Below are 103092 nucleotides of genomic sequence, written 5' to 3'. Positions count from 1 at the left end.
TTCGGAAGAGATACTGAAAGAAGAAGAAGAGAAGGGAATCGATCTCATCGTGATAGCTTCACTCGGGCAGACCGGTTTGCGGAAATACCTTATCGGAAGTATTGCAAGGAACGTCCTGAAGGGCGCGAAGTGCCCTGTGCTCCTCACAAAATAAGGGTGTAACCGTTTACCGTACCGAACGCCTCGATATCCTTCCTCAGGTGGCTCCGAAAGGGTCTGAAAGGAGCCTGTCGCACACCCTGACGACGGTAAACAGCCTCTTGCAAAACCGGCGTAATTTCCATTATACTATTCTGTTTTACCAAATGAACACGCAGAAACGTGTACGGGACACTTTGCGCTACGCTGTATAAGTTCACTGTGCGCCATTCCGAACGATCCGGGGAGAACAATACATGGCTGAACCGCTGGACATCAGTAAGATTGATCCTATTCTTGAGCGGCATGGGAAAGAAACAGGAGCCCTCATAACCATCCTGCAGGAGGTACAGGCAGTGTACGGCTACCTTCCGGAAAAGGCTCTGAAAAAGGTGGGCGAACAACTCTCTGTCCCGCTGAGTCGCATATACGGCGTGGTAACGTTCTATTCGCAATTTTACCTGACCCCGAGGGGCCGCCATACGGTCAGGGTCTGCCGCGGAACCGCGTGCCATGTCCGGGGCGGAAAGGCCGTACTCAAATCGGTTCAGCAGTTTCTGGGGGTAAACGAGAATCAGACCACGGATGATATGAAATTCACGTTTGAAACTGTGGCCTGCCTGGGCGCGTGCGCGCTGTCGCCCGTCATCCTGGTGGACAAGAATTATTATGGCAAGCTCACACCCGCTAAGGTCGAAAAGGTTCTGAAACAGTACATGTAAGGGAGGAGCGCTCTTGGAGTCGAAACTCAAGTCTGACACAGATCTTTCAAAATTTCGAGAGGAGATCCTGAGCGAACGGGACCCCAACAAACCCTGCATTACGGTATGCGGTGGAACAGGTTGTCGTGCCTGGGGCGGTGGTGAAGTACGGCAGATGTTCACCGAAGAAATAGAGAAGCAGGGCCTTGCCGGAAAAGTTGACGTCCTGCCGACGGGTTGTCACGGCTTCTGCGAGCGCGGTCCGGTGGTGGTCATCCTCCCGCAGGAGATTTTTTATCAGTCGGTTACCGTAAATGATGTACCGGAAATCGTCTCGGAGACCCTTGTCGGAGGCCGGGTGATACAACGGCTGCTCTATGTGAATCCCCTCACGGACAAGGCGGTCATCTACGATCATGAAGTACCCTTTTACAAGCACCAGATGCGTAGAGTCTTCAGTGACAATGGGCGCATAGATCCAACCAGCATCCGGGATTATATAGCCCATGACGGCTATGCTGCTATCGGCAAGGCACTGACCCGTATGTCACCCGAAGAGGTGATCGAGGAGGTGGAGAAGGCGGGCCTTCGCGGACGGGGCGGTGCAGGTTTTCCGACCGGCAGGAAATGGCGCTTCACGCGCAGTTCTCCCGGAGACGTGAAATATATAGTCTGTAACGCTGACGAGGGCGACCCCGGCGCGTTCATGGACAGAAGCGTCCTCGAGGGTAATCCGCATCTCGTACTCGAAGGTATGATTGTCGCCGCTTATGCTATTGGAGCGGCAAGCGGCTACGTCTACGTCAGAGCCGAATACCCTCTCGCAGTCGAGAACCTCAAGAAAGCAATCGCGGATGCGGAGAGTCTCGGCCTGCTTGGCGACGATGTCCTCGGTTCCGGTTTCAACTTTCACCTGAAAATCAAAGAGGGTGCAGGAGCGTTCGTCTGCGGGGAAGAAACAGCACTCCTTGCATCCATTGAGGGCAAGCGCGGCATGCCTCGGGCGCGCCCGCCCTTTCCTGCGGTCGCAGGCCTCTGGGGCAAGCCTACAAACATCAACAATGTGGAGACCTATGCAAATGTCCGCTCAATCATTCTCGAGGGCGCAAAGGCCTACGCGTCCGTAGGCACAGAAGGGAGCAAAGGCACAAAGATCTTCTCCCTGACAGGCAAGATCAACAATACCGGGCTGGTGGAAGTGCCCATGGGTACCACCCTGCGAAAGGTCATCTATGAGATCGGCGGAGGCATACCCAATGGCCGCCTCTTTAAAGCAGCGCAGATGGGCGGTCCGTCGGGCGGCTGCCTGCCGCCCAAGTACCTCGATCTGCCTATTGACTATGAATCATTGACGCAGGCGGGATCCATGATGGGTTCAGGCGGAATGATCGTCATGGACGAGAGGACGTGCATGGTGGACATCGCCCGCTTCTTCCTTGCGTTTACAGAAGACGAGTCGTGCGGAAAGTGCGTCCCCTGCCGCATAGGCACAAAACGTATGCTCGAGATCCTGACTCGTATTACACGGGGCGAAGGACAGGAGGGCGACATCGAGCTGCTGGAGGACATGGGCGAGAGCATAAAGGATGCCTCTCTCTGCGGACTCGGTCAGAGCTGCCCCAATCCAGTGCTCTCGACCATCCGCCACTTCAGGGAGGAGTACGTAACACACATACGAAACAAATATTGTCCGGCTGGCAGCTGTGAGTCGCTCACCTTTGCGCCGTGTGAAAACACGTGTCCGTGCCGCGTGGACGCGGTCGGTTATGTCTCACTTATCGGCGCCAAGCGGTACGAAGAGGCTCTGAGCCTGATACGCCTCAATATGCCACTTCCGGGTGTTATCGGCCGTGTGTGCAATCACCCGTGCGAAAAAATGTGCAAGCGGGGAGAGGTAGATGAGCCGATTGCAATATGCGCTTTGAAGAGGTACGCCGCCGACTGGGAAATGAAGCAGGGCAAAATGCCGCCCCCGACGTTCATCGAAAAGGCGAAAAAAGAACGGGTGGCCGTGGTGGGGGCGGGACCTGCCGGGCTCAATTGCGCATACCACCTTGGGAGGCGTGGCTACCAGGTCAACGTTTTTGAGGCCCTGCCTGTGGTGGGCGGAATGCTGGCTGTCGGTATTCCTGACTTTCGCCTGCCTCCTGAGATAATCGAATACGATGTCCGCTTCATCAGGCAGCACAACGTGGACATCCAGCTCAATAAGGCTCTCGGCAGGGACTTCACCGTTCAGGACCTCCTGCAGCAAGGCTACAAGTCAGTCTTCCTGGCCCTCGGCGCCCATGGCAACATACGGTTGAATATTCCGGGTGAGGATTCTGAGGGGGTGTTGCTCGGCATCGACTTTTTGCGCAAGGTGAACCTGGGTGAAGAGGTGCACGTGGGCGAGAGAGTCGCAATAATAGGGGGCGGCAACGTCGCAATTGATGCAGCGCGCCTCGCTGTGCGCCTTGGGGCAAGAGACGTCTATGTCGTCTACCGGCGCACAGCCGAAGAGATGCCGGCAAACCCGGAAGAACTGGAGGAGGCAGAGGACGAAAGAATACACATGATGTATCTTCTGGCGCCGACCCGCATCATTCCCCACGGAGGCAAGGTAAAGGGGCTGGAATGTATACGCATGGAGTTAGGCGACTATGATGAAACCGGGAGAAGACGCCCCAGCCCGATACGGGGCTCGAAATTCGTACTCGATGTGGATACGGTCATACCAGAGGTTGGCTATGCACCTGAACTGAGCGGCTTGCCTTACAAGGATGGCTTCAGGACCAGGCGAAACGGCACAATACAGGTTGATCCGATAACCCTCGAGACTCATATCCCAGGCGTGTTCGCCGGAGGCGATGTGAATATAGGCCCGTCCACCGTGGTGCAGGCTATGGCCGAAGGTTATGAAGGCGCCCAATCCATCGACAGGTACCTGAAGGGCCAGGACCTGCGCAAGGATCGCGTGTACAGGGCGCTGCGGCGCGCCGACGTACCCAAGTACGACGGAGATGGGAAGCAGGAGGAAGGAGCGCAGCCCAGAGCGCGAATGGCCTACCTTGGCGTCGGCCGAAGGATCCGGAGCTTCTCTGAAGTTAATCTCGGCTTTGTCGAGGAAGCGGCGCTTATGGAAGCACGACGCTGCCTGCGGTGCGACCTTGAACATTAAGAGGAACCCACACTATGAGTGAAATAGACCTTTTAATCGACAACCATGAAGTACGCGTGCCGGAGGGTACACCGATCATCGAGGCGGCGAAGAGCGTGGGGATTTCCATACCCCATCTCTGTTACAGAAAAGATCTGACTCCAACAACGGGATGCCGTCTCTGTGTCGTAGAAGTCGAGGGCATGAGAACCCTTGTGGCTTCTTGCGCCTACCCGGTCGCAAGTAAGATGGTCGTACGAACCGACACTGATCGTGTACTGAAAGCACGGAAACAGGTAATCGAGCTTCTTCTCTCCGACCATCCCTACGACTGCATGACCTGTGAGGATAGCGGCTCATGCAAGCTCGAGAAATATGCCTACGAGTACGGCATACGCAAACCGCGCTTTGAAGGGGCACGCCACAACTATCCTATTCGTTCGATGAACCCCTTCTTCGAAAGAGACTACAACAAGTGTATCCTGTGCGCGCGATGTGTCACCGTGATGCACGAGGTCCAGTACTGCGCAGCCGTCGACCAGACGCAGCGCGGTTTTAACACGAAGCTTGCCGCCTTCTCCGACGCCAACATGCAGCAGACACCTTGCGTCTTCTGTGGCAACTGTGTGAGCGTCTGTCCTGTGGGGGCTTTGAGCGAGAAGGCGGGGCGCTTCAAGGGAAGGGCATGGGAACTTGCAAAGACTGCGACGACGTGCTCTTACTGCGGCGTAGGGTGCACGCTCGTGCTCAATACAAAAGAGAATAAGATCGTGAAAGTGACATCGGACCGGCAACTCGGCATGAACAACGGGTGGACCTGCGTCAAAGGAAGGTTCGGCTATGATTATGTCCACAGCCCTGAACGACTCACGCACCCGCTTGTAAGACAGAAAGGGCAAGTGCGCGAAGCTTCGTGGGATGAAGCCCTTACGAGGGTTGCGGAAGCCTTTCAGGAAGTCAAGAAGAAACACGGCCCCGATGCGATTGGCGTTCTCGTGTCGGCCAAATGCACTAATGAGGAGAACTATCTCCTGCAGAAACTCGCCCGGGCGGCCATAGGCACAAACAATGTTGATCACTGCGCACGTCTCTGACACTCCTCTACCGTCGCCGGTCTGGCGATGGCATTTGGAAGCGGCGCAATGACAAACTCCATTGCAGAAATAGGGGATGCCGACTGCATCTTCATCATAGGCTCGAATACGAGCGAGAATCATCCTGTGATTGCACTTGAAGTGAAGAAGGCGGCACGCCAGAAGGGTGCAAAAATTATCGTCGCGGATCCCCGCAGGATAGACCTTGTTGATTATGCTGCGCTTCATCTGCAGCAAGCACCCGGGACGGATGTGGCTCTCATCAACGGGATGATTCATGTTATCATCGCTGAAGGATGGCTCAACAAGACATTCATTGACGAACGCACCGAGGGTTTCGATGCCCTGGCTGAATCGGTCGCAGAGTATACGCCGGAAGCCGTTGAGAAGATCACAGGCGTTCCGGCGAAAGATATCATTGAAGCGGCAAGGCTCTATGCCCACGCCCGCGGCGGCACAATACTCTACGCTATGGGAATCACCCAGCACACAACAGGAACAAACAATGTTCTGGCTCTCGCGAACCTCGCTATGGTAACGGGCCAGATCGGCAAGCCCTCCTCGGGCGTAAATCCACTGCGGGGGCAGAACAACGTGCAGGGTGCCTGTGACATGGGTGGCTTGCCCAATGTGTATACGGCATACCAGCGCGTAGACGACAAAACAGTCCAGGAGAAATTTGAAAAGGCGTGGAAGGTCCCTCTTGCAGCCAAACCCGGCATGACGCTCACTGAGATGATGAGCGCGATTGGAGAAGGAAAGATAAAGGCCCTCTTCGTGCTGGGCGAGAACCCCTTACTCACAGACCCCAATGGGAACAAGATCAAGAAGGAACTGAAGCACCTGGAGTTCCTGTGTGTGCAGGATATATTCATGACAGAGACGGCTGAGCTTGCGCACGTTGTCCTGCCCGGTGTCAGTTTCGCTGAAAAAGATGGTACCTATACCAATACGGAAAGGCGCGTGCAGCGCGTTCGCAAAGCCATTGACCCGATAGGGCACGCTCGTCCCGATTGGCAAATCATCTGCGATTTATCGACAAGACTGGGCTATCAAATGGAGTACGGATCGTGTGCGGATATAATGACCGAAATCGCGTCGGTCACCCCCTCTTATGGCGGCATCACGTATGACCGTATCGATCGTGTCGGGCTCCAGTGGCCTTGCCCGAGCAAAGATCACCCGGGCACACAGCACCTTCACAAGGGAGCATTCACGCGCGGCAAAGGGAAGTTCCATATCACACCCTACGTAGCACCTCCCGAATTGCCCGACGAAAAATACCCTTTTGTTCTCACCACGGGGCGCGTCCTCTACCATTATCACGCCATGCTCAGCCGCAAATCAAAAGGCCTGATGGAAATCTACCCGGAAGGCACGCTTGAGATGAACCCGGCTGATGCGGAACGACTGGGCATACAACAGGGTGATGGCCTGGTGAAAGTGAGTTCCCGCAGAGGCGCAGTCACGGTCAAAGCCAGGCCAACCGATAACCTTCCACCTGGCGTTGTCTTCATGACGTTCCACTTCAAAGAGGCCGCTGTAAATCTTTTGACCATCGATGCCCTGGACCCCGTGTCTAAGATTCCTGGGTATAAGGTCTGCGCGGTGAAGATAGAAAAAGTGTAACGAACTTTTGTGCACCACCTCCGCGGCCCTGCACCCACGGTATACAAGCCATGCTTGTGCGGAGGCGAGATCACAGAGGTTCGACAGTGGGGGTACATTTCCCTTTTGGATACAACATGCGTTGCCGAATGCATACAGAAAATCTTGTGCGAACGGAGCTCACACAACGGCCGAAACACCTTTGTTTTGGCCACCAGAGCTATTTTTCACGGGGTCAGCTTCTGCAGTCAACAGGTCCAGTTCCCTCCTGATTTTCTTAAAAACTTACATTGACAAGATTAGCTAATAGTGGTAGTATAGGTTGTTGTTTGTGAATGATTTCACTCAACCTAACCTCCTGAATTCTTTTAACGAATGGCTGGTAGAGCCTGTTCGATCCTTCAGATGGATGATGACTCCCGATACCCGGTTGAGGGGGAACACAAAATAGACAAGCAAAAGAGAGTGCAGTACGAAGGAGAGACTGGCATGACCTTACGGGAAGTTCAGAATGTTCTTCGCGCTGAAGTTCTGTACGGCGAGCATTTGCTTGACCGAGAGGTCAAGACCGGGTTCGCCTGCGATCTGATCAGCGATATGCTGGCATTTGCCAGTTCAGATACATTGCTCATCACCACGCTTACCAATCCTCACGTGCTCCATACCGCTGAAGTCATGGACGCAGTCGGCGTTATTTTTGTCGGCGGTAAGAAACCAGACGCTTCGGTGATCGAACAGATGAACGGCGGCCCCATTCCCGTGCTCTCGACCGATCTGCTCATTTTCAAGTGCTGCGGCCTGCTTTACGAGAGTGGCATTCAAGGCACAAAGCGAGGATGCATACAGTGACCGCATCACCCACAGCCGGCCCACGCCTTGTAATGGAGTTCATCATACCGGAAAAAGACTTTCTGCTAGCAGGCGAAGCGGCTTCGAAGACAAAGAAGGCCCTGCAGCAACTGGGCCTCAGGGAAGACGTGGTAAAGAACGCGGCCATTATTGTCTACGAAGCGGCCATGAATGTAGTGATACACGGCCATTCTGGAAAGCTCAAGATCGTCATCATTCCTGAAGAGGTTTCTATAATTTCGGAGGACAAGGGAGCAGGCATTCCCGATATAGAGCTTGCGATGCAGGAAGGCTATTCCACCGCCCCTCTCGAAGTGAGGGAAATGGGTTTCGGGGCTGGAATGGGATTGCCGAACATAAAAATGTGCTCTGATCACCTCACCATAAAGTCTGAGCCGGGCGTCGGGACCCTGCTCGAAGCAACAATCTCTCTGAGAGCGAGCCCAACACTTGTAGAGAAGAGAGAGTGAGGTATGGCTACTTACTTCCATTCTGTAAAGCTCGACACCGACAAGTGCCAGGGGTGCACCAACTGCATCAAGCGTTGTCCCGTTGAGGCGATACGGGTCCATCAAGGCAAGGCAAGGATCATTGAGGAACGCTGCATAGATTGCGGAGAGTGCATCCGGTGCTGCCCAAATCACGCGAAGGTAGCCGTCACCGACACTCTCGACATGCTTCCCGGTTTCGAGTACAGGATCGTTCTTCCGGCACCATCCTTCTTCGGCCAGTTCGGGCCCAAAGCCGAGATCGAGAAAATATTGGAAGCCTTTCTCAACATCGGTTTCGACCAGGTATACGAAGTGGCGCTGGCAGCCGAAGTGGTAGGCCACATGGTTGGCAGGTATCTGGCCACCAAAACTTACAAGAGACCCTTGATCTCTTCAGCCTGCCCGGGCGTCATCCGCCTGCTGCAGATGAGATTCCCCGACCTCCTGGAACACGTGGCGCCCATAATGAGTCCAATGGAAGTGGCTGCCCGCCTCGCGAAAAAGGATGCGATGAAAGCCACCGGTCTCCCGTACGAGAAGATCGGCACCTTCTTCATCTCACCCTGTCCTGCAAAAGTCACGGAAGTAAGACAGCCCCTGAACATCAGGCGCTCTGCCGTGGACGGGGTCATCGGAGCCTCTTTCATTTACAAGGACCTCGTCAAGGCAGTCAGCGAGGTCAAAGGAAACAGGACTGGCTTGCAGAAGGCCACCAGCCGGGGCATTGCGTGGGGCTATCTTACAGGAGAGTCACGAGCGATCGGTTCTCCTTCCACGCTCTCCACTGGCGGAATCCAGAATGCGATAAGCGTCTTCGAAGAGATAGAGCGCGGTGGATTGCAGGATCTCGATTTTGTGGAAGTGCAGGCCTGTTCGGGAGGATGCGTGGCAGGCCCGCTCAACATTCAGAATATCTTCGCTGCGAGGATCAATATTAAGAATTTGGTCAATAAAGCAAAAACGAAAGAAACATTTTACAACGAAGAACAACTGCAAGCATTTTACGAAGCCACCGAATTCTGGGCCACTGAAACTGTCCTGCCGCGGCCCATCCTGAGTCTTGATGAGGATGTGTCGAAGGCCCTTGAGAAGATGGAGCGCCTTGATGAACTGACCAACGGTCTTCCCGGACTCGATTGTGGCGCGTGCGGAGCACCCAACTGCCGGGCTCTGGCCGAGGACATTATCAGAGGGATGGCTTTCGACACGGATTGTATAGTCAAACTGAGGGAGCGCGTAAAAACGCTTGCAGGGGAGATACTCGATCTGGCAAGAAAACTGCCGCACGCGATGGCCGACACTTCGTCAAAAGACAGTAAGGGTAGGCCAATGATACCTTTGGAAGCAGGGAGGAAGAATGACCCTTCGTGACCTTGCAGAGCGGCTTGACCTCGAAATCCTGACGGGTGAGGTCAACCTGGGAGAGACTGTTAGAGCTGGTTATACGTCGGACCTTCTTTCGGATGTGATTGCTCATGCGCCTGAAAATTCGGTGTGGGTTACCGTGCAGCGTCACATTAATATCCTGGGGGTTGCAAAACTGAAAAACATAGTTGGTATCATTACCCCCCGTAACTTGAACGTTGAAAGTGACGTGGTTGAAAGGGCACGAGCAGAAGGGATTGCGCTGTTGAGGAGCGCTTTGTCTGCTTTCGAAATTACCGGCCGCGCATACCAGTTTTTAAATAAAGGTTAAGAGTGAGGCCTTTTTCCTGTGACCTGCATATACATTCCACCCTGTCACCCTGCTCGGCGCTGGAGATGTCTTCCCGGGCTATCGTGGAAAAGGCGAAAGAGGTCGGCTTGGACATTATAGCCATAACGGATCATAACATGGCTGAAAACGGCAAGTATGCTGCGCTTCTGAGCCGGGAGTCGGGCCCCGTGGTTCTCTTCGGCATGGAACTGCAGACGATGGAGGAAGTGCACCTGCTGGCTCTTTTTGAGGATTACGAAACAGCCATGGCGCTCCAGGAACTCGTGTACGGCCTGCTTCCGGCGGTCGACAACAGACCCGACTATTTTGGGGACCAGGTTGTTGTGGACGAGAAAGACAACATCGTGCGGTTCGAGCAGAGGCTTCTTCTCAATTCCGCAAACATATCAGTCAACGATGCAGTATCCTGGATCAAGGCCCACGGGGGGCTGGTGATTCCTTCGCATATAGATAGTTTAACGTTCAGCCTTGTAAGCCAGCTGGGCTACGTTCCGGATGATGTGCAGTTCGACGCGCTGGAAATCTCTGACCGAAAAAAACTCCCGAGCCTTCTTCCCTTCATTAAAGCGAAGAATCTGCCTATTGTCAGTTTCTCCGATGCGCATCACCTGGACGAGATTGGTGGTAAGCGGATCTCTCTACCTATGAAGGAAGCGACTTTCAGAGAACTGGCCGACGCGCTCCGGAATGTTGCTGAAACCTCAGAATTGCTGGCCGGATACACAGAGGGTTAAGAGGATGTTGGAAGAACTGAGCGATCATTTGATGGACATAGCCATGAATTCTGTTCGGGCAGGAGCCCGCAACGTGGCCATATCAGTGGTGGCTGACAAGCCTCGAAACCTCTTGTCGCTGGCCATTGTGGATGACGGCAAGGGCATGGACGACACCATGGTGAAAAGCGTGACCGATCCCTTTTTTTCGACCAAGCCGGGAAAGAACATCGGACTGGGCATTCCCCTCCTGAAGGGAGTCGCCGAAATGTGCGAGGGTGAATTCATGCTGGAGAGCAGCAACGGCAAAGGGACGGAGATACGGGCGAGCTTTGCGCTCGATCACCCTGATCTGCCTCCCCTGGGTAAGGTGAAGGAGACATTTTTTCTTCTTTGTGTCAGCAATCCTGAGGTACGTTTCCGCTTTCGCTATTGTCCTGATCAAGAGGAGTTCACGTTCGATACCAAGGAAATCAACGACAGCCTGGAAGGGGTTCCGATCAACCATCCGGAAGTGGTCGAGTTCCTGAAAGAGTACCTGAACGTGTGATGATGGCAGAAATTGGTACACGAGATTAATGCAGTTTAAGAACATCATTCATGGAGGTGGAGCACTATGAACCTGGAGGAGTTAAAAGCAATCAGGGAACGGGCAAAGAAAGACATCGAGCTGCGGGGAAAAGAGGCAAGAGTGAAAGTGGTCGTGGGGATGGGCACCAGCGGTATTGCGTCGGGGGCGCGGGACGTGCTCCGGGCGCTCGTTGATGAGATTTCCAGGCGGAAGCTGACCGATGTAATCGTGACTCAGACAGGAGAGAAGGGACTCGCTTCTCAGGAGCCGTTAATAGAGGTCCTTGAGGAAGGGAAACCAACGGTAGTTTACGGTAACATGGATGCGGGCAAGGCTATACGGGTCGTGGCAGAGCATCTTGTGAACGGACGCCCTGTCCTTGATTACGTTATCGAAACCGCGTGAAAGGAGGACGAGCATTGTACCGAGATACGGTTTTAAAGAAATTTACTCCGGATCTTCATAACATCCTGTATCTGCTTCATGAGCTGCAGGACAATAATCCACAACACTATGTGGCGCGGGAAGACATAGAAGCCTGCGCTCACTATTTGAACGTGCCGTACAGCTACGTACACGGGGTGGCTACGTTCTACACAATGTTCAGTCTCAGTCCCAGAGGGCGCAATATTATCAGGCTGTGCGATTCGCCACCGTGCCATCTCATGGGCTCTGAGTCCACTCTCGATTACCTGAAAAAAAGATTGGGAGTCGAGGTCGGTGAGACCACCTCCGACGGTGCGTTCACACTGGAGCTTGCCAGCTGTCTCGGGGTGTGCGGTGTCGCTCCGGCTATCATGATCAATGACGAGATGTTCGGCAAGCTCACTCCGGAAAGGATAGACGCAATTCTGGAGGAAAGGAGGGGCAACGTATGAACACTGTCAGAAACCACGTGCTGATAGGCATTGATGCGGGCGCCCTCATGGCAGGTGCGCGCGCTGTTCAAGAGGAATTCGTCCAGGAGATACGAAGACAGGGGCTCTCGGGTGAAGTAGCTGTCCTGGAGACAGGCTCTCTCGGCATCACCGGACAGGGAGTGGTCCTGGTCGTCTATCCCGAAGGTCTCTATTACGCGAACGTGACAAAGGATGATGTGCCCGAACTGGTCGAAGAACATCTGCTCAAGGGACGGCTTGTTAAGAGGCTTCTGCTGACACAGGCGCCGAAACGCTTTGTCGTCAAACGCGATAAAACAGGCTTGATGAAGGAGCAGCCGAGAGTGGTTCTGCGCAACTGCGGCGTTATTAACCCGGAAAACATCGAGGAATATATTGCTGCGGCAGGTTACGAGGGAGCCTCGAAGGCGCTGACCAAAATGACCCCGGACGAGGTTATTACAGAAGTGAAGCTGTCAGGGCTTCAGGGACGGGGAGGCGCTGCTTTCCCGACCGCCATGAAGTGGGAATTTGCCCGCAAGGTGCCCGGCGACGAAAAATTCATCATCTGTAATGCCGATGAAGGCGAGCCGGGGACTTTCAAAGACAGGCTTATACTTGAAGGAGATCCGCACAAGCTGCTCGAAGGGATGATCATCGCGGGCTACGCAGTGGGAGCAAACCAGGGATTTGTGTACATACGCGGCGAGTACGCCCTTTCCATACAGCGCATCGAGAAGGCCATCGCAGACGCCCGCACGATGGGCCTTCTGGGAAGCAGGATCTTCGAATCTCCTTTCAGCTTTGATGTAAAGGTGATGAAGGGCGCAGGAGCCTATGTCTGCGGCGAAGAAACGGCCTTGATAGAGTCCCTCGAAGGACGAAGAGGTCATCCCAGGAACAAACCGCCCTACCCTGTTGTTGCGGGGCTCTGGGACAAACCGACGGTCGTCAACAACGTCGAAACCCTTGCAAACGTGGCCGATATAGTAAGGAACGGGGCTGACTGGTTCAGGCATTACGGCACGTCAAAGTGTACGGGCACCAAGGTGTACACGATACTCGGACACGTGGCAACGCCGGGCCTCATCGAGACGGAAATGGGAACCACACTGAGAGACATCATTTTCGAATACGGCGGCGGCATCACCAAGGGGAAGAAGTTCAAGGGCGCTCTTGTTGGAGGCGCAGCCGGAGCGTTCCTCGGTCCGGATATGCTCGACGTACAGATGGACTTCGTTAACTTGAAAGAATACGCAGCGGCACTGGGCAGCGGGGCCGTCCTCGTGATGAACGAGGATACATCCATGCTTGACATGCTGAAAAATGTCATCCATTTCTTTAAACACGAATCGTGCGGTCATTGCGTGCCATGCCGGCTGGGAACGGCACAAATGACAGAGATCATAGACCGGGTTGCGGAGAAGAAAAGCAAGAACGGTGATCTGGACCGGCTACTCCAGATCGCAGGAACGATGAAGGACACTTCTTTTTGTCCCCTGGGGCAGTCCCTATACCTTCCTGTGTCGAGCTGCATGAAATACTTCCGCGATGAATTAGCCGGCTGAGTATAGCACGTACTCGGAACTACAGAAGGAGGTTTCGGCAAAGATGATAAAAGCCACGATTAATAAAGTAGAGGTTGAAGTCCCGGAAGGGACAACGATTTTGGAAGCTGCGAAAAAAGTACACTTCTCAATACCGACCCTTTGTCATCACCCTGATCTTACCCCCGAAGGTTCATGCGGTATCTGTGTGGTGGAAGTTAAGGGGTTTCCGGCCTTGCGAAGAGCCTGTGTCACACAGGTGGAAAAAGGCTGGGCCATTGAAACGAATTCGGCACGCGTGAGGAAAGCCCGTAGAGAGCTTGTTGAACTTATCCTTTCCGATCACGTGGCCGAATGTCTCACCTGCATCAAGAATGGAAAGTGCGAACTGCAGGACGTGGCACGCGACGTTGGTATCAGGGAAATTGGAGACTACGGATCAAAACGAAAAAAACCGGTGGACACATCCAGCACAGCCATAGTGAGGGACCCGAACAAGTGCATTCTCTGCGGGCGTTGTCTTCATGTATGTTCGGACATCCAGACGGTAAATGCCCTTACCCTGGACAAGCGGGGCTTTGATACGTCGATCAGCACCACACTCAACCTGGGGCTCGGCAACAGTGCCTGCGTCAACTGCGGTCAATGCACTGTCTTCTGCCCGGTGGGCGCGCTGTATGAGAGAAGCCACACCGAGGAGGTATGGAAAGCGCTCAATAACCCTGACCTGCACGTAGTCGTGCAGGAGGCACCCGCTGTCAGGGCTCAACTGGGCGAGGAGTTTGGAATGGAGCCGGGAAGTCTGGTTTCCGGAAAGCTGCACGCCGGATTGCGGAGAATGAAATTCGACGCGGTGTTCGACACCAATTTCAGCGCCGACCTGACAATATTGGAGGAAGGGACCGAGGTGGTAAACGCCATCAAGAGCGGCAGAAAGCTTCCCATTATTACTTCCTGCAGCCCTGGATGGATAAAATTTATGGAGACCTTTTATCCCGACCTGCGCGGCCACATCTCCACAGCAAAATCACCGCAGCAGATGTTTGGCACGCTTGCAAAGACCTACTATCCTGAAATCAAGGGCTTGGACGCGAATAAGATCGTCTCGGTTTCTGTCATGCCCTGCACTGCAAAGAAGTTCGAGTCGGAAAGGCCCGAGATGAAGTCAAGCGGGTATCAGGACGTAGACTATGTGCTGACGACAAGGGAACTCGCCCGCATGATGAAAGAGGCGGGTATCGACCTGAAGGAGTTACCTGATGAACCCGCGGATGATCCGCTGGGTGAATACACAGGCGCTGCCACGATTTTCGGCGCGACGGGCGGTGTTATGGAAGCAGCCCTGCGCTCCGCCTATTTTCTCGTGACCGGCAAGGAACTGGAGAATCTCGACATCCTTCCCGTTAGAGGAATGCAGGGGGTCAAGGAAGCCGTGGTCCCGGTCGACGCTCTCAATCTCAAGGTCGCCGTAGCGCATGGGCTGGGCAACGCACGCAAACTGCTGGACAAAGTCTCTGCTCAATTGAAGGATGGAGGCACAAGCGAATACCATTTCATCGAAATAATGGCCTGTCCGGGAGGATGCGTCGGCGGTGGAGGTCAACCCTGGGGCGGCACCATGGCACGCCGCGCTCGTCGGGGCGAAGCGCTCTACGCCGAGGATAAATCCCTGCCCAAGAGAAGATCGCACGAGAATGCGTCGGTTAAGCGTCTCTACGAAAAATATCTGAAGGAACCCAACTCAGAAAAGGCTCACCATCTCCTCCATACGCATTATGTGCGGCGCAGCGCGTTCGATGGCAAGCCAATTCAGGAGTAGAGAAGAATTCTTGACAGTACTCGACATGTAAAGGAGGAAGGAATGTCTGACCAAGTTCAACAAGAGAATCATCAGTGCCGTTGTGAAGAGGTTAAAGAGGAAGAACTCTATCCCAAGCTGGCCGAAATCATAGCGGAGAACAGAAACAAGCCTGAGAACCTTATAATGGTTCTGCACAAGGCGCAGAACTTGTTCGGCTACTTGCCGAAAAGGGTACAGCAGGAGGTTGCCGAAGGCCTTGACCTGTCACTTAGCCAGGTCCATGGTGTTATCGGTTTCTATTCCTTTTTTTCCACTTCACCGAAGGGAAGAAACAGTGTGAAGGTGTGTCTCGGAACAGCGTGCTATGTCCGTGGAGGTCAGCGGGCCTTGGCGAAAGTGAAACAGGAACTCTCTGTGGGTGTAGGTGAAACTACTGAAGACCGGAGATACTCCCTGGATGTGGTCCGCTGTATAGGAGCATGTGGTCTGGCGCCGGCCATGCTGGTCAATGATGACGTGTATGGCCGGGTGAAAACCACCAAACTGATGGAAATCCTCCAAAAGTACGAGTAAGAGGTGATCAACATGGATGTGAATCGCGCCCATATATTGGTCTGTTCAGGTGCTGCGTGCGTCTCCTCCGGTTGCCGTGAGATAAGAGACGCCGTGGTGATGAAGGTAAAGGAGTTCGGACTCCAGGACGAGATCAGTGTGATTGAAACAGGCTGCATCGGTTCATGCGATCTCGGGCCTCTGGCACTGGTGTATCCGGAAGGGGTGCTCTACCAGAAGCTCAAAGTCGAGGATGCCGAAGAAATAGTAGAAGAGCATTTGCTCAAGGGCAGGATCGTGGAGCGGCTTCTCTACAAGGAGAAGGCTACATCGATGACAATTCCGTCCTTGAATGCCATCTCTTTCTTCAAGGCCCAGGAGAAGATCGTTCTCAGGAACTGCGGCATCATCAATCCTCTCAACATAGAAGAGTACATCGCCCGTGACGGTTACGGCGCCCTCGCGAAAGTGCTCACCTCTATGACGCAGGATCAGGTGATCGATGAGATAGTAAAATCAGGCCTCAGGGGAAGAGGAGGCGGCGGGTTTCCAACCGGCCTCAAATGGCGCTTCACCAGCAAAGCCGAGGGTGATACGAAGTTTGTGGTCTGCAATGCCGACGAGGGCGACCCGGGCGCGTTTATGGACAGGAGCGTGCTTGAAGGCGACCCCCACAGCGTCATCGAGGCAATGGCGATCGCAGGTTTTGCGGTTGGTGCGCATCAGGGTTACGTGTACGTCAGGGCCGAATATCCGCTGGCCATCGAAAGGTTGAGCTGGGCCATCAATCAGGCCAGACAATTCAAGCTTCTGGGAAAGAACATCTTTGAGACCGGGTTTGATTTCGACCTCGATATTCGTATCGGAGCGGGCGCCTTTGTCTGCGGTGAGGAGACAGCCCTCATGTTCTCCATAGAGGGAAAACGGGGCGAGCCGAGGCCCAGGCCGCCTTTCCCGGCAGTGCGCGGTCTTTTCAATTCCCCCACCCTTCTTAACAACGTGGAAACCTACGCCAATATTCCGGCCATAATACTCAAGGGTGCGGAATGGTATGCGAGCTTCGGAACAGAGAAGAGTAAGGGGACCAAGGTTTTTGCCCTGGCAGGGAGCGTGAACAATACCGGCCTTGTCGAGGTCCCCATGGGCACACCGCTCGGCGAGCTGGTTTTCAACGTCGGCGGAGGAATCAAGGACGGCAAGAAATTCAAGGCAGCTCAGCTGGGCGGTCCTTCCGGCGGCTGTATTCCGGCCCAACATCTGAATGTACCCATCGATTATGAATCGGTTGCGCAGCTGGGCGCTATCGTCGGCTCGGGCGGGTTGATCGTGACCGATGAAGATACCTGCATGGTCGACTTCGCGCGCTTCTTTGTCGACTTCATTCAGGACGAGTCGTGCGGCAAGTGCCCTCCATGCCGGATCGGCACAAAGAGGATGCTCGAGATCCTCAACCGCATTGCCCATGGCGAAGGAAAAGCAGACGATATTGATAAGCTGATCGAGCTGGGGCAGCGGATCCAGGATTCTGCGCTATGCGGTCTTGGCCAGACTGCGCCTAATCCGGTGCTCTCAACACTGCGCTTCTTCAAGCATGAGTACGAGGAACACATCCACGATAAGCATTGTCGCGCAGGTGTCTGCAGTTCTCTATTTGATGCTCCATGCCAGAATGCGTGTCCGACGGATCAGAACGCATGGGGATATGTTTCTTTGATTGCGGAGGGCAGATTCAAAGATGCCATAGCGGTCATCAAGGAAGCCAATCCCTTTCCCGCGGTGTGCGGACGGGTCTGTGTCCATCCCTGCGAAGGCAAGTGCCGCCGGAACCAGCTGGACGAGTCGATCGCAATCTGTGCTCTGAAGCGGTTTGCCGCCGACCAGGATATGGCGTCCCTCGATCCCCACCGGCCCCAGGCAGCACCCTCCAACGGTATGCGCGTGGCGGTGATCGGTGCGGGTCCTGCAGGACTTTCCGCAGCCTATTTCCTCGCCCTTAAGGGCTACGGCGTGACGGTTTTCGAATCACTGCCTGTTGCGGGCGGCATGTTGGCAGTCGGCATACCGGAATACAGGTTACCCAAGAAGATCCTGAAATCAGAGATCGCGTTCATCACGGATCTCGGCGTAGAGATACGGCTCAACAGCACGTTCGGCAAGGATGTCACATCAGAACAACTCTTCGCCGATGGTTATAAAGCAATACTCCTGGCAACCGGCGCACACGCCGGACAAAAAATGGGCATCCCTGGCGAAGATACAGAAGGTGTGATTGAAGGGGTGACGTTCCTGAGAGACCTGAGCCTGAAGAAACCGATCAAGGCCCGCGGAAAGGTCGCGGTAATCGGCGGAGGCAACGTCGCGATCGACGCGGCGCGTTCCGCACTCAGGCTGGGTGCATCAGATGTTTCCATACTCTACCGCCGGGAAAAGGAAGATATGCCCGCATACATCGAGGAGGTCGAAGAGGCACACAAAGAAGGCGTGCACATCAACACACTTGTCTCACCTAAACGTATTATCACTGAGAACGGAAAAGTGACAGGCATCGAATGCGTGCGTTCTGCTCTCGGCAAATTTGACAGCAGTGGAAGGCGCAGACCGGAAGCAATACCCGGCTCTGAATTTGTTGTCCCGGCTGACATGGTCATTGCGGCCATAGGACAGAAGCCGGATCTCTCTTATTTGAATGGCGATGGTGTACGCCCTGCCGACAACGGAACTCTCCAGGTCGATAAATCCCTGGCCACAACCCGCGCCGGTATCTTTGCGGCGGGTGACACTGTCAGAGGACCGGCCACAGTGGTAGAAGCCATTGCCGATGGAAAAAAATCGGCTATGGCCATAGACCGCTACCTGGGTGGCAATGGAGTTACTGAGAGCGCGTTCCGTCGAAGCCTCCTCACACTTAATCCGACCTACGACATGGAGGCGTACCAGACCGAGAGGAAAAGAGAAGAACAGCCCCAGGTTCCCTTATCGGCCCGCTACAGGAGCTTTGACGAGGTGGTGCTTGCGTATCCCATCAAAACGGCGGTAGAGGAAGCACGAAGGTGCCTTCACTGCTATTTGAGAGAAGAGGAGTAGCCCCATGACAAAAACGACAAAAAAGATAAACCTGACTGTGGATGGACGAAAAGTAGAAGTGAAAGAAGGCGCATCCGTTCTCGACGCTGCCAGGGCAGCGGGTGTGCATATACCCACTCTGTGCTTTCTTGCCGAAGTGCAGGCAATCGGCGCCTGCCGTGTGTGTCTGGTCGACGTGCAGGGGAACAAGAATCTGCAGGCATCGTGCACGCTTCCTGCGGCTGAGGGTATGGTAGTAACGACCAACAGCGAAAGGGTGAGAAAAGCGCGGAAATTCGCCGTAGAGATGCTTGTCTCGGATCATCCGTTCGACTGTCTGACGTGCGCACGGAATCTGAATTGCGAACTGCAAAAAGTTGCAGAGGAGCTTGGCGTCAGAGAAGTAACGTTCCCGGGCGAGAAGAGCGGAGGGGAAATCGATGACGCCTCCCCTTCACTGCGACGCGATCCCAACAAATGTATCCTGTGCCGCCGGTGCGTCACGGTCTGCCAGGAGCAGCAGAAGGTAGGTGCTCTCTTCGTGCAGGGCCGGGGGTTCGAAAGCAGGGTGGAACCAGCATTCCGCGCAAGCCTCAATGAGGCAGTCTGCGCCTTCTGCGGACAGTGCTCTGTTGTTTGTCCCGTTGGCGCGATCACTGAAAAATCGCATATAGAAGGCGTGTGGAAAGCGCTCTCCGATCCTGACAAGTTTGTAGTCATCCAGGATGCGCCCGCAGTCCGTGCAGCGCTGGGAGAGGAATTCGGTTATCCTCCCGGAACCCTGGTGACAGGCAAGATGTTGGCTGCTGCGCGCAGATTGGGCTTCGACCGCGTCTTCGACACCAACTTTACTGCCGACTTAACTATTATCGAAGAGGGGAATGAACTGATAAAGAGGGTCAAGGAGGGCGGCGTACTCCCCATGATCACCAGCTGCTCCCCCGGATGGATCAAATTTGCCGAACATTTCTATCCCGAGTTTCTTCCCAATCTCTCTACGTGCAAGTCACCGCACCAGATGCTCGGAGCGCTCACAAAAACCTATTTTGCGGAAAGAGAAAAGATTGATCCGTCCAAGATTGTCGTTGTTTCGGTCATGCCCTGCACAGCGAAAAAGTTTGAATGTGGAAGGTCTGAGATGGCCAGCAGCGGCTACCCGGACGTCGACTATGTGCTGACAACAAGGGAACTGGCAGCGATGATTCGTGAGGCGGGCATCGATTTTCGCAATCTGCCCGACGAAACGTATGACAGTCCTCTTGGAGAGTACACGGGCGCAGCCACCATCTTCGGCGCAACCGGCGGTGTTATGGAAGCGGCGCTGCGGACAGCTTACGAGGTGCTTACAGGCAAAACCCTGGAGAACCTCGATTTCGTGCAAGTCCGCGGGCTCGACGGTCTCAAAGAGGCAGTTATTCCCATCGAGGGCGTCGGCGACGTCAGAGTGGCCGTTGCACACGGGCTGGGTAATGCAAGGATGCTGCTGGAGAGCGTGAAAAAAGGAGAAAAAGCGTACCACTTCATCGAAATAATGGCCTGCCCAGGAGGATGCGTCGGCGGCGGAGGTCAACCAATTCCTGTAAGTAATGAAAAAAGAAAGCTTCGTGCAGAGGCTCTTTATGGAGAGGACCGAGCACTGAAGCACCGTAAATCGCATGAGAATCCTGCGATCAAGAAAATATACGAGGACTTCCTGGGCGAGCCTCTGGGCCACAAGTCCCACAAGCTCCTCCACACGAAGTATACCCCGAGGAGCAAGACCTACTGAGGGGAATTTGACGAGCTGGGCACGGGGGACGGATGTCTTATGCACGCCGGACCCCGTGTGACACAGCCTTGAACAGCAAAGATGGAGTACCGGGTCGAAGAAGATTTCTTGGGAAAGGTCGAGGTGCCCGAAGAGGCATTCTACGGCGGTCATACCGTAAGGTCTCTCCGTAACTTTCCAGTTTCAGGTTTCAGAGCACCCGAGGAACTCGTGCGGGCCCTGGCAGACGTCAAGCGTGCCTGTGCGCTGGCCAACATGCGCGCCAATCTGCTGTCTGAGGAGATAGGGTCAGCCATCGTGAGCGTAGCCGCAGAGGTGGCTGACGGCAAGCTGATGGACCAGTTCCCTACAGACGCATTCCAGGGCGGGGCAGGGACGTCGCTCAACATGAACATGAACGAAGTGCTCGCAAACCGTGCAATCGAGTTGCTGGGTGGGACAAAGGGCGATTACCACCTGGTCAATCCACTGGCCCATGTCAATCTTTCACAGTCAACCAATGATGTCTATCCGACGGCACTCAGGGTGGCAGCTATTCGGCTCGTTCTGGAATTGAGCCGTGAGATGGCATCCTTACAGGGGAGCCTTCAGGCAAAGGAGGCTGCCTTCGCCCATATCCTGAAGCTCGGGCGCACGGAGATGCAGGATGCGGTGCCGCTCTCCCTGGGTCAGGAATTCGCTGCCTGGGCCGAAGCAGTGGCGCGCGACCGGTGGCGTCTCTTCAAGGTGGAAGAACGGCTGCGCCAGGTCAACCTGGGCGGCACAGCAGTCGGGACAGGACTCAACGCAGAAAGAACGTATATCTATGCAGCCATCGAAGAACTGCAGTCCATCACAGGTCTTGGGGTGGCGCGCGCGGAGAATAGTGTAGACCCCACGCAGAACGCCGACGTGTTCGTGGAAGTCTCGGGGCTCGTAAAAGCAGCAGCGGTAAATCTGGCGAAGATCGCGGGCGACTTGCGTCTCCTCTCTTCAGGACCTCGCGGCGGACTTGGTGAGCTGAAGCTGCCGCGCCTGCAGGCGGGCTCCTCTATTATGCCGGGCAAGGTCAATCCGGTCATACCCGAGATGATAACGCAGGTAGCCTTTCAGGTTATTTCTTTTGATCAGACAGTGGCCATGGCCGCGGCAAGCGGCCAGCTGGAGCTCAATGCGTTTCTCCCTCTGGTTGCCTTCAACCTTCTGACAGGACTCAAGATGCTCACCAGGGCGGCGTTCCTCTTCCGTACTCTCTGCATCGACTCCATTGAAGCCGACGAAGAGAGATGCCGTCGCTGGCTGGAAGAGAGTCTCTGCCTGGCAACGGCGTTGACACCTTACATCGGCTACGAAAGGGCAGCAGAGCTGTCAAAGGAGGCAGAGGCTTCGAATAAAAGCGTCAGGCAGGCAGCGCTCGACGCCGGCCTTTTTACGGAAGAGGAATTGAATATAATCTTTTCAGCCGCTGAATTGACGAGACCCGGCGTAGCCGGAGCACGTAGATTAAAGCGCAAAGCAACGGGGGTAACGAATGGCGGATCAGACGCTTAACGAAACACCCCGTGGCAGCAGGCTCCACATAGCTCTTTTCGGTAGACGCAATGCAGGAAAATCGAGCCTCATCAATGCACTGACCAACCAGAACGTCGCCATTGTCTCTGAGGTACCTGGCACTACCACGGACCCCGTTTACAAATCCATGGAAATCCTACCCTTGGGCCCGGTGGTTCTGATAGACACTGCCGGAATAGACGACACGGGTGATCTTGGCGCGTTGCGCATCAAGAAGACTCTCGCGGTCATGGCAAAAACCGACCTTCTCCTGCTGGTGATCGATCCTCTGCAAGGCGCGGGTTCGTACGAGGAGGATATAGTAGCCAAGGCGCGTCAGAGCGGGGTACCGGTAGTAGGCGCACTCAACAAGATAGACGTGCATACCCACGTGGAACCTGATGCTCTGGCCGCAAAGCTGAATATACCCGTCATGCCTGTCAGCGCCCTCGCGCGAACAGGCATAGACCGGCTGAAGATGGCCCTCATTGAGAGGGCCCCGAAAGACTGGACGCACCCGACTATTCTCGGCGACCTGATTACACCCTCAGATGTTGTCGTTCTGGTGGTACCAATCGACCTCGCAGCACCGAAGGGCCGCTTGATCCTGCCCCAGGTACAAACGATCAGGGATATACTGGACAACGATGCTATGACCCTCGTGGTCAAAGAACGGGAACTGAAAGCGGCATTGGAGAAGCTGAAGGAAAAACCAAAACTGGTGGTAACCGATTCACAGGCATTCTTAAAGGTGGCCGCGGATACACCCAAAGACGTCCTCATGACATCCTTCTCAATCCTGTTCGCGAGATATAAAGGTAACCTGCAGGCTCTCGCGCAAGGTGCGATGGCGATTGAAAATCTTGTTCCTGGAGACAAGGTCCTTGTCGCTGAAGCATGCACGCATCACCGGGTCGAGGACGATATAGGCACTGTAAAGATCCCTCGATGGCTCAGGCAGTTGGTGGGTGGGCCGCTCGATTTCACGTGGGTCAGCGGTTTGGAGCTTCCTCCTGAATTAACGTCATACAAGCTGATCATACACTGCGGCGCATGCATGATAAACCGCAAAGAAATGCTTCACCGCCTCATGACGGCCCAGGCTGCGAACGTGCCGGTCGTCAATTACGGCGTGCTGATCGCGCACGTGCTCGGCATCCTGAAAAGAGCGCTACAGCCCTTTCCGGAAGTAGTTCAGCTGATGGAGAGTGAGGAAAATAAGGCCCATGTGGTGGAGGATAGATCAAACGCACATTAAGGAGGTACGGGATGAAGACAGTGAAGGAGATTTTGAAGACAAAGAGCAAAGATATCTGGTCGGTCGGACCGAAAGCAACTGTCTACGATGCGCTCAAAATGATGGCGGATAAGCAGATCGGTGCTCTCGTTGTTCTCGACGACAAAGGCAAGGTGGCAGGCATTATCACCGAGAGAGATTATGCAAGGAAGGTGATGCTCAAGGGAAAATCGCAAGAGACCCCGGTGGCGGAGATCATGACGCCAGCTGCCGAGATGTACGTTCTTAAGCCTGAGAATACGGTCGAGGAGTGCATGGTTCTCATGACCGGGAAACACGTTCGACACTTGCCGGTTTTCGAGCAGGGATCGTTTATCGGCCTTGTGTCCATCGGGGATGTGGTGAAGTCGATCATCTCCGAGCAGGAAACATTGATAGAGCACTTGAGCAACTACATAGCAGGGAAATACGTGGGCTAGAAGTTCTGTGAGGTTGTACAAACGTGACTGCGACACAAGAAATTCTTGGGCGACTTGAAACAGGCGCAAGGCCTTCACGCGACGATGTTGTTGCCCTCCTGACTAGCAGTGAGGAGCAGTTCCTCTTTAGCTATGCGGACAAGATCCGTGAGCGTTGTCTCGGTGATGAGGTCCACCTGCGGGGCATAATAGAGTTTTCAAATTACTGTGTGAAGAACTGTCTTTACTGCGGTTTAAGAAGGGGTAACCGCAGGCTGGTGCGATACCGCATGACAGCAGACGAAATCCTCGAAACGGCCGCAGAAGGCGCTGCTGCAGGCCTGAAGACAATTGTTCTCCAGTCGGGTGAAGATCCTCACTTTACTGCAAAAGAGCTTTCCCGAATAATCGCTGCAGTGAAAGAAAGATACGATGTCGCAGTCACTGTATCGGTAGGAGACAGAACGAAACGTGATTACCGCCTTATGAAAGAAGCAGGCGCGGACCGTTATCTCCTGAAGCATGAAACCTCGGATCCCGAGCTTTTTTCGCGCTTAAGGCCCGGTACTACCCTTCAAGACAGAATCAAGCGGCTTCGGTGGCTCAAAGAACTTGGTTTTCAGATTGGCTCCGGCAATATGGTAGGGCTTCCCGGACAGGATGCGGAAACCCTGGCGGATGACATCATGCTTATGCAAGAACTGGAAGTGGAGATGGCCGGCATAGGCCCCTTTATCCCTAATAGTGATACGCCTCTGGCGCGCGCACAGGGAGGAGACGTGGCAACTACACTCAAGGTGCTGGCTGTGGCACGAATCGTTCTACCTAATACACACTTGCCGGCAACCACTGCACTTGGGAGCATACATCCCGAAGGCCGCCAAATGGCCCTCGCGCGCGGAGCAAATGTGGTAATGCCTGACATCACACCCGTCGGCTACAAGAAGCTTTACAGGATTTATCCGAACAAAATTTGCATCGATGAAGAGGGAACGACGCAATGCATTCCGTGCATTTCGGCTCTTATCGCCTCTTCCGGGAGGTCTGTGGGAACCGGTTATGGTCATGGATGGATGCACCAACAACGGAGGACGTGACATGAAGACCAGCAAGGACACGGCGACAGCCGATTTCATAGATGAAGGATTGATTGCAGATCTCCTCGTGAAGGGCAGCAAAGCATCTCCGGCTGACGCTCTGAAAGTCATTGACAAGGCCAGGAACGCTCAAGGGCTGACTCCCGAAGAGGCTGCCATCCTGTTGCAGAGTGATGATCCAGGCGTGCTCCAGGCCCTTTTCCAGACTGCCAGGGAAGTTAAGGAAAAGATTTACGGAAAGAGGCTGGTCTTCTTCGCCCCGCTCTATATCAGCAACTACTGCGTGAATGGCTGTCTCTACTGCGGCTACCGCAATAAGAGCGAAACCATCAGGCGACGCCGGCTCACGCAAGAGGAAGTCGGCCTGGAGGTATCAGCGCTTGAAGAGATGGGACATAAGCGGCTTGCCGTGGAGGCAGGTGAGGACCCCAAACAGTGCCCCATCGAGTACGTGCTCGACACCATAAAAACTATCTATTCTGTAAAGGAGAAGACCGGGAGCATACGCAGAGTCAATGTAAACATAGCGGCAACCACTGTTGAGAACTACCGCAAGCTCAAGGAAGTTGGCATAGGCACCTATATTCTTTTCCAGGAGACCTATCACCGGGAGACTTACAGGGAGATGCATCCCACGGGCCCCAAGAAGGATTACGACTACCATACGCTCGCCATGGACCGCGCCATGGAAGGCGGGATCGATGACGTGGGATTGGGCGTCCTCTATGGTCTCTATGACTACAGGTTTGAGGTAATCTCAACACTCCTTCATGCGCTTCACCTGGAGGAGCGCTTCGGCGTAGGCCCGCACACCGTGTCCGTCCCCCGTCTGAGACCGGCGGAAGGTGTCAACATCGACGCATTCCCCCACATCGTCACCGATGACAAATTCAAAAAAGTCGTTGCTATCATCAGGCTGGCGATACCGTATACAGGCATGCTCCTTTCGACCAGGGAGAAGCCCGGTTTTCGGGATGAGGTAATCCAACTGGGCATATCACAGGTAAGCGCCGGCTCATGCACGGGCGTAGGCGGTTATCACAAAGACATAGCAGAAGCGCCTCAGGGACAGTTCCAGATCGAAGATCATCGAAGTGCAGACGAGATGCTGCGCGTCACGTGTGAACAGGGTTATCTGCCCAGTTTCTGTACAGCCTGCTACCGGCAAGGCAGGACTGGTGACCGATTCATGCGCCTCGCGAAGACCGGACAGATCCAGAATGTCTGTCAGCCTAACGCCATTCTGACTTTTAAAGAATATCTGCTTGACTATGCATCCCCCGCTACCAGGGAAGAGGGAGAGAAAACCATTGCTTCCCACCTGGAACAGATACCCAATCCAAAGGCCAGAGCCGAGACAGAGAGGCGGCTCGAACGTGTCTGCAAAGGGGAACGAGATCTCTATTTCTAAAGCAGTCAACCTTTAGCGACTCCCTCAAAGATCTCCATCGGTCGCTTTCCAAAATTTTTCTTGCCTATTTTTTTACACGTGGGTAACATTAGAAAACAGGCTGGCGAATCCTAGATTCGCGGCGTGAAGCTTTGGCAAAGTCCGGAAGAACAGTCTCGCGACAGAGAAGGTGAGTCCCGGATGCAAAGTCCTTGTCTGATTTTCTGCGAACAGATTATCTGCACGATATCCAACACCGGAATCCATGCGTCGATTCAAAAAAGGAGGATTAATTATGTGGAAACTGCGCAATGACGAGGAGGCGCAGGCGGAAGCTGCCGTCATGCAGGTGCTGCCGCCGTGTCAGGTGAAATGCCCCATCAAGGAATCCATTCAGCGATCGAACGTGATGATCTCTCTCCTGCCCAACGATCCGGAGAAAGCCCGTGAAGGCATCATTCAAATCGGAGATTTTCTTTACGACCGCAACCCACTTTTCACCGTGTGCGGTTATGTCTGCGGGATCTGTGAGCGGGAATGCAACTACAAGACCCAGGGCGGGTCAATCAAGCGGCGGCTTCTCAAGAAATTTTTGTCAGATTCCTACACTCCTTACCTGGCCGAGAAACCACCGCTGGGGATCAAGAAAGATAGACAGAAAGTCGCGGTAGTGGGCGGCGGACCCGGTGGATTGATGTGCGCGTGGGAGCTCTCAAAGAGGGGCTACGATGTGACGATATTCGACACCAATCCAAAGCTCGGCGGGGCAGTGCGGTACATCCCCAACTATCGCCTGCCTGAACAGATTCTCGATGCTGCGGTTGACAACCTGGTGCGGATCGGCGGCATTATGGTAAGACGGGATATGAAAATAAACGGCGGGGATCCAATAGAGACGCTCAAGAAGGAAGGCTTTCAGGCTTTTTTCCTGGCCACCGGAACTCCTCACCCCCGCGCACTTACCCTAGGGCTCAAAACCGTTGACTGGCAGGGGCTGGAAAATGTCATGTACGGTTTGAATCTGCTCAATGACATTCGCCGGGGTGATATACCGAATGATTACTTCAAGGACAAGCAGGTGATAGTGGTCGGCGGTGGCAATGTGGCATTCGACGCAGCCAGAACCGCTTATCGGCTGGGAGGGGAAGTGACCGTCGTCTGCCTCGAAACATGGGACAAGACCTCCAAGGACGCGATACCTGCCGACCCCGAGGAAGTGGAAGGCGCACAGCAGGAGGGCATACGCGTCGTCTATTCCAGAGGCGTGCGAAGCATCTCAGGCGAGGAGGGCAAGTTTGCCAAAATTGACTGTCCCAAATGCATTAGTGTCTTTGACGAAAAGGGTTTCAACCCGCGCTTCGACACTTCCGACTGCATTGAAATAGAGGGCGATGTGCTGCTGATCACGATCGGCCAGGCCACCGATCGCACATTACTTCAGAAAGCAGGCCTCTTTGACGAAAGCGGGCGATTAGCCGTCAATCCGCTCACGCTTCAGAGCGCCAGACGGAAAGATGTGTTCCTGGGTGGAGATGTACGAAGAGTGGGCTTCATGGTTGATGCAATGGCCGAAGGCAGACAGGCGGCCGATTCAATCGACAAATACCTGCGAGGCGTAAACCTCGCCAGGTGGCTGGTGAAATACGAGGGCAGCAAAGCGCCGATGCGCGACGTGTTCAAACCCGAACCGCAAGCCAAATGGACACCACCTGAAAAGAGAGCCAATTTTGAGCCCTTTGAAATCGGCTTCACATTAGAAGAGGCGATAAACGAGGCGAGACGCTGTCTCGAATGCGGCCCGTGCATCTCCTGCAAGGCGTGTGTTGCGACTGGCATTCAGCCCGAACTGCCCACAGTAAAAGTGGATGAGAACATCTGCAGCGGTTGCGGCATCTGTGTGTCAGCCTGCAACTACGACACGTGCCACATGCGCGAGATAAGCGTACTTTTCGAAGGGCGCGAAATTGGAAAAAAGCGAGTCTCCTTCAGCGACCCCCTCCTCTGCAAAGCATGCGGCATGTGTGTTTCGGCCTGCCCGTCGGCAGCCCGCGAGCTTTCTTTTGACTTCTCCACGATTGAGAAAGAAAAGATAGCGAACGAACCTGGCGTCGTCTGCTTTGCGTGTCGTTTCGGTTGGGGCTATGCCTCCGACAATACGGCGGCAAATTTGAAAAGCTTAATTCCTGTAGCTTGTATCGGTAAGGTGGATGCCACGGATATCCTCGGCGCGTTTCACAAGGGAGCGGATGGAGTTCTCCTGCTGGGGTGCACCGATGGAGATTGCCATTTCCAGGACGGCAATCAGGAAGCGCGCAAGAGAATATATCTCCTCCACAGGATTCTCGATTCTTTTGGGGTGGGTAAAGAACGCCTCGAGGTTGTCACGGCCATTGACGCACAGGCCGAGCGGCTTCCGGGTATTATCAACGGTTTTAGTGACAGGCTGAAAGGCCTGCAGCCGATAAAGCGATAGGAGGCGAGCGATGGCAGACAAGCCCAAGATGGCAGTGTGTTGGCTCGGCGGTTGCGGTGGATGCGACGAAGCACTCGTCGATATCAATGAGGACATTCTCGTACTCGCCGCCGCCTTTGACGTTATACTCTGGCCTGTGGCGCTGGACTACAAGTATCATCACGTCGAATCGCTCGAGGACGGGGAAATCGCGCTCACTCTCATCAATGGATCGGTGCGGAATTCCGAACACGAGGAGGTCGGTCGTCTGTTGAGGAAGAAATCAAAGCTCGTGGTGGCGTTCGGCGCATGCGCCTGCTTTGGTGGTACGCCCGGCATGGCAAACCTGAGAGGTAAGGAAGATATTTTCCAATGGGTGTACAGGGACGCGCCGACCGTAGTCAACCCCAACCGCAACATTCCTGAGCCGATTACCATTGCCCACGGCAACCAGCTGACGCTCCCGGAGTTTTACGAGCAGGTGTACCCGCTGGGCCATGTAATTGACGTCGACTATTACCTGCCCGGTTGCCCTCCCCCGCCAGACCGTATTCGATCCATGGGCCGAAGGGTGATGAGTGGAGACCTGCCCCCGAAGGGCGCGACATTGGCTCCTACACGGGCACTCTGCGATCGCTGCGAGAGAAACCAGACAAAACCGGATCGCCTCGTCATAGAAGATGTCAAGCGAATACACGAGGTGGAGGCCGATCCAGGAAAATGTTTTCTGGCCCAGGGTGTGGTCTGCATGGGGCCGGCGACGAGGGCCGGTTGCGGCGAGTCCTGTATCAACATCAACATCCCCTGTCGTGGTTGCTTCGGCCCCGTGGGCGGTGTGGATGACATGGGCGCCAAGTACCTTTCTGCCTTTGCATCGCTCATCAAAGGAAAAACCGAAGAGGAACGAAAAAAGGCCGTCGATGGGCTGGAAGATCCGGTGGGTTATTTCTATCGCTTCACAACCGCATCCTCTCTCCTGCGAAAGAAGAGAGATACATCAACGAAGGCATGAGGTGAGCAATGGGAAAAACAATCACAATAAACCCGATAACGAGACTCGAGGGGCACGGCAAAATAGAGATCTTCCTGAACGACCGGGGGGATGTGGATGATGCCTACATGCAGGTAACGGAGTTGCGGGGATTTGAAAGGTTCTGCCTCGGCCGGCCCGCTGAAGAGATGCCGAGGATCGTGCCAAATATCTGCGGCGTCTGTCCGACTCCTCATAATATGGCATCAACAAAGGCGGTCGACTACATCTACGGCGTGGCGCCGACGTACACTGCGAAGCTTATTCGAAGGCTGCAAGTGGCGGCCAACTATGTAGAGGACCACTACATCCATTTCTTTTTCCTTGGCGGCCCCGATTTCGTCATGGGCCCGGATGCAAACCCGGCCGAACGAAATATCCTCGGGGTGATCGGCAAAGTCGGTCTGGATATTGCCAAGCAGGTCATCGAGGTACGAAAGAGGACCCGCGACATAATAAAGCTTATTGCAAGCAAGCCGGCCCATCCCGAGGGCGGGCTTCCCGGAGGCGTCCCCCGTGGAATAAAGGAAGAAGAGCGGATTGCCATCATGGATACCGCAACTTTTTCCATAGAATTTGCCAAGTTCGCATTGCAGCTCTTCAAAGATACCGTTCTCGCCAACAAGGGATACCTCGATCTCGTCCTGAGCGACACCTATGGCCTGAAGACTTACTACATGGCGCTGGTCGATGACAACTATCACCAGAACTATTACGAAGGCATGCTCAGGGTAGTAGACCCGGCCGGCAAAGAGGTGGCCTTTTTTCATCCCAGGGATTATGCGGACTATATAGGCGAGTGGGTTGAGCCCTGGACCTATATTCGCTTGACCCACTTAAGGAAACTCGGATGGAAGGGCATGGTCGAAGGGGACAATACATCGCTCTACCGGGTCGGTCCTTTAGCGCGCTACAACGTTGCAAACGGTATGTCGACACCGCTTGCTCAAAAGGAATATGAGTACATGGTGTCAGTGCTCGGCAAACCGGCGCATCATACACTGGCCTATCACTGGGCCCGACTGATAGAAGCCCTGCAGGCCGCAGAGGAGTTACGGCAGATTGCTAATGACCCGATGCTTTCCGGAAAAGATATAAGGAACATGAACTTCCAGTTCACGGGCAAGGGCATCGGTTGCGTGGAAGCCTGCAGAGGTGTTCTTATCCATCACTACGAAACCGACGACAAAGGGTTGATCACGAAAGTGAACCTGATCGTTGCCACACAACATAACGCGGCACCGATGGGCCTCTCGGTAAAGAAGGCGGCTCAAGGTTTCATTAAAGGCGGAAACGTCTCGGAGGGGCTCCTCAATAGAGTGGAGATGGCCTTCCGCGCGTATGACCCGTGCCTCGGCTGCGCAACCCACGTTGCTGCAGGCAAAATGCCTCTCGAGGTTACTATCAGAGACCGCGAAGGGGTGGTGCTGGAGAAACTGACCAGAGATTAGATGGGGCAGGAAGGCAGGACCCTCATACTCGGCCTGGGCAACCCCATCCTGGGTGACGACGGCGTAGGGATAGCCATCGCGCGTGTGATAAGGAGCCGGTGGCCCGCTGACTCTTCGATAGACGTTCTAGAGGCGAGTCTTGCAGGCAGGTTCCTGCTGGACGTCATCTGCGGCTATCAGACCGTTGTCATAGCAGATGCCATCATAACCGGTGAGTACACCCCCGCGGGATCAATACACAGGCTCACACCCGACGATCTGGGAACGATAGTTAATCCTTATGCATCACATGCTCTAGACTTGAGGACCGCTATAGAACTCGGAAAGCAGTTGGGATACGAAATGCCCGATACGATTCGCATCTACGCCGTGGAAATAAAGGAAAACACAACGTTTCGGGAGGGGTTGAGCCCGGAGGTGGAGGCAGCTGTTGCACCTGTTGCCAGAAGCATTATGGAAGACCTGGAGAAAGCAGCAACCAGGTCAGAGTGAGTAGCTGTAGGCAAAAAAAGCAACAATTCCAAGCTGTTAAACTTTGCTTCAGGAGGCCGATCAGGCCATTTTCAAAGTGCTCTATCGCTACTCCTCGTCGTCGTAAGCCCCCATGGACAGGCCATCGGCCTTCATGGTAAAATAACTGCAAGGGGAGTATGGAAACAGTACGTCTTGCCAGTGATACCCTTAACGATTTTGCCGCAGAGGTTTCCCAGGCGACCGGACAGGATGTAGTCCGGTGCTATCAGTGCGGCAATTGCACAGCAGGCTGTCCCTACACCGAATTTTTCGATTACCCCGTCAGCCAGATAATGCGGATGATCCAGACCGGGCAGAGAGAAAAGGTTCTAAACTCAAAAGCATTATGGCTCTGCGCCACGTGTGAGACATGCAGCACGCGCTGCCCCTGTGAGATCGACGTGGCTGACGTAATGGATGGACTCCGCAATATCGCCTACAGGGAAAAACGCTTTACTGAAAAGGATATACGAACATTCTATGAGTCCTTCCTCACATCGTTGAAAAACCATGGAAGGATCTTTGAACTGGAGATCATCGCCCGGTATAATCTAAAGTCGGGACATCTCCTCACTGACGCCGATCTGGGCCCCAAGGTGATGAAACAGCTCCACTTCACACCCAAGAGAATCAAGGGCAGAGACAAGGTCGCGCGCATCGTCAAGAAATTTATGGAGAAGAAGTAGGGCATGATTGAGAGAGAGTATGCCTATTATGCCGGCTGCTCCCTTGAGGGGACCGCGTCATCCTATGACCGGTCGATACGCGCAATCCTCAAAGATCTCGGTGTGGTCATCAAAGAGCCTGTTGACTGGAGCTGTTGCGGGTCCACGCCCGCTCATGCGATGGATCACGTTCTTGCAGGCGCACTCGCCGCGCGTAATCTTGCAATAGTGGAGCGCATGGAGACGGCAACGCTTACCACCCCCTGCCCTTCCTGTCTCTCGGCCTTCAAGAAAGCGCGTGCAAAAATGCTCACAGACAAGAACTTTAAAGATGAAGTCAACCAGCTTCTGGATGACCCCTATGAGGGAACGGTAAAAGCGAAATCCACGCTCCAGGTGATTTATGAAGATGTGGGGCTCGACGCTGTAGTTGCGAAGGTAACGACTATCCTTCCCGATCTCAAAGCGGCCTGCTACTATGGCTGCATCTTGAGCCGCCCGCCCCGCCTTGCTGCATTCGATGACCCGGAAAACCCTGTCTCGATGGACAGGCTGCTTGCTGCCTGTGGCATTGAGGTACGCGATTTTGCTTTCAAAACAGAATGCTGCGGTGCAGCCTTTGGTGTTCCAAAAAGAGAGATGGTGCTCCGGCTCACACACAAAGTTCTGAACATGGTGCAGGATTGCGGAGCCAACTGCGTGGTGGTGGCATGCCCGCTCTGTCAGCAGAATCTTGATCTCAGGCAGGCACAGGTGAATCGAGCCATGGGCTCATCTTTCTCCCTCCCCGTCCTCTATTTCTCACAAGTGCTCGGGCTTGCCTTCGGCTATTCGCCTGTCGAGCTTGGTCTTGACAAGCACATTGTAAGCGTTGACAGGCTCATCCGCTCGAGAAGCCCCAAGGGCACCGAAGAGACAGCTTCACCCGCAAAAAGTGCAGCAAGAAAGAACGCGGCCCGGGGTGCGGAAGAAACAAACAGAGAGCGGGAACGTACCGCTTCGGTAGTAAAGGAGACCTGATCGAACAATGAGAGTCGGCGTATTTATCTGCCATTGCGGCAACAATATTGCGGGCACGGTTGACGTAGCCAGGGCTGCCGAGGAGACGGCGAAACTGCCCCACGTGGTCTACTCCACCCATTACATGTATACCTGTTCCGAGCCGGGCCAGGAGGAAATCAAGCAGGCCATCAAACGGGAGAACCTTGACCGTATTGTGGTCGCGGCGTGCTCGCCCCGCATGCACGAGTTTACCTTCAGGCGCACGGTTGAAAAAGCCGGTCTCAACCGTTACTTCTTTGAAATGGCCAACATCAGGGAGCACGTCTCCTGGATCGGCGAAGATAAAGAGCTCAATACAAACAAGGCCATAGAAGCAGTACGCATGGCCATAGAAAAGGTGATCCGGAACAAGCCGCTCTATTCTTCAGCGTTCAAGATAAACAAACGAGTCCTTGTGATCGGTGCTGGCGTCGCCGGTATGCAGGCGGCCCTTGACTGTGGGGAGGGCGGCCTCGATGTAGTGCTCGTGGAGAAGAGCCCTGCCATAGGCGGCATGATGGCTCGGCTCGACAAGACATTTCCTACCATCGATTGCTCTATCTGTATCCTGGGACCAAAAATGGTTGATGTAGCGCAGCACGAACGGATCAGCCTTCACGCCTATTCTGAGATCGAGGAAATCAAAGGCTATGTGGGCAACTACCAGGTGAAGATACGCAAAAAGACTCCCTACGTCGACTGGAAAAAGTGTACAGGCTGCGGTGAGTGCATGGAGAAGTGTCCCACAAAAAACGCTTACGACACCTTTAACTTCGGCGTAGCACCCACGCGCGCCATCAACATCCCTTTTCCGCAGGCGATCCCAAAGAAAGCGACGATTGACGCTCGTTATTGCCGCCAACTGCTAAAAGGGAAGTGCGGCGTTTGTGCGAAGGTCTGCCCTGCAAAAGCGATCAACTTCGAGCTTCCGGATCAGCTCGTCACGGAGGAGGTCGGTGCCATCATCGTAGCGACCGGCTACGGCCTCATCGACCAGGAGAGACTGCCGGAGTATGGCGGCGGACGCTACCCTGATGTGATCACCGGTATCCAGTACGAGCGACTGCTGAACGCCTCGGGGCCGACGTCGGGCCACATCCTCAGGCCTTCTGATCAAACTGAACCCAAGAGCATTGTTTTCGTCTCCTGCGCTGGATCGCGCGACAAATCCATAGGCATCGCGTACTGCTCCAATTTCTGCTGCATGTACATAGCCAAACAGGCAATCCTTACAAAGGATCACATCCCTGACTCCCAATCCTACGTCTTCTACATGGATGTCCGTGCTTCAGGAAAAGGCTATGACGAGTTCACGCGAAGGGCGCAGGAGGATTACGGCGTAAAGTACATACGGGGGCGTGTTTCCCGCATCTATCCGAAAGGTAACAAGATGATCGTCCAGGGAGCCGACACCTTGCTGGGTGCAAAGGTTGAGGTAGAGGCTGACCTTGTCGTTCTCGCCACAGCAGCCACGGCAGCGCCAGGCGCAGCAACGCTTGCTGAGAAGCTGCATATCTCTTATGACACGAATGGCTTCTACGTTGAGAGCCACCCGAAGCTCCGTCCGGTAGAGACGAACACCTCGGGTGTTTTTCTCGCAGGAGCAGCACAAGGCCCCAAGGACATCCCTTCGTCGGTCGGCCAGGGCAGCGCCGCCGCAGCCAAAGTGCTCTCCCTCTTCTCACGTGACATGCTGGAATCAGATCCAGCTGTTGCGCGGGTGAATCAGAATGCGTGCGTGGGATGTCTCAAGTGCGTCAAGACCTGCCCCTTCCAGGCAATCAAGGAACAGGAACTGCGCGGCGGTAAAATAGTAGCGAGCGTGATCGAAACGGTATGTGCAGGCTGCGGCGTATGTACCTCCACCTGCCCGTGCGGCGCGATCCAACTCCAGCACTTTACAGATAATCAGCTGCTCGCGGAGGTAAACAGCCTATGTCTGCCGTAGAAGGAAAAGAGCTCCGCATTGTCGGTTTCTTGTGCAACTGGTGTTCTTATGGCGGCGCCGACACTGCTGGCGTGAGCCGCTTCAAGCAGCCGACGGATCTGAGAATCATCAGAGTTCCCTGCTCCGGAAGAGTCGATCCCCTCTTCGTGGTCAAAGCACTCATACACGGCGCTGACGGCGTCCTCGTCTCCGGATGTCATCCGAGAGATTGCCATTACTCGGACGGTAATTTTTACGCGCGCCGCAGGCTCGAGATGTTGAAACGTTTTCTCCCTTTTGTAGGAATTGATGCGCGCCGTTTTCACTACACGTGGGTTTCCGCATCCGAAGGGCAGCGCTGGCAGCAGACGGTCACCGATTTCACGAAGCTCATCCACGAACTGGGACCCGCACCACGCCTGCCCCATGTTGACCCGGCCAGGGAGGCCATAGCGTGAATCTGGAGAAGCTTAAAGAGATCGTTAGAAAGGTGCTCCCTTCGGTGGACGTGGTGATCGGCTACAGGAACGGTGTGGACGCACTCCATCCGGTTCCTTGCTTCGTCACGTCTCCCGAGGAAGTCGATTCGCTCGTCATCAACGCTGCCTGCGTTCACAATCTCGCATCCTATCTGCCGTCTCTAAAGAAGAAAGCTGCAGTCATAGTCAAGGGCTGCGACAGCCGGACCGTAGTCCAGCTGATACAGGAAGGGATCATCAAGCGGGAAAATGTAGTGATCATCGGTGTGCCGTGCCACGGCGCGGTGAGTGTACGCAAAGTGTTGCGTGCCATCGATCACCAGCCGGTCATTGACGCCGCGTTCGAATCAGACGCGCTTATGGTAAAGACGAAGAAGGGAGAGACGCGCCTTTCGTTGCGTGAGGTTCTAGCTGAGAAGTGCCTGACCTGCCGGTACCCGACCCCGCTGCTCAGCGATTATGTTGCCGGAGAAGAGATTGCACCGGAAGCTGATGAGAAGCAGGCCTACCAGGACATCCGCGACTTTGATGCACGTCCCCTCGAAGAGCGCAGAGCCTATTGGCTTGCTCAATTCGATCGCTGTATTCGCTGCTATGCATGCCGCAACGCATGTCCACTCTGCGTCTGCAGAGAATCCTGTATTGCCGAGACGCGGGACCCACACTGGATGAGCCAGAAAGCCACACCAGACGAAAAGATGATGTTTCACATGATCCACGCCATACACCTGGCCGGTCGGTGCACCGAGTGCGGCGAGTGCGAAAGGGCATGTCCCATGGATATCCCGGTCGCCAAACTGAAGAAGAAGATCAATCTGGAGATGAAAGAACTCTTCGGTTATGAGGCCGGCATCTCGACAGAAGACAGGCCGCCGATGTACACGTTCAAAGTGGAAGAGGAACAGATCGAGGAGCACAAGATCCGATGAGGAAGTTGGGTTACCTCAGGAAGGGAAAAGAGAAGGAGCTGATAGAGGCGCTCGGTAAGAAGGCTACCCTCTTTTTTCCGTGTCTCGAGGGCGACACAGTACTCTTCAAACGGGCAACGGATGGACACACGCTCTATCTTGCCCGCCCCGCCGCGAGTCCGCCAAAAAATATCATCTACCCCCAGAGCGAGACTCTCGTCTCATTCGAATTTAAGAAAGACCCGAATGACGCCCGCCGGACCCTCATAGATCTCCAGGATAACATCGAGGCCGAGGATACGATCATCTTCGGCGCAAGGCCGTGCGACGCACGGGGCATCGCGATAATCGATCGCGCCTTCTCCGACACAGACACCCCGGATCCCTATTACCTGGCGCGGCGCGCGAAGACGACGATCCTTACCATCACCTGTCCTGAACCATCAACGGGCTGTTTTTGTACGTGGGTGGGGTGCGGCCCTGCAGAAACGAGTGATTCCGATGTCATGATGACCGAACTTGAAGACGGCTATCTCCTTGAAGCCATAACACCGAAAGGGGAAACTCTTCTCGAAAGCCCGATCCTGGAGGACGGCGCTGCCTACGAAACGCGGGCCAGAGACGTCCAGAAGACGGTCCACGAGGCAATGGTGAGTAGAGCGGGCGCCGCTGATACCACTCCCGTCGATCAGGAAACCTTCCACTCGGAGGCCTTCTGGGAAAAGACCGCTGAACGTTGTATCGCTTGCGGAGCGTGCACCTATCTCTGTCCCACCTGTTACTGCTTTAACATTACCGACGAGCAGTCCGTCAACAAAGGCGAACGCATCCGGAGTTGGGACGCTTGCATGTTCCACCATTTTACCCTGGAGGCGAGCGGGCACAATCCGAGAGCCGCGAAAGGCCTCCGCTTCAAAAACAGGGTCGGTCACAAGTTCCTCTACTACGGTGAAAAATATGAAGGGATCATCGCGTGCTCAGGTTGCGGCCGCTGCATCCGCGCCTGTCCGGTGTCGATGGAGATAAGCAGCATTGCTGCAGAGCTCAAAAAGAATAGTGGCGGTGAGCAGTGAGCACTGAGCAGTCAACAGCAGCCATCAAGAACCCCTATTTGCCTGATCTGGCAACGGTCGTCAGTATCATCGACGAGACGCCCAACATAAAATCTTTCCGGGTAGTTTTCAATGATGAAGAAAAGATGAAACAATTCTCCTTCGAGCCGGGCCAGGTCGGACAGCTTTCGGTATTCGGCGTGGGTGAGTCGACCTTCGTCATTAATTCCCCACCCACCCGCAAGGAATATCTCCAGTTCAGCGTGATGAAAGCGGGCGAAGCCACAGCATCCCTCCATGAGCTCTCGGTGGGAGACCAGATCGGTGTGCGCGCCCCGCTTGGCAACTGGTTTCCGTACCGGCAGATGAAAGGAAAGAACATTCTCTTTGTCGGCGGAGGCATAGGGTTGGCGCCCCTTCGAACGCTGATCCTTTTCATGCTGGACACGCGCCAAGACTACCAGGATATCACCATCATTTATGGCGCGCGCACCAGTGCTGATCTCTGCTATAAAGAGGATCTGGAGGACTGGGGCAAGCGCAACGATCTCGAACTGATATTGACCGTGGATACCAACTCTCCGGGCCCACCTATCAGGGAAGGATTTGTGCCCACTATCCTCAACGAGGTTGCGCCAAAGCCGGATAACAAAATCGCCATTACCTGCGGTCCTCCCATTATGATAAAGTACGTCCTGCAGAACCTCGCACAGCTGGGCTTCAGGGATGAAGACGTGATCACGACACTGGAAGCGAGGATGAAGTGTGGGATAGGCCTATGCGGCCGCTGCAACATCGGCAGTAAATTCATCTGCAAGGATGGTCCTGTCTTCTCGCTTGCTGAACTGAAGAGGCTGAATTTCGAGATCTAGGCGATGAAGCGAAGACGCGAGGAAGCGAGGATGCGGAGGAACGAGAGACAAAAACGATGAAGCGAGGAAGCGAAGACGCGAGGAAGCGGGAGAGCAAGAGAGACGCGCGGTATGTCGTTCATGATTTTCGTTTTCACGTTTCCTTCTTCAACGCTTCGTCGCTTCCTCGCTTCGTCAGGTTTTTAGATGACCGGGAAATCGCCCTCTAAGAAACAGAAGGTCCTCTTCTACTGCCGCTGCAATTCTGTCTGTTCGCAGATGGCCGAGGCATTCCTCAGCCGGTTTTTCCCCGAGGGATACGAGGCCCACAGTGCGGGCATAATGGCCGCAGAGATTCATCCCGCAGTGAGACTGGTCATGGCGGAAATCGGCATTGACATTTCAAAACAGCGCTCAAAGAACGTTGAAGAGTTTATCGGGACAAAGTTTGACCTTGTGGCTCTGGTGTGCGGAAGCCCTCCGGATCACTGTCCTTTTTTGAACAGGGTACGAGGTCTTCTCCATTGTGATGGTTGCCAGGGGTGCTGCCGGTTTTTCCCCTTTTTCCCCGTAGGGGCCAGAATACTTCACACCCATTTCCGGGAGCCGGTCCTGGGACCGGCCTGCGACGAGACCACTGAATCCTTCCGCAAATTAAGGGACGAAATCAGAGAATGGGTCATGGATACGTTCGGCTGATCCTGATAGCCAGGTGAAAACCTTGTGCAGGCTATCGAACAGCCTGGAAATGCAGACAAAATGGTTGACAAAGGTACCACGATTACGATAAAAACTTGTTTGTGAATTTTTTTTCATAACGGGGAAAAGGAGCGACATATGAAAGATGTGGTGATAGTTTCAGCGGCTAGGACAGCGGTAGGCACCTTTGGGCAGAGTCTCAAAGATGTCCCTGTAGTGAAGCTCGGCGGTCTTGTGATCAAAGAGGCTCTGAAGAGAGCGGGCCTGAGACCCCTGCGAACAAAAGATAAGGAGTTCGCACCGGCAATCTTTGGCGGCAAGCTGGACACGGAATTGGAAGCAAAGTATTACGACTTTGACAGTTCGCTCAAGGAAGTGGCGATTGACGAAGTAATCATGGGCAATGTTCTGCAGGCGGGATTGGGTCAGAACTCAGCGCGGCAGGCCTCCATTTTTGGCGGCGTGCCTAAAGAGACCAGCGCGTTCACCGTAAACAAAGTCTGCGCCTCCGGATTGCGCGCGATTGTGTCCGCGGCTCAGGCGATCAAGGCCGGGGATGCGGAGATCATCGTGGCCGGCGGCATGGAGAACATGAGTCTCGCGCCATTTTCTCTGCCAGCAGCACGATGGGGAGCGCGCATGTTTAACACTGAGCTTGTAGACCTGATGGTGTTAGACGGTGTATGGGAAATCTTTTACGGGTACCATATGGGTCTGACAGCTGAGAATATCGCCGTTAAGTTCGGCATCTCCCGCGAAGAGCAGGACAAGTTCGGCGCTGAGAGCCATAGAAGAGCGCGACAGGCCATCAAAGATGGCATTCTCAAGGAAGAGATTGTCCCGGTCGTGATTCCTCAGAAAAAGGGCGATCCCGTCGTGTTCGAAATCGACGAGAGGCCGATGGACACGTCGGCTGAGAAGATGGCAAAACTGGGCACCGCTTTCAAGAAAGACGGAACCGTTACTGCTGGCAACGCATCAGGTATCAATGATGCCGCAGCAGCAGTCGTGGTCATGTCCCGGGACAAAGCCAAAGAGTTGGGCCTCAAGCCAATGGCCAGAATCGTCTCCTACGCTGCAGGCGGCGTGGATCCTGCTTACATGGGTCTTGGACCGGTCCCCGCGGTCAAGAAGGCACTGAAAAACGGCAACCTTACTCTTGATAAGATAGACATGATTGAGTTGAACGAAGCCTTCGCTTCACAGGCCATTTCCAACATCAGAGAATTGAATATGGACGTGGCAAAGACAAACATGCATGGCGGCGGCATCTCGATTGGCCATCCTATCGGCTGTACCGGTGCCCGTCTCGTGACAACGCTCTGCTATCAGATGCGGCGGCTTGGCTTGAAATATGGCCTTGCAACCATGTGCATCGGCGGCGGACAGGGCATGGCCATGATTATAGAAAGGGAGGCATAATCAATGCCTTACGAGAACATCATTCTCGAACTGGAAGGACCTATAGCGGCCATAAAATTTAACAGGCTAAAGGCCTTGAATGCTCTCAACTCTGCGACGCTGGACGAGCTTAAGGATGCGGCCACGACAGTCGCGCAGGCAAAAGAGATCAGGGTGGTGATCGTTACGGGCGCTGGAGACAAGGCGTTCGTCGCCGGCGCAGATATCCAGGAAATGAAGGATATGACGCCCGTCCAGGCCACCGCCTTCTCGCACAAAGGCCATGCTGCACTGGGCGCGCTCGAAAATATGAGAAAACCGGTGATAGCGGCGGTGAACGGTTACGCCTTGGGTGGGGGCTTTGAAGTCGCTCTCGCCTGTGATATCATCTATGCTTCCGAAAAGGCGCGACTGGGTTTTCCGGAAGTGACTCTGGGAATCTTTCCGGGATTCGGCGGAACCCAGAGAACTGCGCGCCTGATCGGCGCTGCAAAGGCTAAAGAACTGGTGCTTACCGGAAAAGTCATCACCGCGCGGGAAGGCTTTGAAATGGGCCTTTTGAACAAAGTAACAGCTCCGGATGACCTTATGCCCGCAGTGCGAGAGCTTGCGGCAAAAATGCTCGCTGCAGGCCCCATAGGGATAGGTCTTGCCAAGTACCTCGTAAATAAGAGCCTGTCTCTTAATATCGAGTCCGGGCTGGAGCTGGAAGCGAATACCTTCGGGTTGAGTTTCGGGACGCAGGACCAGAAGGAAGGCATGACGGCCTTTCTCGAAAAAAGAACACCGACCTTTCAAGGTGAATAAATGCGAAGTTAGATTCAAAAGCAGACCGAGGCGGAGCCGAGGAGACGACGCAGGCGTACTTTACAGTACGTCGAGGAGAACGACGAGGAGACAACGAAGGTATGCAAATGAAGGTAACTTGGCATAACAAATTATTTTAAGGAGGGCACTGTGAAGATAGTAGTGTGCATAAAACAGGTTCCTGATACGGAAGCCGAGGTGAAGTGGGACCTCCCGAAGGGCACGCTCAAGAGAGAGGGAATGGATTCAATCACCAACCCCTTTGACGAGTTTGCACTGGAGGAAGCACTCCTCACGAAAGAGAAGTACGATGCCGAGATAGTGGCGCTTACCATGGGCCCGGACAAGGCCGTTGATGTGCTGCGAAATGCCCTGGCACTGGGCGTGGATCAGGTTTGTCATGTCAATGATGCTGCGATAGCAGGTTCAGACACGCTTGCAACATCATACATACTTGGGAAGGCCATTGAGAAGATCGGTGGGGTAGACCTCGTGCTCTGCGGCAAACAGGCGACTGATGGAAACACCGGCTCCGTGAGCGGCGAACTCGCCACAAGGCTCGGCTTCAGCCAGTTGACATTTGTCGGAAAGATTGAAGAGGTCGATGCTGCCAACAAGAAGATAAAGGTTCAGCGCGGCATCGAAGGCGGCATTGAAACAGTGGAAGGCCAGCTTCCGGCAGTGGTATCGGTACTGAAAGGCATCAATGAGCCCAGGCTTCCCAACCTGATGGGAATCAGAAAGGCAGCCAAGGTGCAGATCCCCGCATGGGATTGCGATGCTATCGGCGCGGCAAAGGACAAGGTCGGTGCAGAAGGTTCCCACGGCAAAGTGGTTGAACTGACAACGCCCCCTCCCAGATCGGCAGGAGAAATGCTCAAGGGAGAGATAGACGAAATGGCTAGTACCCTTGTCGACAAACTCTTGGACCTGAAAGTAATTAAATAAGGAGGGGTGAGATCATGGCTGACGAATACAAAGATGTATGGGTATATATAGAGCATAAAGATGGCGTGACAACCCCGATGTCTTATGAGCTTCTGGGAGCGGGGAAAACGCTTGCAGACGCACTGGGATCAAAGGTATGTGCCTTTGTCATCGGCGAGAACACCGACGAGATAGCAAAAACTGCGGGCCACTATGGCGCGTCTACCGTTTATGCCATAGACGGTGCTTCCTTCAAGACCTTCAGACCGGCTGCCTTCGCAAAAGCTGCAGCAACATTGGTCAACAAATTCAAGCCTGACATTCTGCTGTGCCGTTCAACCACGCAGGGGCAGGATCTCTCCTCAGCACTGGCCGGTCAACTCGAAGTGGGCCTGGGGTCTGATGCGATCAACCTGCAAATCGACGATGCCAGCAAGGCGGTGAAACTGACAAGGGCAGCATTCGGCGGGAACTTCCTGGCCACGTACATGAACACCAAATCAAAACCGCAGATGGCAACAGTGAGACCAAAAGTCTTTCCGATGCCTCAGTTGGACACTTCAAAGAATGCTGAAGTGGTCAAAGAGTCCTTTTCCATAGCTGAAGATGATATTCGTACCAAGGTACTGCAGTTCGCGCAGTCCGAGACTTCTGTTAACCTCGTGGAGGCTGACATCATCGTCTCCGGTGGACGCGGTGTAGGAGGTAGCGAAGGCTTCAGCGTGGTCAAGGCACTGGCAGACGCTCTCGGCGGCGCAATGGGAGCATCGCGTGCTGCAGTTGACTCAGGCTGGATCCCATACGAACATCAAGTAGGGCAAACGGGCAAGACCGTCAAACCGAAGATCTATATTGCGTGCGGTATCTCCGGTGCCATTCAGCATCTGGCCGGCATGAGGACCTCAGACTGCATCGTTGCTATCAACAAGGACGCAGAAGCGCCAATTTTTAAGATCGCCTCGTTTGGTGTTGTGGGAGACTACAAACAGGTTGTGCCCAAGCTGATTGAAATATTCAAACAGAAAGCGGGTAAGTAAGCTTGAGCAGGGGAGTTCCTTATTACATGGAACTCCCCTTCCCTTTTGAGAGGCACTAGATGATCGTCACCTGTCCTTCCTGCGGGCGCAAATTCAACCTTCCCGATGGTTCAATAAAGTCGCCTTATCAGAAACTGAAGTGCTCCAAGTGTTCCCACACCTTTATGCTGACAAAAGAAGAACCCGAGCCTGAGCAGGCACCTCCTGCCGCAAAGGAAGAGACTCAAGAGGTTCAGCCTCCGAGACAAAAACCAGCGGAGATTCCTACCAGGGCTCCTTTTAAGGTCCCCCAGGCAGAGGACAGGTCTATCGATACGCCGCGCAGGCGTAAGGGCCTCATTGCCCTTGTCATTGTGCTCTTCGTGGTGGCGGCAATGGGCGCCGGTTTTTACTACTGCTGGATGAACTATGCGGAGTTTTTTGGCATCCCCATGGGAGCAAGCGACAAGTGGCTCTCAATCAGGAACCTTGAAGGTCAGGAGATCGTCACGAAGGAAGGGACTGTTTTTCTTGTCTCGGGTGTCGTGTTCAACGGGTCAACCAAAGGCCGCAAATTTTTGATACTCAGGGCAAAGCTCTTTGACAAAGAGGGCAAGGTCCTCGCGGAAAAAGACGTTGTTTCCGGCCTTTCCTTTAGTAAGGAAAAGATCGGAGCCATGCAGAAACTGGAAATCGAGAAAAAGCTCAACGATTTTAAGCTGTCCAGCGAAGAGAACTTTCAAGCAGCAAGCAAGAAGCAGATCCCTTTTGCAGTTATCTTCTTCGACAACACCATTGAAAAGGCAAAAGAGTTTACGGTGGAGATCGTCGAGTCGCCAATTCTATAAGTTCTCATTGATGCATTCCCAAAATTCATTTGCATACCAAACAGTAAGGGTCTAATATACGCGTATGGAATATATAGACCTAAAGGGCATGAGCTGCCCCCAGCCCGTGCTGGAAACGAAGAGATTGCTTCAATCGGGGAAAGTGGAAGAGTTTAAGATACTCCTGGACAATGGGCCACCAAGAGAAAACGTCACGCGCTACCTGGAATCGGAGGGATACTGCGTAAGCATCGAACAGCAGCGGGACGATGGAGTCCTGCTCCGCGCAACGAGGGTGGGGGGTGGTCAGGGTCTTTCCGTCCAGACAGAAAGAAAGGTCCTGGTGCTCGTTGATGGGGCAACTGTGGGAAGGGGCGACGAGGTGCTGGGCGCTGTGCTTATGAAATCCTTTCTTCACACGCTCAAGGAGATCGAGCCCCGCCCCTGGAAACTTGTGTTCCTCAATGCAGGGGTCAAGCTCGCTACAGAAGGATCTGACGTGCTGGGTGTGCTGGGCGACCTTGAGCACCTCGGCGTCGAGGTCCTGTCGTGCGGCACCTGCCTCGATTTTTTCAGATTGAAGGAGAAGCTTGTTGCAGGCAAGGTCACGAACATGTATGAAATAGTCTCCTCGCTGGTCGCCGCTACGAACGTAATAAGACCTTGAATAATAAGAGACGTTTAAAGTTTAAGGTTTGAGGTTTAAAGTTTAAAGTTCGAGGCCTGAAGTCTGTCCTTAAGTCTGATGTCTAAAGTCTGAAATCGCTCATGATTTATCTGGACAACGCAGCAACGTCATATCCGAAGCCACCTGAAACTCTCCAGTCTCTCGTCCATTTTGTGAACGATATCGGGGGAAACCCGGGCAGGAGCGGTCACCCGCTCTCCATAGAGGCAGCGCGAATCATTTTTCAAGCGCGGGAAAAACTTGCAGCGTTGATCAATGGAAAAGACGCGGAGAGACTCGTCTTCACCAGCAACGGAACAGAATCTCTCAACCTGGCGATACTTGGCCTCGTTGCTCCGCACGACCACGTCATCACCACATCGCTCGAGCATAACTCCGTCATGAGACCTCTCGATTTCTTACAGAAAAAGCAGCACGTGGCAGTCTCTGTTGTGAACTGTTCCCTGGATGGCCAGTTAGACCTTCAGCTACTCAAGAACTCGCTCCATAAAAACACCAGGGCTGTTATCATCAATCACGGATCGAATATTATCGGCTCGGTTCAACCCATCAGCGAGATCCGAAAGGTGATAGGCAAACGTGTCCTCATCGTCGATGCCTGCCAGACTGTAGGGAATATGGCTATTGACGTCGATGCCCAGGGAATAGACATCATCTGTTTCTCGTGCCACAAGTCCTTGTTAGGAGTTCAGGGAGTGGGCGCCCTGTACATGCGCAAGGGGATCGAACTACAGCCGATCAAATACGGCGGCACGGGAAGCAGATCCGAATTTACAAGCCAGCCCGAATTCATGCCCGACAAATACGAGTGTGGAACACCAAACACGCCGGGCATCGCTGCACTTCTCGGCGGCCTGACATTCATTGAAAAAATAGGGTTCAATACCTTTATGGAAAAAAAGAAAAGAGTACGCCGCTATCTCGTAGAACAACTCTCCGCGCTGGAGCGCGCCATTCTCTACGGTGATCCTGGTAAGGAGGAGAGTCTCCCCATCGTCTCTATGAATCTGGACGGGGTGAGCCCTTCAGATATCGGCTCTGCGTGCAGCCGCGCGGGCATATGCGTAAGAGTGGGCCTGCACTGCGCGCCTGTTGCCCACCGGACCATCGGCACTTTTCCTCAAGGCACGGTGCGCGTTTCGCCTGGATATTTCACCCGCGCAGACGACATTGATCAATTTATGGAGGTAATCAGACACATTGCCGGAAATTAGAATTACCTATTTTTTTCTTTTTCAGAGCATCCATGAAGTGCTCAAAGCAGAGGGCCAACTGAAGAACAAGGGTGCGATCTTTGAAATCGTCCCGGTGCCGCGCAGTCTCAGTTCTGACTGCGGTGTCTGTATCGCGGTGCAGGAGCTTTCCGACAGCATCACCTCTCTTCTCCCCTTGCTCGACCCCGAGAAGTGCTTCTCGTTCGATGGAAATACGTACTGCAGTATCGATGCACACGCGCTCACATCTTCCGAATCTCCTGTCGGATAAACGATAAACATCGGAGAGGGATTCCCACGGGCAAAACAGAGACGACCTACCTGGAGGCCCCGGCGACCGGGTACCCACGAAGTGGATGGAGGCGACGCGAGCCCCAGGGATAGGCTCCCTGAAAAGAGGATTGCTGCGGGAGAATGCCTTCAACTATTTAGAAGGCATCCTCCCGATTCATTTTCGACGATCGTTACTCAAAAGGTGCGGCTATCTTCTTCTGCTTCTCCTGCTTTCTGTAATACTCGGTCCGTTCCTTGATGTAACTCAACCAGCTGTCAACGTCAGCTTCCTTATGCCCTTTCGACACCATGTCCTTCTTGTAAGCAGCGATTACCGGCTCGACCGCCTTTACCCATTTCACGACTTCCGCATCAGAGAGAGGCAGTATCTGTCCACCACCACCGGTGAAAACTTCCTTGCCCTCCAGGTCCATCTCGTTCCAGAGAGCTGCCTGTGCCTCAAAGGTCTGGTGCGACACCTCGTCAAAAATCTTCTTGAGGTCCGCAGGCAGGCTGTTCCATTTGTTCTTGTTCATGACGCAATAGAAAGTGTACCCTGTACCAAGGCGCCAGTCTGCGGTGACGTACTTCACCACATCCGCAAACTTCCAGTATTTGAGGGTTGAAAGATCAACCGTGACGCCATCGATGACTCCTCTCCTCAGGGCCTCGTAAACGTCAGGCATTTGAAGAGGAACAGGAACCGCGCCCAGTGCCTTTATCACATCTGCCATTTGTCCTGTGGCCCTCACCTTGAGGCCCTTGATCTCTTCCAGCGTCTTGACCGGTTTGGCAATGGTCTGCAGGATCAATGGACCTGAAGTGTTGATGTAGAGGACCTTAACACTGTCCCATTCGGCCGGTTTGAACTTGTTGTAGAAGTCTTCACTCGTCTGGCTTGCCACCCAACCGCTTGGAAAACCCAGAGGCAGATCGAACACCTCTGTCACAGGAAAGCGCCCCCTCGTATAGTCGATATGGGAGACGCCTATGTCCGTAATGCCGGTGGTTACACCGTTGAACATCTTCACAGGGTCGAGGAGCGTGCCGCCCGGATAATACGTAACCTCCACCCGTCCGTTCGTGCGCTTCTTTATCTCCTGGCAGAATGTGTCGGTCAGGACCGACATCTTGTGGGTTGGCGGCAAATAATTGGCAGCCTTCAATTTGATCACTTCAGCCGCAACGGAAAAGGAATAAGTTCCAGCCACAAAGACAAATGCCAGAAGCAGCAACCACATAAATTTTTTCATGCACAACCTCCTTAGCACTCTGATATTTTCTTGAATTTTACCATACCCGGCCCTTTACGTGTACATAAATCTTGTACCTCTCCTGCACTCTGTTTTTCGCTGACTTGGCAGCATGTTTCTGGTAGAATCGTAAGTTAGTACCCAGTATATACGCACCACTCATGAGCAAAAGAGGAAGCGCAGGAGATTTACTGATTACAACACTTCGAGATGTCTGCAAGGCCACCGCCCAATTGGAAAAACTGGACAACGAGCGGTTCATGACGCAGCAGGCACTCGAGAGGGCAAGAGCACTATACGATCAGCTGATGGAGGAAACTCCCTCCGCCCTTCTCCTTCTTGACCAAGAAGGGCATATTCTTGCTTCAAATCACCAATCAGAAGCGTTGCTGGGCTTTCGGCAGGAAGAACTGGTTTCCATGAACGTGCAGCAGCTTTACCACGAGGACGCATCGCACGAGTTCAGACCCGCATTCCAGCAAGTGCTGAAGGAAGGTTCCGGAACCATACAGGGCCTTTCTTCTGTCGGAAAGGGCGGCCAGGGTGTCCTGGTGGATAGCCTTTTCATCGTGGTCACGTACGAGGAGAAGACATTCGTACAGGTTACCCTTAAACCCGCGACCGAGCGCTACAAGCTTCAGCTGGCCGAAAAAAGGTACCTACAGGGATTGGAGCTGCTTTCCCGCACGGCCACGGGACTGCTCGAGGCTTCACACGACGACCACGTGTACAGGTTGTTGGGAAACTACATCGGTAAACTCGTGGGTGACGCCTACGTAATAATCAACTCATTTGATAAGAAATTGAATCTCTTTTTCGTCAAAGACATTGCGGGTCCCATTCGTAACGCGGAAATTATCCTCGGGCTGCTCCTGAGACACCTTGTGGGTGCTTCATTCCCCCTCACCGAGGAGGAGTTCAAACGTTATGTCATGAGTTGCACCCCCGTAGCCGTGCCCGGAGGGTTGCGCGGACTATTCGAGGACAGACTGCCAAAAGACGTCTACAGAGCCATGGAAGAATTCTTCCTTTTCGGCAGTACCTACATAGCAGGGCTGACGTCCGAAAGGGAAGTTTTCGGTATGGTTACAATCCTGATGCCCAGGGGAGCCAAGCTCGACCACCCTGCTCTTGTCGCAACGCTGATGCAGCAGGCATCCGCTGTCTTGAGGTACCGGGGAGGAGAAGCAGAGCCGATCCCCGAGCAGCCGTTACCCTCTCTCGAAAGTCTTCACCACGTCGCTCCGGAAGAGCTGCCGTACTCGCTTGAGCCATACGCCGGGGAGAAGGAAAACAATACGAAACAGGAATCACAAATCGAAGCGGCTGGCGCCCCAAGCTTGGAAGGTAATGGAAGAAAAAACAGGGAGCTCCGTCATCTACTGGCAGACAGCAAAATTCTGGTGGTGGACGATGAAGAGATAGTCCGGGATGTAACAGGAGGGATGCTGAGCTACATGGGCTGCGAAGTCGGCTACGCCCGAAATGGACTCGAGGCTCTTGCACGTTACAAGAGCGCCCTTGACACTGGGGTGCCGTTTGATGCGGTGATCCTTGATCTCTCGCTCTCCGGCAGCCCCAACGCGGCCGAAACCATCCGGAACTTTAAACAGATTCATGCCGGGGTAAGAATAGTTGCATCCGCCGTCAGCTCCAATGATCCCGCCCTGAAACAATTCGAGCAGTCAGACTTTCACACGCTTGTCGTGCGACCTTACAAGAGCACAGAGCTTGCCGAAGCATTACGAAAGGCGCTCGACAATCGCGTGCGACTTGCATAAGCGTACCGTTTGAGGTATAAGGTAGGCATGGAAATTGAGGTGCGATTGTTCGCGACCTTTCGGGATTACCTGCCAAAGGGCTCCGTGGCTTCGTTCAAGAAAAGCCTGCGGGAAGGCATGGCGGTGGACAGGATCGCGGACGAGATACATTTGCCGTCTGACACGCCGAAGATATTTATAGTGAACGGTAATGTGGTGACCGGAGACTACATGGTCGGGGACGGAGATATCCTCAGCATATTCCCGCCGGTCGCCGGAGGATAAAGAGAAGCGAAAGTAATGAGTTCCGGGGCTATTGCAGTCCTCACGTTCTGCCGATAAGCACTATAGGACTCGTACCCGGTAAACAGTCCGTAAAGATTGCCTAAGGGGTGCCCCAGCTATGAAAATCAAGACGGATGAGCCGTCCCGCATCATTACAGAACAGGCTGGGAAAAGGCCCAAGACTCATGATGCTAACAAGTTTGGCAAGCTCCTGCAGAGGACCATGGAGTTCGAAAAGACACAGATGCGGGAGAATGCGAGTTCAGAGACGTCCGCACCCAAGAACGTCCAGGCGATGCGCGTAGACACCGTTGCCGGCATCGGAGCTCTGGCAGGTGCATCCACAGTAGAGCAGCAGGGGCTAATACTGGAGCGAGTCGAACAACTGCTCGATACGCTGGAAGAATACCAGCGAAATCTCGGGAATGCAAGCACTCCTGCTCAGTCGCTGCAGTCGCTCATAGGCCGCATGGAGGAGCAGAACAAATCGCTCGCTGCTGTCCTTGTTACGCTTCCCGACGGCGACAGCCTCAAAGATATTCTCAATCGCGTGCTTATTACGTCGGTGGTTGAGGTAGAGAAGTTCAAGCGCGGCGATTACTCTTAATGTCAATTTGAATTCAAGCGTATACCGCGTTGCCTTCGCCCCGTCTCACTGCGACGTACTTAAGGTACGCCTTCGTTCGCCATGGCTCGAGCGCCCGGGGTACCCGGCCGGAGGTTGGGTCGTCCGTCTTGAATTCAGATTGACACAAGAAGTAGCTCACGCTAACTTCCGTTTTTCGCTTTGGTTGCCCTCGTGCTTTCTCTTGACAGGCAAATCTCCCTTTTAGTAGACTCCGAAAGACAAATACCTCTACGTTCAAGAAGGAGAATACAAGAGACATGGACGAGGAAAAGCGCGAGGCAACGCTTGTACTGAAACCGGCCTACGAGGTTGGGTGCAACACTGTTGTCACAGGCCGCAAGCTTCCATCATTGACCTGGATGAACAATACCTTTGTTCCCGGTTGTAACGTATACGTCGAGTATGGCTGGATATGGGCTATCCCCGATCCAAACCCGCTCATCGGCGAACACACACACGACTTTGACCAGATAGTCCTGCACATTGGCACTGATCCTCACAATCCGGAAGACCTCGGCGCAGAATTTGAGATGACGATAGACGGCAAACCAGTCACGATAAACAAGACCCATTCTCTGTACCTGCCAGCGAAGATGAAACACGGGCAACTGGCGTGGAAACGAGTTGACAGACCGGTGATCGAAATGACGATAACACTCGGAGGCGGCACCGTGGAATCGGTTTCACCGGGTGCGCTGAAATAAGGAGCGGAACTCGCCCAACGAAGCACTGCGTAAAAGGCAGCGTGGCGTAGCGCTAGACCCGGATGGCGGCGTGGGGGCATAGCTCCTGGCAGCAGTAACAACGTATGCACTTGTTGTAATCAAATGCAGGAAACTCCTCGTCCGTTTTGATGGCGCTTGCCGGACAGACCTCTGCACACACTCCGCACTGCTTGCACATGTCCTGCGCGCATTTCGGCTTCCTCACAAAGAGCCTCTTCATAGTCTGACGTACGGCGCCCGGAAGGTTCCAACCCACGTCCATGGTCTTGGGCAGAAGAAAATCCCTGATTTCCGGCATGCCAAGGTTCACTATCTCTGCCATTTCAATTAAATCTTTTTCCATTGCAAGATTCATGAGCGGCAGGGGCGATGGAAGTGTCATGGCTCTTTCAATGAAGGCATCCAATGCGAGTACGTCGCGGGAAACCGCAATAAGGCCGATATCCCGTGGCCGGCCACTGGACGGCCCATCTCCGTCCATTGCAAGGATCCCGTCGAGAATGGTTATCGTGGGATTGACAAGGCGGCAGATGTCTATCAGTATTCCTGCGAAGAGCCGAGCATCCCGGCCTGCCTTTAAATGCCACTTGGCTTTCTCGAAGCGTGGCACAAAACCGAACATGTTCTTTACGCCCAGAGTCAACCCCATCATCGCGTGCGTCTTCAGCTTCGGCATGTTGACGATGATATCAAAGAACGCAGGGTCTTCGCCAAAGAGAAACTCGCGATAAGGAGAGACGCCGCGGGACTTCCTGATCACTCGTTTATCGAACGCTGCGACATTGATTCGCAGATCGTGCACCACCTCCATGATGCCAGAACCCTTGAGCGCCCTCTCTGTGGATTCATAACCAGGGCTGTCCCCCACATAGACATCACATCCCTTTTCGAGAAAGATTTGCCCCAAGGCTCTGATAAGCTGAGGATGAGTATTAACAGCCTTCTGAGGTGGCTTGCCTGCGAGCAGGTTAGGCTTCAGCAGCACCCTGCAAGGATCGAAAGCAAATCCAACTTCCGCGAAAGCCCGCTCGAGGAATCTGCGCAGCCCAGAGGAATCATACCCGTCACATCTTCCTGCCACCACTATCGACACTGGACTCCCCCGGGGCAAAGCTTACCTGCGTGAAGAGTAATTGCATGGTACCGTCAGGCCCCTTCCAGGTGATCTTGTTTCTTCCCTTGCGATCGCGATCATAGATTACACGGTAGCCTGCTCGTTCTATAACGCTCGATCCATTTACCTGCTGACGATCACCCTTCATTGCCAGATCATCCATAAAGTTCTCTATGCGGAAACCATAGTGCTCCTCAAAAATCCGCTCGTCTGTGCTCTTCTCATCCCCGGCTACGAGAAGGAAGTTGTCGCCTTCTTTCTTTATATAGGCTATTGTCTGGCCGAACATGCCGTAAATCTCAAGCACAAAGAGGGAGGGATAGTCCATCTTAATGCTGACAGTGCCGGAAAAATCTATTTTCCGCCAGGACATGGAAAGATCGCCGAGGGCCTCCAGATACTGAAGCCTCTCAGGCCATTCAACCGCTTCTTTTCTTGGAATTGATGCGCACGAACTAAGCAGGGCAAAGGAGAGTAAACAGATGCAGGCTATCTTCACTTCTTCTTTTCAAGATCCTTCAACTTTTCTTCCAGGATCTGTTTGCGCTCACCTTTCGTGTCCAGCTTCAGCGCTTTCTGCAGAAACTGGGTTGCCTGAGCACGATCGCCCAGTTTCAGGTATGCGTCTCCCACGTGCTCTGCAATGACAGGGTCATCCGGCGCCTTCTGGTGCGCCTTCATGAGTTCGTCTGCTGCTTTCCTGTAATCGCCCTTTTGATAGTAGAGCCATCCCAGGCTATCCTGTATGTAGCCGTCCCCCGGCTTGAGTTCGAGCGCCTTCTTTATCATTTCCTCTGCCTTATCGAGGTTTATCCCTTTTTCAGCCCACGTATAGCCGATAAAGTTGAGGGCATTCGCCTGATCAGGGTTCAAACTGAGTACCTGCTCCATGTACCGGAGTGCCGTATCCGTCTGCTTGTTCTTCTCATGTAGGACTCCCAGTTCATACAGCACATCGATATTCTCGGGCTCCACTTTTAGTGCATCCTCCAGCACTTTGATGCCGGCGCCGTAATCCCCTTTTTCCTCATAGAGTCCCGAAAGCATCAGGTATAAGTCAATGTTCTTCGGATCGCTCGCAAGCATCTCTTTGATTTTTGCAACGCCCTGGTCGACGAGTCCTGCCTTGATATAAAGGGGCCCAAGGCTCTTGTTCGCGGCCTTCGCTTCTTCCGTCCCGGGCTCGATCTTCAAGATCTCGTCGATGGCCCTTTTTGTATCACCTATTTCCTGCAGGGCAAGGGCGAGATAGAGCCTGACCTTGTTATCCTTCGGCCTCGAGGCCAGCACCAGATTGAACTCCCGTATAGCCTCTTCATAGCGACCACGTTCCAGATGAAGCAAGCCTATGTTCTCCCTGACTGAAACATCTTCACGATTCATATCGGAGAGTTTCTCGAATTCGAAGATGGCCCGGTCATACTCCTTCTTCCGTACATAGATAGCTGCGAGGCGTGAGCGGGCTCTCTTATTCTGAGGATTGAGTGCGATCACCTTCTCATACAGTTCCTTCGCCCGATCGACGGCACCTTCAATCTCGTATATGGCACCCAGGTCAAAAAGCGCCAGCTCAAAGTTCGGCCTCATGTCCAGCACTTTCGTATAGTATTCTTTCGCCTTTACATAGTTCTTCTGCTCGGCATAGAGCCTCCCGGAATAGTAAAGGGCCATTATGTTATCTTCGTCGTATTTCAGGACCGTCTGGTAGTTGCTGAGCGCCTTCTCATAGTTCTTCTGCGCAATATAAATGGAACCGAGATAGATGTAAGCATCGATGTCCTCGGGGTCAATACTGATGCAGCGCTCGTAGAGCTCTTTGGCTTTATCCGTCTCTCCCCTCGATGATTGGAGACCGGCGAGCAACTTCATCGTGGTACAATTGTTTGGATCGATGCGGAGCGCTTCCTTGAGTTGCTCTTCGGCTTTGGGCAATTCCCCCATGTTTGTGTAGAGCAAGGCAAGCTCGCCCCGTATGCTCGACGAGTTTGGGTCGTTGTGCAAAGCCGCCCGATAGCCTTCCACAGCCTGGTCGTATCTACCTTCCTGGGCAGCCCGGTATCCCTTGAGAAAGTTGAAATAAGCGGCCCCGCTATCCGCGCTGAGGCTAGACGCACCGACAGTGGCACTGACCAGAAGCGTGATGAGGAGAGTCAGAGATCTATTCACATATCCCCTTGCAATTCATTCATAATACAACTTTTTCGCAGACGGGCCAAGAGAAAGAAACAAATGGCCTCACCGTATCAGACTGCCGATCCGCGACCAGCGAATATACTCCAGCGGGTTGGACGCGTTGGCGTTCCAGGAGAAGTAGATGATCAGCGCCCTCCCGACAAAATCATCGTACTTGACAAAACCCCAGAAGCGACTGTCCAGGCTCCGGTCTCTGTTATCGCCCATGACAAAGTAGGAATCCTTAGGCACTGTCAGAGGGCCAAGATTATCTCTCGGCGAGAAATAACCAGGAATAACGGTTGGCTCAGCAAAGACTGCCTGCGGATAATCGGCTCGCTTGCTGTTGACATAGACTGCTTTATCTTTGATCTCGACAACGTCTCCTTCTTTGGCAATCACCCTCTTGATGAAGTCCTTGGTCCTGTCCTCAGGGTATCGAAAGACGACGACATCCCCCCGATCCGGCCCTTTGATGTGGAGCAGCACGATATCAGTAAAGGGTACTTTCACCACGTAGCTCAGTCGGTTGACCAGGAGATGGTCTCCGATAAGGAGCGTGGGCTCCATCGATGACGATGGTATCTTGAATGCCTGCACCACAAAGCTTCGCACGACGAACGCGATGAGTGCTGCAATGATCAGTGACTCTGCGTATTCTCTCCATTTACTCTTAGCCGCACTCTGAGTCACTACCACCGTGCCGGCAGCCGCTTTCGAACCAGAGTTATTCTGCTTCTTTGATTGATCTTGCCGTTTTGATTTACTCAACTCAGTTCATCTCGCTTTCTTCTATCGCAATGTCTTCAGTCTTCATGCTGCGTTCACTCATGACCCGCACCCCTTGACCCATGGCCCTATCTCTTACATCTTTTCCGGCGCGCTCACCCCGAGTATTTCCAACCCGCTCCTTATCACCTGCTGCAGTATGTGGAGGAGCATGAGGCGGGCTCTGGTGAGATTGATCTCATTCTTCAGCACACGGACCTTGTTGTAATACCGGTGAAAGCTTCCCACCAGTTCCACGAGGTAGAAGGTGAGCCTGTGGGGCTCAAGGCTCCTCGCGCCCCCTTCCACAACAGAATAGAAGCGCAAGATACCCTTTATGAGTTCAATCTCCTCCGGAAGCACCAAGAGGCTTGCATCCACCTCTTTACCGTCTGTACTATCTACGCCTTCTTCCTTTGCAAGGCGAAAAATGGATGCAATTCTCGCATGGGCATACTGCACGTAAAAAACAGGATTCTCATTTGATGTCTTCTTCGCCAGGTCCAGATCAAACTCCAGGTGGGCATCGCTCTTTCTCATCAGAAAGAAAAAGCGCGTAGCGTCTCTGCCCACTTCATCCATGACCTCCCTCAGCGTCGTAAACTGGCCTGCTCTCGTTGACATGCCTATTGGTTTTCCATCCCTCAAGAGCGTGACAAACTGAATGAGAATGACCTTCAGGCTCTCCTTGTCTTTTCCCAGAGCCTCGATGGACGCCTTGAGACGCGGTATGTATCCATGATGATCAGAACCCCAGATATCAACTAGTATATCAAATCTCCGCGCAAATTTTTGACTGTGGTAGGCTATGTCCGATGCGAAGTAGGTTTTTTCTCCATCCGACTTAACTATTACCCGATCCTTCTCATCCCCCTTTTCATCCATCTTAAACCACAGGGCGCCTTCCTGCTCATACAGATAGCCGCCTCTCTTGAGCGTATCGATCGTTTCGTCCACATGCCCTTCTTCAAAAAGCGTCCGCTCATGATAGTAGTTATCGAACCTGACACCAAAATCCTCAAGGTCTTCTCGAATGCCACGCAGCACAACATCTGCAGCGTAACGGGCCATGAACCGAACAGCCTCCGGTTCCTCTTCCGGGACGGAGAGGTTTTCCGCGATTATCCGGCCGGCTATGTCTCTGACATAGGCCCCCTGGTAGAGGTTCTCCGGATACTGGACGCTTGCTCCTCCAATCTCTTTCCATCTCAGATAGACGGACCTGCCCAGAGTTTCGATCTGCCGCCCTGCATCATTCACGTAATACTCCGTGACCACGTCATAACCTGCCTTGCGCAAAAGCTTTGCAAGAACGTCACCGACGGCAGCACCCCGGCCATGCCCCACATGCAACGGTCCGGTAGGGTTTGCGCTGACGAATTCGATGAGCACCCTCTTTCCCTCTCCGACATCGGGTAAAAATGGCACCAGCCCTTGTTCGGCTATAACGTTTATTGTCGAGCGGTACACGTCGTCACGCACGTGGAAGTTAATGAACCCCTTGGCGGCGACATCTACGTTTGAGCAGACGGCGCTAAAATCCATGCACTCGATAAGGTTCTTGGCAATTTCTTCAGGCTTCTTCCTCAAGCTCCGCGCCAGCAGAAATGCCAGATTTGTAGAGTAGTCTCCGTGCTCGGGTTCTTTTGGAATCTCTATGATCGGCTTTATCTCTGTTCCGGGAGGGAACATGCCTTTTTCGATGCAGCGCTCTGCTGCATCCCTGATGATGGTCACAATCTTTTTCCGTATCACAAGAGTCTGCCTTGGTGCCACACATTGAGGCACCCGCAAGCGGGTACCCGGTCGCCCGCTTCAATGGGTTTCGTGGAGTCCCGTCATGTGGGCATCAGGATTTCGCTGTAAAAATCAGGCCTTCTTTCTTTGAGGATAGGCCATTCTCTGCGCACTTCCCTCAGAGTCTCGAGATTCACGTCGGCCAGCAGAATACCGTCCTGTCTTCCCGTAGGGCCACCCAGAAGCTCGCCTTCAGGATTTACACAGAAGCTCATGCCGTAAAAGTCCTGCGTATCCTCGCTTCCCACCCGGTTGACCCTCATGACAAAAATGCTGTTGGTGATCGCATTTGCCGTGATAACCGTCTGCCAGATGTGTTGCGACTTGAAGGCGCAGGCAGTAGGCGCAAAAACGATATCAGTCCCCTTGAGGGCAAGAATGCGCGTTCCTTCGGGGAAGAGGTTATCCCAGGAAATCTGCACGCCGATTCTCCCATATTTTGTCTCGAAAACAGGAAGACCCCGATCGCCGGTAGAGAAATAGAATTTCTCTTCCCAGAGAGGAATATCGGGTACGTGCACTTTCCTGTATGTACCGCAGACAGCGCCGTCCGCGTCAATCACCACCGCGCTGTTGAAGTATCGGGCATCCTCCCGTTCAAAAATGGGAAGTATCACGGCTGCGCCCGCGTCAGCGGCTTTTTTTCTCATGAGTTCAATCACAGGGCTGGATACCGTATCTGCGGCGGCGAAGGCTTTTTCGTCTCTCCCATTTGGAAACCAGTGAAGGTTGAACAGTTCCTGGAAGCAGATGATCTGCGCACCCGCCTCGATAGCCATATCAGCCATCTTCAGGCCTTTTTCTACGTTCTTCTCCTTATCCTTCACGCATGCGAACTGAATTCCGGCTATCTTCATTTCACTTGTTGTTTGTAGCGATGATGATGGACCAGGGGTCCAGCTTGTTTTTCTTGAATACTTCTTTGATGTGGAGACTGCAGTGGTTAGAGAGTAAATTAATGGAAAGGTCTGATCTCCAGCCCCACCTTTCACAAAGGGGAGAAAAAAGATTCTCCAGCTTCTTTACAATACCGTTGTTGCTGCAGAAGTGGTTCAGGATCACAATGTTCCCGCCCTTCTTCGTCACCCTCTTCATTTCAGCAACCATCTTTTCCGGGTTCGGGACCACGGTGACGACAAAAGCGGCGACCGAGTGATCAAAGCTGTCATCTGCAAAAGTCAGGTTCTCGCCGTCCATCTCAAGGAGATGCACGTTGTCCAGCTGCATGGCTTCTTTCTTGTCCTGCGCTTTCTCAAGCATCTTGCGGGTCACGTCAACACCGACAAGCATGCAGGATTCAGGGTACATATGAAGCGAGATCCCCGTTCCGACTCCAACCTCGAGTATCCTGTCGCCTTCCTGGATGTCGGATCTGCTCAAACCCAGCTTAATCCTTGGGGAAAAAACGTGCGAAAAACACAAATCGTATACCGACGAATATTGACCGTAAATTGTGCGTACCTGTTCCCTGTTCATGCGCACACAAACTACCAGATAGACGGGGCCCTGTCAAGCAAAACCTCATCGCGGCATTCAGCCCGTGATCCCGATCAGTCCGCCTTCACAACGAATGGTCAAAAAAGGTGAACGGGCAGATCAGGATCACCAAGCTGAATCCCCTTGCCGTCGAAGTAAAGGGAGACCGCCCTGATCTCCACGCCGGCACCTGCTGCCTGTCTCAGAAGGGCCGCCACGGCGGGATCACCGCCCTCAAAGGGACGGAACGCTGCAGCATCCTTGAATGCTGCTATGAAGCAGATTGCCCCTCTCAGCTTCCGGCGAGCGTGATCGATAAGGACCCGGATGTGCCTCTGCCCCCGGAGCGTGAGGCAGTCCGGGTACATTGCATACCTTCCCTGCTGCAAAGCAGCACTCTTGACCTCAATATAAAGCTCTCCGGGAGCACTGTCCTTCACTAATGCATAGTCAAGCACGCTATCGCCAAGCCTCGGGTTCCTTCTTTGGAGGCGCCAACCGGAAAGCCATTCTATCCTCTCTTCGGCAAGCGCCCGCTCAAACGCCCGCATCTGAAATTGCGTGTCGATAAGCGTCCAGGCCGATGCCGACTCTATCTCTGGGGCTCGCGTCGCCCCCTCCATCGGCAAAGCCGCCGGAGCCTTCCCCTCTCGCTCACTGTGTTCGCTAGATAGAGTTCCACGGACAACGGTATTCCGGGTTTGCCTGTGAGACTCTATCGCAAACAGCTTGTAGGAAGTCTTGCCGCCAGGGGACGGAAGGCATGCTGCTTTTCGCCCGGAGACGAGGAGCTCAAGGAGCCTGCCTGTGTTATTGATATGGGCGTGTTCTCCCCGGCCGTCGACTGAAATCTCCACGACAAACCGATTCAGCCGTCTTCTTATGACACACTCTATGTAGCTAGGGATGTTCAGCAGGCATTCCCCGTTCCTCGTTCCTGCTGGCTCGTCCGCATGCATGATAACCGCAATGTAGGGGTCGGAATTTGATTAGCCTTCTCGTGACCCCCGACCACGTCCCCTGACCCGTCTCTTATGATTTCCACAATCCGTGCAGGCTGCAGTATTCTCTCGCAGTCACAGCCTCACCCTTCACCGCAAAGGAGGCCTTCGGCTCCTGTCCGGGCGTGAGGTACTGGCGTTCAATGCAGCCGGCAGGTGTCACAATCTCGATCCACTCAATGTAGTGTTTCTCTTCCATCGGATGGGCCACACTGCCAACCTTTACCGCTACCCCGTCCTGCGTCTTCTCGACAACAGGCACGTGCTTCTCCAGAGAGGCCTCTACAGTGTTCTCAGCCATCAGCTTCATCGGCTGGTTGCAGCAAGCCAGCACACCCTTACCTGCGTGTGTCACCTCGACTATGTTTCCGCATACGTCACATTTGTACACCTGCATCCGATCAGCCATTCTTATCCTCCTTTTTTAGAAATGGTATGCTGCAAGATCTTCTTGGATCTCGCTCGCGCTCTCTCTTCTTCTGTCAGGCAAGTCTTGCATGTGCCCTTGAAATAACCGTGTATGTCTTCAACCCTGTGTCCCATGACTTCGCCTACACCCGCATACTTGCACCGTATCTCGATATCGAGAATTGAGCCGCACCGCTTGCACAAGAAGTGATGGTGCGCCTCCCTTCTGCAATCATAGCGGCATTCCTCGGATGTAATGGTCAGGGCGATTGCCAATCCTTTTTCCACAAAGGCATTAAGCGTGTTGTACACGGTCGCCTTGGCCAGCATCGGCATCTCCCTGATAAGACTGTCGTGCACCATGCTCACCGTAGGATGGTCCAGTCTTCCCAGCATGTGCTCAAGTATCCGTATGCGTTGAAAGGACGGATTGAGACCGCTCTCTACCAGTGCTTCCCTGGGGGACCTCAGTTTTGTATTCATTCTAACTTTAGACTAAGTATCTTTTTGACCTGTGTCAAGAAAAATTAAGAAGATTTTCTTCTCTCCTTGCGTCCGTCACTAAGATGTATGAAACTTAAAGATACGCTCAAGAGGGAGGATTTCAGCGATGACCGAAAAGACAAACCAGGAACCGCAGGTAGCGCAGCTCGCCGATCTTATCGCCTATCAGACAGGCTCTGTCGTCAGCCGGGAAATAATCAGCCGGTCCACGGGCACAGTCACTCTATTCGCCTTTGATGCGGGCCAGGGCCTGAGCGAACACACCGCACCCTTTGACGCCATGGTGTCCCTGCTCGATGGCGAGGTGGAGATCACCATATCAGGGAAAAAGCATCTTCTCCAGAAAGGCGACATGATCGTGATGCCGGCGCACCAGCCTCACGCTCTCAGGGCAGTGACGAAATTTAAGATGCTCCTGGTGATGATAAAGTCGTAAGAGCAGGCTCACGGCCCTGTCTTCACCGCCCGATTCCTTTTCCTGACGTTTGTTCTTGCTGCTAGGCGCCGGACCGCCGAATCGGTCTTCGCGGCCGGACATTTTTTGCTTGACTTTGGAAACTATAAATACTATGTTAGTTTCCTGAGTGCAATATGGCTGCCCGCAAGTCAGTGCTGCTTAATGAACAATCCACGACGACCACGGTGGGCCAGTCTGTCCGCAGGCGGATAATCACAAATGCCAGGCGACGCTTTCTGGCTCATGGGTTTCGGATCATCACCATGGATGATCTGGCGACGGATCTGGGCATGAGCAAGAAGACACTCTATGCCCATTTCCCGAATAAGGTGGCCCTGCTGGAAGCTGTGCTGCGTGACAAGATGCATGACATTGACGTGGACCTGGGGCGTATAGCGTCCGGCGACATTTCCAGCTTTCCGGCCTTGCTTCAAGAACTCAGCGCCTGCCTTCGGCAGCACCTCGAAGAAATCCAGCCCTCCTTTCTCTGGGACATCCAGCGGGAACAGCCCGACATGTTCCTGCTCGTCCAGAAACGGCGGCTGGAGATGATTCACCGGTATTTCGGGAAAGTCCTGGAAGAAGGACGGAAAGCCGGTCTGATCTGCAAAGACCTACCGCCAGCATTCATCATCGAATTACTGTTGGCAGCGGTAGAGAGCATTCTCACGCCGCAGAAGATGAAGGAGATGGAACTCACACCACCTGACGGGTTCCTGGCCATCATAAGGGTGGTCCTTACAGGCATTATGACCGAGAAAGGAAGGGCAAGAATGTCAAAGTGGGGAGAGCCACGCATGTCGTCCAGGAAGACCCGCTTGAGAGAGGGATAGCCATGGTCGCGCCCCCTTTTGCTCTGGAGAAGCCACCACGCTCTTCGCGCACTAAGGAAGAAATAGGACGTGAGCGTCTGTGCAACGGTGTCAACCAGATGAGGAGCGCAGGGCTGGCCGTGCTCGCGCTTGTTGTCGTTCTTCTCCTTTGCTCGTGCACTGTTGGACCGAACTTCGTTAAGCCTGGAACTGCGGTATCACCTGCCTGGCTCGATGCGGACGACTGGCGCGTCAAGACAGGCCCTGCCGAATACAGAGCCTGGTGGAAGGCGTTTAATGATCCGGTGCTGGACAGACTGATCGAGCGGGCCTACCAGGGGAACCTGTCCCTCAGGATTGCAGGGGTGCGGGTTCTGGAGGCTCGCGCCCAGCTGGGGATTGCTGTCGGAAGACTCTATCCTCAAGCCCAGCAGGCTTTCGGTTCGCTCCAGGAAATCCGCACAAGCGAACGATCCGCGTTGGGCGCCATCGTGGGTTCCAGCCCTTTGCCTCGCGTAGACAACATTTTCGATTACTGGCAGGACCAGATCGGCGTCAGTGCAAGCTGGGAGATTGACTTCTGGGGAAAATTCAGGCGCGCCATCGAATCAGCCGATGCAAATCTGCGTGCCACGATGGCCGACTACGACAGCGCTCTGGTGAGCCTCACGGCTGACGTGACAAATTCTTATATCGCGATCAGGACTCTTGAAAAGAGGCTTGCTATTGCCCGCCAGGCCGTCGAGACCCAAAAAGAGAGCCTCAAGATTGCCGAGGATCGGCTGCGGTACGGCATGGCCCCACGATTGGATGTGGAGCAGGCAAAGACACTCCTCAACGATACTTCGGCCGCAATCCCAGCGCTCGAAGCCCAACTGCGACAGGCCAAGAACTCACTTAGCCTTCTTTTGGGTATGCTCCCGGGCGATCTGACCGAGATTCTGCAGGGTTCTTCGGAAATCCCTGTTGCGCCGCCCGAGATAGTAGTCGGTATCCCCAACGATCTTCTCCGCAGACGGCCCGACATTCGGAGTGTCGAGTACCAGGCGGCGGCACAGAGTGCCCAGATAGGCATGGCCAAGGCAGACCTCTACCCTGCTTTCTCCCTGACGGGAACGTTCGGCTTTCTCTCTACAAACGTCAGCGATTTCAAACTGAGCAACATGTTCAACTGGGACAGTCGGACCTTCCAGTGGGGCCCCTCTGCCCAGTGGAACATCTTCAACTACGGCCGCATCACGAACAATGTCCGGGTACAGGATGCGCGGCTGGAGCAACTTTTGATCGCCTACCAGAACACCGTTCTCAAAGCGCACAAGGAGGTCGAAGATGCTCTCGTTGCATATCTCAAGGCCCAGGAAAGGGCTGAGTTTCTCAACCGGAGCACAGCGGCGGCCAGGAACACTCTCGATTTTGCAATCGACCAATACCGGGAAGGGCTCAAGGATTTCACCACGGTTCTGATCGCCCAGCAGGCTCTCCTGAGCGAGCAGGACAACCTCACCATCACCCTTGGCAATCTCTCCAGCAATCTGGTGGCAGTCTACAGGGGACTGGGGGGTGGATGGGAGATTCGGGAGGGGCGTGAATTGGTACCGCATCAGATCACCGACGAGATGGCGAAACGGACTGACTGGGGCACGTTGCTCACACCGGCATCTTTTGAGAAGATTGCTCCCGAGGAGCGGAAATCATCGATCCGTCTCCCCGAATGGTGATGGGTGTTGTCAAAAGTCCTATGAAAACAGGATCCTGCCGGAACACTATTTCCCTCGCTGCTCCGCTCCGGGCGGTTGACCCACTAAAGGCTCGCAATCACTCAATCAGCGCGCCTACCCAAAGGGTACCCATGCGTGCAGATTGTCCTCCGGAACGTTCTTGCTCGCCTAGTGGGTACCCCAATCCGTCCTTGAAGTCGCAACTCGGGAAAAGTTCTTCCGGCAGGGCAGATTTTGATAATTACCTGGTGATGAGCCGATATACTTCGGAGAAAAGGGTTTGGCTGCCATGAAAAAGAAGATCATCGCTCTGCTCATTCTCATCTTAGTGGTCGTTTCGGTCATTCTTTTATATGCACGCTGGGGTGCGCAAAAGCCTCCATCAAAAGTTCTTTCGATTTCCGGCAACATCGAAGCCCACGAAAGCCTCGTGGGATTCAAGGTCCAGGGCCGTCTCGATGAACTACTCGTGGAAGAAGGTCAGTCCGTCAAAGAGGGAGACCTTATCGCGCGGCTTGACGGCAAGGACTACCTGCAGCAGGTCAACGTGGATGAAGCTGCGGTCTCATCCCGCCAGGCGGAATTGGACCTCGCGCTGGCCGGAAGCCGCACGCAGGAAATCAAGGCCGCAGAGCAGGCGGTGCTCGATGCTCAGGCTGATGTGGAGTTGAAGAAGATCGAGTTCCAGCGCAATCAGGCATTATACGAGAGGAACGCAGGAGTTTCTGCCGAGGCGAGGGACGTTGCAGCCACGAATCTTAAACGGTCCCAGGCTACGTACGAGCGGAGCAAGCAGACGTATGATGAGCTCGTGGAAGGCACACGCAAGGAGCAGATTGCGATAAATCGAGCAAACGTGAACACAGCGAAGCAGAATCTCACGCTTTCCCGCATTCGGCTCGAATACACGTCACTACTGGCGCCGAAGAACGGCGTTGTGACCGTGCGTCAGGCCGAGCTTGGCGAAGTGATGCAGCCGGGAACGCCGGTTGTTACGATTGCCGATTTGGACCATCTGTGGCTGCGCGGGTACGTTGCCGAAACAGATCTGGGAAAGGTTCGATGGGGACAATCTGCTACGGTGAAGACAGATACGTTTCCCAACAAGACGTACATAGGCCGTGTGTCGTTCATCTCGTCCGTGGCTGAATTTACGCCGAAGAGCGTCGAAACACATAAAGAACGCGTCACGTTAGTCTATCGAATCAAAATCGATCTGGAAAATCCCAATCACGACCTGAAGCCCGGCATGCCCGCCGATGCCGAGATTAATGTGACAGCTCGCTGATTTCTTATGAGTGATAATGGCTACGCCATCAAAGTAGATGAGTTGACCATGCAGTTCCCCGGCGTTGTCGCCGTGGACCACCTGAGCTTCGATGTGAAACCCGGTGAAATTTTCGGTTTGGTTGGACCCGACGGCGCAGGCAAAACAACTACGCTGCGCATGCTTGCCGGTGTGCTCACACCAAGTTCCGGGCGGGCAACAGTTGCCGGCCTTGATGTGGGCCGCCACCCCGAGCGGGTCAAACATCATATCAGCTATATGTCCCAGCGCTTCGGTCTCTATGAAGATCTGACCGTGGATGAGAATATTCGTTTTTACGCCGGTGTTTTCGGCATGTCCAGAGCTGACAGGGAGCGGCGCGCAGCCAGCCTGCTTGATGCCGCGGGCATGGGCCCTTTCGGTAAACGGCTTGCGGGAAAGCTCTCCGGCGGAATGAAGCAGAAGCTGGGATTGATATGTGCCTTGATACACACACCGCAGGTGATTCTTCTCGACGAACCGACGAACGGCGTTGATCCGGTCTCCCGCCGCGATTTCTGGCGTATTCTCTATTCTCTGCTCGGCGAAAACGTTGCAATACTCATCTCCACTTCTTATCTCGATGAAGCAGAGCGATGCCACCGCGTCGCCTTGTTGCATCAGGGGCGGCTCCTCTATTCCGATACGCCTGCAGAGCTGAAGAAGAAAATATCGGGAGACGTTGTTGTCGTGGTTTCGCCTGAACCGAGACGGCTTAAGGATCTGTTGAGAGACACGGAGGGCGTATTGAATATGGTATTGGTGGGAGATGGATTGCATCTCATGGTGGATGATGCGAAGAGACGGATTCCCGAGCTTCGGGCACAGATTCAATCGGCCAATCTACCGGTTGATCGGATCGAACGGATCGTCCCAAACGTAGAGGACCTCTTTGTTCAGACAGTCGAAAATGCACGTGCGAGGAATGGAAAAGAATAACGGCACTCCGTCTGTGATCGTTAACAATCTGGTCAAAAAGTTCGGCGATTTCGTTGCCGTGGACCACGTCTCGTTCGAGGCGCAGCCCGGAGAGATATTCGGTTTCCTCGGACCAAATGGCGCAGGCAAATCCACAACCATACGGATACTGTGCGGCCTGCTGCGTCCCACAGAAGGCAAGGCCACGGTGGCAGGCCTTGACGTTGCGCGTCAGCCCGAAGCAGTGCGTCAAAAGATCGGCTACATGTCTCAGAAGTTCTCGCTCTACAATGATCTGAAAGTGATAGAGAACATCAGGTTCTTTGCGGGTATGTACAGCGTGCCGGATGCGGCAATGGCTGAACGAGCTGATTGGGTCCTGGAGATGGCAGGGTTGAAAGGCCGTGAGTCCGCATTGACAGGCACCCTGGCAACCGGATGGAAGCAGCGTCTGGCCTTAGGGTGCGCAGTGCTGCACCACCCTTCGATACTATTTCTTGATGAACCGACTTCAGGCGTGGACCCCGTATCAAGGCGACAGTTCTGGGAGTTGATTCACCGCATGGCTGCGGAGGGCGTTACCGTGTTTGTCACAACACACTATATGGACGAGGCGGAATACTGTCGCCAGCTCGTCTTGATCGATCGTGGTAAGGTTGTTGCCTCCGGTTCGCCATCTGAACTCAAGTCAGGAGCAATGAAGGGTGAGCTTCTGCTCGTGGGGTGTGAGCCGCTGGGTGATGCTCTGGAACTTCTTCAGAACGCACCCGGCGTTCTGGATGCAGCTATTTTCGGCAGCGCCGTCCATGTTGTGGTGACTGACGCACAAGAGGGGATGGCAGGTCTCATGGAGTATCTCTCGGAGCACGGTGTCACCGTGTCAAAAATGGAACCGATCAGCCCCACACTGGAAGACGTATTCGTAGCGCTCACGACACGGCAGGCAGAATCTCGCACGAAATCAGCGGAGGCGAAAAACGTGCAATGAAGCTGCACAGGCTGGTCGCCGTAGCCAAGAAAGAAGTGCTTCAGATCGTGCGTGATGCCAGGAGCGTAGGTATTGTTGTGGCAATGCCGATCGCGATGATGCTTGCATTCGGCTATGGCATCAGCCTCGATATCAAGCATCTGCCCGTATACGTCTTCGACCGCGAAGGCAGCCAGCAGAGCCAGAACCTACTGAAGCATTTTCAGGCATCTGAGTATTTCAATGTAAAAAAGGCGGTATCTGATTATGCGGCGCTCGTTCGCGCGCTCGACAGGGGTGCCTGCAAGCTCGCCATCGTGATTCCCCATGACTTCTCTCTCAGGCTCAATGCAGGCGGGCCGGTGAGCATACAGGCGTTGATCGATGCGACAGACAGCAACACTGCAAATATCGCGATTGCCTACAGCCAGGCTGTGATCCAGACCTATTCGCAACGGGTTCAACTCGACTGGATCCAGCGTCATGGAATCAAGAAGATGAATCCGCCGATCAGTGTGGAGTCGAGGACCTGGTTCAATGAGAATCTTGAGAGCATGGTCAACATCGTGCCCGGGGTTGTCGTCATTGTAATGGCCGTGATCGGGGTATTCCTGACCGCTCTGACCATTGCACGCGAATGGGAAAGAGGCACCATGGAACAGCTTATCTCCACTCCCGTGACCGAGCTCGAATTGATGCTCGGCAAGCTGGCTCCTTATTTTGTTATCGGCATGCTGGATACCTGTTTGTGCGTCGGGTTTGGCACATTATGGTTCGGCGTGCCTTTCCGCGGCAGCTGGAGCGTCTTCTTCATTGCCTCTGCTCTTTTTCTGATCGTGGTTCTGTCGCTCGGATATTTCTTTTCCGTTGTTGCGAAATCACAGCTTGCAGCCAGTCAGATTTCGCTCCTCGCCACATTCCTCCCGGCATTCTTGCTGTCGGGATTTCTCTTTCCGATAGAGCAGATGCCCGTCGCCGTTCAGGCGGTGACGTATATCATGCCGGCAAGGTACTATATGGACGTGATCCGCAATGTCTTCCTGAAAGGATCGCCGATCACACTACTGCTGAATGATCTCCTTGCCCTGGCGTTTATGTCGTGCCTTCTCGTCTTCGTCGCGACACGCAGTTTCAAGAAGAAACTGACCTAACGGGGAATTATGCTGGGCCGTCTGCGCCAGATGCTAATCAAGGAATTTATCCAGGTCCTTCGCGACAGGAGGACCCGCTTTGTTCTTATCGTTCCCCCAATGTTGCAGATGCTCATCTTCGGGTACGCGGCCACGCTGGAGATCAAACATATGCCTACCGCCGTGGTCGATTACGATAACACCCAGGCGAGCCGCGATCTCATCTCCCGCTTTGCGGCAAGTCACTACTTCCAGGTACGCCAGATCCCCGCGGACCGAAGACAGATCCCTCTCCTGATCGAGCGGGGCGATGTGATCCTGGCGATACAGATCAATGAGGGTTTCGCCCGCTTACTCGGTAAGGGCGAAACAGCGCCCATCCAGGTGATTGTGGATGCTGCAAGCTCGAACACTGCGCTTATCGGCCTCGGCTACGTTAACCAGGTGGCAGCGAACTTTGCCCAGGACTTTCAGATTCAGCGTCTGGAGCGCACAGCGCCCGCGCTTCTGTCGGGTATACCGCGCATTGTGCTCGATCGCAGGCCCTGGTATAACGTCGACATATCGGACCGCTGGTTCTTCATTCCAGGCGTGATCGGCAACCTGATCATGTTGATCGTCATGAACCTGACCGCTTTTTCCGTGGTAAGGGAGCGCGAAATAGGGACGCTCGAGCAGATGATGGTCACTCCCATCCGGCGCGTCGAATTTATTCTCGGGAAAACAGTCCCTTTCTTCATTATCGGGCTCTTTGATGCAATCCTGATTTCGGCGTTCGGCACACTCTGGTTCGGTGTTCCGTTGCGCGGCAGTCTGGGTGTGCTGGCCCTTGGCACGGTCCTCTTCCTGATGTGCGTGCTCGCCATCGGGCTTTTCATCTCCACGGTATCAAGGACACAGCAGCAGGCAATGGTAACCGCATTCTTTTTTATCATGCCCGCAATTCTCTTTTCCGGATTCGGCTCACCCATCAGCAGCATGCCCGAGGTGATGCAGTGGCTGACCTATCTTAACCCGCTTCGTTACTTCCAGGAAGTCTTGCGGAGCATCTACCTTAAAGGAGGCGGACTCGCCGAGCTCTGGCAGGAGATGGCTGGAATGGCTCTTTTGAGTATAATCATGCTGACGGTCAGTGTTCTTCGCTTCCAGAAATCGCTTGATTGATCTCTTCCAGCCAGCGTTATCTCTCTCGGTGCATGTTCCTCTGGTCGAGCACGTCCTGAACTTCAGGAATGATTGCCGTGTTCGCCCCCAGACCACAGCCGCCGGTTGCGTTAAAACTGGGGGGATACCTTCCGGCGGAGCCTCTGCCAGATCTCACCTGATCGTACAGCGGAGCAACGCTGTAGCCCTGCAATGCTGATACGGGTCGTCCGCATTCTGTAGCAGCGAGCCATAGAAACGTTCCGTCAGGCGGAACGATACGCTTCAAGCTGGCCCCAAGGTGAAGCAGGAAGGACCTGTCCCGATCGAGCGACTTGGGGCGCAGAGGGTCTCTTCCCATGATGGCGCCATTTGTCGCTTTGCCTAGGTGATAATAAAGAACCCTCCCCTCTTTGGATGTCTGCAGTGACCAGACGGGGACCACGTGGATGGTCCCACCCTCGCCCATCCCTGCGGGATGAATCCTGTAACTGCTGCTTTCGGTAATGACGGCAAAGAGCGCGCTCACGCCATCGACGGTGATGATATCCCTATCATAATTCCCCAAGGCCATAAGCAGCACATCAGCAATGATGCTCTTCTCCGTGCCATCGGCGAGCTTGAGCGCGAGGGCATGTTTGCCGAGTGCGGTGTCGACGATTATACGAGAAACAACCGCGTTGTCGTAGACCAGAATATTCCTCTCTCTCGCGTAGGCGAGGGCATTCTCCTTGTGACCCAGCACGAAATGGCCGCCCGGATATCGCACAGCTCGTATCCTTCCGCTCTTGATCTCGTCCATCATTGGAATCGTGGAGCCGTAGAGTTGCTCTACTTCCTTCTGCGTGAGAAGCCTTTCCGCAATTCCGAATTCCTCTTTCAGCCTGTTTTTCCATTTTATTTTGCCTTCGCCTTCAATTTCAAATACCACCCTGCCGCACAGATTCGCCACGTCATGCCCCGGATCATCGCCGACAAGACCCATCTCCTCGAGGGCGCACAGCGTTGCCTGATTCCTCTTCAGGTTGCGTCTTGCGTATCGTTTGTCCGTGTCGGCCAGCTCAAGAAGCGAGTAGTGCAACGCCACCTTCACATTCTTGATCAGCTCTTGCCTGTTGTCCATCAGCATGGCTGCCACACTTTCATAATCGATCTTGAACGCCTTATGACGGATAAACTGGGGCCCGTCGATGAATCCCAGAATACGTTTCGCTTCATTGACCACGAGCGACTTTGTCTGGAACATCTCTATGAGCCGCTGATCCATGTCTTCTTCGGGGTGCACGGTCCACCCGGAAAAGCTGAATATATCGCGCGGATTCGTGACAACAGCGTGGCGCCCTCCATGTTTGTGCGCCTGGTAAAGCAGGTTCAGGTACGCAAACATACCTCCGATGCCTACGATGTCAACTACTTCGTCTGCATCATCGGGCAGTTTCCCCTCAATGATTTGAGGCGGCGTCAGCTTCTGCGCCAGCCATCTGCTATCCAGATCCTGATTCATGGAGGCGAGGTACTGGCCGACTAATGCAACCAGGTTGACATTGCCCGCTTCGCAAAACAGGCGCAGCACCGCTTCTCTCTCTGATTCCGATATACCATCTGCTCTGTTGAGCTGCGTGACGCAATCTTTATTCAGCATATGTACCGAGTCTCAATTCTTCATGTAATGAATGATAGACGCAGAGGGACACCTGGTCAATCGAAATATGGAAAGATCTTCCGATAGATGCCGCAGACACATAAGGCTTTGGCCTAGACAATTCGTTTCTCTGCCTTATAGTATGACTATAGATAATAACGAAGGAGCCTTTATGAAATCGAAACAGTTGCTCTGCAACGATTGTGGCTGCCGGTTCGAAATCAAGGAGTCCAAAGAAATCCAGCCTCAAGGCCGCTCGGCGACCGGCAAAGAAGATGTGAGCAAAAGTAAACCCGCGTCAGTATCCTGCCCCGAGTGCCGCAGCTACAATATCACCACAGCGTGAGGGATCAGCAAGGCTGCGACCCTATTTGCCGAGAAGTGCGACGGTGCTCCTGGGATTGGCAATGTAATATGCCGAAGGGTCTATCAGCACTTCGGCGCCCTCGGCAGAAAAGTCCTCTCCCGTAGGGAGGCTCGTATCAATCACCCTGTACCAGCGCTTGCCATCAGCGAGGAGCGGCAGCGCTACTCTCTGTTCTCTCCAGTCTCCATTCAAGATAAAGAATATGTGATAACCGCTGGCAGCTGAGTCGCTCTCCTGCTCTTCGAGCTTGTAGCACATTGTGCGGAGCTCCGGATCATCCCATGCAGGCGTGTCCAGATTAAATCCGTACCACGTCAGATCCGGCACGCTGTCTGCGTCCAGATCTTCACCCAGCAAGAACTTTCGTCTTCGGAGTACGCTAAATCTTTTCTCGAGAGCAATTGCTTTCCTCACGAATTCAATAACGTCCGCATGCTCATCAATCAGTCGCCAATCAAACCAGCTCAATTCATTATCCTGGCAGTACGCGTTGTTGTTGCCTGCTTGTGTCCTCATGCACTCGTCACCGCCGAGTATCATCGGCATACCGGATGAAAAGATGAGATGACAGATATAATTTTTCACCAGTTGCTTTCTCAGTTTTAAGACTGCCGGGTCATCGGTCTTTCCTTCAACGCCGCAATTCCACGAATTATTGTCATTACTCCCGTCGTTGTTGTTTTCCTGGTTGGCCTCGTTATGCTTGTAATTGTACGAAACCAGGTCATTGAGCGTGAATCCGTCGTGGCAGGTCACGAAGTTGATGCTGTTATAGGCGGACCTTCCATCGTCTCCGTAGAGGTCGGCAGAGCCCGTGAGCCGCCAGCCCATGTCCTTCACCTGTCCGGTGTCGCCCTTGCCGAATTTTCGCACAGTGTCCCTGAATTTCCCGTTCCACTCCGACCAGTCTATGGGAAAATTGCCCACCTGGTAGGTTCCTATATCCCAGGGTTCTGCGACGAGCTTCACGCGCGAGAGCAGCGGGTCCTGCGACACAGCGTCAAAGAAGGAGGCTGACGTGCGAAAATAACCATCCTCCCGCCCCAGGACTGACGCCAGATCGAACCTGAAGCCATCAACATGCATCATCTGAACCCAGTACCGGAGAGAATCCATTACAAACCGTATGACATGGGGATTGGACAGGTTCAGGCTGTTGCCGCAGCCCGTGTAATTCATATAGTAGCGGAACGGCTCACCGCCTGTCCCGGCAAGCGCGTAGTAGGTGCCGTTATCCACGCCCTTGAAACAGATGGTCGGCCCCAGTTCATTTCCCTCGCCGCTATGATTATAGACCACATCGAGGATCACCTCGATGCCGGCCTTGTGGAGTTCCCGAACCAGTGTCTTGAATTCATTCACCTGGCAGCCGGGCTTTACCCCGGTGCCGTAAGAGCTTTCCGGCGCAAAAAAACCGATGCTGTTATACCCCCAGTAGTTGGTCAGGCCCTTTGCGAGCAGAAAATCGTCAACATAAAACTCGTGCACGGGCATTAACTCGACAGCGTTGATTCCGAGGGTCTTCAGGTAGGGGATTTTTTCGATAAAGCCCAGATAGGTGCCCGGTTTGGAGACTCCTGACGATGGGTGTGCGGTAAATCCTTTTACGTGTACCTCGTAGATAATCATATCCTCGGGGGCAATGCCCGGCGGCACATCGCCCTGCCAATCGAAAGCGTCGTCATCGACCACTATGGACTTGGGAACGATCCGGGTGCTGTCCCTCGCGTCCACAGTAAGGTCCCTGCCCGGTGAAGAAGCATCATAAGCCAGCAGCAGATTGTCAATATTCCTGAACTTGCCGGTAAGCGCCTTGCTGTAAGGATCCATCAGAAGTTTGTGTTCATTGAACCTCGAACCCCATGCCGGATTATAGTCGCCCCTGATCTTGTATCCATAGAGCTGCCCGGCTGCTATGTCATGAACACAAGTATGCCAGCAATAGCGGGTACGACTCCCCAGTTGAATAATATCCGTAGGCTCTCCGTCAGACAGATCAAAGAGCAAGAGATACACCTCCCGGGCGTATCGAGAGTAGATGGAGAAATTTACCCCGTCGGCTATCGGCGTTGCACCGAGAGGGTAAAACGTTCCGGGAGAAAGTCGTTTGTTTGTCTTCTGAATAAGCTCGTAGGCCATGATCTCACCTTCCCAGCTAAGGTTCTAATGCAGAACCTCCCGGCTGTCAAGCCGCTTTACCCTGGTGCCTGTCGCCGCTCACCGGTCACCGACCACTGACCCTAAGCCTTGCGCAAAGGCCTGTTTTTGTGCTATTTTTAAGGGCTAGCGTCTACTTACATACGCACGCGCACTCATTTCACCCGGATAAACAACGGAATATTCCGTCAGTGAACCGGGCTCGGAAACATTTGAAGATAACGCTGACACGCAGATATTGATTGCTCCGGATTGATTGCTCCGGGTAGTAGCGAGCGAGGACAGCATGGACTATAAGGAAACACTTAATTTGCCCAAGACCCCCTTTCCCATGAGGGGTAACTTGCCCGTAAAGGAAAAGCAGATCCTCCAGTTCTGGAACCAGATCGACGTTTACGGCAAGCTCCTCGAGGCTCGGCAAGGTGCGCCGACTTTTATCCTGCATGATGGACCGCCCTATGCCAACGGGCACATACATCTCGGGACCGCCCTGAACAAAATACTGAAGGACATCATCGTCAAATCCAAATTCATGGCGGGGCTGCGCGCCGACTACGTGCCGGGCTGGGACTGCCATGGTCTTCCCATCGAGAACCAGGTGGAAAAGGAGATCCAGGACAAGAAAGATCGTAACAAACAGCCCATGGCAAAGGCGGAATTCAGGCGGTACTGCAGGAAGTACGCCGAACGTTTCATCGACATCCAGAGAGAGGAATTCAAGAGGCTGGGAGGCATGGGTGATTGGCAGAGGCCGTACATCACCATGGACTACGCGTACCAGGCCACGATCATCAGCGAGCTTGCCCAGTTCTTCCAGCGGGGGGAAGTCTACCGGAAGAAAAAACCCGTGCACTGGTGCGTAAACTGCAGGACTGCGCTCGCCGAGGCAGAGATCGAATACGAGATGAAGACGTCGCCGTCCATCTACGTAAAATTTCCCCTGCGCTCGACGCATGAGTTCTTCAAGGAATATCCGAAGAACCCCATATTCATGCTCATCTGGACCACCACGCCATGGACTCTGCCGGCAAACCTCGCCATCGCCATCCATCCTGATTTCAGGTATGTTGCGGTTGAAGCGGGAGAGCAGATTTACCTGATGGTTGAGGACCTGGTCAAGGATACCATGACGAAGGCGGGCATCACCACGTATCGCGTCATCGGGGAGGTTCCGGTCGAGGTGCTCAAGGAACTTGTCTTTCAACACCCCTTCATAGATCGGCCGTCGGTCGTCGTATTTGCAGATTACGTGACAAAAGATGTGGGCACCGGCGCTGTCCACATTGCACCAGGGCATGGTGAGGAAGACTATGAGACCGGCCTCGAGTATGGTCTTGACGTCTATTCGCCCGTTAACGAGAAAGGAGAGTTCACCAGGGACGTCGAAGCTTTTCAGGGCATGAACGTTTTTGAAAGCAATGGACCCATCATCGAAAAGCTGAAAGAGATCGGCGCGCTCCTGTTCACCGAGCCGATCGAGCACTCCTATCCCCATTGCTGGCGATGCAAAAAGCCTGTTATATTTCGAGCCACGGAGCAGTGGTTCATATCGATGGACGCTAAGGATCTCAGGAAGCGCTCGCTGGAAAGTATCGATCGGCAGGTCACCTGGATTCCATCCTGGGGCAGAGATCGCATCTATAACATGCTCGCTCAGCGGCCTGACTGGTGTATCTCCCGACAGAGAAGCTGGGGTGTGCCGATTACTATCTTCTACTGCGAGGAGTGCCGGGAACCCTATTGGAGCGACGACTCTTTCCGTATGATCACCGAAGCAGTGCGGAAAAATGGGGCTGATGTCTGGTTCGAAGAAGAAGCTTCCGCATTTCTTCCTGAAGGCGCCACGTGCACGTGCGGCAACACAACCTTCGTGAAAGAGCAGGACATTCTCGATGTCTGGTTCGACTCCGGTTCCAGTTTTGCGGCAGTGCTGAAGGTACGGGACGGTCTGAAGTTCCCCTGCGACATGTACCTGGAGGGAAGCGATCAGCACCGCGGCTGGTTCCACAGTTCGCTGCTCGTATCTGTCGGCAACAATGGTGTACCACCCTACAGGTCAGTACTCACGCATGGATTTGTGGTCGACGGAAAAGGAAGAAAGATGTCGAAGTCGCTGGGCAACATCATTGCGCCTGAAGAGATCATCGAGAAGTATGGCGCGGAGATCCTGCGCCTTTGGGTAACGTACGAGGATTATAGAGACGACATCAAGATCTCAAAGGAGATGATCGACAGGATCGTGGAGACCTACCGGAGAATAAGAAACACGTTTCGATTTCTCCACGCCAATCTTCACGGGGATTTCGACCCTGCCGAGCACCGGGTATCCAGTGAACAGCTCTCCTATCTCGACCGCTGGCTGCTTTCGCGCCTGCAGAATCTTGTCGGGAAAGTGAAGGAAGCCTATCAAACCTATGCCTTTCACACTATCTACCACGCAATCCACAACTTCTGTGCCATAGAGTTGAGCGCACTCTATCTCGACATCATCAAGGACAGAATGTACGTTGAAAAAAAGGATGCGGTGAGAAGGCGGGCCTCGCAGAGCGTGGTCTTTGAAACCCTTACCACCCTGGTGAAACTTGCGGCCCCCATCCTCTCTTTTACCTCGGAGGAAATGTGGTCGTACTTGAAACCGTTGGTCAAGGAAGAATCGGTGCTGCTCAGCGAGTTCCCCGAAGTAAACAAATTATATCTGGATGAGCAGCTGGAAAGCGAGTGGGAACGCATCTGGGCGATAAGGGAAGCCGTCAATAAAAAGATCGAAGATAAGAGAGTGGAAAAGCTTATCGGTCACCCGCTGGACGCAAGGGTGCAGCTCGAGCTTCCTCCGGAAGAGTACGGGCTCATGACCAAGCTGGGAGACGAACTGAAGGACCTCCTCATTGTTTCCCAGGTCGAGCTGGCAAAAGGGGATGAAACCAGGATCACCGTATCTTTCGCGGACGGCCAGAAGTGTCAGCGCTGCTGGCAGTATTCCACAGATATTCAGAGCGCGGGGGAATTCCCCAACCTGTGTGCACGATGCAGAGCGTCCCTTACCTCCTGACCGTTCTTCTCATCGTCGCTTCTGACAGGCTGACCAAGGTTCTGGTCGTCAAGAACCTTCCCTACCTTAGCGCTGTTGATATCTCGCCTTATCTGTCCATCGTCCACGCACGCAATTACGGGGGCGCGTTCGGCTTTCTGTCGCAGGACAGCTCTGCAGGGTATATTTTTCTTGTTCTGCCGATCATCATCATATGCTTGCTTGTTTACTACCTTTTGCGGCATCGTCACACAGCGACTGTAATGTTCGCTCTTACGTGCGTCCTTGCAGGTGCTCTGGGCAATATGTACGACCGGCTACGCTTCGGGTACGTAACGGATTTCATCGACGTGTACTACAAGCAGTACCATTGGCCTGCCTTCAACGTGGCGGACATGTCGATAAGTTTCGGTATCGGCCTCTGGATATTCGCGCAAATCTTCCTGACAAAGAAAGTCGACCACGAGGACTAATATATACTATTGAGATGTGCGGGTTCTCAAATATCTTTAAACGCGTAACACGGAACTCGTAACGCGCAACATTCTTTTTGTGGTGCACCATGAAGGACGATGAGCTGGAGCAGGCGCTCAATGAAGAAAACAAAAAAGTCCGGCGGCTACGATTCATTGTGGATTTTGCCATCCAGTACATCCGCACACAGGAAATAACGCACGATCAGGCCATCGGCGTTGTTGAAGGCGTCAAGAAACACGCGCTGCTCCTTTTTCCTGATAAGGAAGAGACGTTCGACATCATCTATGCACCGCGGTTCAGGAGAGTGCTGAACGAAAAGTTCAAGAGATCGTAAGACCAAGCACGTCAGATCATGAAAGGAGCTACTGACTATGCCTGAAATCGATGAATCGGAAAAGGAAAAAGAGTTCTATGTGGACATCCCGGCAAAATGCGAAGCATTCTTCCTTAAAGGCTGCAACTCCTACGATTGGGGCATGAAAAACCGCCTCTCAAGAATATTCGACTCCAAGTCAGGTAAAACGGTCATGCTGGCCATAGACCATGGTTATTTTCAGGGCCCTACAACGGGGCTGGAACGTGTTGACGTGACCATTCTCCCGCTTCTTCCTTACGCCGACACCCTGATGCTGACGCGCGGCGTTCTCCGTACGATTATACCGCCCACATTTGACAAGGGCATTGTGCTGAGGGCAAGCGGAGGTCCCAGCATCTTGAGCGATCTGTCGAATGAGCAGATTGCCATTGATATCGATGAGGCCATCCGCCTCAATGTGGCTGCCATGGCTGTCCAGGTCTTTGTCGGCGGCAAGATGGAAACCCAGTCGGTTCACAACATGACGCGGCTTGTTGACATGGGCAATCGCTACGGCATTCCCACCCTGGGGGTTACGGCCGTAGGAAAGGATATGGCACGTGATGCCAAGTACATGCGCCTGGCAGCAAGGATCATCGCCGAGCTTGGTGTCACGTATGTCAAGACGTACTATGTACCCAAGGGGTTCGATACAGTGGCTGCCTCCTGTCCGGTGCCGATCGTTATCGCTGGAGGTAAAAAACTCCCGGAACTGGAAGCCCTTACCATGGCCTACAACGCGATTCAGGACGGCGCTGCAGGTGTAGATATGGGACGCAATATCTTTCAGTCCGATGCACCCCTTGCGATGATTAAGGCAATCAGGAAAGTGGTGCACGAGGGGGTGAAGCCCAAGGCCGCGTTTGATTTCTTTCTGAGCGAGAAGAACACCACCGCACGGGGAAAGAAGAAGCGATAGAGGGCAGGTATTCATGCGCGTGGGGATGTATTACAACAACAGTAAAGTTGACGTCGAGGAAATGGCAATACCCTCGGTTGGTGCGAGAGATATTCTCATCAAGGTGATGGCGAGCGGCATATGCGGCAGCGACGTGCTCGAATGGTATCGCATCAAGAAGGCGCCCCTGGTGCTGGGGCATGAACTCACCGGAGAAATAGTCGAGGTTGGCGAGGAGATAACGCATCTGAACAAAGGAGACAGGGTCTTCACCACCCATCACGTCCCCTGCGATCAATGCCACTTTTGTCTGACAGGCCACCAAACCGCGTGCCAGGTTTTCCAGACAAAAACCAATTTTTACCCAGGGGGATTCTCTGAATACCTGAGGGTTTCCGGACGCAGCATAGATACCGGCACCTTTGTGCTCCCCGAAGAGGTCTCCTACGAAGAGGGGTCCTTCATCGAGCCCCTGGGTACTGTCGTCAGAGGCTTAAGAGCGGTCGGCCTGAATCCCGGCGACACCTTATTAGTGCTCGGGTGCGGCATAGCGGGGCTGCTCATGATCAAACTCGCCCGCGCCCTTGGAGCTGGAAAAATTATTGCAACAGATATCAACGAGTACAGGTTACAGGCGGCAAAGAGATTCGGGGCAGAAAGGACACTGCTCGCACATGAGGATGTCCCGGCCTGCCTGAGAGAGTCCAACGGAGGTCGCCTGGCCGATAAGGTGATCGTTTGCGCCGGGGTCTTGTCGGCTGCCCAACAGGCGTTGGAGTCGGTTGATCGCGGCGGCACCATTTTGTTTTTTGCGGTGCCCAATCCCGGCGAGGCGCTTGGCATAGATTTCAACCCCTTCTGGAGAAATGACGTAAGCCTCAAGACATGCTACGGAGCTGCCCCCCTTGATAACAGGCAGGCCATGGAACTCATCCGGGCCGGAAACGTCACCGTCAGCGACCTGATCACGCACAGGTTCACTCTGCAAGAGATTTCAAAAGGATTCAGGGCTGCGAGCGCGGGCGAGGACTGTTTGAAGGTCATCATAAAGCCGCACGAATAACAGCGATCACCTGCTTGTTTTGTGTCAATCAGCCGAAGAGTTACGCTGCCTTTCATTCAGGGCGTACGGGCATCTTGCCCCAGCGCTCCAGAGACTTTATCTTTAAATCTGGTCTCTCTCCGGGTATACTATGTGGATAAGCATTCCAGAAACTGATGCAGGAATTTGAGGGGAAGGCATGGCCGGAATACTTGCACTGATGCTCGCTGGCGGCAGGGTCAACGAACTGGATGTTCTGACCTACTTCAGGCCCAAGTCAGTGCTGCCCTTCGGTGCTCTTTATCGCATCATAGATTTTCCGATGAGCAACCTGATGAATTCCGACATAGAGCGGGTCGGCATTCTTTCTCAGTATCGTCCGCTTCGGTTGATCGGTCATATAGCAAACGGCCAACCGTGGGACATGGCAGGAAGAAACCGTTTTGCAACCATACTACCGCCATTCAAGGGACGGGAAGCCTCAGACTGGTACAAAGGCACTGCGGATGCGGTGTACCAGAACCTTGATTTCATCAAGATGACTCGACCCGATTTGATACTTATCCTGTCCGGGGATCATATTTACAAGATGGATTATCGGGCGCTCATCAAATTTCACCTGGAGAAAAAGGCTGATCTCACGATCGGTTTCACCCCTTTGCCAAAAGAGGGCGCTAATCGTTTCGGACAGGGCGCTATAGCAGGATGGAGCCGCAGCGGAGGCATAGTAACCCGGTATGCCGAAAAACCGAGTAAACGTATGCTGGACTGGGCTTCTCTCACGATATACGTTTTTAAACCGCAACTCCTCTATGAAGCATTGGAAGCGAACGCTTCAAAGGACTCGCATGAATTCGGAAAAGATATCATCCCTGCCCTGCTCGGGAGTTCCAAGGTCTTCGGCTTCAAGCACTATGGCTACTGGGGATACACGAGGACCCTCGAGGAGTATTGGCAGACCAACATGGACCTCCTGGGGAAGCAACCTCTCATCGACCTGGCTTCATGGCAGGTAATGACCAACATGGCAGACCGCAACATCCGCGACTGTCCTCCAACGGTCATAGGCCCCTCTGCGTCTGTTGAAGATTCTCTCTTCTATTCCGGGTGCGATATACAGGGCAGCGTCACCAGATCAGTACTCTTCCCGGGAGTGACCGTCGAAAAAGGCGCAGTAGTCGAAGACTCGATTCTCTTCTTCGACACGAAGGTCAGGAGGGAGGCGACCATAGTTCGCGCCATCACCGACATCGAGGCAACAATCGGCGAAAAGGCACAAGTTGGAGATGATCCTCGCGGCGCCCTTTCGGTCATCGGAACGCGAAGCGCCGTTCCCGAGGAAACGATCATCCACAGCGGCGTCATCGTCCATCCGAACATGAATGCGGGCCGTTTCTCCAGAAAAGAATATGCGTCCGGCGAGGTGGTGAAATGAGGGACGTGGTCGCTGTCCTCATGGCAGGCGGCGTTGGAAGCCGCCTCAATATACTCGTACGCCATCGAGCCAAACCTGCGGTACCTTTCGGCGGCATTTACCGGATCATTGATTTCACGTTGAGCAACGTTTCAAACTGCGGCCTTTCGAGGGTTGCCATTTTGACGCAGTACAAGCCTCTCTCCCTCATGGACCACATCGGCGACGGTTCTGCGTGGGATCTCCACGGGCGTACACGTGCGGTCAAAATCCTTCCACCCAAGACCGGCGAAAAGGATTGGGACTGGTACAAAGGAACGGCCGATGCCGTGAGGCAGAACCTGGGGTTCGTCACGGACAGAGATTACAGGGATGTGCTGATCCTCTCGGGCGACCATATCTACTGCATGGATTATCTGCCGCTGGTGAAGTTCCATCGCGAGCGCAAAGCGCACGTAACAATCGGCATGCTTCCTGTGCCCTGGGAAGAGACACGCCACTTCGGGGTGGGAATAGTCGACAACCGCGATCGCATAATTGACTGGCAGGAAAAACCGCACAAGGCCAGGTCGAATCTGGCATCTATGGGTATTTACGTCTTTGACAGAAAGTATCTCGTACAGACGCTCAACGAGATCAAAGAGGAGGATTTCGGACAGCACGTAGTACCGAGAGCTTTGAAAGAGGCGAAAGTTTACGGGTATCCCTTCCATGGATACTGGCGTGATGCCGGCACCATACAGGCATACTGGGATACCAACATGGATCTGCTCAACCCGCAATCGGCACTGACGCCTCATCTCCCTCACATTAAGACTAACCACACTACTGCCAGGATGTTTTACGACCGTCCTCCGACGAGAATAGTTAAAGGTGCAGCAGTGGTGAATTCCATGCTTTCGCCCAATTGCACTATCATGGGCAGGGTTCAGAATTCTGTGTTGTCACCGGGCGTGGTCGTGGAAAAAGGCGCGCTGGTCAAAGACTCAGTGGTGATGCACGATTCGATAATCAAAGCAGGAGCGCATGTCGAAAGGTGCATCGTCGACAAGGAAGTAGTCATCGGCCAGGGGGCAAGTGTCGGCCTTGGCGACCCATCCGTACCAAACGCTGCGTATTCCACTCATGTGTATTCGGGTCTCACAGTGATAGGAAAGCAGGCGATCATTCCAGCCGGTGTCAGGGTGGGAACAAATTGTATCATCAGCTCCGGGGCGCACGAGGAAGACTTCCAGGGCGGCGTCCTTGAAGACGGCCGCACGATAGAACGATAGCCACTGACGGAACAGCAATTTTCAATATCGAAGCACCAAATCCCAAACAATATCAAACAGCAAATATCTAAACAACGGAACGGTACTCGTTGTTTAGATATTGGAATTTGTGATTTTGTTTGGAATTTAGATATTGGGGTTTGGAATTTGGGCGTCCGGGCTTGCCGGCAACGTAAAATAAAACGTTGCGCCTTCTTCGGGCTTGGCTTCCGCCCAGACACGTCCCTTGTGGAAATCAATAATTCTTTTGACTATGGCCAGACCAATACCCGTGCCCTCAAAGCGGTCAGAGCCATGCAGCCGCTGAAAAACTCCAAAAAGTTTTTCCGCAGACCGGGGATCAAACCCCACGCCGTTATCTTTGACCCAATACATGTTTTCGCCTGTCCCTGATGCGCTGCCGCCAATCTCGATACGTGCGCCATCGCGGTATTGCGTAAATTTGAAGGCATTGGAGAGCAGATTTACAAAGACCTGCCGGACCATGGACGCGTCGCAGTACGCCGGGGGCAGTTTCCCTATTTTGAGCTCCACGGTACGTGTCGAATGTACGACTGCGAACTCATCCAGTATTTCGCGGGCAAGTCGCTCCATTGAGACAACGGAGAGCCCGATCTCCTGCCGCCCCAGACGGGCATAGGTGAGGAGGTCCCGGATAAGCTGCTCCATTTTTTTTGCGTCGTTTCTGATGAACTCGAGTAGCTGCAAGCCCTTAGCGTCAAGCTGCCCGGCGTGGTGTTCGAGGAGCCTCCTCGAGAACCCGTCTATGGCCACGAGCGGAATCCTAAGATCGTGGGACACAGAATAGTTGAAGGCTTCCAGATCGTGGTTGCTCTCGTTCAGCTCACCGATTTTGTGCTCGAGCGCCTCATTGAGTTTCCGGATTTCCTCCTCTGCCCGCTTCTGCTCGGTTATATCCCGAAGCACTGCCAGGCCGGCTATTTCACCATTGAACCGGATGGTCCCGACGGACGCCTGTACAGAACGGATCTCTCCATCAGGTCTCTTGATCTCGTACTCCACAATCGTTTTGACCGGGTCGCCATGTTCTCGAGCCAGGATGCGGCTTCGCACCAGCTCTTTGTACTCGGGGAGAATAAATTGGTCGACGGGTAACCCGACGACCTCAGAGGCATCTTTGAGACCATGGATATCCAAGAATGCTCTATTGACAAAGCTCCTCGTGGTGCCCACGGTAATAGCAATACCGTCAGCTACGCTCTCAACCACAGCACGGTAGAGCGCTTCGCTTTCTCTGAGCGCGCGCTCGGCTTCGGCGTGCCGTGCTTCAAGTTCCCGAAACTCAGCAACGCGCGGATCCGCCATCCCGGATGCAGTGCTTTCTTCGCGTGATCTCTTTTTCCTACTCATGTTCGAAGCCTACGAAGCCCGACACCACTTTCGCGGTCATTATACCATGAACCAACCAGCGCCTCTTCCATTCTCCCTTCTGTACCAGCATCCTCGTGCTATAATCTGCAAAGTAAGTGAGTCCGCTTTCACGCATACCCGAGTCCATCGAGAGATGTTAACGAGAGGAGTGATCGCATGAAGACGGTTGCAATAGTTACCCTCTTGGTCCTGGCCGCTCTGTGCGGCACAGGTCCTGCTGTATGCCAGGATACCACCAACACAGACGAGGCTGCACGGATTATCCTCTTCACGCCCCAAGGTGAAGTGAAGGGCGTCCGGCAGGTGCAGGCGAGATTCTCGGAGCAGATAGTACCTTTCGGTGCCGTGACGCAGGTGGAGCCATTCGACGTGAGCTGCCCTGAAAAAGGCGGCGGTCGATGGGCCGACGGGAAGAACTGGATTTACGATTTCGATCGTGACCTGCCGGCAGGCATCGTCTGCCAGTTCACGCTCAAAAAAAACACAGTCACGCTCAACGGGAAGAGTATTGCCGGGCCCCGCACATTCTCATTTTCGACCGGAGGCCCTTCAATCATATCCGTACGTCCACGCGAAGGCTCTGAGTATATCGCTGAAGACCAGACCTTCGTGCTCACGTTGGATGCTGAGGCGACCACGGACTCCATTCTGCGCCACGCCTCTTTTGTGGTGGAAGGTATTGTCGAGCCGGCTCGCGTGCGCATAATCGAGGGTAGCGAAAGAGAAGCGATCCTGAAGACATTCAGGAGACCGCTTGACGAGAGGCCACACGTGTTGCTCCAGTCTACACGAGTCTTTCCCGCTAAGAGGAAGATCAGTCTCATCTGGGGGAAGGGAATCGCGTCGAAAAGCGGCGTGGCTGCGGATCAGAGTCGCGTTTTGTCGTTCAAGTCGAGAGGCCCGTTCACGGCAAGCTTCAAGTGCACAAGAGAACACGCCAAATCAGGCTGTATACCGATGCTGCCCATGTCGGTTGCATTCTCAGCCCCTGTTTCTGGCGATCTGGCAGCACGAGTAGTCTTAAAGAGCGGCGAGAAGATATACCGGGCCGAAGAGAACAAAGACCAGGGAGATTCTCTCACGTACCTCTCCTTCGCAGGGCCTTTTCCGGAAGAGACCACGTTTACCCTCGAAATGCCCAGAGGGGTTGTCGATGATGCAGGCAGGTCTCTCGAGAACGGGGCACGCTTCCCGCTTCAGGTTCGGACAGGCCCCTATCCTCCGCTGGCAAAATTTGCGAGTCGCTTCGGGATCATCGAGAAGAAAGATGCTGTGCTCCCGGTGACGCTGAGGAATATCGAGCCTCTGCTCCACGGAAAACAACTCGGCCTCCTCGATGAGAAGAGTCTTACGGACAAGCCACTGGATCAATCCCAGGAGAATTCCGGGCGTGCGAGCGACGCGACGCGAGGAGAGCTTTCAAAAAAGGGTGGAGAAGCCGCGGGCAACTTGAAAGGAGCGCTCCGCCGGCCGGAATCAGACGAAGAAATTATGGCGTGGATGAGAAGGGTTGCGCTTGCGGAGCGTTCGGGCAGCCTGCTGAAAGGAGAAGTGAAAGCACGAGCTTTCAGTATGCCCAAGCCTAAGGGGCAGAAGGCATTTGAAGTACTCGGCATACCCCTGGGCAAACCCGGCTTCTACATTGTGGAACTGGAGAGCGACATTCTCGGGGCATCGCTTCTCGGGAAGTCCAAACCTATGTACGTTCAGACCTCCGCCCTCGTTACCAATATGTCAGCTCATTTCAAGTGGGGTCGCGAATCGTCGCTCGTCTGGGTCACATCGCTCGATTCTGCCCAACCCGCGGAGGGGGCGTCAGTTACGATACGGGACTGCAACGGCAACAGCATCTGGCAAGGAACTACGGACGCACATGGCATGGCACACGTAGACACTCCCCTGCCTGCAGAGGGCAAGCTTCCTTTCTGCCAGTGGAAGAGAAGGGACTCACGGGAACCGGAGTACTCTGAGCCTGGCCCGCTGTACGTGCTGTCGGGCGGTCTCTTTGTCTTTGTTCGGACCAAGGATGACATGACCTTTGTCCATTCCGGGTGGAACGAAGGTATCGAGCCATATCGGTTCAATCTTCGCGAGGGGCGCTACGGAGGACCGGTCACCGCCCATACGATCTTTGACAGGACGCTCCTGCGCGCCGGGGAGACCGTACACATGAAGCACCTCATCAGAAGGGCTGTCTCTGCAGGCTTTTCCCCGGTCAGCAAGGATGAACTGCCGGACGCTGTGGAGATGCAGCACATGGGCAGCGAACAGTCATACGAGCTTCCTCTCACGTGGGATGCTGAGCAGCAGGTTGCAGAAACAGAATGGCTGATCCCGCGGGATGCAAAACTGGGCACCTATTCTGTCGCTCTTATCAAGAAGAGTGGGACCCGGAAGCGCGCATACTCCGACATGAACCGTTGGGAATCAGGCGCTATCCGGGTGGAAGAATTCAGGGTACCCCTTACAAAGGCCTTCATCTCGGGCCCTAAAGAGCCGCTGATTGCAGCTACGGACGTGCAACTCGATCTCTTCGTGCAGTACCTCTCAGGCGGAGGCGCGGGAGGTTTGCCCGTGAAGCTTCGCGGGCAGCTCCAACCGAAGGCTACGAGTTTCGAAGACTACGAAGGCTTTCAATGGACCAATGGAGCCGTGCGCGAAGGCATAACAAGGGAACAGGAAAACGAGGAAACATTTGATGAAGAAGAAATCGAAACAGAAGCGGAGACAGAGCCTGCAAAGCGCAAAGATGAGAAACTGCAGACAGTAGAACTCACGTTGGGTCCCGATGGGAGCGCGCATGCGACACTCAAAGCAGAGCCGCGCATTGCAGCCCCGAAGGAGATGATGGCAGAGTTGGAATTTCGCGACCCTAATGGAGCGATTCAGACGGTCTCTCGGAACATACCTCTCTGGCCCTCCGCATTGCTCGTAGGGCTTGAGCCCGACTCATGGGCCCTTTCCAGGGAGAAGCTGAGGTTCAAGGCTCTGGTTCTCGATCTGGCCGGAAAACCGGTGCCGGGAACGGCCGTCAGAGTCGATCTGTTCCAGAGAAATGTGTACACACACAGAAAAAGACTCGTGGGTGGCTTTTATTCGTATGATCATGTCACAGAGATCAAGCGGCTCATCCCTTCCTTTTGCGAAGGAAAAACAGATGCACTCGGCCTTTTGACGTGCGAGGCTTCCTCGCCCGTATCGGGAAGCGTCATTTTACAGGCCAGCGCGGAGGATACTGCAGGACGAGCCTCCGTGGTGCATCGTGAGGTCTGGGTTGCCGACAAAGGAGAATGGTGGTTTGACGTCAAGGATACCGACCGCATCGACCTTCTGCCCGAAAAAAAGCGGTACGAACCCGGAGAAAACGTCAAACTCCAGGTGCGTATGCCTTTCAGGCAGGCGACCGTGCTTGTGACCGTTGAAAGAGAGGGCATCCTGGATACGTTCGTCAAGCACCTCTCCGGCTCAAGCCCTGTAATTGAGCTGCCGGTGAAAGGCAACTATGCCCCTAATGTATTCATCTCCGCCTTGTGCGTCAGGGGACGGGTACAGGGGGTCAAGCCCACAGCCCTCGTCGACCTTGGAAAGCCTGCCTACAAGCTGGGCATCGCGGAGATTAGAGTCGGGTGGCAGGCCCACGAACTGAAGGTGAAAGTCCAGACTGAACACGATCAATACAGGATCAGGGACAAAGTTCTCGCCTCAATCGCAGTGAGGAAAGCAGACGGCAAAGCTCTGCCCCGAGGAGGAGAGGTAGCCGTGGCTGTCGTCGACGAAGGTCTTCTTGAACTCATGCCCAACGGGAGCTGGCAGCTTCTTGAAGAGATGATGAAGCGCAGGCCTTACGAAGTGAAGACTTCGACCAACCAGATGCACGTGGTTGGGAAAAGGCATTACGGGTTGAAAGCTCTGCCGCGGGGGGGCGGGGGCGGCAGGCAGGTCACGAGAGAGCTCTTTGACACCCTCGTCTTCTGGAAAGGCCGTCTTTTTCTTGATGAGAAAGGAGAAACATCAGTTGAGTTTAAACTCCCTGACTCCTTGACGAGTTTCAGAATAGTCGCTGTCGCTTCTTGTGGAATCGGCCTTTTCGGCTCGGGACAGGCGAGCATTCGAAGTTCTCAGAATCTGATGCTGCTTTCCGGTCTCGCACCGGTGGTACGACAGGGCGATAGATTCAGCGGCGCATTCACGGTCAGGAACACAGCGGCTCGCGACATGGAGATCGATCTCACTGCGCAGATCGACGATGGAAAAGGGGCAAAGCGACTCAAGAGTGTGAAGATGGATTTAAAGGCAGGCGAGGCCCGTACCGAAGGATGGGAAATCAAAGTGTCCAATGGTGTAGACACGCAGAAATGGACGGTGACCGCACGAACTACCGACGGGACTGCAAGTGATGCGCTGACAGTTAGGCAGAAAGTCGTCCCGGCTGTTCCTGTAAGAACCGTGCAAGGAACGATTCTCCAGGTCGACGGAAAAACTGAGATGAGCGTCGAACAGCCTAAAGATGCACTACCAGGCACCGGAGGCGTGCGCGTAACACTCCGTCCAAAACTTTCTGAGATCTCAGCAGTGATTGACTACATGCGCCAGTACCCGTACGGCTGCCTGGAGCAGAAGGTGTCAAAGGCGGTCGCGCTGAGAGACGAAGGTATGTGGAAAGAGATCATGCTCGATCTTCCCTCGTACCAGGATCACGACGGGCTTCTCAAGTATTTTCCTTCGATGCAGCTCGGCAGTGATGTGCTCACCTCCTACGTCCTTGCCGTTGCGCACGAAGCCCGATGGCCTATTCCTGATCGTCCCCGTGAACGCATGCAGCAAAGCCTCGATTCGTTTGTAGAAGGCAGACTCATCCGGAATTCTTCATTGCCCACTACGGACCTGACGATTCGTAAGATAGCTGCACTGGAGGCGCTCTCGAGATACGGAGCGGTGCGGCCGGAACAGCTCAGCTCGTTCAGTATCGATCCCACCCTGTGGCCCACTTCCGGGGTGATTGACTGGCTCAACATTCTCGTCCGGAGTGGCTCGATCCCCGAGCGGGAACGCAGGCTCAAGGAGGTTGAGCAGGTCCTCCGTTCGAGGCTCAATTTTCAGGGCACTACTATGGGATTCTCTACCGAAAAAGGTGATGACCTCTGGTGGCTCATGATAACCACAGACCTCAACGCGGTGAAGACGCTCCTTGCCGCATGTTCGCTTCCAGCCTGGAAGGATGATGTACCGAGGCTCGTGCGAGGAGCCCTCGGCAGGCAACACAAAGGCATTTGGAATACCACCATTGCCAATGCCTGGGGAATACTTTCCCTGGAGAAGTTCCGCCAGACATTTGAGGCAGTGCCCGTAACCGGCAAGACTGAGGAAATCCTGCAACGGGAGAAGGAGATAATCGATTGGAAAACGACTCCTTCGGGTGGAAGCACCTTGCTCAAGTGGCCGCGAGGGAGAAACACGCTTTCTGTAGAGCACCTGGGCGACGGCAAACCGTGGCTCACCGTGCAAAGCCTTGCGGCGATTCCGCTGAAAGAACGTGCCTCAAGCGGCTACAAAATAACAAAGACATACAGCCCTGTTGCTGAGCAAAAACAGCCCGGGGTTTGGAGTCGGGGTGATGTGGTGCGCGTGAGGCTCGATATCGAGGCTCAATCAGACATGACCTGGGTGGTAGTCAATGATCCTGTACCGGCGGGCTCGACACTCCTTGGCAGCGGTCTTGCGCGCGATTCCTCCCTGCTCACGCGCGGCGAAAAAACACAAGGATGGGCCTGGCCCGTATTTCAGGAGCGTTCTTTTGAGGCGTTGCGCTCCTATTATGAATACGTGCCCAAAGGAAAATGGAGCCTCGAGTATACGATGCGTCTTAATAATGACGGCGTATTCCAACTTCCACCGACACGGGTAGAAGCTCTCTATTCACCGGAGATGTTCGGTGAAATACCGAATCAACCGATCGCAGTAAGAAGCGAGCAGTGAGCAGTAGGGTCATGGGGCACGGGTCATGGGTGAACAAGAAAAAGAAGATCAAGGAATTGCGTTCGCAATGAGCATCGAGTGAGGCGGAACGTGGCACGGGTCAGAACAGGAGCGCCGGTGAGCGAAACGAACAGTGTTCCGGCTCGGCGGTTTTTTAACTGGTTTCTGAGGGTTTGTTTTATTCTTGGTATTTGCGCGATTCTGTCTGCCTGCGCGGTCCTATTTTTTGCCTTCAGACAGCCTGTTCCCAATATACCGCCTTTTGATAAGGTCCGGCTCGCTTATGAAAAATCGGATGCAGTGCTTCTTGATCGACATGGAGTCGCCATTCATGAGCTAAGGACGGATTTCGACAGCCGGAAACTGGACTGGTCGCCGCTGAATGAGATTTCTCCGGCTCTCATACAAGCGGTGGTTCACTCTGAGGATAAGAGATTCTATGCGCACGCAGGAGTTGATCCGAAGGCGTTCTGCCGCGCCTTTGTCCGCAACTTTTCAGGAAGTGAGAAAAGCGGCGCCAGCACTGTCACCATGCAGCTCGCCGCTATCCTCGACAAGGGCGTGCGGCCCCGGTCAGGGCGCCGCTCAGCAACACAGAAATGGAAGCAGGTGCGTGCGGCATGTGAACTGGAACGAACATGGTCAAAGCAGGAGATCCTGGAAGCATATCTGAACCTGGTGACCTTCAGGGGTGAGTCACAGGGAATTGCTGCGGCGTCACGGGGCCTCTTCCGAAAGGAGCCGAGCGGGCTCAACGAAAGGGAATCGTTTGTTCTCGCAGCCCTGATCCGTTCTCCCAACGCGCCTGTGGAACGCGTGGCAAAACGCGCAAAGCTCCTGGCCCTGTCCCTCCAATCGGATGTGCCTTCTGGTGAGATAGAGCGTCTGGCACATGCTGCTCTTGCCGCACCCTATTATGTGAGGCCGAAGATTGCAATTGCGCCTCACGTTGCTCTTTATCTCCTCAGGCCCGGTATGAGAGAGGTCGCATCGACACTGGACAGTAATTTGCAGACATTCGCCCAGGGCCTGCTGAAACAGTATTTGTCGGATCTTCAGGGACAGAACGTAAAGGATGCGGCAGTGCTGGTCCTTGCAAACAAAACGGGTGAGGTGCTGGCATACGTCGCGAACGGCGGTCTGAACCCGCCGGCGAGCCATGTTGACGGTATCAGAGCAAAACGGCAGGCAGGCTCCACCCTCAAGCCTTTTCTCTATGCGCTGGCAATCGATAAACGTCTCATAACCGCTGCCACATTGCTGGAAGACGGGCCCCTCGATCTCCCTACCGAAAGGGGTATCTACAGACCGGAGAATTACGACAACAGATATCGCGGGCTTGTACCTGCGCGCATAGCGCTTGCATCTTCTCTCAATGTGCCAGCGGTCAGACTTCTGCTCCTGGCAGGTGCGGAATCTTTCGTGCAGAAACTGGGGGACCTTGGCTTCGGACCCCTTCAGGATGGAGAGTACTACGGGCATTCTCTGGCTTTGGGAACGCTTGACGTAAGCCTCTGGGAGCTGACAAATGCATATAGAGTCTTCGCCAACGACGGATGGTGGAACGAGGCAACGCTCCGGTTGCATAACAACGGAAGCGCGCGACGGCGCGCCTTTTCGAGAGAGGCCGTCTTCATCGTGAGCGACATGCTCTCCGACCGCGAGGCCCGAAGCAGCACGTTTGGCCTTGAGAACCCCCTTTCAACAAACTTCTGGACAGCCTCGAAAACCGGTACGAGCAAAGACATGAGAGACAACTGGTGTATCGGATGGTCAAGCGATTACACAGTTGGTGTGTGGGTCGGTAACTTCTCCGGCCAGGCCATGTGGAATGTGAGCGGGATCTCCGGTGCAGCGCCCATATGGCTCGGCGTCATGCAATATCTCCACAAGGCACGCCCCTCCCACAGCCCGTCGCCACCTGTCGCTGTTGTCGAGGCGAGAGTTTCGGATAACCAACCGGAGCGCGCACGAGAGTGGTTTATCAAAGGCACAGAACCGGCCATGTTGCAGCCTCTCAAGGTGTGGCCTCGCGCTACGATAACCTATCCTCCTTCCGGGACGCTGATCTCGCTCGACCCTGACATACCGGTCCCCCACCAGAAGATATTTTTTCAGGCTTCAGGTTCTCCAAGAGATGCGAGGTGGGTCCTGGACGGCGAGCTGGTAGGCAGCGGCGCAATGCAGCCGTGGACGCCGATCCGCGGCCCTCACCGCCTCTCTCTCGTCAGCACCGATGATACAACCCTCGACTCGATCACCTTCACTGTCAGGGACTGATCAAGAGGCAACTACAGGCTCTTACCGTACTTCAGTGCATTTGGCAGAATATTCATCCTCATCTTCTGCTGGACCAGATCGAGCCGGGGAAGGACAACCGCGCCGTTCATTCCTCCACGAGGTCTGCTTCCGTATTGAGCGTCAGATACGCATGCTTGCCCACCATAAATCCGCCGTGCTCCAACTCCAGGTTGGTCATCATCCCAAAATCCTGACGGTTCACTCTGGTTGTGCCCTGGAAGCCGAAGGTAGTGTACATCTTGTCATCATCCTGAAAATGGGAGGGCCCGGCATAGCGCACATCCAAGGTCACCGGCCGCGTCACACCGTGGACAGTCAGATCCCCGTGAACCAGGCAATGCTCAAGACCAGCGCATTCCACGCGGGTGCTCTTGAACGTGATCTTCGGATATTTCTGTGCGTCAAAATAGTTGGGGCTCCGAAGGTCGTTGTCGCGCTTCTCCACGCCCGTGCAAATGCTGGCAACGTCTATTTCAGCCTCCACCGAGGATTCAGTTACCTTCAGCGGATCGAAATAAAGTGTCCCCGATACTTTGGTGAAATGACCGCTTACCCAGGTCACCATCATATGACGCACCGTGAACAGAGCTGAAGTGTGTTCCGGGTCAAGCACGTATTTAGCCATGATAACCTCCATTATAGTTTAGTAGTTGAGTCGTCGAGCAGTTGAGTTGAGTGTCTTCCATCTTCCCAGTCGCACACGTGCGACGGTCTTCCTAGTCACGCCCTGCGTGACGGTCTTCCGGGCGTAGCGGTCTGTCTTTTTTTCGTCGTCTCCCCCGCAGTCCACTCACCCATTGCGTTGCAACATAAAAGACCGGAACAAAGGGGACAGCGAGGAGCGTCGATGAGATCATACCGCCGAAAACCACGGTGCCGATTGCCTGCTGGCTTGCAGCGCCCGCACCGCCCGCGATCAGCAGCGGGGAAACTCCCAGGATGAAGGCAAGTGAAGTCATCATGATGGGACGAAAACGACGGCTCGTAGCCTCGATGGCTGCCTCGGTCACAGACATGCCTTCGCGCTGCAAGTCGCGCGCGAACTCAACGATGAGGATGGCGTTCTTACTTGCGAGCGCGATCATCAGAACCAGGCCGACCTCCGTGTAAAGGTTGTTGTCAAAACCGCGTATTAAGAGCCCCAGAAAGACGCCGACAAGGGCCATGGGAACCACGAGCACGACTGCCGCAGGAGAGATCCAACTCTCATAGAGCGCTGCCAGCACCATAAAAACCAGGATGACCGACATGGCGTGGATAAAGTACGCTTTGTATCCCACCGCCCTTTCTTGATAACTGGTAGCTGTCCACTCGTACCCGATTCCGCGCGGTAAGCTATCAGCTGCCAACTGCTCCATTCGGTTCAGAGCCTGCCCGGAACTGAACCCTGGCGCAGCCGCACCGAAAATGGCTGCTGCAGGATAAAGATTATAGCGCGTGATCAGCTCCGAGCCAAGCGAATGCCTGACTTCGAGAAGGCTGCCGAGCGGCACCATATCGTTCTGAGCGTTACGGGTATAAAGGTTCTTGATATCCTCGGGTCTCAGCCGGTTCGCATCATTCGCCTGAATGTAAACCTGATACACTTGGTTATACTTGTTGAACAGATTGACGAAGGAAGAACCCAGATAGCCGCGCAGGGTCTCAAATACATTATTGACCGGGACCTGAAAAGACTGCGCCTTTATCCTGTCTATGTCGAGGTAGACCTGGGGGCTGCTGACATTGAACGTGCTGGTGATGCCCTGCAGGTCAGATGCCGAACGGCTGGCATCAATGAGCTGGTACGCGGCTCGCTGGAGCGCCTCCAGACCCAACTCCTTCTTGTCCTCCACCATCATCTGAAAACCGCCCGTCTGCCCCAACCCCCTGATAGGCGGCGGGATCACCACAAATACCTGGGCTTCCTGGATCGAGGAAAGATCGCGATTGAGCCCTGCGACGATCTTATCCTGACTCAGTCCGGAGCCGCGCTTGTCCCAATCGTCATAAACCACGAACGTACTCGAAACCGTGGACACATTGGCAGTATCCAGGAAAGAGTAGCCGCCGATCGTTACCCAGCCGGCAACGCCACGTGTCTTTCTGAGAATAGCATCAATCTTGTTGGAGACATCCAGTGCCCGCGGCTGAGCTGCTCCGTCCGGCAGGCGCGCAAACAGCACGGCATAGCCCTGGTCCTCGGAGGGAAGGAAACCCGTGGGCCGGTGCACAAACTGCCATACGGTCAGGGTGATGACAACGAAGAAGAGCAGCACCATCGGTCCGGGCCGCTGCACCATCCATCGCACAGCCCCCATGTACGGCCTCTTCAGGCCTTCATAGGCTCTGTTGAAGCCGCGATAGAACCAGTTCGGCCGCTTCTCCGGCATGGGTTTAAGCCATAGCGCGCACTGGGTCGGCTTGAGGGTAACAGCGTTCATAGCGCTGATCACCGAGGTCGCCGCAATCACCAGGGCGAACTGGCGGAAAATCTGGCCAGTAATACCGGGCAAAAAAGCCGCAGGCAGAAAGACCGCGACCAGCGCCATCGTGATGCCCATGACCGGGCCGATCAGCTCGGCCATGGCCTTGATAGCAGCCTCCTTCGGCGGTAACCCCTTTTCGATATAGTACGCACTGTTCTCCACAATGACGATCGCATCGTCCACCACGATGCCGATGGCGAGCACCAAGGCGAAAAGTGTCATGAGATTAATGGTGAATCCGAGGGCAATCATCGCCGCGAATGCGCCGATGATCGTTACAGGCACTGTGGTAGCAGGAACGAGCAAGGCACGGAAACTCTGTAGGAAAGCCATGATCACAACAAGCACGAGAATGCCTGCTATGATGAGCGTCTCATATACTTTGGATACTGCCTGCCGGACAAATTTGGTTGTGTCGAACCGGATGAAATATTTCAGGCCGTCGGGAAAATCCTTGCTCATCTCCGCGAGAGCTTTGTAGACCTGGTTGGCGACGGCAATCGCGTTTGCGTCGGGAAGAGCGAAGACCACGACCTGGGCTGAGTTGAGTCCGCCGAGATTCGCAAAGTTCGAGTAGTATTGCTGCCCCAGATCAACGCGGGCAATATCGCGAACGCGAACGATCTGAGCAGCCGCGCCTGGCACGCTCTTGACAATAATGTTCTCAAACTGGTTGACATCCGAAAGACGCCCGAGACTGTTGATAGTAAATTGGAAGGCCTGACCGGCAGGTACTGGCGGTGCGCCCAATTGTCCTGACACAACCTGAATATTCTGGTCCGCAATCGCGTTCAGCACGTCCTGCGTGGTGAGGTTGAAATCCTGGAGTCTCCTCGGATCCAGCCAGACCCGCATGCTGTAAGGACCGGCCCCGAAAATTCTTACCTGGCCGACGCCCGGCAGCCGCGCCAGCGGGTTCTGGATGTTGATGGCGCCATAGTTCGAAAGGAAAGCAAGATCATACCTGTTGTCATCAGAGTATAGACTCGCCACCAGCAGGATATTGGTGGAAACCTTCTTCACCGTAACGCCCTGCTGGCCCACGGGGCCCGGGAGTAAAGCCAACGAGGTGTTCACATAGTTCTGGACGAGAGCAAGAGATTTGTCAAGGTCTGTCCCCACGTCAAAGGTGACGGTCAGTGTGTACGAGCCATCGCTCGAACTTGTGGAAGACATATAGATGGAGTGCTCAACGCCGTTGACAGCCTGTTCAATGGGCACTCCTATGGTCTCTGCGACGACGGACGCGCTTGCGCCGGGATATCTGGCGCTCACCTGAATGGTCGGCGGCGTTATCGGAGGGTACTGTTCGACCGGGAGTTCGTAATAACTCACAAGCCCGATGATGATAGTTATGACCGCCAGGACATTGGCGAGGATCGGCCTCTCGATAAAGAATTTCGAGATCATGACGAATCCGCCTTTGGCAATAGATCCTGCTTTTGCGGAGTCACCTGCCGACCGGGTATGGCACGTTGAAGACCGTTAATGACTACCCATTCTTTCCCCGTAAGGCCTTCTTCTACGACGCGCAGATTATTTATCTGAGCGCCGAGTCTGACGCTGACCCGTTCTACCACGTTCGACTCATTAACTGTCAGCAGGTATGGGCCCCGCTGGTCGTAGCCGATAGCCTCCTGAAGCGCAAGCAGAGCGACTTTTTCCTTGACAGGGACACGCACACGGGCATAAAGACCGGGGAGAATCTTTCCCTCCGAGTTGGAAAAGATGCCGCGCATCAGTAAGGTACCGGTCGTGGGGGTAAGGCTGATGGACGCGAAATCGAGCTGACCCTCGTGCGGATAAGCTTGTTCAGCGGGCAAGCCTATGAATACAGGCCATGCCTTATTGTAAGCCTTTCCGGGGACCCATTCGGCTTCTTTCATCAGGCGGGCCAGATCCAGATCGCTTATGGTGAAATAGACGTATATGGGATCGATACGGTTGATCAGAGCAAGGACAGTAGCCTGGCCCGACCCGACGTAGTTTCCCGGGTCTACCAGCCTCCTGTCGATACGCCCATCAAAAGGCGCTCTCACCTCGGTGTAGGCAAGGTCAAGCCGCGCCAGGTTTCGCCTCGTTTCAGCAGCCAGGAGATTGGCTCTCCCTGAATCTCTCTGGTAGCGCCAGTTATCTACGTCTGTCTGGGCAGCCGCTTTTTGTTTCAGCAGATTGGAGTACCGGATTAATTCTGTCTCGGCGTACTCAAGTTGTGCTTTCTGCAAAAGAATTGCAGCCTCAGCCTGCCGCAGATTCTCCTCGTACGTGTTCTGCTGTATGACAAAAAGTAGATCATCCCTTTTGACCAGCTGCCCATCCTTGAAGAGAACCTTGTCAAGGTATCCCGCAACTCGCGCCACCAACTGCACGGTCATAAGGGCCTGGGTGTTTCCTGTTAATTCGAGAAAGTCGGTCACCGCTCGCCGGACAGGCTGCGCAACCGTGACTGCCGGCGGAGGCGGTGGAGGCGGCTGTTTCTGACGGCAAGCAATTGAGGCGAGGGCCAATAGAATGAGCAAAAGACATATCCCTCGCCTGAAATCCAAATTCCAACACCCGCAAGCGGGTACCCGAAACTCCAAACAATATCCAACCAGCCGAAGTATCAAAAACGGCCGAGGTGGCTGTCCAATGTTTGAATATTGGAATTTTGAACTTGTTTGGAATTTAGACATTGGAATTTGGATTTTGTCCTCCTCTACCAGTCCGGGCTTCTCATCAATGCGCGGGACTCTTCATCCGGCGCCGGCATATAGGCCGCGGGGCTGAGCAGATGTCCCCAATTGGTGCGCTTCGCCATGGCCTGCCTGATTTCCGGCGGCACCAGATCCATGCCCTCACGGATTTCCCAGCCTCCGCCGAGCGCCTTGTACACCCCTACGAGATTCTGAGCAACACTACCGAGGGTAACTGCCAGGTTATCCTGCTCATTCAAAAGCGCCTGTTGTGCGGTGAGCACCGTCGTGAAGTCGGTAACACCCTCCCGATACTGGATAACGGCCAGGTCGAATGATCGCCTCGCGGCTTCAGCGCTTCTGGCCAGGAAGGCTGCGCGATCTTCCGCTTTCAGGAAACCAGCCAGGTTATCCTCCACTTCCTGCTGAGCAGTAAGCACGGCGTTCTGGTAAGCTATGAGCAGCTGCTGAAATCGCGCGTCCTGGACTCTCACGTTGTTCGTGAGCACGCCATAATTGAAGAGATTCCATTGCGCACTGGGACCCGCCGAATAGGTACGGCTCCTCCACTGGAACATATCAGCCAGCGAAGATCCTCCAAGATTGCTCGAGAGTAACCCGAAAGTCCCGCTGAGCGAGAACGCGGGGTAGAGTTGTGCTTTCGCAACGCCAATCTGGGCACCCTGCGCCATCGCCTGATACTCGGCGCTGCGAATATCAGGGCGACGCCGGAGAAGATCCACAGGTATGCCTATCGCTATCTGAGATGGAGGCGCGGGTATGCTTGAGGATGAACCTGATAAAACATCCGTCAAATCGCCCGGCGTGGATCCGAGCAGCACACTGAGCGCGTCTTTGGCCTGCCGCAGTTGAGCTTCAAGGAGGGGAATTGTAGCCTGCGTATCGTTCAGCAGCGCTGTTGCCTGTTCAACGTCTCTCTGCGAGGTCGTACCTCCATGGAACCGCGCCTCGGCAAGCATTAAAGCCTCGGTCTGGGTTTCTACGTTCTGTCTCGCAATGTCGATCCTCTTTTCCAGCGTCCTGATCAGGATGTAGGAGGTTGCGACACTTGCAGTGAGAGTCACCAGCACATTATCGTAATCTGCAACAGACGCCATCAAGGCTGCGTCGGCTGACTCGATCGCCCGCCTGAACTTTCCCCAGAAGTCGATTTCCCAGCTCGCCGACAACCCTATTTCAGACTGCGCATACGTGAGATTATTACCGACACCAACCGCCTGACTCGTGGCAACCGCCTGAGGGGAATGCTCACTGATCCGGTTGTACTGAAGGGAACCAAAGGCGAGCTGGCTCTGGGGATAGAGTCCTCCAATTGCGATGCCGAGTTGAGCGCGGGCCTCCAGGACTCTGACACCCGCGGCACTGAGGGTGAGGTTCTGGTGGTACGCTGTATCTATAAGAGTATCGAGGACCGGATCTTCAAAGACACACCACCAAGCGTGCTGCTCCAGCGGACCACCTTTGATTCGGCGGTCTCCCGCCTCTATCCACGCAGGCAGAACCTCCGTTTTCGGACGAATGAAATCGGGACCTACCTTCGTGCAACCGACTGAACACAAAAGGCCGAACAGCAATAAAAAGTACAATAGGTATCTCATGTACAGAATCTCTCGCGAGTACATTGCTTCGATAAGGCCGTGAGAGGCTACTCAGATATCTAGTGTCGATGGCACGCAGTGTCAAGATAGCGTCAATGGTGCGCGGAGGCTAACAGGCGCAAACAGCAGATTGGTTCTTACGATGTCGGCGTCGGGTCCGGCTGCAAACTTACCCTGAAAATGATAGACTACAGGTGCCAGAAACAATGGCAAAGGAAAACACATGTCCGGAAAAAGCAAAACAAGAGAATACCTGGAATCGCTTCTTATTGCTGTAATTCTCGCCCTCTTTGTCAGGAGTTTCGTCGTTGAGGCATTTACAATCCCGTCGGGCTCAATGGAGCCCACTCTGCTCGTGGGGGATTACCTCCTGGTGAACAGGCTGAGCTACGTGATGAAAGTACCCTTTACGGACAGAGTGCTCCTCAACCTGGGCAACCCGAACATCGGGGACACAATAGTTTTCCGCTACCCTGAGGATCACACAAAAGATTTTATCAAGAGGGTGATTGCCAGGGGCGGAGACACTGTTGAAATAAGGGACAAGGTAGTGTACGTAAACGGATCAGAGCTACGAGACAAACATGCTTGGTTTACCGACCACGATATCATTCCCCGCAATTCATCAGAGAGGGACAACTTTGGTCCTGTTACCGTGCCCGGGGACTCTTATTTCGTCATGGGTGACAACAGGGATAACAGCCTCGACAGCCGATTCTGGGGTTTTGTGAAGAGGGACGAGCTTGTCGGAAAAGCATTCATTCTTTACTTTTCCTGGAACGGGAGATCAGACGATCTTTTTCACCGCATAAGGTGGGAAAGAATCGCGCACCTGATACGGTAACTTTAGAAACCTAAACTCAGCCTGACTCACACTTAAAGAGCAATACAGAACAGGTATCGATTCCCCTGCTAATCATCAGCGAGCGAGATATTCCAGAACCGAGGATTACCAATTGAAAGTCACGCTACGCCGTATGTCTCGGCAGCATCGCGCAGGCGCACGACGCCGCCATGAGCTTGGCGATAGTGGTGCTTAGTCGTAATGTGAAGAAGGCTTATAGTTAGCTACTTCTCCGCGTAATCATATAGTGGTTTGCCTTTGTCGACGATATGAACGGTAAAGAGCTTGATCGTCTTGTCTCCCGTGACCTTGAGGCCGTGAGGCACGTCACGAAGATTTAAGATAGGTGCGCCAGTGGGAATCGCGATAGGAGGCTTTCCCGGTGACTCGACCATCCCTCCATCCAGGACGTATCCCGCCTCGATTCCATGATGGGTATGCGTGGCCAGCACGTCTCCGGGCTTGTATTCACTAACCGAGAGGACCACTTCCATGCCGGGAGCTCCGGAGAGATCCACACGGCGCAATTCTTTTCGCGCCGCGCTATCTTGCGCCCAACCCAATGAAGCCGTAGCGATCACCAAGGCGAGTCCCAACAGTACTTTCGTTTGAATCCGTGTCACGGCGCCCTCCTTTAGAGCATTCGTATTTTTTTGATCGACCAGCTCTCCCTATACATATTTTCTGCGGTTGCCCGGGAAGAAAGATATGGCATTGCAATATGAAGTCCTTGTAGCATGCGTCAATAGCAAAACCAGAAGTGCATACGGCACGCGCTCACCGTTCTTCATACATGTATACAAAAGACAGCTGAGTTTATGAGTCACGGATTTGAAGCTTGCCCTACATCAATCCATTCAGCAAGCATGGTTGCATAGTCTGCCTCAAGGTGCAATGCAGAGTACAGAAACACGGTTCCAAGGGAACTTCTTGTCTCTTTGATATCCTCATAACTACCTTTGAGGGCCATGTTACTCAAGCATGATTGAATCTCTTCATCGGTCAGTTCAAAAGGCGAATCTTTAAAGACGTTGAGAGGGACTGGACGCGGATAGAGGGCAGAGTTTTCTCGCACTAATTCAGCGATCAATGTCAGAGGACCCGACTGCTTGCGCATCAGAATACCTCCGTACGCTTCGCTCATAAAACGTGTGGAGATGAAGTGCAGCTCACCCCTCGCGTTCTCAAGGCTTACGAGATCTTCATTCTCTTCGAAGGTTCTCTCGATGATGAGCCTGAATCGACTCTCTGTTTCACTTTCATCTGTAACAATGATCTGCTCATCAACCAACGCTTGACGAATCTTTTCTGTTGATGCAAGGGCGCCCGATTGGCTCGTTGCACGAATGATTTCGGCTGCACGCTCAATTGCAAGCCTATCTTCCCGTTGCGCCGCTTCCATATCAATGGATCGGGTATTCATCTATTGGGCACTCATCAGGTAAGGCATACCCGTTCAGGGTAAAAGCTCCTTCTTGCCAAGATTGTCCGCAACTCTCGATAGACCCAACCTCCGGTATACATCAGCCGTGGGGGCCCCAGTGGCTTTATCCCATTTCATTTCTTCATAGTAGATGCGCATGGCAGACTCAATATCATCCTTCTCCATGCGGATAGTGCCTTTGGTGAATGCGGGCTTGTCGGCAGGATCGTGGAAGACCCATTCCGGAATAGTATCGTGTTTCGTTCTCATTTCCTTCGTTCCCATATCACGGATGGTCAAAGCGCGGTGCAGCAGAAAGATGCGTTCAGCCACCTGATCGAGCTCTTCGCGCGATTTCTTATCTCCGGTGGCCAGACTGTAGAGCTTGGACTCCATAGAATCGTCTCCGCTGTACCCGCGCTCTTTCAAAGGCGAGGCCACCCACGGACCCATCCAGTTGCACAGCGAAAGCGAGTCGTGGAGTTCTTTACGAAGCAGGGCCCACTTGGCCATTTTGGCCTTATAGGTGTTCATGCGCGTATAATCACCGATCGCATCGACCGCATCTTCAGACCCCCAGACCTCCTTTGCCAGTCGCTTCTGGACCGCTATCGGCAAACCACTGCGCACAAAGTTACAGTGAGAATGGTTCTGTGCATCACGATTGTACTGCGTGTTGACGATGACACCGCACTGCCCGGCGTCCTCGTTTGCATGGTGTTTGGGATGACCCATCTTCCAGTACATGAGGTTGTGATCTTTTTTCCATTCCTCCTCGGGGATTGACCATTTCTCGAGCGTGTAGCCGGTGCCGAGGCCCAGCACCGTTCCCAACTCGCCCTGCTTCGCTGCGATGCGCGGGAGAAGTTCGAAGAGGAACGCCGGGTCCCCTTTCTCATACTTGTCCCAGGAGTAGCTCTTGAATTCACTCTCTCCCAGTTTGTTCTTCATGATCCCGCTGTAGTAGAGTTTCTGAAAGTCACGCTGCACCTGGCCGTAGTTGCACCAGATGCCCAAATCGTCCGCAAGGTGCATACCCACCATGCACGCCTCAATGCCCGTCTGCCCGCGCAAACCGTCGGGAAAGTTCTTGAAGAACGATTTTCCGAAGAGCAGCCCGACACAGGTGTTCTGCCCCAGCTCGTTGATACCGTACTTCGCGGCAACAGAAGGCACTTTGAGCATGGTGTGGCATCGAATAGGACAACTGGTACACCCATTGCCTCTCACCGTATACTGCCAGGTGAGATCCCCATTGAAAAAGGCCGCATTATTCGTCCGGTAGGCGATGCGATTGAGATCGTGGGGATCGCAGGTCCCGGTGTCGATGGAAGGGTTGGCTGCACCCCATTTGCGACCCCTGGACGCCAGCCATCGGGTCGATGAGTCAAAGTACTCAGCCCATGGCTGAGGGGAATTCGGCACCACGTGCTGGTTATTAGCTCCCAGTAGTGATAGGTGCAGCTTGACCAGTTTCTCCCATTCTTCCTTATTCCCGGCAATGCGGACGCTTCCCGTGCCGCGCATGGCGATGGCCTTCAGGTTCTTGGAACCCAGCACTGAGCCGACGCCTCCTGCAGAATGAGAAACCGAGTTCATGACCACTGACATGGGAATCAGATTTTCGCCCGCCTGCCCAATCGCTGCGACGACTGCTTCCGGTCCCAATTGCTCGGAGATTTCCACCGTGGTCCGTCTGATTCCCTGCCCCCAAAGTGAACGAGCGTCTTTAACCTCAACCTTTGCGTCGGTGATTGAGAGCCATACGGGGCGATCGGCCTTACCTTCGATAATGATGGCGTCGTAGCCTGCATACTTGAGCTCTCCCGCGAACTGACCGCCCATATGGCCCGTGGCTACCAGAGGTTTCGGCCAGCAGGTCGGCCATATAGTGGTGATGGCCGTGCGGCCGTTGCAGGGCGCTCCTGTTCCCGCCAATGGTCCTGTGCCGAATATGATCTTATTGGCAGGCTCTAAAGGCTTGGTTCCGGGAGGAACTTCGTCCCATAGAACCTGATACCCCAAGCCTGTTCCTCCAAGAACGTCTTTATATTTCTCAACCGTATCCTCGGTGCGTGATTTTCCCGTGGACAAATCGACCCGCAGTACTTTAACAGCCCATCCTCCATATCGAGCCATGATATTCCTCCTTGTTTCTACTTCTTGTGACATTCGGTGCAGGCCGTGGCTTTTGCCGGAGGGATTACCGCCGTTGGCACAGCACGAGGTGGCACCTTATCGGTAAAATCGCTCCAGGCCGCGTAGCGCAGGGCTGACGCAGGGCAGGCCTCAACACACTTCGGTTTCCCGTTGCAGAGGAAACATTTGGTCGCTTTGTTTGTATCCGGATCAAAGGACAGCATCTCCCAGGGGCAGGCTCTCTGGCACATCTTGCAGCCAATGCATTTGTCGGGGTCCACCACTCGTGCATTAAGAGGAGGTTTGACCACGATAGCATCGTTGGGACAGGCGTTGGCACAAGGGACCGGATGCGGACATTGCTTGCACAGATCCTGCACGGCCAATCCGTTCCCCCAGTTTCCCTGCCCCCGCTGTCCGGCGTAGACGCTCTTCGGGCCGAAATTGAGATTCCTGCCGACCTTGATCCTTGCGACCGAAGGCTGCGCCTTGCCGTCGTTGAATTCGGTACACGCCAACTCGCACCGCCGGCAGCCCACGCACGCAGTCGGATCGGCGATGACGATACCTTCTGCCTTTTCCATGATAATGAGTGGCTTCGTGTCTGCTCTTGCCAGCAGCGGTCCCAGGGCCGAGATGCCAATGACCGAGATGCCGCTCAGTTTTATGAATTGTCGTCTGGATAATTCACTGTCG

At 54.1% G+C, this 103092-nt stretch carries 86 protein-coding genes; 64 read left to right on the top strand and 22 right to left on the bottom strand.

Annotated features, from left to right (window positions below; translation table 11 throughout):
• Positions 1 to 395: 395 nt before the first annotated feature.
• The 41 genes from nuoE (VMT71_13485) to VMT71_13285 all read left to right on the top strand — a co-directional run bounded on the left by nuoE (VMT71_13485) (position 396) and on the right by VMT71_13285 (position 46561).
• Entirely contained in the window at positions 396 to 860 is a 465-nt protein-coding gene (gene nuoE / locus VMT71_13485; protein ID HVN24979.1) for an NADH-quinone oxidoreductase subunit NuoE, read from the top strand.
• 13 nt (positions 861 to 873) lie between these two features.
• Positions 874 to 3999 (top strand): FAD-dependent oxidoreductase, encoded by a 3126-nt coding sequence (locus tag VMT71_13480; protein ID HVN24978.1) that lies wholly within the window; start codon positions 874 to 876, stop codon positions 3997 to 3999.
• 14 nt (positions 4000 to 4013) lie between these two features.
• Positions 4014 to 6701: a formate dehydrogenase subunit alpha gene (gene fdhF / locus VMT71_13475; GenBank protein ID HVN24977.1), complete on the top strand. Its 2688-nt coding sequence runs from the start codon at positions 4014 to 4016 to the stop codon at positions 6699 to 6701.
• A 468-nt stretch (positions 6702 to 7169) separates the two neighbouring features.
• Positions 7170 to 7529 carry a DRTGG domain-containing protein gene (locus VMT71_13470; GenBank protein HVN24976.1) on the top strand — a complete coding sequence of 120 codons (360 nt, stop codon included), beginning with the start codon at positions 7170 to 7172 and terminating at the stop codon, positions 7527 to 7529.
• Positions 7526 to 7999, top strand: a complete 474-nt coding sequence (locus VMT71_13465) for an ATP-binding protein (protein HVN24975.1) — start codon at positions 7526 to 7528, stop codon at positions 7997 to 7999. The genes VMT71_13470 and VMT71_13465 overlap by 4 nt, the downstream gene beginning before the upstream one ends.
• Before the next feature lie 3 nt (positions 8000 to 8002).
• Positions 8003 to 9391, top strand: coding sequence for a [Fe-Fe] hydrogenase large subunit C-terminal domain-containing protein (locus tag VMT71_13460; GenBank protein ID HVN24974.1), 1389 nt, complete (start codon positions 8003 to 8005; stop codon positions 9389 to 9391).
• Entirely contained in the window at positions 9378 to 9716 is a 339-nt protein-coding gene (locus VMT71_13455; GenBank protein ID HVN24973.1) for a hypothetical protein, read from the top strand. The genes VMT71_13460 and VMT71_13455 overlap by 14 nt, the downstream gene beginning before the upstream one ends.
• Before the next feature lie 2 nt (positions 9717 to 9718).
• Positions 9719 to 10471: a PHP domain-containing protein gene (locus tag VMT71_13450; protein HVN24972.1), complete on the top strand. Its 753-nt coding sequence runs from the start codon at positions 9719 to 9721 to the stop codon at positions 10469 to 10471.
• 4 nt (positions 10472 to 10475) lie between these two features.
• On the top strand, positions 10476 to 11000 hold the full coding sequence (locus VMT71_13445) for an ATP-binding protein (protein HVN24971.1): 525 nt from the start codon (positions 10476 to 10478) through the stop codon (positions 10998 to 11000).
• A 66-nt stretch (positions 11001 to 11066) separates the two neighbouring features.
• A complete protein-coding gene (locus VMT71_13440; GenBank protein HVN24970.1) occupies positions 11067 to 11426 on the top strand; it encodes a hypothetical protein in 360 nt (119 codons plus the stop codon).
• A 14-nt stretch (positions 11427 to 11440) separates the two neighbouring features.
• Positions 11441 to 11899 carry an NADH-quinone oxidoreductase subunit NuoE gene (gene nuoE, locus VMT71_13435; protein ID HVN24969.1) on the top strand — a complete coding sequence of 153 codons (459 nt, stop codon included), beginning with the start codon at positions 11441 to 11443 and terminating at the stop codon, positions 11897 to 11899.
• Positions 11896 to 13467 carry an NADH-quinone oxidoreductase subunit NuoF gene (nuoF, locus tag VMT71_13430; protein ID HVN24968.1) on the top strand — a complete coding sequence of 524 codons (1572 nt, stop codon included), beginning with the start codon at positions 11896 to 11898 and terminating at the stop codon, positions 13465 to 13467. Before nuoE (VMT71_13435) ends, nuoF (VMT71_13430) begins: the two co-directional genes overlap by 4 nt.
• A 43-nt stretch (positions 13468 to 13510) precedes the next feature.
• Complete coding sequence (locus VMT71_13425; GenBank protein HVN24967.1) at positions 13511 to 15265, top strand: NADH-dependent [FeFe] hydrogenase, group A6; 1755 nt, start codon at positions 13511 to 13513, stop codon at positions 15263 to 15265.
• A 42-nt stretch (positions 15266 to 15307) separates the two neighbouring features.
• On the top strand, positions 15308 to 15820 hold the full coding sequence (locus tag VMT71_13420; GenBank protein ID HVN24966.1) for an NAD(P)H-dependent oxidoreductase subunit E: 513 nt from the start codon (positions 15308 to 15310) through the stop codon (positions 15818 to 15820).
• A gap of 12 nt (positions 15821 to 15832) precedes the next feature.
• Positions 15833 to 18883 carry an NADH-quinone oxidoreductase subunit NuoF gene (nuoF, locus tag VMT71_13415; GenBank protein HVN24965.1) on the top strand — a complete coding sequence of 1017 codons (3051 nt, stop codon included), beginning with the start codon at positions 15833 to 15835 and terminating at the stop codon, positions 18881 to 18883.
• Between the two features lie 4 nt (positions 18884 to 18887).
• Positions 18888 to 20630 (top strand): NADH-dependent [FeFe] hydrogenase, group A6, encoded by a 1743-nt coding sequence (locus VMT71_13410; protein ID HVN24964.1) that lies wholly within the window; start codon positions 18888 to 18890, stop codon positions 20628 to 20630.
• Positions 20631 to 20711: 81 nt separating this feature from the next.
• The gene (locus tag VMT71_13405; GenBank protein ID HVN24963.1) at positions 20712 to 22160 is read left to right on the top strand and encodes an aspartate ammonia-lyase; all 1449 of its coding nucleotides are present in this window, start codon (positions 20712 to 20714) and stop codon (positions 22158 to 22160) included.
• Positions 22141 to 23418, top strand: coding sequence for a [FeFe] hydrogenase H-cluster maturation GTPase HydF (gene hydF, locus VMT71_13400; protein HVN24962.1), 1278 nt, complete (start codon positions 22141 to 22143; stop codon positions 23416 to 23418). The genes VMT71_13405 and hydF overlap by 20 nt, the downstream gene beginning before the upstream one ends.
• Positions 23419 to 23429: 11 nt before the next feature.
• Positions 23430 to 23876, top strand: a complete 447-nt coding sequence (locus VMT71_13395) for a CBS domain-containing protein (GenBank protein HVN24961.1) — start codon at positions 23430 to 23432, stop codon at positions 23874 to 23876.
• 23 nt (positions 23877 to 23899) lie between these two features.
• Complete coding sequence (gene hydE / locus VMT71_13390) at positions 23900 to 24952, top strand: [FeFe] hydrogenase H-cluster radical SAM maturase HydE (protein ID HVN24960.1); 1053 nt, start codon at positions 23900 to 23902, stop codon at positions 24950 to 24952.
• Between the two features lies 1 nt (position 24953).
• Positions 24954 to 26363, top strand: a complete 1410-nt coding sequence (gene hydG, locus VMT71_13385) for a [FeFe] hydrogenase H-cluster radical SAM maturase HydG (protein HVN24959.1) — start codon at positions 24954 to 24956, stop codon at positions 26361 to 26363.
• 274 nt (positions 26364 to 26637) lie between these two features.
• The gene (locus VMT71_13380) at positions 26638 to 28815 is read left to right on the top strand and encodes an FAD-dependent oxidoreductase (GenBank protein ID HVN24958.1); all 2178 of its coding nucleotides are present in this window, start codon (positions 26638 to 26640) and stop codon (positions 28813 to 28815) included.
• A gap of 10 nt (positions 28816 to 28825) precedes the next feature.
• Entirely contained in the window at positions 28826 to 29806 is a 981-nt protein-coding gene (locus VMT71_13375) for a hypothetical protein (GenBank protein ID HVN24957.1), read from the top strand.
• Positions 29807 to 29814: 8 nt separating this feature from the next.
• Complete coding sequence (locus VMT71_13370) at positions 29815 to 31275, top strand: Ni/Fe hydrogenase subunit alpha (GenBank protein HVN24956.1); 1461 nt, start codon at positions 29815 to 29817, stop codon at positions 31273 to 31275.
• The gene (locus VMT71_13365; GenBank protein HVN24955.1) at positions 31276 to 31767 is read left to right on the top strand and encodes a hydrogenase maturation protease; all 492 of its coding nucleotides are present in this window, start codon (positions 31276 to 31278) and stop codon (positions 31765 to 31767) included.
• Between the two features lie 158 nt (positions 31768 to 31925).
• A complete protein-coding gene (locus VMT71_13360) occupies positions 31926 to 32474 on the top strand; it encodes a 4Fe-4S dicluster domain-containing protein (protein HVN24954.1) in 549 nt (182 codons plus the stop codon).
• A 3-nt stretch (positions 32475 to 32477) separates the two neighbouring features.
• Positions 32478 to 33473, top strand: a complete 996-nt coding sequence (locus VMT71_13355) for a CoB--CoM heterodisulfide reductase iron-sulfur subunit B family protein (protein HVN24953.1) — start codon at positions 32478 to 32480, stop codon at positions 33471 to 33473.
• 7 nt (positions 33474 to 33480) lie between these two features.
• Positions 33481 to 35442: a CoB--CoM heterodisulfide reductase iron-sulfur subunit A family protein gene (locus tag VMT71_13350; protein HVN24952.1), complete on the top strand. Its 1962-nt coding sequence runs from the start codon at positions 33481 to 33483 to the stop codon at positions 35440 to 35442.
• Positions 35430 to 35879, top strand: coding sequence for a hydrogenase iron-sulfur subunit (locus VMT71_13345; GenBank protein HVN24951.1), 450 nt, complete (start codon positions 35430 to 35432; stop codon positions 35877 to 35879). Before VMT71_13350 ends, VMT71_13345 begins: the two co-directional genes overlap by 13 nt.
• Positions 35876 to 36829: a 4Fe-4S dicluster domain-containing protein gene (locus VMT71_13340; protein HVN24950.1), complete on the top strand. Its 954-nt coding sequence runs from the start codon at positions 35876 to 35878 to the stop codon at positions 36827 to 36829. Before VMT71_13345 ends, VMT71_13340 begins: the two co-directional genes overlap by 4 nt.
• Entirely contained in the window at positions 36826 to 37881 is a 1056-nt protein-coding gene (locus VMT71_13335) for a 4Fe-4S dicluster domain-containing protein (protein HVN24949.1), read from the top strand. Before VMT71_13340 ends, VMT71_13335 begins: the two co-directional genes overlap by 4 nt.
• On the top strand, positions 37878 to 38732 hold the full coding sequence (locus tag VMT71_13330) for an FAD/NAD(P)-binding protein (GenBank protein HVN24948.1): 855 nt from the start codon (positions 37878 to 37880) through the stop codon (positions 38730 to 38732). The genes VMT71_13335 and VMT71_13330 overlap by 4 nt, the downstream gene beginning before the upstream one ends.
• Before the next feature lie 186 nt (positions 38733 to 38918).
• Entirely contained in the window at positions 38919 to 39410 is a 492-nt protein-coding gene (locus tag VMT71_13325) for an arsenate reductase ArsC (protein HVN24947.1), read from the top strand.
• 138 nt (positions 39411 to 39548) lie between these two features.
• Positions 39549 to 40832: an acetyl-CoA C-acetyltransferase gene (locus tag VMT71_13320; protein ID HVN24946.1), complete on the top strand. Its 1284-nt coding sequence runs from the start codon at positions 39549 to 39551 to the stop codon at positions 40830 to 40832.
• A 3-nt stretch (positions 40833 to 40835) separates the two neighbouring features.
• Positions 40836 to 41618 carry an enoyl-CoA hydratase-related protein gene (locus tag VMT71_13315; protein ID HVN24945.1) on the top strand — a complete coding sequence of 261 codons (783 nt, stop codon included), beginning with the start codon at positions 40836 to 40838 and terminating at the stop codon, positions 41616 to 41618.
• A 150-nt stretch (positions 41619 to 41768) separates the two neighbouring features.
• Positions 41769 to 42566: an electron transfer flavoprotein subunit beta/FixA family protein gene (locus VMT71_13310; GenBank protein HVN24944.1), complete on the top strand. Its 798-nt coding sequence runs from the start codon at positions 41769 to 41771 to the stop codon at positions 42564 to 42566.
• A 14-nt stretch (positions 42567 to 42580) separates the two neighbouring features.
• Positions 42581 to 43582, top strand: coding sequence for an electron transfer flavoprotein subunit alpha/FixB family protein (locus VMT71_13305; protein ID HVN24943.1), 1002 nt, complete (start codon positions 42581 to 42583; stop codon positions 43580 to 43582).
• A 59-nt stretch (positions 43583 to 43641) separates the two neighbouring features.
• Positions 43642 to 44409: a zinc-ribbon domain-containing protein gene (locus tag VMT71_13300; protein ID HVN24942.1), complete on the top strand. Its 768-nt coding sequence runs from the start codon at positions 43642 to 43644 to the stop codon at positions 44407 to 44409.
• A 64-nt stretch (positions 44410 to 44473) separates the two neighbouring features.
• On the top strand, positions 44474 to 45055 hold the full coding sequence (gene yedF / locus VMT71_13295; GenBank protein HVN24941.1) for a sulfurtransferase-like selenium metabolism protein YedF: 582 nt from the start codon (positions 44474 to 44476) through the stop codon (positions 45053 to 45055).
• 101 nt (positions 45056 to 45156) lie between these two features.
• Positions 45157 to 46290, top strand: coding sequence for an aminotransferase class V-fold PLP-dependent enzyme (locus VMT71_13290; protein HVN24940.1), 1134 nt, complete (start codon positions 45157 to 45159; stop codon positions 46288 to 46290).
• On the top strand, positions 46277 to 46561 hold the full coding sequence (locus tag VMT71_13285; protein ID HVN24939.1) for a DUF3343 domain-containing protein: 285 nt from the start codon (positions 46277 to 46279) through the stop codon (positions 46559 to 46561). Before VMT71_13290 ends, VMT71_13285 begins: the two co-directional genes overlap by 14 nt.
• A gap of 193 nt (positions 46562 to 46754) precedes the next feature.
• Here VMT71_13285 and VMT71_13280 read toward each other — a convergent pair whose 3' ends face one another.
• A complete protein-coding gene (locus VMT71_13280) occupies positions 46755 to 47816 on the bottom strand; it encodes a TRAP transporter substrate-binding protein (GenBank protein ID HVN24938.1) in 1062 nt (353 codons plus the stop codon).
• Positions 47817 to 47977: 161 nt separating this feature from the next.
• Here VMT71_13280 and VMT71_13275 point away from each other — a divergent pair, with 161 nt between their 5' ends.
• From VMT71_13275 to VMT71_13260, 4 genes are all read left to right on the top strand, one after another.
• Complete coding sequence (locus VMT71_13275) at positions 47978 to 49597, top strand: PAS domain S-box protein (protein ID HVN24937.1); 1620 nt, start codon at positions 47978 to 47980, stop codon at positions 49595 to 49597.
• 27 nt (positions 49598 to 49624) lie between these two features.
• On the top strand, positions 49625 to 49861 hold the full coding sequence (locus VMT71_13270; GenBank protein ID HVN24936.1) for a MoaD/ThiS family protein: 237 nt from the start codon (positions 49625 to 49627) through the stop codon (positions 49859 to 49861).
• Positions 49862 to 49979: 118 nt separating this feature from the next.
• The gene (locus VMT71_13265) at positions 49980 to 50468 is read left to right on the top strand and encodes a hypothetical protein (GenBank protein HVN24935.1); all 489 of its coding nucleotides are present in this window, start codon (positions 49980 to 49982) and stop codon (positions 50466 to 50468) included.
• Between the two features lie 278 nt (positions 50469 to 50746).
• Positions 50747 to 51193 carry a hypothetical protein gene (locus VMT71_13260; protein ID HVN24934.1) on the top strand — a complete coding sequence of 149 codons (447 nt, stop codon included), beginning with the start codon at positions 50747 to 50749 and terminating at the stop codon, positions 51191 to 51193.
• Between the two features lie 52 nt (positions 51194 to 51245).
• On the opposite strand, the gene VMT71_13255 is transcribed toward VMT71_13260, so the two are convergent.
• The 10 genes from VMT71_13255 to VMT71_13210 all read right to left on the bottom strand — a co-directional run bounded on the left by VMT71_13255 (position 51246) and on the right by VMT71_13210 (position 60433).
• Positions 51246 to 52307, bottom strand: a complete 1062-nt coding sequence (locus VMT71_13255) for a DUF362 domain-containing protein (protein HVN24933.1) — start codon at positions 52305 to 52307, stop codon at positions 51246 to 51248.
• Positions 52279 to 52827 carry a hypothetical protein gene (locus VMT71_13250; protein HVN24932.1) on the bottom strand — a complete coding sequence of 183 codons (549 nt, stop codon included), beginning with the start codon at positions 52825 to 52827 and terminating at the stop codon, positions 52279 to 52281. The genes VMT71_13255 and VMT71_13250 overlap by 29 nt, the downstream gene beginning before the upstream one ends.
• Complete coding sequence (locus tag VMT71_13245) at positions 52824 to 54494, bottom strand: tetratricopeptide repeat protein (GenBank protein ID HVN24931.1); 1671 nt, start codon at positions 54492 to 54494, stop codon at positions 52824 to 52826. Before VMT71_13245 ends, VMT71_13250 begins: the two co-directional genes overlap by 4 nt.
• Before the next feature lie 69 nt (positions 54495 to 54563).
• Entirely contained in the window at positions 54564 to 55271 is a 708-nt protein-coding gene (gene lepB, locus VMT71_13240) for a signal peptidase I (GenBank protein ID HVN24930.1), read from the bottom strand.
• Between the two features lie 93 nt (positions 55272 to 55364).
• Positions 55365 to 57023: an arginine--tRNA ligase gene (gene argS / locus VMT71_13235; protein HVN24929.1), complete on the bottom strand. Its 1659-nt coding sequence runs from the start codon at positions 57021 to 57023 to the stop codon at positions 55365 to 55367.
• Between the two features lie 83 nt (positions 57024 to 57106).
• Positions 57107 to 57922 (bottom strand): nitrilase-related carbon-nitrogen hydrolase, encoded by an 816-nt coding sequence (locus VMT71_13230; protein HVN24928.1) that lies wholly within the window; start codon positions 57920 to 57922, stop codon positions 57107 to 57109.
• A gap of 1 nt (position 57923) precedes the next feature.
• Positions 57924 to 58445 (bottom strand): methyltransferase domain-containing protein, encoded by a 522-nt coding sequence (locus VMT71_13225; protein HVN24927.1) that lies wholly within the window; start codon positions 58443 to 58445, stop codon positions 57924 to 57926.
• A gap of 194 nt (positions 58446 to 58639) precedes the next feature.
• Complete coding sequence (gene sfsA, locus VMT71_13220; GenBank protein HVN24926.1) at positions 58640 to 59500, bottom strand: DNA/RNA nuclease SfsA; 861 nt, start codon at positions 59498 to 59500, stop codon at positions 58640 to 58642.
• A 73-nt stretch (positions 59501 to 59573) separates the two neighbouring features.
• The gene (locus tag VMT71_13215) at positions 59574 to 59951 is read right to left on the bottom strand and encodes a desulfoferrodoxin (GenBank protein HVN24925.1); all 378 of its coding nucleotides are present in this window, start codon (positions 59949 to 59951) and stop codon (positions 59574 to 59576) included.
• 2 nt (positions 59952 to 59953) lie between these two features.
• Positions 59954 to 60433: a transcriptional repressor gene (locus VMT71_13210; protein HVN24924.1), complete on the bottom strand. Its 480-nt coding sequence runs from the start codon at positions 60431 to 60433 to the stop codon at positions 59954 to 59956.
• Positions 60434 to 60560: 127 nt separating this feature from the next.
• Between VMT71_13210 and VMT71_13205 the strand changes: the two genes are divergently transcribed.
• From VMT71_13205 to VMT71_13170, 8 genes are all read left to right on the top strand, one after another.
• On the top strand, positions 60561 to 60890 hold the full coding sequence (locus tag VMT71_13205; GenBank protein ID HVN24923.1) for a cupin domain-containing protein: 330 nt from the start codon (positions 60561 to 60563) through the stop codon (positions 60888 to 60890).
• Between the two features lie 155 nt (positions 60891 to 61045).
• Positions 61046 to 61744 carry a TetR/AcrR family transcriptional regulator gene (locus VMT71_13200; protein HVN24922.1) on the top strand — a complete coding sequence of 233 codons (699 nt, stop codon included), beginning with the start codon at positions 61046 to 61048 and terminating at the stop codon, positions 61742 to 61744.
• The gene (locus VMT71_13195) at positions 61693 to 63441 is read left to right on the top strand and encodes an efflux transporter outer membrane subunit (protein HVN24921.1); all 1749 of its coding nucleotides are present in this window, start codon (positions 61693 to 61695) and stop codon (positions 63439 to 63441) included. Before VMT71_13200 ends, VMT71_13195 begins: the two co-directional genes overlap by 52 nt.
• A gap of 289 nt (positions 63442 to 63730) precedes the next feature.
• On the top strand, positions 63731 to 64729 hold the full coding sequence (locus tag VMT71_13190; GenBank protein ID HVN24920.1) for an efflux RND transporter periplasmic adaptor subunit: 999 nt from the start codon (positions 63731 to 63733) through the stop codon (positions 64727 to 64729).
• A gap of 6 nt (positions 64730 to 64735) precedes the next feature.
• Complete coding sequence (locus tag VMT71_13185; protein ID HVN24919.1) at positions 64736 to 65686, top strand: ABC transporter ATP-binding protein; 951 nt, start codon at positions 64736 to 64738, stop codon at positions 65684 to 65686.
• A complete protein-coding gene (locus tag VMT71_13180) occupies positions 65673 to 66653 on the top strand; it encodes an ABC transporter ATP-binding protein (GenBank protein ID HVN24918.1) in 981 nt (326 codons plus the stop codon). Before VMT71_13185 ends, VMT71_13180 begins: the two co-directional genes overlap by 14 nt.
• On the top strand, positions 66650 to 67783 hold the full coding sequence (locus tag VMT71_13175; GenBank protein ID HVN24917.1) for an ABC transporter permease: 1134 nt from the start codon (positions 66650 to 66652) through the stop codon (positions 67781 to 67783). The genes VMT71_13180 and VMT71_13175 overlap by 4 nt, the downstream gene beginning before the upstream one ends.
• A gap of 9 nt (positions 67784 to 67792) precedes the next feature.
• Complete coding sequence (locus tag VMT71_13170; GenBank protein ID HVN24916.1) at positions 67793 to 68926, top strand: ABC transporter permease; 1134 nt, start codon at positions 67793 to 67795, stop codon at positions 68924 to 68926.
• A 16-nt stretch (positions 68927 to 68942) separates the two neighbouring features.
• On the opposite strand, the gene VMT71_13165 is transcribed toward VMT71_13170, so the two are convergent.
• Positions 68943 to 70547, bottom strand: a complete 1605-nt coding sequence (locus tag VMT71_13165) for a hypothetical protein (GenBank protein HVN24915.1) — start codon at positions 70545 to 70547, stop codon at positions 68943 to 68945.
• Between the two features lie 172 nt (positions 70548 to 70719).
• Between VMT71_13165 and VMT71_13160 the strand changes: the two genes are divergently transcribed.
• The gene (locus VMT71_13160) at positions 70720 to 70893 is read left to right on the top strand and encodes a hypothetical protein (protein HVN24914.1); all 174 of its coding nucleotides are present in this window, start codon (positions 70720 to 70722) and stop codon (positions 70891 to 70893) included.
• A 21-nt stretch (positions 70894 to 70914) separates the two neighbouring features.
• Here the strand turns inward: VMT71_13160 and glgX are convergent, their stop codons facing one another.
• Positions 70915 to 73053 (bottom strand): glycogen debranching protein GlgX, encoded by a 2139-nt coding sequence (gene glgX / locus VMT71_13155; protein ID HVN24913.1) that lies wholly within the window; start codon positions 73051 to 73053, stop codon positions 70915 to 70917.
• A gap of 304 nt (positions 73054 to 73357) precedes the next feature.
• Here glgX and ileS point away from each other — a divergent pair, with 304 nt between their 5' ends.
• The 7 genes from ileS (at position 73358) to VMT71_13120 (ending at position 81559) form a co-directional block, all read left to right on the top strand.
• Positions 73358 to 76120, top strand: a complete 2763-nt coding sequence (gene ileS / locus VMT71_13150) for an isoleucine--tRNA ligase (protein ID HVN24912.1) — start codon at positions 73358 to 73360, stop codon at positions 76118 to 76120.
• On the top strand, positions 76096 to 76572 hold the full coding sequence (gene lspA, locus VMT71_13145; GenBank protein HVN24911.1) for a signal peptidase II: 477 nt from the start codon (positions 76096 to 76098) through the stop codon (positions 76570 to 76572). Before ileS ends, lspA begins: the two co-directional genes overlap by 25 nt.
• Before the next feature lie 89 nt (positions 76573 to 76661).
• Positions 76662 to 76910 carry a hypothetical protein gene (locus tag VMT71_13140; protein ID HVN24910.1) on the top strand — a complete coding sequence of 83 codons (249 nt, stop codon included), beginning with the start codon at positions 76662 to 76664 and terminating at the stop codon, positions 76908 to 76910.
• A gap of 37 nt (positions 76911 to 76947) precedes the next feature.
• Complete coding sequence (gene lsrF / locus VMT71_13135) at positions 76948 to 77850, top strand: 3-hydroxy-5-phosphonooxypentane-2,4-dione thiolase (GenBank protein HVN24909.1); 903 nt, start codon at positions 76948 to 76950, stop codon at positions 77848 to 77850.
• 13 nt (positions 77851 to 77863) lie between these two features.
• Complete coding sequence (locus tag VMT71_13130; protein ID HVN24908.1) at positions 77864 to 78892, top strand: alcohol dehydrogenase catalytic domain-containing protein; 1029 nt, start codon at positions 77864 to 77866, stop codon at positions 78890 to 78892.
• A 178-nt stretch (positions 78893 to 79070) separates the two neighbouring features.
• Entirely contained in the window at positions 79071 to 80306 is a 1236-nt protein-coding gene (locus tag VMT71_13125; GenBank protein ID HVN24907.1) for a sugar phosphate nucleotidyltransferase, read from the top strand.
• Positions 80303 to 81559 (top strand): sugar phosphate nucleotidyltransferase, encoded by a 1257-nt coding sequence (locus VMT71_13120; protein HVN24906.1) that lies wholly within the window; start codon positions 80303 to 80305, stop codon positions 81557 to 81559. The genes VMT71_13125 and VMT71_13120 overlap by 4 nt, the downstream gene beginning before the upstream one ends.
• 126 nt (positions 81560 to 81685) lie before the next feature.
• Here VMT71_13120 and VMT71_13115 read toward each other — a convergent pair whose 3' ends face one another.
• Positions 81686 to 82930: an ATP-binding protein gene (locus VMT71_13115; protein HVN24905.1), complete on the bottom strand. Its 1245-nt coding sequence runs from the start codon at positions 82928 to 82930 to the stop codon at positions 81686 to 81688.
• 177 nt (positions 82931 to 83107) lie between these two features.
• Here VMT71_13115 and VMT71_13110 point away from each other — a divergent pair, with 177 nt between their 5' ends.
• Both VMT71_13110 and pbpC read left to right on the top strand, forming a co-directional pair.
• Complete coding sequence (locus tag VMT71_13110; GenBank protein ID HVN24904.1) at positions 83108 to 88927, top strand: MG2 domain-containing protein; 5820 nt, start codon at positions 83108 to 83110, stop codon at positions 88925 to 88927.
• A 90-nt stretch (positions 88928 to 89017) separates the two neighbouring features.
• Positions 89018 to 91207 (top strand): penicillin-binding protein 1C, encoded by a 2190-nt coding sequence (gene pbpC, locus VMT71_13105; GenBank protein ID HVN24903.1) that lies wholly within the window; start codon positions 89018 to 89020, stop codon positions 91205 to 91207.
• A gap of 106 nt (positions 91208 to 91313) precedes the next feature.
• Here the strand turns inward: pbpC and VMT71_13100 are convergent, their stop codons facing one another.
• The 4 genes from VMT71_13100 to VMT71_13085 all read right to left on the bottom strand — a co-directional run bounded on the left by VMT71_13100 (position 91314) and on the right by VMT71_13085 (position 97990).
• Positions 91314 to 91853, bottom strand: coding sequence for a YceI family protein (locus VMT71_13100; GenBank protein ID HVN24902.1), 540 nt, complete (start codon positions 91851 to 91853; stop codon positions 91314 to 91316).
• Between the two features lie 91 nt (positions 91854 to 91944).
• On the bottom strand, positions 91945 to 95106 hold the full coding sequence (locus VMT71_13095; protein ID HVN24901.1) for an efflux RND transporter permease subunit: 3162 nt from the start codon (positions 95104 to 95106) through the stop codon (positions 91945 to 91947).
• Positions 95103 to 96215, bottom strand: coding sequence for an efflux RND transporter periplasmic adaptor subunit (locus VMT71_13090; GenBank protein ID HVN24900.1), 1113 nt, complete (start codon positions 96213 to 96215; stop codon positions 95103 to 95105). The genes VMT71_13095 and VMT71_13090 overlap by 4 nt, the downstream gene beginning before the upstream one ends.
• A 179-nt stretch (positions 96216 to 96394) precedes the next feature.
• Entirely contained in the window at positions 96395 to 97990 is a 1596-nt protein-coding gene (locus VMT71_13085) for an efflux transporter outer membrane subunit (GenBank protein ID HVN24899.1), read from the bottom strand.
• Positions 97991 to 98213: 223 nt separating this feature from the next.
• On the opposite strand from VMT71_13085, the gene lepB (VMT71_13080) reads away from it, so the two are divergent.
• Complete coding sequence (gene lepB / locus VMT71_13080) at positions 98214 to 98834, top strand: signal peptidase I (protein ID HVN24898.1); 621 nt, start codon at positions 98214 to 98216, stop codon at positions 98832 to 98834.
• A gap of 224 nt (positions 98835 to 99058) precedes the next feature.
• Here lepB (VMT71_13080) and VMT71_13075 read toward each other — a convergent pair whose 3' ends face one another.
• The 4 genes from VMT71_13075 to VMT71_13060 form a co-directional block, all read right to left on the bottom strand.
• Positions 99059 to 99457, bottom strand: a complete 399-nt coding sequence (locus VMT71_13075) for a cupin domain-containing protein (GenBank protein HVN24897.1) — start codon at positions 99455 to 99457, stop codon at positions 99059 to 99061.
• Positions 99458 to 99657: 200 nt separating this feature from the next.
• Positions 99658 to 100257: a hypothetical protein gene (locus VMT71_13070; GenBank protein HVN24896.1), complete on the bottom strand. Its 600-nt coding sequence runs from the start codon at positions 100255 to 100257 to the stop codon at positions 99658 to 99660.
• 33 nt (positions 100258 to 100290) lie between these two features.
• Positions 100291 to 102396 carry an aldehyde ferredoxin oxidoreductase gene (locus VMT71_13065; protein HVN24895.1) on the bottom strand — a complete coding sequence of 702 codons (2106 nt, stop codon included), beginning with the start codon at positions 102394 to 102396 and terminating at the stop codon, positions 100291 to 100293.
• Between the two features lie 17 nt (positions 102397 to 102413).
• The coding region (locus VMT71_13060; GenBank protein ID HVN24894.1) for a 4Fe-4S dicluster domain-containing protein at positions 102414 to 103092 on the bottom strand (679 nt) is incomplete at its 5' end.

The organism is Syntrophorhabdales bacterium (genome assembly GCA_035541455.1).
Classification (GTDB): domain Bacteria; phylum Desulfobacterota; class Syntrophorhabdia; order Syntrophorhabdales; family WCHB1-27; genus JADGQN01.
Note: the sequence above shows the minus strand (reverse complement) of the source record. Positions and strands in the feature narration are given on the sequence as shown.

Bases quoted from the DNA above. Each gene is read 5' to 3' on its own strand.
- VMT71_13085 (HVN24899.1), bottom strand. From the start codon at position 97,990: ATGAGATACCTATTGTACTTTTTATTGCTGTTCGGCCTTTTGTGTTCA.
- VMT71_13335 (HVN24949.1), top strand. From the start codon at position 36,826: ATGAGGAAGTTGGGTTACCTCAGGAAGGGAAAAGAGAAGGAGCTGATA.
- VMT71_13260 (HVN24934.1), top strand. From the start codon at position 50,747: ATGGACGAGGAAAAGCGCGAGGCAACGCTTGTACTGAAACCGGCCTAC.
- ileS (HVN24912.1), top strand. From the start codon at position 73,358: ATGGACTATAAGGAAACACTTAATTTGCCCAAGACCCCCTTTCCCATG.
- lsrF (HVN24909.1), top strand. From the start codon at position 76,948: ATGCCTGAAATCGATGAATCGGAAAAGGAAAAAGAGTTCTATGTGGAC.
- VMT71_13405 (HVN24963.1), top strand. From the start codon at position 20,712: ATGGAGTACCGGGTCGAAGAAGATTTCTTGGGAAAGGTCGAGGTGCCC.
- VMT71_13420 (HVN24966.1), top strand. From the start codon at position 15,308: ATGTCTGACCAAGTTCAACAAGAGAATCATCAGTGCCGTTGTGAAGAG.
- VMT71_13165 (HVN24915.1), bottom strand. From the start codon at position 70,547: ATGCTGAATAAAGATTGCGTCACGCAGCTCAACAGAGCAGATGGTATA.
- nuoF (HVN24968.1), top strand. From the start codon at position 11,896: ATGAACACTGTCAGAAACCACGTGCTGATAGGCATTGATGCGGGCGCC.
- nuoF (HVN24965.1), top strand. From the start codon at position 15,833: ATGGATGTGAATCGCGCCCATATATTGGTCTGTTCAGGTGCTGCGTGC.
- VMT71_13275 (HVN24937.1), top strand. From the start codon at position 47,978: ATGAGCAAAAGAGGAAGCGCAGGAGATTTACTGATTACAACACTTCGA.
- VMT71_13355 (HVN24953.1), top strand. From the start codon at position 32,478: ATGATTGAGAGAGAGTATGCCTATTATGCCGGCTGCTCCCTTGAGGGG.
- VMT71_13200 (HVN24922.1), top strand. From the start codon at position 61,046: ATGGCTGCCCGCAAGTCAGTGCTGCTTAATGAACAATCCACGACGACC.
- VMT71_13470 (HVN24976.1), top strand. From the start codon at position 7,170: ATGACCTTACGGGAAGTTCAGAATGTTCTTCGCGCTGAAGTTCTGTAC.
- VMT71_13175 (HVN24917.1), top strand. From the start codon at position 66,650: ATGAAGCTGCACAGGCTGGTCGCCGTAGCCAAGAAAGAAGTGCTTCAG.
- VMT71_13305 (HVN24943.1), top strand. From the start codon at position 42,581: ATGGCTGACGAATACAAAGATGTATGGGTATATATAGAGCATAAAGAT.
- VMT71_13120 (HVN24906.1), top strand. From the start codon at position 80,303: ATGAGGGACGTGGTCGCTGTCCTCATGGCAGGCGGCGTTGGAAGCCGC.
- VMT71_13265 (HVN24935.1), top strand. From the start codon at position 49,980: ATGAAAATCAAGACGGATGAGCCGTCCCGCATCATTACAGAACAGGCT.
- VMT71_13350 (HVN24952.1), top strand. From the start codon at position 33,481: ATGAGAGTCGGCGTATTTATCTGCCATTGCGGCAACAATATTGCGGGC.
- VMT71_13365 (HVN24955.1), top strand. From the start codon at position 31,276: ATGGGGCAGGAAGGCAGGACCCTCATACTCGGCCTGGGCAACCCCATC.
- VMT71_13345 (HVN24951.1), top strand. From the start codon at position 35,430: ATGTCTGCCGTAGAAGGAAAAGAGCTCCGCATTGTCGGTTTCTTGTGC.
- lspA (HVN24911.1), top strand. From the start codon at position 76,096: ATGCAGAGCGTCCCTTACCTCCTGACCGTTCTTCTCATCGTCGCTTCT.
- hydF (HVN24962.1), top strand. From the start codon at position 22,141: ATGGCGGATCAGACGCTTAACGAAACACCCCGTGGCAGCAGGCTCCAC.
- VMT71_13095 (HVN24901.1), bottom strand. From the start codon at position 95,106: ATGATCTCGAAATTCTTTATCGAGAGGCCGATCCTCGCCAATGTCCTG.
- VMT71_13170 (HVN24916.1), top strand. From the start codon at position 67,793: ATGCTGGGCCGTCTGCGCCAGATGCTAATCAAGGAATTTATCCAGGTC.
- VMT71_13210 (HVN24924.1), bottom strand. From the start codon at position 60,433: ATGAATACAAAACTGAGGTCCCCCAGGGAAGCACTGGTAGAGAGCGGT.
- VMT71_13410 (HVN24964.1), top strand. From the start codon at position 18,888: ATGACAAAAACGACAAAAAAGATAAACCTGACTGTGGATGGACGAAAA.
- VMT71_13160 (HVN24914.1), top strand. From the start codon at position 70,720: ATGAAATCGAAACAGTTGCTCTGCAACGATTGTGGCTGCCGGTTCGAA.
- VMT71_13325 (HVN24947.1), top strand. From the start codon at position 38,919: ATGACCGGGAAATCGCCCTCTAAGAAACAGAAGGTCCTCTTCTACTGC.
- VMT71_13290 (HVN24940.1), top strand. From the start codon at position 45,157: ATGATTTATCTGGACAACGCAGCAACGTCATATCCGAAGCCACCTGAA.
- VMT71_13185 (HVN24919.1), top strand. From the start codon at position 64,736: ATGAGTGATAATGGCTACGCCATCAAAGTAGATGAGTTGACCATGCAG.
- VMT71_13230 (HVN24928.1), bottom strand. From the start codon at position 57,922: ATGAAGATAGCCGGAATTCAGTTCGCATGCGTGAAGGATAAGGAGAAG.
- VMT71_13280 (HVN24938.1), bottom strand. From the start codon at position 47,816: ATGAAAAAATTTATGTGGTTGCTGCTTCTGGCATTTGTCTTTGTGGCT.
- VMT71_13115 (HVN24905.1), bottom strand. From the start codon at position 82,930: ATGAGTAGGAAAAAGAGATCACGCGAAGAAAGCACTGCATCCGGGATG.
- VMT71_13065 (HVN24895.1), bottom strand. From the start codon at position 102,396: ATGGCTCGATATGGAGGATGGGCTGTTAAAGTACTGCGGGTCGATTTG.
- VMT71_13445 (HVN24971.1), top strand. From the start codon at position 10,476: ATGTTGGAAGAACTGAGCGATCATTTGATGGACATAGCCATGAATTCT.
- lepB (HVN24898.1), top strand. From the start codon at position 98,214: ATGTCCGGAAAAAGCAAAACAAGAGAATACCTGGAATCGCTTCTTATT.
- VMT71_13130 (HVN24908.1), top strand. From the start codon at position 77,864: ATGCGCGTGGGGATGTATTACAACAACAGTAAAGTTGACGTCGAGGAA.
- VMT71_13380 (HVN24958.1), top strand. From the start codon at position 26,638: ATGTGGAAACTGCGCAATGACGAGGAGGCGCAGGCGGAAGCTGCCGTC.
- VMT71_13100 (HVN24902.1), bottom strand. From the start codon at position 91,853: ATGGCTAAATACGTGCTTGACCCGGAACACACTTCAGCTCTGTTCACG.
- VMT71_13190 (HVN24920.1), top strand. From the start codon at position 63,731: ATGAAAAAGAAGATCATCGCTCTGCTCATTCTCATCTTAGTGGTCGTT.
- VMT71_13360 (HVN24954.1), top strand. From the start codon at position 31,926: ATGGAAACAGTACGTCTTGCCAGTGATACCCTTAACGATTTTGCCGCA.
- VMT71_13205 (HVN24923.1), top strand. From the start codon at position 60,561: ATGACCGAAAAGACAAACCAGGAACCGCAGGTAGCGCAGCTCGCCGAT.
- VMT71_13300 (HVN24942.1), top strand. From the start codon at position 43,642: ATGATCGTCACCTGTCCTTCCTGCGGGCGCAAATTCAACCTTCCCGAT.
- VMT71_13320 (HVN24946.1), top strand. From the start codon at position 39,549: ATGAAAGATGTGGTGATAGTTTCAGCGGCTAGGACAGCGGTAGGCACC.
- VMT71_13425 (HVN24967.1), top strand. From the start codon at position 13,511: ATGATAAAAGCCACGATTAATAAAGTAGAGGTTGAAGTCCCGGAAGGG.
- VMT71_13070 (HVN24896.1), bottom strand. From the start codon at position 100,257: ATGAATACCCGATCCATTGATATGGAAGCGGCGCAACGGGAAGATAGG.
- VMT71_13110 (HVN24904.1), top strand. From the start codon at position 83,108: ATGAAGACGGTTGCAATAGTTACCCTCTTGGTCCTGGCCGCTCTGTGC.
- VMT71_13440 (HVN24970.1), top strand. From the start codon at position 11,067: ATGAACCTGGAGGAGTTAAAAGCAATCAGGGAACGGGCAAAGAAAGAC.
- VMT71_13460 (HVN24974.1), top strand. From the start codon at position 8,003: ATGGCTACTTACTTCCATTCTGTAAAGCTCGACACCGACAAGTGCCAG.
- yedF (HVN24941.1), top strand. From the start codon at position 44,474: ATGGAATATATAGACCTAAAGGGCATGAGCTGCCCCCAGCCCGTGCTG.
- nuoE (HVN24979.1), top strand. From the start codon at position 396: ATGGCTGAACCGCTGGACATCAGTAAGATTGATCCTATTCTTGAGCGG.
- VMT71_13270 (HVN24936.1), top strand. From the start codon at position 49,625: ATGGAAATTGAGGTGCGATTGTTCGCGACCTTTCGGGATTACCTGCCA.
- VMT71_13375 (HVN24957.1), top strand. From the start codon at position 28,826: ATGGCAGACAAGCCCAAGATGGCAGTGTGTTGGCTCGGCGGTTGCGGT.
- VMT71_13315 (HVN24945.1), top strand. From the start codon at position 40,836: ATGCCTTACGAGAACATCATTCTCGAACTGGAAGGACCTATAGCGGCC.
- VMT71_13140 (HVN24910.1), top strand. From the start codon at position 76,662: ATGAAGGACGATGAGCTGGAGCAGGCGCTCAATGAAGAAAACAAAAAA.
- VMT71_13215 (HVN24925.1), bottom strand. From the start codon at position 59,951: ATGGCTGATCGGATGCAGGTGTACAAATGTGACGTATGCGGAAACATA.
- sfsA (HVN24926.1), bottom strand. From the start codon at position 59,500: ATGCATGCGGACGAGCCAGCAGGAACGAGGAACGGGGAATGCCTGCTG.
- glgX (HVN24913.1), bottom strand. From the start codon at position 73,053: ATGGCCTACGAGCTTATTCAGAAGACAAACAAACGACTTTCTCCCGGA.
- VMT71_13125 (HVN24907.1), top strand. From the start codon at position 79,071: ATGGCCGGAATACTTGCACTGATGCTCGCTGGCGGCAGGGTCAACGAA.
- hydG (HVN24959.1), top strand. From the start codon at position 24,954: ATGAAGACCAGCAAGGACACGGCGACAGCCGATTTCATAGATGAAGGA.
- VMT71_13395 (HVN24961.1), top strand. From the start codon at position 23,430: ATGAAGACAGTGAAGGAGATTTTGAAGACAAAGAGCAAAGATATCTGG.
- VMT71_13455 (HVN24973.1), top strand. From the start codon at position 9,378: ATGACCCTTCGTGACCTTGCAGAGCGGCTTGACCTCGAAATCCTGACG.
- VMT71_13370 (HVN24956.1), top strand. From the start codon at position 29,815: ATGGGAAAAACAATCACAATAAACCCGATAACGAGACTCGAGGGGCAC.
- VMT71_13180 (HVN24918.1), top strand. From the start codon at position 65,673: ATGGAAAAGAATAACGGCACTCCGTCTGTGATCGTTAACAATCTGGTC.